General features: G+C 68.3%; 113 protein-coding genes, 3 tRNA genes and 4 pseudogenes (1 of these 120 only partly in view). 38 read left to right on the top strand and 82 right to left on the bottom strand.

The features are described 5' to 3' along the window. Positions 1–683: the 5' portion of a preprotein translocase subunit SecY gene (secY, locus tag A5624_RS19265; protein ID WP_066869463.1), read on the bottom strand. It extends 643 nt beyond the left edge of the window; 683 of the gene's 1,326 nt are visible here — the first part of the coding sequence; it begins with the start codon at positions 681–683; its stop codon lies off the left edge, out of view. A gap of 290 nt (positions 684–973) precedes the next feature. On the opposite strand from secY, the gene A5624_RS19260 reads away from it, so the two are divergent. The 3 genes from A5624_RS19260 to A5624_RS19250 are packed head-to-tail and all read left to right on the top strand — an operon-like array spanning position 974 to position 3,752. Further along, a complete protein-coding gene (locus tag A5624_RS19260; protein WP_066869460.1) occupies positions 974–1,888 on the top strand; it encodes a class I SAM-dependent methyltransferase in 915 nt (304 codons plus the stop codon). Between the two features lie 2 nt (positions 1,889–1,890). After that, the gene (locus A5624_RS19255; RefSeq protein WP_066869457.1) at positions 1,891–2,823 is read left to right on the top strand and encodes a class I SAM-dependent methyltransferase; all 933 of its coding nucleotides are present in this window, start codon (positions 1,891–1,893) and stop codon (positions 2,821–2,823) included. Continuing rightward, complete coding sequence (locus A5624_RS19250) at positions 2,820–3,752, top strand: class I SAM-dependent methyltransferase (protein WP_066869454.1); 933 nt, start codon at positions 2,820–2,822, stop codon at positions 3,750–3,752. Before A5624_RS19255 ends, A5624_RS19250 begins: the two co-directional genes overlap by 4 nt. Before the next feature lie 3 nt (positions 3,753–3,755). Here A5624_RS19250 and A5624_RS19245 read toward each other — a convergent pair whose 3' ends face one another. Together A5624_RS19245 and A5624_RS19240 are read right to left on the bottom strand one after the other, a co-directional pair. Continuing rightward, positions 3,756–4,424 carry a GNAT family N-acetyltransferase gene (locus A5624_RS19245; RefSeq protein WP_066869451.1) on the bottom strand — a complete coding sequence of 223 codons (669 nt, stop codon included), beginning with the start codon at positions 4,422–4,424 and terminating at the stop codon, positions 3,756–3,758. Positions 4,425–4,433: 9 nt separating this feature from the next. Then, positions 4,434–5,804 (bottom strand): FGGY-family carbohydrate kinase, encoded by a 1,371-nt coding sequence (locus tag A5624_RS19240; protein WP_066869447.1) that lies wholly within the window; start codon positions 5,802–5,804, stop codon positions 4,434–4,436. A gap of 30 nt (positions 5,805–5,834) precedes the next feature. Between A5624_RS19240 and A5624_RS19235 the strand changes: the two genes are divergently transcribed. Both A5624_RS19235 and A5624_RS19230 read left to right on the top strand, forming a co-directional pair. Continuing rightward, positions 5,835–6,815, top strand: a complete 981-nt coding sequence (locus tag A5624_RS19235) for an NAD(P)-dependent oxidoreductase (protein ID WP_066869444.1) — start codon at positions 5,835–5,837, stop codon at positions 6,813–6,815. Then, the gene (locus A5624_RS19230; protein ID WP_066869441.1) at positions 6,812–7,465 is read left to right on the top strand and encodes an L-fuculose-phosphate aldolase; all 654 of its coding nucleotides are present in this window, start codon (positions 6,812–6,814) and stop codon (positions 7,463–7,465) included. Before A5624_RS19235 ends, A5624_RS19230 begins: the two co-directional genes overlap by 4 nt. A 19-nt stretch (positions 7,466–7,484) precedes the next feature. Here the strand turns inward: A5624_RS19230 and A5624_RS19225 are convergent, their stop codons facing one another. Further along, the gene (locus A5624_RS19225) at positions 7,485–8,711 is read right to left on the bottom strand and encodes a cytochrome P450 (protein ID WP_066869438.1); all 1,227 of its coding nucleotides are present in this window, start codon (positions 8,709–8,711) and stop codon (positions 7,485–7,487) included. Next, the gene (locus tag A5624_RS19220) at positions 8,708–9,292 is read right to left on the bottom strand and encodes a TetR/AcrR family transcriptional regulator (RefSeq protein ID WP_231998466.1); all 585 of its coding nucleotides are present in this window, start codon (positions 9,290–9,292) and stop codon (positions 8,708–8,710) included. The genes A5624_RS19225 and A5624_RS19220 overlap by 4 nt, the downstream gene beginning before the upstream one ends. A 76-nt stretch (positions 9,293–9,368) precedes the next feature. Between A5624_RS19220 and A5624_RS19215 the strand changes: the two genes are divergently transcribed. The 4 genes from A5624_RS19215 to A5624_RS19200 all read left to right on the top strand — a co-directional run bounded on the left by A5624_RS19215 (position 9,369) and on the right by A5624_RS19200 (position 13,363). Then, positions 9,369–10,403, top strand: a complete 1,035-nt coding sequence (locus tag A5624_RS19215) for a dihydrodipicolinate reductase (protein ID WP_066869435.1) — start codon at positions 9,369–9,371, stop codon at positions 10,401–10,403. A 162-nt stretch (positions 10,404–10,565) separates the two neighbouring features. Beyond that, on the top strand, positions 10,566–11,531 hold the full coding sequence (locus tag A5624_RS19210) for a class I SAM-dependent methyltransferase (protein ID WP_066869432.1): 966 nt from the start codon (positions 10,566–10,568) through the stop codon (positions 11,529–11,531). Beyond that, on the top strand, positions 11,528–12,439 hold the full coding sequence (locus tag A5624_RS19205; RefSeq protein WP_066869429.1) for a class I SAM-dependent methyltransferase: 912 nt from the start codon (positions 11,528–11,530) through the stop codon (positions 12,437–12,439). The genes A5624_RS19210 and A5624_RS19205 overlap by 4 nt, the downstream gene beginning before the upstream one ends. Positions 12,440–12,448: 9 nt before the next feature. Then, complete coding sequence (locus A5624_RS19200) at positions 12,449–13,363, top strand: class I SAM-dependent methyltransferase (protein ID WP_066869426.1); 915 nt, start codon at positions 12,449–12,451, stop codon at positions 13,361–13,363. Between the two features lie 13 nt (positions 13,364–13,376). On the opposite strand, the gene sppA is transcribed toward A5624_RS19200, so the two are convergent. Then, on the bottom strand, positions 13,377–15,152 hold the full coding sequence (gene sppA, locus A5624_RS19195) for a signal peptide peptidase SppA (protein ID WP_066869422.1): 1,776 nt from the start codon (positions 15,150–15,152) through the stop codon (positions 13,377–13,379). Positions 15,153–15,190: 38 nt separating this feature from the next. Here sppA and A5624_RS19190 point away from each other — a divergent pair, with 38 nt between their 5' ends. Further along, the gene (locus A5624_RS19190) at positions 15,191–16,117 is read left to right on the top strand and encodes an LLM class flavin-dependent oxidoreductase (protein ID WP_066869419.1); all 927 of its coding nucleotides are present in this window, start codon (positions 15,191–15,193) and stop codon (positions 16,115–16,117) included. Here the strand turns inward: A5624_RS19190 and rplO are convergent, their stop codons facing one another. The 14 genes from rplO to A5624_RS19120 all read right to left on the bottom strand — a co-directional run bounded on the left by rplO (position 16,118) and on the right by A5624_RS19120 (position 25,186). Continuing rightward, on the bottom strand, positions 16,118–16,561 hold the full coding sequence (gene rplO, locus A5624_RS19185) for a 50S ribosomal protein L15 (protein WP_066869416.1): 444 nt from the start codon (positions 16,559–16,561) through the stop codon (positions 16,118–16,120). Further along, a complete protein-coding gene (rpmD, locus tag A5624_RS19180) occupies positions 16,558–16,776 on the bottom strand; it encodes a 50S ribosomal protein L30 (RefSeq protein ID WP_066869413.1) in 219 nt (72 codons plus the stop codon). Before rpmD ends, rplO begins: the two co-directional genes overlap by 4 nt. Beyond that, a complete protein-coding gene (rpsE, locus tag A5624_RS19175) occupies positions 16,773–17,456 on the bottom strand; it encodes a 30S ribosomal protein S5 (protein ID WP_066869410.1) in 684 nt (227 codons plus the stop codon). The genes rpmD and rpsE overlap by 4 nt, the downstream gene beginning before the upstream one ends. Before the next feature lie 37 nt (positions 17,457–17,493). Next, positions 17,494–17,862, bottom strand: coding sequence for a 50S ribosomal protein L18 (gene rplR, locus A5624_RS19170; RefSeq protein WP_082972484.1), 369 nt, complete (start codon positions 17,860–17,862; stop codon positions 17,494–17,496). A gap of 41 nt (positions 17,863–17,903) precedes the next feature. Then, positions 17,904–18,443 (bottom strand): 50S ribosomal protein L6, encoded by a 540-nt coding sequence (gene rplF, locus A5624_RS19165; protein WP_066869404.1) that lies wholly within the window; start codon positions 18,441–18,443, stop codon positions 17,904–17,906. 23 nt (positions 18,444–18,466) lie between these two features. After that, entirely contained in the window at positions 18,467–18,865 is a 399-nt protein-coding gene (gene rpsH, locus A5624_RS19160; RefSeq protein WP_066869401.1) for a 30S ribosomal protein S8, read from the bottom strand. Positions 18,866–19,003: 138 nt separating this feature from the next. Beyond that, positions 19,004–19,189, bottom strand: coding sequence for a type Z 30S ribosomal protein S14 (locus A5624_RS19155; protein WP_003873499.1), 186 nt, complete (start codon positions 19,187–19,189; stop codon positions 19,004–19,006). Positions 19,190–19,193: 4 nt separating this feature from the next. Next, entirely contained in the window at positions 19,194–19,757 is a 564-nt protein-coding gene (gene rplE / locus A5624_RS19150) for a 50S ribosomal protein L5 (RefSeq protein ID WP_066869394.1), read from the bottom strand. Between the two features lies 1 nt (position 19,758). After that, positions 19,759–20,076: a 50S ribosomal protein L24 gene (gene rplX / locus A5624_RS19145; RefSeq protein ID WP_066869391.1), complete on the bottom strand. Its 318-nt coding sequence runs from the start codon at positions 20,074–20,076 to the stop codon at positions 19,759–19,761. Then, positions 20,077–20,445 (bottom strand): 50S ribosomal protein L14, encoded by a 369-nt coding sequence (gene rplN, locus A5624_RS19140; protein ID WP_003403649.1) that lies wholly within the window; start codon positions 20,443–20,445, stop codon positions 20,077–20,079. It abuts the gene before it with no gap. A gap of 230 nt (positions 20,446–20,675) precedes the next feature. Next, positions 20,676–22,151 carry an HNH endonuclease signature motif containing protein gene (locus A5624_RS19135; RefSeq protein ID WP_156749092.1) on the bottom strand — a complete coding sequence of 492 codons (1,476 nt, stop codon included), beginning with the start codon at positions 22,149–22,151 and terminating at the stop codon, positions 20,676–20,678. Positions 22,152–22,175: 24 nt separating this feature from the next. Continuing rightward, on the bottom strand, positions 22,176–23,078 hold the full coding sequence (locus A5624_RS19130) for a DUF4436 domain-containing protein (protein WP_066869388.1): 903 nt from the start codon (positions 23,076–23,078) through the stop codon (positions 22,176–22,178). A 245-nt stretch (positions 23,079–23,323) separates the two neighbouring features. Then, on the bottom strand, positions 23,324–24,214 hold the full coding sequence (locus A5624_RS19125; protein ID WP_066869385.1) for a formylglycine-generating enzyme family protein: 891 nt from the start codon (positions 24,212–24,214) through the stop codon (positions 23,324–23,326). 27 nt (positions 24,215–24,241) lie between these two features. Continuing rightward, the gene (locus A5624_RS19120) at positions 24,242–25,186 is read right to left on the bottom strand and encodes a DUF4436 domain-containing protein (protein WP_066869382.1); all 945 of its coding nucleotides are present in this window, start codon (positions 25,184–25,186) and stop codon (positions 24,242–24,244) included. A gap of 253 nt (positions 25,187–25,439) precedes the next feature. Here A5624_RS19120 and pstS point away from each other — a divergent pair, with 253 nt between their 5' ends. Continuing rightward, entirely contained in the window at positions 25,440–26,573 is a 1,134-nt protein-coding gene (gene pstS / locus A5624_RS19115; protein ID WP_369827496.1) for a phosphate ABC transporter substrate-binding protein PstS, read from the top strand. Between the two features lie 6 nt (positions 26,574–26,579). Here the strand turns inward: pstS and A5624_RS19110 are convergent, their stop codons facing one another. The 14 genes from A5624_RS19110 to A5624_RS19045 all read right to left on the bottom strand — a co-directional run bounded on the left by A5624_RS19110 (position 26,580) and on the right by A5624_RS19045 (position 36,491). Beyond that, entirely contained in the window at positions 26,580–27,506 is a 927-nt protein-coding gene (locus A5624_RS19110; RefSeq protein WP_066869376.1) for a DUF4436 domain-containing protein, read from the bottom strand. Between the two features lie 11 nt (positions 27,507–27,517). Further along, positions 27,518–29,878, bottom strand: coding sequence for an arylsulfatase (locus A5624_RS19105; protein ID WP_066869373.1), 2,361 nt, complete (start codon positions 29,876–29,878; stop codon positions 27,518–27,520). 52 nt (positions 29,879–29,930) lie between these two features. After that, positions 29,931–30,287: a 30S ribosomal protein S17 gene (gene rpsQ, locus A5624_RS19100; protein WP_066869370.1), complete on the bottom strand. Its 357-nt coding sequence runs from the start codon at positions 30,285–30,287 to the stop codon at positions 29,931–29,933. Beyond that, complete coding sequence (rpmC, locus tag A5624_RS19095; RefSeq protein WP_055401869.1) at positions 30,287–30,520, bottom strand: 50S ribosomal protein L29; 234 nt, start codon at positions 30,518–30,520, stop codon at positions 30,287–30,289. Before rpmC ends, rpsQ begins: the two co-directional genes overlap by 1 nt. After that, a complete protein-coding gene (rplP, locus tag A5624_RS19090; protein ID WP_007773582.1) occupies positions 30,520–30,936 on the bottom strand; it encodes a 50S ribosomal protein L16 in 417 nt (138 codons plus the stop codon). Before rplP ends, rpmC begins: the two co-directional genes overlap by 1 nt. Positions 30,937–30,939: 3 nt before the next feature. Next, positions 30,940–31,779, bottom strand: coding sequence for a 30S ribosomal protein S3 (gene rpsC, locus A5624_RS19085; RefSeq protein ID WP_066869367.1), 840 nt, complete (start codon positions 31,777–31,779; stop codon positions 30,940–30,942). Then, on the bottom strand, positions 31,779–32,330 hold the full coding sequence (rplV, locus tag A5624_RS19080; protein ID WP_066869364.1) for a 50S ribosomal protein L22: 552 nt from the start codon (positions 32,328–32,330) through the stop codon (positions 31,779–31,781). Before rplV ends, rpsC begins: the two co-directional genes overlap by 1 nt. Then, the gene (rpsS, locus tag A5624_RS19075; RefSeq protein WP_007773585.1) at positions 32,327–32,608 is read right to left on the bottom strand and encodes a 30S ribosomal protein S19; all 282 of its coding nucleotides are present in this window, start codon (positions 32,606–32,608) and stop codon (positions 32,327–32,329) included. Before rpsS ends, rplV begins: the two co-directional genes overlap by 4 nt. 29 nt (positions 32,609–32,637) lie before the next feature. Beyond that, positions 32,638–33,480 (bottom strand): 50S ribosomal protein L2, encoded by an 843-nt coding sequence (gene rplB, locus A5624_RS19070; RefSeq protein ID WP_007773586.1) that lies wholly within the window; start codon positions 33,478–33,480, stop codon positions 32,638–32,640. A gap of 28 nt (positions 33,481–33,508) precedes the next feature. Then, positions 33,509–33,811, bottom strand: a complete 303-nt coding sequence (rplW, locus tag A5624_RS19065; protein ID WP_007773589.1) for a 50S ribosomal protein L23 — start codon at positions 33,809–33,811, stop codon at positions 33,509–33,511. Then, the gene (rplD, locus tag A5624_RS19060; protein ID WP_066869360.1) at positions 33,812–34,480 is read right to left on the bottom strand and encodes a 50S ribosomal protein L4; all 669 of its coding nucleotides are present in this window, start codon (positions 34,478–34,480) and stop codon (positions 33,812–33,814) included. Next, positions 34,480–35,133: a 50S ribosomal protein L3 gene (gene rplC, locus A5624_RS19055; protein ID WP_066869357.1), complete on the bottom strand. Its 654-nt coding sequence runs from the start codon at positions 35,131–35,133 to the stop codon at positions 34,480–34,482. The genes rplD and rplC overlap by 1 nt, the downstream gene beginning before the upstream one ends. Positions 35,134–35,147: 14 nt before the next feature. After that, positions 35,148–35,453 carry a 30S ribosomal protein S10 gene (gene rpsJ, locus A5624_RS19050; RefSeq protein ID WP_003873519.1) on the bottom strand — a complete coding sequence of 102 codons (306 nt, stop codon included), beginning with the start codon at positions 35,451–35,453 and terminating at the stop codon, positions 35,148–35,150. 438 nt (positions 35,454–35,891) lie between these two features. Beyond that, positions 35,892–36,491, bottom strand: coding sequence for a TetR/AcrR family transcriptional regulator (locus tag A5624_RS19045; RefSeq protein ID WP_197497926.1), 600 nt, complete (start codon positions 36,489–36,491; stop codon positions 35,892–35,894). Positions 36,492–36,634: 143 nt separating this feature from the next. On the opposite strand from A5624_RS19045, the gene A5624_RS19040 reads away from it, so the two are divergent. Then, entirely contained in the window at positions 36,635–38,224 is a 1,590-nt protein-coding gene (locus A5624_RS19040; protein WP_066869352.1) for an MFS transporter, read from the top strand. A gap of 158 nt (positions 38,225–38,382) precedes the next feature. Further along, complete coding sequence (locus A5624_RS19035) at positions 38,383–38,652, top strand: hypothetical protein (protein ID WP_156749091.1); 270 nt, start codon at positions 38,383–38,385, stop codon at positions 38,650–38,652. Between the two features lie 257 nt (positions 38,653–38,909). Here A5624_RS19035 and mftG read toward each other — a convergent pair whose 3' ends face one another. From mftG to mftA, 7 genes are all read right to left on the bottom strand, one after another. Beyond that, positions 38,910–40,349, bottom strand: a complete 1,440-nt coding sequence (gene mftG, locus A5624_RS19030) for a mycofactocin system GMC family oxidoreductase MftG (protein ID WP_066869346.1) — start codon at positions 40,347–40,349, stop codon at positions 38,910–38,912. A gap of 18 nt (positions 40,350–40,367) precedes the next feature. Beyond that, complete coding sequence (gene mftF / locus A5624_RS19025) at positions 40,368–41,780, bottom strand: mycofactocin biosynthesis glycosyltransferase MftF (RefSeq protein ID WP_156749090.1); 1,413 nt, start codon at positions 41,778–41,780, stop codon at positions 40,368–40,370. Continuing rightward, the gene (gene mftE, locus A5624_RS19020) at positions 41,777–42,508 is read right to left on the bottom strand and encodes a mycofactocin biosynthesis peptidyl-dipeptidase MftE (protein ID WP_066869340.1); all 732 of its coding nucleotides are present in this window, start codon (positions 42,506–42,508) and stop codon (positions 41,777–41,779) included. The genes mftF and mftE overlap by 4 nt, the downstream gene beginning before the upstream one ends. A gap of 164 nt (positions 42,509–42,672) precedes the next feature. Further along, complete coding sequence (gene mftD, locus A5624_RS19015; RefSeq protein ID WP_066869337.1) at positions 42,673–43,863, bottom strand: pre-mycofactocin synthase MftD; 1,191 nt, start codon at positions 43,861–43,863, stop codon at positions 42,673–42,675. A gap of 2 nt (positions 43,864–43,865) precedes the next feature. Beyond that, positions 43,866–45,071 carry a mycofactocin radical SAM maturase gene (mftC, locus tag A5624_RS19010; protein WP_066869334.1) on the bottom strand — a complete coding sequence of 402 codons (1,206 nt, stop codon included), beginning with the start codon at positions 45,069–45,071 and terminating at the stop codon, positions 43,866–43,868. Beyond that, a complete protein-coding gene (gene mftB, locus A5624_RS19005; RefSeq protein WP_197497976.1) occupies positions 45,068–45,394 on the bottom strand; it encodes a mycofactocin biosynthesis chaperone MftB in 327 nt (108 codons plus the stop codon). Before mftB ends, mftC begins: the two co-directional genes overlap by 4 nt. Further along, positions 45,379–45,468: a mycofactocin precursor MftA gene (gene mftA, locus A5624_RS19000; RefSeq protein ID WP_007773607.1), complete on the bottom strand. Its 90-nt coding sequence runs from the start codon at positions 45,466–45,468 to the stop codon at positions 45,379–45,381. Before mftA ends, mftB begins: the two co-directional genes overlap by 16 nt. A 99-nt stretch (positions 45,469–45,567) precedes the next feature. Between mftA and mftR the strand changes: the two genes are divergently transcribed. Then, positions 45,568–46,164: a mycofactocin system transcriptional regulator gene (gene mftR, locus A5624_RS18995; protein WP_197497977.1), complete on the top strand. Its 597-nt coding sequence runs from the start codon at positions 45,568–45,570 to the stop codon at positions 46,162–46,164. Continuing rightward, entirely contained in the window at positions 46,161–47,213 is a 1,053-nt protein-coding gene (locus A5624_RS18990; RefSeq protein ID WP_066869328.1) for a DUF2332 domain-containing protein, read from the top strand. The genes mftR and A5624_RS18990 overlap by 4 nt, the downstream gene beginning before the upstream one ends. A gap of 48 nt (positions 47,214–47,261) precedes the next feature. On the opposite strand, the gene A5624_RS18985 is transcribed toward A5624_RS18990, so the two are convergent. From A5624_RS18985 to A5624_RS18945, 9 genes are all read right to left on the bottom strand, one after another. Continuing rightward, complete coding sequence (locus A5624_RS18985) at positions 47,262–48,449, bottom strand: NAD(P)/FAD-dependent oxidoreductase (protein WP_066869325.1); 1,188 nt, start codon at positions 48,447–48,449, stop codon at positions 47,262–47,264. Between the two features lie 25 nt (positions 48,450–48,474). Continuing rightward, positions 48,475–49,302 carry a mycofactocin-coupled SDR family oxidoreductase gene (locus A5624_RS18980; protein ID WP_066869322.1) on the bottom strand — a complete coding sequence of 276 codons (828 nt, stop codon included), beginning with the start codon at positions 49,300–49,302 and terminating at the stop codon, positions 48,475–48,477. A gap of 91 nt (positions 49,303–49,393) precedes the next feature. Continuing rightward, positions 49,394–50,233, bottom strand: coding sequence for an SHOCT domain-containing protein (locus A5624_RS18975; RefSeq protein WP_066869319.1), 840 nt, complete (start codon positions 50,231–50,233; stop codon positions 49,394–49,396). A gap of 91 nt (positions 50,234–50,324) precedes the next feature. After that, on the bottom strand, positions 50,325–51,095 hold the full coding sequence (locus A5624_RS18970) for a PE family protein (protein ID WP_197518996.1): 771 nt from the start codon (positions 51,093–51,095) through the stop codon (positions 50,325–50,327). Between the two features lie 163 nt (positions 51,096–51,258). Then, positions 51,259–52,449 carry an elongation factor Tu gene (gene tuf / locus A5624_RS18965; protein ID WP_044483827.1) on the bottom strand — a complete coding sequence of 397 codons (1,191 nt, stop codon included), beginning with the start codon at positions 52,447–52,449 and terminating at the stop codon, positions 51,259–51,261. 108 nt (positions 52,450–52,557) lie between these two features. Further along, complete coding sequence (gene fusA, locus A5624_RS18960) at positions 52,558–54,663, bottom strand: elongation factor G (RefSeq protein ID WP_066869313.1); 2,106 nt, start codon at positions 54,661–54,663, stop codon at positions 52,558–52,560. 81 nt (positions 54,664–54,744) lie between these two features. After that, positions 54,745–55,215 (bottom strand): 30S ribosomal protein S7, encoded by a 471-nt coding sequence (rpsG, locus tag A5624_RS18955; protein ID WP_066869309.1) that lies wholly within the window; start codon positions 55,213–55,215, stop codon positions 54,745–54,747. Continuing rightward, complete coding sequence (rpsL, locus tag A5624_RS18950; RefSeq protein ID WP_007767794.1) at positions 55,215–55,589, bottom strand: 30S ribosomal protein S12; 375 nt, start codon at positions 55,587–55,589, stop codon at positions 55,215–55,217. The genes rpsG and rpsL overlap by 1 nt, the downstream gene beginning before the upstream one ends. A 257-nt stretch (positions 55,590–55,846) precedes the next feature. Then, a complete protein-coding gene (locus tag A5624_RS18945; RefSeq protein ID WP_066869297.1) occupies positions 55,847–56,491 on the bottom strand; it encodes a TetR/AcrR family transcriptional regulator in 645 nt (214 codons plus the stop codon). A 194-nt stretch (positions 56,492–56,685) separates the two neighbouring features. Here A5624_RS18945 and A5624_RS18940 point away from each other — a divergent pair, with 194 nt between their 5' ends. Beyond that, a complete protein-coding gene (locus A5624_RS18940; protein WP_066869294.1) occupies positions 56,686–57,063 on the top strand; it encodes a DUF3060 domain-containing protein in 378 nt (125 codons plus the stop codon). Between the two features lie 48 nt (positions 57,064–57,111). Further along, positions 57,112–57,597 carry a DUF3060 domain-containing protein gene (locus tag A5624_RS18935; protein WP_066869291.1) on the top strand — a complete coding sequence of 162 codons (486 nt, stop codon included), beginning with the start codon at positions 57,112–57,114 and terminating at the stop codon, positions 57,595–57,597. Positions 57,598–57,601: 4 nt separating this feature from the next. On the opposite strand, the gene A5624_RS18930 is transcribed toward A5624_RS18935, so the two are convergent. The 5 genes from A5624_RS18930 to A5624_RS18910 form a co-directional block, all read right to left on the bottom strand. After that, positions 57,602–58,369, bottom strand: a complete 768-nt coding sequence (locus tag A5624_RS18930; RefSeq protein WP_066869288.1) for a crotonase/enoyl-CoA hydratase family protein — start codon at positions 58,367–58,369, stop codon at positions 57,602–57,604. Continuing rightward, the gene (locus tag A5624_RS18925; protein WP_066869285.1) at positions 58,366–59,085 is read right to left on the bottom strand and encodes a PaaX family transcriptional regulator C-terminal domain-containing protein; all 720 of its coding nucleotides are present in this window, start codon (positions 59,083–59,085) and stop codon (positions 58,366–58,368) included. The genes A5624_RS18930 and A5624_RS18925 overlap by 4 nt, the downstream gene beginning before the upstream one ends. Positions 59,086–59,087: 2 nt before the next feature. Beyond that, positions 59,088–60,026 (bottom strand): crotonase/enoyl-CoA hydratase family protein, encoded by a 939-nt coding sequence (locus A5624_RS18920; protein WP_066869491.1) that lies wholly within the window; start codon positions 60,024–60,026, stop codon positions 59,088–59,090. 73 nt (positions 60,027–60,099) lie between these two features. Beyond that, positions 60,100–61,728, bottom strand: a complete 1,629-nt coding sequence (locus A5624_RS18915; protein WP_066869282.1) for an acyl-CoA dehydrogenase family protein — start codon at positions 61,726–61,728, stop codon at positions 60,100–60,102. A 51-nt stretch (positions 61,729–61,779) separates the two neighbouring features. Further along, positions 61,780–62,535, bottom strand: a complete 756-nt coding sequence (locus A5624_RS18910; protein WP_066869279.1) for a deoxyribonuclease IV — start codon at positions 62,533–62,535, stop codon at positions 61,780–61,782. A 135-nt stretch (positions 62,536–62,670) separates the two neighbouring features. Between A5624_RS18910 and A5624_RS18905 the strand changes: the two genes are divergently transcribed. The 3 genes from A5624_RS18905 to A5624_RS18895 are packed head-to-tail and all read left to right on the top strand — an operon-like array spanning position 62,671 to position 64,915. After that, positions 62,671–62,970: a hypothetical protein gene (locus A5624_RS18905; RefSeq protein ID WP_066869276.1), complete on the top strand. Its 300-nt coding sequence runs from the start codon at positions 62,671–62,673 to the stop codon at positions 62,968–62,970. Between the two features lie 2 nt (positions 62,971–62,972). Beyond that, the gene (locus tag A5624_RS18900; RefSeq protein WP_156749089.1) at positions 62,973–64,307 is read left to right on the top strand and encodes a hypothetical protein; all 1,335 of its coding nucleotides are present in this window, start codon (positions 62,973–62,975) and stop codon (positions 64,305–64,307) included. Then, positions 64,304–64,915: a hypothetical protein gene (locus tag A5624_RS18895; RefSeq protein WP_156749088.1), complete on the top strand. Its 612-nt coding sequence runs from the start codon at positions 64,304–64,306 to the stop codon at positions 64,913–64,915. The genes A5624_RS18900 and A5624_RS18895 overlap by 4 nt, the downstream gene beginning before the upstream one ends. On the opposite strand, the gene A5624_RS18890 is transcribed toward A5624_RS18895, so the two are convergent. The 5 genes from A5624_RS18890 to A5624_RS18870 all read right to left on the bottom strand — a co-directional run bounded on the left by A5624_RS18890 (position 64,912) and on the right by A5624_RS18870 (position 76,267). Next, positions 64,912–65,451, bottom strand: coding sequence for a hypothetical protein (locus A5624_RS18890; protein ID WP_156749087.1), 540 nt, complete (start codon positions 65,449–65,451; stop codon positions 64,912–64,914). The genes A5624_RS18895 and A5624_RS18890 overlap by 4 nt on opposite strands. 173 nt (positions 65,452–65,624) lie before the next feature. Continuing rightward, a complete protein-coding gene (locus A5624_RS18885; protein WP_066869269.1) occupies positions 65,625–69,575 on the bottom strand; it encodes a DNA-directed RNA polymerase subunit beta' in 3,951 nt (1,316 codons plus the stop codon). A gap of 59 nt (positions 69,576–69,634) precedes the next feature. Beyond that, positions 69,635–73,156, bottom strand: coding sequence for a DNA-directed RNA polymerase subunit beta (locus A5624_RS18880; RefSeq protein ID WP_156749086.1), 3,522 nt, complete (start codon positions 73,154–73,156; stop codon positions 69,635–69,637). Between the two features lie 400 nt (positions 73,157–73,556). Continuing rightward, complete coding sequence (locus A5624_RS18875; RefSeq protein ID WP_066869263.1) at positions 73,557–74,567, bottom strand: ABC transporter ATP-binding protein; 1,011 nt, start codon at positions 74,565–74,567, stop codon at positions 73,557–73,559. A 182-nt stretch (positions 74,568–74,749) separates the two neighbouring features. Further along, positions 74,750–76,267 carry a carotenoid oxygenase family protein gene (locus tag A5624_RS18870; protein ID WP_066869260.1) on the bottom strand — a complete coding sequence of 506 codons (1,518 nt, stop codon included), beginning with the start codon at positions 76,265–76,267 and terminating at the stop codon, positions 74,750–74,752. Positions 76,268–76,338: 71 nt separating this feature from the next. Between A5624_RS18870 and A5624_RS18865 the strand changes: the two genes are divergently transcribed. Next, on the top strand, positions 76,339–77,016 hold the full coding sequence (locus A5624_RS18865; protein ID WP_066869257.1) for a TetR/AcrR family transcriptional regulator: 678 nt from the start codon (positions 76,339–76,341) through the stop codon (positions 77,014–77,016). Between the two features lie 50 nt (positions 77,017–77,066). Here the strand turns inward: A5624_RS18865 and rplL are convergent, their stop codons facing one another. The 6 genes and pseudogenes from rplL to A5624_RS18835 all read right to left on the bottom strand — a co-directional run bounded on the left by rplL (position 77,067) and on the right by A5624_RS18835 (position 84,613). Beyond that, positions 77,067–77,462, bottom strand: coding sequence for a 50S ribosomal protein L7/L12 (rplL, locus tag A5624_RS18860; protein ID WP_066869254.1), 396 nt, complete (start codon positions 77,460–77,462; stop codon positions 77,067–77,069). A 44-nt stretch (positions 77,463–77,506) separates the two neighbouring features. After that, positions 77,507–78,127 carry a 50S ribosomal protein L10 gene (gene rplJ, locus A5624_RS18855; RefSeq protein ID WP_066869251.1) on the bottom strand — a complete coding sequence of 207 codons (621 nt, stop codon included), beginning with the start codon at positions 78,125–78,127 and terminating at the stop codon, positions 77,507–77,509. 249 nt (positions 78,128–78,376) lie between these two features. Then, entirely contained in the window at positions 78,377–78,817 is a 441-nt protein-coding gene (locus A5624_RS18850; RefSeq protein ID WP_066869246.1) for a DUF1772 domain-containing protein, read from the bottom strand. A 32-nt stretch (positions 78,818–78,849) separates the two neighbouring features. Continuing rightward, positions 78,850–79,767 carry an ROK family protein gene (locus tag A5624_RS18845; protein ID WP_066869243.1) on the bottom strand — a complete coding sequence of 306 codons (918 nt, stop codon included), beginning with the start codon at positions 79,765–79,767 and terminating at the stop codon, positions 78,850–78,852. Between the two features lie 5 nt (positions 79,768–79,772). After that, a pseudogene (locus tag A5624_RS18840) lies at positions 79,773–80,433 on the bottom strand (malonyl CoA-ACP transacylase). A gap of 10 nt (positions 80,434–80,443) precedes the next feature. Further along, positions 80,444–84,613, bottom strand: a complete 4,170-nt coding sequence (locus tag A5624_RS18835) for an NEW3 domain-containing protein (RefSeq protein WP_066869236.1) — start codon at positions 84,611–84,613, stop codon at positions 80,444–80,446. A gap of 45 nt (positions 84,614–84,658) precedes the next feature. Between A5624_RS18835 and A5624_RS18830 the strand changes: the two genes are divergently transcribed. The 8 genes from A5624_RS18830 to A5624_RS18795 all read left to right on the top strand — a co-directional run bounded on the left by A5624_RS18830 (position 84,659) and on the right by A5624_RS18795 (position 92,204). Next, positions 84,659–85,180 carry a DinB family protein gene (locus tag A5624_RS18830; protein ID WP_066869233.1) on the top strand — a complete coding sequence of 174 codons (522 nt, stop codon included), beginning with the start codon at positions 84,659–84,661 and terminating at the stop codon, positions 85,178–85,180. 22 nt (positions 85,181–85,202) lie between these two features. Next, positions 85,203–85,796 carry a DinB family protein gene (locus tag A5624_RS18825; RefSeq protein WP_066869485.1) on the top strand — a complete coding sequence of 198 codons (594 nt, stop codon included), beginning with the start codon at positions 85,203–85,205 and terminating at the stop codon, positions 85,794–85,796. 41 nt (positions 85,797–85,837) lie between these two features. Beyond that, positions 85,838–87,184, top strand: coding sequence for an AarF/ABC1/UbiB kinase family protein (locus tag A5624_RS18820; protein WP_066869230.1), 1,347 nt, complete (start codon positions 85,838–85,840; stop codon positions 87,182–87,184). A gap of 67 nt (positions 87,185–87,251) precedes the next feature. After that, positions 87,252–88,100, top strand: coding sequence for an alpha/beta fold hydrolase (locus tag A5624_RS18815; protein WP_369827497.1), 849 nt, complete (start codon positions 87,252–87,254; stop codon positions 88,098–88,100). A gap of 88 nt (positions 88,101–88,188) precedes the next feature. After that, entirely contained in the window at positions 88,189–89,049 is an 861-nt protein-coding gene (locus A5624_RS18810) for a cyclopropane mycolic acid synthase family methyltransferase (RefSeq protein WP_066869225.1), read from the top strand. Between the two features lie 236 nt (positions 89,050–89,285). Next, positions 89,286–90,182, top strand: a complete 897-nt coding sequence (mmaA4, locus tag A5624_RS18805; protein ID WP_066869222.1) for a hydroxymycolate synthase MmaA4 — start codon at positions 89,286–89,288, stop codon at positions 90,180–90,182. 102 nt (positions 90,183–90,284) lie between these two features. Continuing rightward, entirely contained in the window at positions 90,285–90,983 is a 699-nt protein-coding gene (locus tag A5624_RS18800; protein WP_066869219.1) for a YciI family protein, read from the top strand. A gap of 3 nt (positions 90,984–90,986) precedes the next feature. Continuing rightward, complete coding sequence (locus A5624_RS18795; protein WP_066869216.1) at positions 90,987–92,204, top strand: RNA polymerase sigma factor; 1,218 nt, start codon at positions 90,987–90,989, stop codon at positions 92,202–92,204. 11 nt (positions 92,205–92,215) lie between these two features. Here the strand turns inward: A5624_RS18795 and rplA are convergent, their stop codons facing one another. The 12 genes from rplA to A5624_RS18735 all read right to left on the bottom strand — a co-directional run bounded on the left by rplA (position 92,216) and on the right by A5624_RS18735 (position 97,373). Beyond that, on the bottom strand, positions 92,216–92,923 hold the full coding sequence (gene rplA, locus A5624_RS18790) for a 50S ribosomal protein L1 (RefSeq protein WP_066869213.1): 708 nt from the start codon (positions 92,921–92,923) through the stop codon (positions 92,216–92,218). Positions 92,924–93,049: 126 nt separating this feature from the next. After that, positions 93,050–93,478 (bottom strand): 50S ribosomal protein L11, encoded by a 429-nt coding sequence (gene rplK / locus A5624_RS18785; protein WP_003873569.1) that lies wholly within the window; start codon positions 93,476–93,478, stop codon positions 93,050–93,052. A 47-nt stretch (positions 93,479–93,525) separates the two neighbouring features. Then, entirely contained in the window at positions 93,526–94,338 is an 813-nt protein-coding gene (gene nusG, locus A5624_RS18780) for a transcription termination/antitermination protein NusG (protein ID WP_066869211.1), read from the bottom strand. Between the two features lie 61 nt (positions 94,339–94,399). Then, positions 94,400–94,849 carry a preprotein translocase subunit SecE gene (gene secE, locus A5624_RS18775; protein WP_066869208.1) on the bottom strand — a complete coding sequence of 150 codons (450 nt, stop codon included), beginning with the start codon at positions 94,847–94,849 and terminating at the stop codon, positions 94,400–94,402. 95 nt (positions 94,850–94,944) lie between these two features. After that, positions 94,945–95,017, bottom strand: a tRNA-Trp gene (locus A5624_RS18770). Between the two features lie 144 nt (positions 95,018–95,161). Then, a complete protein-coding gene (hadC, locus tag A5624_RS18765) occupies positions 95,162–95,662 on the bottom strand; it encodes a (3R)-hydroxyacyl-ACP dehydratase subunit HadC (RefSeq protein ID WP_066869205.1) in 501 nt (166 codons plus the stop codon). A gap of 3 nt (positions 95,663–95,665) precedes the next feature. Then, positions 95,666–96,094 carry a (3R)-hydroxyacyl-ACP dehydratase subunit HadB gene (gene hadB, locus A5624_RS18760; protein ID WP_065156429.1) on the bottom strand — a complete coding sequence of 143 codons (429 nt, stop codon included), beginning with the start codon at positions 96,092–96,094 and terminating at the stop codon, positions 95,666–95,668. Continuing rightward, positions 96,081–96,533, bottom strand: coding sequence for a (3R)-hydroxyacyl-ACP dehydratase subunit HadA (gene hadA, locus A5624_RS18755; RefSeq protein ID WP_369806957.1), 453 nt, complete (start codon positions 96,531–96,533; stop codon positions 96,081–96,083). The genes hadB and hadA overlap by 14 nt, the downstream gene beginning before the upstream one ends. A 75-nt stretch (positions 96,534–96,608) precedes the next feature. Continuing rightward, complete coding sequence (gene rpmG, locus A5624_RS18750; protein ID WP_003898538.1) at positions 96,609–96,776, bottom strand: 50S ribosomal protein L33; 168 nt, start codon at positions 96,774–96,776, stop codon at positions 96,609–96,611. Positions 96,777–96,821: 45 nt separating this feature from the next. Further along, positions 96,822–96,895, bottom strand: a tRNA-Met gene (locus A5624_RS18745). A 52-nt stretch (positions 96,896–96,947) separates the two neighbouring features. After that, a tRNA-Thr gene (locus tag A5624_RS18740) sits at positions 96,948–97,020 on the bottom strand. Between the two features lie 146 nt (positions 97,021–97,166). Further along, entirely contained in the window at positions 97,167–97,373 is a 207-nt protein-coding gene (locus A5624_RS18735; protein ID WP_066869202.1) for a type II toxin-antitoxin system VapB family antitoxin, read from the bottom strand. Between the two features lie 76 nt (positions 97,374–97,449). On the opposite strand from A5624_RS18735, the gene A5624_RS18730 reads away from it, so the two are divergent. The 3 genes and pseudogenes from A5624_RS18730 to A5624_RS18720 all read left to right on the top strand — a co-directional run bounded on the left by A5624_RS18730 (position 97,450) and on the right by A5624_RS18720 (position 99,780). Beyond that, on the top strand, positions 97,450–98,163 hold the full coding sequence (locus A5624_RS18730) for an MBL fold metallo-hydrolase (protein ID WP_066869198.1): 714 nt from the start codon (positions 97,450–97,452) through the stop codon (positions 98,161–98,163). 71 nt (positions 98,164–98,234) lie between these two features. Further along, positions 98,235–99,088, top strand: a pseudogene (locus A5624_RS18725) (hypothetical protein). After that, positions 99,085–99,780 carry a crotonase/enoyl-CoA hydratase family protein gene (locus A5624_RS18720; protein WP_066869193.1) on the top strand — a complete coding sequence of 232 codons (696 nt, stop codon included), beginning with the start codon at positions 99,085–99,087 and terminating at the stop codon, positions 99,778–99,780. The pseudogene A5624_RS18725 and the gene A5624_RS18720 overlap by 4 nt, the downstream one beginning before the upstream one ends. A gap of 229 nt (positions 99,781–100,009) precedes the next feature. Here the strand turns inward: A5624_RS18720 and cynS are convergent, their stop codons facing one another. The 3 genes from cynS to A5624_RS18705 all read right to left on the bottom strand — a co-directional run bounded on the left by cynS (position 100,010) and on the right by A5624_RS18705 (position 102,022). Continuing rightward, positions 100,010–100,465: a cyanase gene (gene cynS, locus A5624_RS18715; protein WP_066869190.1), complete on the bottom strand. Its 456-nt coding sequence runs from the start codon at positions 100,463–100,465 to the stop codon at positions 100,010–100,012. A 244-nt stretch (positions 100,466–100,709) separates the two neighbouring features. Continuing rightward, entirely contained in the window at positions 100,710–101,459 is a 750-nt protein-coding gene (locus tag A5624_RS18710; RefSeq protein ID WP_066869482.1) for a class I SAM-dependent methyltransferase, read from the bottom strand. 47 nt (positions 101,460–101,506) lie between these two features. Next, positions 101,507–102,022 carry a nitroreductase family protein gene (locus A5624_RS18705; RefSeq protein ID WP_066869187.1) on the bottom strand — a complete coding sequence of 172 codons (516 nt, stop codon included), beginning with the start codon at positions 102,020–102,022 and terminating at the stop codon, positions 101,507–101,509. A gap of 289 nt (positions 102,023–102,311) precedes the next feature. Between A5624_RS18705 and A5624_RS18700 the strand changes: the two genes are divergently transcribed. The 4 genes from A5624_RS18700 to recD are packed head-to-tail and all read left to right on the top strand — an operon-like array spanning position 102,312 to position 111,525. Next, entirely contained in the window at positions 102,312–103,178 is an 867-nt protein-coding gene (locus A5624_RS18700) for a cyclopropane mycolic acid synthase family methyltransferase (RefSeq protein ID WP_066869184.1), read from the top strand. A gap of 38 nt (positions 103,179–103,216) precedes the next feature. Further along, positions 103,217–106,513 (top strand): exodeoxyribonuclease V subunit gamma, encoded by a 3,297-nt coding sequence (gene recC, locus A5624_RS18695; RefSeq protein WP_066869181.1) that lies wholly within the window; start codon positions 103,217–103,219, stop codon positions 106,511–106,513. After that, complete coding sequence (gene recB, locus A5624_RS18690; RefSeq protein WP_066869178.1) at positions 106,514–109,816, top strand: exodeoxyribonuclease V subunit beta; 3,303 nt, start codon at positions 106,514–106,516, stop codon at positions 109,814–109,816. Between the two features lie 11 nt (positions 109,817–109,827). After that, positions 109,828–111,525: an exodeoxyribonuclease V subunit alpha gene (recD, locus tag A5624_RS18685; protein WP_066869479.1), complete on the top strand. Its 1,698-nt coding sequence runs from the start codon at positions 109,828–109,830 to the stop codon at positions 111,523–111,525. A gap of 41 nt (positions 111,526–111,566) precedes the next feature. Here recD and A5624_RS29555 read toward each other — a convergent pair. Then, positions 111,567–111,857: pseudogene (locus A5624_RS29555) on the bottom strand (phospholipase effector Tle1 domain-containing protein); the annotation flags it as partial. Here A5624_RS29555 and A5624_RS18680 point away from each other — a divergent pair. Then, complete coding sequence (locus A5624_RS18680; RefSeq protein WP_066869175.1) at positions 111,801–112,532, top strand: TVP38/TMEM64 family protein; 732 nt, start codon at positions 111,801–111,803, stop codon at positions 112,530–112,532. The pseudogene A5624_RS29555 and the gene A5624_RS18680 overlap by 57 nt on opposite strands. Positions 112,533–112,597: 65 nt before the next feature. Continuing rightward, positions 112,598–112,761 (top strand): annotated as a pseudogene (locus A5624_RS28680) (hypothetical protein); the annotation flags it as partial.

Below are 112,761 nucleotides of genomic sequence, written 5' to 3'. Positions count from 1 at the left end.
ATGACCAGCGCGGCGACCAGGACGGCGGCGAAGATCATCCCGCCGCGGCTGTCCAGGATCGTCTTGCCCTCGGCGGGGATGCGGGCCGCGATCCCGACGAAGATCAGCAGCGACATGCCGTTGCCGATGCCGCGCTCGGTGATCAGCTCACCCATCCACATCACCAGCGCCGCGCCGGACGTCATCACCAGCACGATGACCACCAGCGTGAAGATGCTCTGGTCGGCGATGATGTCCAGCGAGCAGCCCTGCAGCAGCCCACCGTTGGCGGCCAGGGCCACGATGCTGGTGGCCTGCAGGATGGCCAGCGCGATGGCCAGGTAGCGGGTGTACTGCGTCATCTTGGCCTGGCCCGATTGGCCTTCCTTGCGCAGTTCCTCGAACCGCGGGATGACGACCGTGAGCAGCTGCACGATGATGCTGGCCGTGATGTAGGGCATCACCCCCACCGCGAACACGGTGAGTTTGAGCAGGGCACCACCGGAGAACAGGTTGATCAGCGAGTAGATCTGTCCGGCCGCGCCACCGCTGGCCTCTTTGATGCACTGCTGGACGTTCGGGTAGTTGACGCCAGGGGACGGTAACGCGGCGCCGACCCGATACAAGACGACGATGCCAAGCGTGAAGAGGATCTTCCGTCTCAGGTCGACTGTCCGCAGCGATGAGATGAAAGCGGAAAGCAACTCTTCCTCCTGCGCAGCCGGGGGTTTCCTGCATCACGCGCCCAACACCCGCAGGCCAGGACGTACGGCCGACTAATCTACAGCGCGTCAAACCGTGTACGAGACTAACAGCTGGTACGGGCAGCTCTGGTCAGGGCCTTTACTGCGCCCCTCTGGGAGACCGCCCGCGGCGCGGTTAACCGGGCGTTTGCGTCGCCGCCGCCCCACGGGAGAAAAACACAGCAAGCCGTAAGCCGCGAGGCGTAGAGTTTCCCTGACTCGTTGCATTTGCTAAATAACTTGGGAGCAGCATGACACGCACTGACCAAGACAGCTGGGACTTGGCCTCGAGCGTCGGCGCCACGGCCACCATGGTCGCCGCGGCCCGCGCGCTGGCCAGCGAGGGTTCCAATCCGATCATCAACGACCCCTTCGCCGCGCCCCTGGTGCGCGCGGTCGGCCTCGATTTCTTCCGGCGCCTGGTCGACGGTGAGGTCACCGAATCCGAGGGCTACCAGGGCAGCGGCAAGGACCTGGGGCTGGAGACCGACTCGATCGCCGTGCGCACCCGCTTCTTCGACGACTTCTTCCTGGACGCCGCCCGCGACGGGGTCCGCCAGGCGGTGATCCTGGCCGCCGGCCTCGACTCCCGCGCCTACCGGTTGAGCTGGCCGGCCGGCAGCGTGGTCTACGAGGTCGATCAGCCCGCCGTCGTCGAGTTCAAGAGCACGACGATGTCGCACCTGGGTGCCGCCCCGGCCGCGGAGCGGCGCACGGTCAGCATCGATCTGCGCGAGGACTGGCCGGCCGCGTTGCGCGACAGCGGCTTTGACGTGACCCAGCCGACGTCGTGGAGCGCCGAGGGACTGCTGATGTACCTGCCGCCGGACGCCCAGGACCGGCTCTTCGACAACATCACCGAGCTCAGCGCCCCCGGCAGCAGGCTGGCCACCGAGTATCACCCCGACACCGCCGGCACGACGATGTCGCAACGCGCCCAGGAGTTCAACGACAGGTGGGCCAAAGTCGGCTGCGACATCGACCTGTCGGGGCTGTTCTTCGACGGCGAGCGCAGCAACGTCGTCGACTACCTCACCGGTAAGGGCTGGGAGGTGGCCGCCCGGCCGCGCCGCGAGCTGTTCGGCGAATACGGCCTGAAATTCCGCGACGACGAGGCGATGGCGCAGTTCCGCAACATCGTCGCGGTGACCGCCACCCTGCGTTAGCCATGCCGGAGACCGACAACAAGCGATCGGACGGCGACAGCTGGGATCTGGCGTCCAGCGTGGGAGCCACCGCCACCGCGGTGGCCGCCCGGCGGGCGCTGGCGTCCAAGGGTCCCAACCCGCTGATCGACGATCCCTTCGCCGAGCCGTTGGTGCGCGCCGTCGGCGTCGAGGCCTTCATCCGGATGATGGACGGAGACATCGAGACGCCCGAGGATGATCCGGCGTTCACCGCGCGGCGGCTCGGTGAGGGCATGGCGGTCCGCACCCGGTTCTTCGACTCGTTCTTTCTGGGGGCCGCCGACTCCGGTATCCGCCAGGCCGTCATCCTGGCCTCGGGACTGGACACCCGGGCCTACCGGCTGGCCTGGCCGCCCGGCACCGTGGTCTACGAGATCGACCAGCCGCGGGTGATCGAGTTCAAGACCCGCACGCTGGCGGACCTGGGTGCAACCCCGAGCGCCGAGCGGCGGGCGGTGGGCGTGGACCTGCGCGACGATTGGCCGGCCGCGCTGCGCGACGGCGGATTTGATGCGGCCGCGCCCACGGCGTGGAGCGCCGAAGGCCTGCTGGGTTATCTGCCGCCGGAGGCACAGGACCGCCTGTTCGACAGCATCACCGCGCTGTCCGCCGTCGGCAGCCGGATCGGCACCGGCTACGTGCCCGACATGCGCGGGCGCATCGAAAAGCGGGGCCGCGAGATCAGCGAGCGCTGGCGCCGGATGGGACTAGACCTCAACTGGGCGGATCTGGTATACCCCGGCGAACGCAACGACGTGGTGACCTACCTGTCCGAGCGGGGCTGGCGCTCGTCGGTGCACAGCACCCCGGAACTGTATGCCGCCAACGGTTTCGAATTCCCCGAGCAACCGTCGATGGCGGCCTTCGCCGACATCCGATACGTCACCGCGACCCTGTCCGAGGAGGCGTCGTGACCCGCACCGATCGAGACACCTGGGACCTGGCCTCGAGCGTGGGCGCCACGGCGACCTGGGTCGCCGCTTGCCGGGCGCTGGCCGGTAAGCGGGCCGACGCGCTGATCGACGATCCGTTCGCCGACCCGCTGGTCCGCGCGGTGGGCGCCGAGTTCTTCATCCGGGTGCTCGACGGCGAAATCACCGATGAGACCGGCGGTCTCGATGCCGACGCCGACCCGGACGCGGAATTCAACCTGCAGCGGATGACCAACATGATGGCCGTGCGCACCCGCTACTTCGACGACTTCTTCACCGACGCAACCGCTTCCGGCATCCGCCAGGTCGTCATCCTGGCCTCCGGCCTGGACTCACGCCCCTATCGCCTGGCCTGGCCGGCGGGCACCGTGGTGTACGAGGTCGACCAGCCCGCCGTCATCGAGTTCAAGTCCACGACGCTGGGCGCGTTGGGGGCCAAGCCCACCGCGCAGCTGCGCACGGTATCGGTCGACCTGCGCGAGGACTGGCGTGGCGCCCTGCGGGACAAGGGTTTCGACGAGTCGCGGCCCAGCGCCTGGAGCGCCGAGGGCCTGTTGATGTATCTGCCGCCGCAGGCGCAGGACAGCCTGTTCGACGTGATCACCACGCTCAGCGCGCCGGGCAGCCGACTGGCGACCGAGTACCACGACGGCGGCGCCTCGGACCTGCTGGAAAGGCGCGCCAAGGCGATGACCAGGCGGTGGGGGCAATTCGGCTTCGATGTCGACGTGTCGACGCTGGTCTACCGCGGCGCGCGCACGCCTGCAGCGCAGTATCTGAGCGCCCTGGGCTGGCGGGTGTCGACCCGCACCCGCGCCGACATGTTCGCCGAGGCCGGGCTGCCCCTTCCACCGGGCGACAGCCTGGAGTCGCTGCGGCACAGCATCGCGGTCGACGCCGTACTGCCCTGACCGTCAGTGGGGGTTGGCCGCCGGTGCCCGCACGACCATCGGCACGGCCGGGAAACACCAGGCCATCTCCGAGCGCGACTTGCGCAGCGCGGCAGTGCCGTAACCCCGCTTGCGGTGATCGGGGTGGATCCAGATTCGCACGTCGACCTCGCCGCGGACCAGCTCGCCGAACACCATGCCGACCTTTTCGCCGTGGTCGATGGCCACGAACCAGGCGGCCTCCTCGTCGTCGACCCGGCCCAGCGCGGCGCTGATCTCGTCGTCGAGGTTGCCCGCCTGCCCGCCGGATCCGTCGCCCGACACGCCACCCATGTCCTCGGTGCGGACGCCGAAGATGTCGCGGTCCTCGCTCGCGGAGAACGGCCGCAGCTCGAGGGTGTCCCCCGAACTCGCGGGACGCTCGCCCAGGGTGAAGCTCAGCTGCTTGTTCAGGTCCTCGAGTTCGGTCTGGATCGTCTTTCGCGAATCCTTCGTGAGTCGGTCGAAGGACAAGCCGAATACCGCTTCGGCGCCCGTCCGCGAGGTACCGAGCAAACCGGCGATGGCGTCGATCGCCTCCGATTTGTTGCCCGCCTCCACAATCAGGTCGAGTACTTCGTGTCGTCGTTCAAGGGCTTTCAACAGTGCGTCGGCGATTTCGCGGCGGGCGGCTTTGCGGTCCTGGTCGGTCATTGCACCAGCCTAGATCGCCGGTGGCACCACCGCGCTACATCTGCGGTTCCCCAACTCCAGGAAGCGCTGGTAACGATCCCCGACCGCGCTCGCCCAGGCGGGGTCGGGCTCCACGATGCGCTCGGTGCGCACCCACCGGGCGGCATCGGCGATGGTCGTCTCGAGGCCGGCCGCCATGCGCGCCAGGAAGGCCGCTCCCAACGCGGCCCCCTCCGCCACCCCGGACACCTCGACCGGGCGCCCGGTGGCGTCGGCGATGGCTTGCAGCCACGGCCCCACCCGGGTGCCGCCGCCGGTGGCCACGATGCGTGACACCGGCGCCCCGCCGAGTTCGATGAGCTGGCGGACCACGAAGCCGGATGCCTCGTAGGCGGCCCGCCGCAGCGCGGCGGCGTCGTGGGTCAGATCCAGGGCCTCGAGCACGCCCCGGCGGTCCGGGTCGTGGAACGGGGTGCGCTCGCCCCGCAAATAGGGCGACCACACCGGCACCCGCCCGGGCTCCACGGCCGTCGGATCCGCCGGTGCCACAACGCGATCCACCCAGCCCAGGAACAGCCCGCCGGCGTTGCTGGCCCCGCCGATCTGGCTCTTGCCGGGCGTGGTGTGCGGGATGGTCCACAGGCCGGGCATCTGGCGGGCCTCGGCGATCGTCGTCCAGACGATCAGCGTGGTCCCGCACATCACCAGCACGTCGCCGTCGTGGTCGGCACCGGCGACGATCTGTTCGCACAACGCGTCGATGGCGCCGGTGGCCAGCGCGGCCTCGCTGCCGTTGACCTGCCCGACGACGGCCCCCATGCTTTCCACCCGGGGCAGCTGCGAGACCTGCGCGCCCCGGTCGGCGCATGCCTCGGGGTTCCAGCCGGTCCCGTCGAACAAGGGAAACGCCGTGGCGGCGGTGGCGATGTCGATGACCGCCTGGCCCGACAGCGCGTGGTTGGCCACCGCCGGCGCGGGCCAGTAGCCGGCGGCGCCCGGCGCGTGGGCGGCCGTCCAGCGCAAGAACTCGGCGGCCTCGCCCAGTGCGGGCAGCTGCGGCGCTTGTGGGCCCGGGCCGCCGGGCGTGCGGCCCCGCGCGTCGCCGTAGAGCAGTCCCGGCGTGATCGGTGTGCCGGTGTCGTCGACGGCGGTCATCGACGGCACCATCGCCGAGACGGCCACCGCCGCGATTCCGGGTTGCCCGACCAGTTGGTCCAGCGCCGCCGACGGCCCACGCCGCCACGCCGCCACGGCGTCGTGCTCCAGCCGGTCGGGTTCGGGCACCCGCAGCTCGTGCGGGATGCGCACACGCGCCGTCACGTTGCCGTCGGGGTCGGCGGCTATGGCCTTGACCGCGGTGCTGCCGACGTCGATGCCGATTGTGACGTCATTGCGTGACACGGGCGTCACCGTACGCCAGCATTGGCACTCGTGACGTCTAAACCGCGCGCCTTGGTGACCGCCCCGATGCGTGGGCCGGGCTTCGCCACACTGCGGGAGTTGGCCGACGTCGTCTACGACCCCTGGATCGAGCAGACCCCGCTGCGCATCTACAGCGCCGAGCAGCTGGCCGATCGGATCACCGGCGAGGGCGCCGAAATCGTGGTGGTGGAAAGCGATTCGGTGCGGGGCCCGGTGTTCGACGCGGGCGTGCGGGTGATCGCGTCCACCCGTGGCGACCCCAACAACGTCGACGTCGCCGGGGCCACCGCGGCCGGCATCCCGGTGCTGAACACGCCGGCCCGCAACGCCGATGCCGTCGCCGAGATGACGGTGGCCCTGCTGCTTGCCGCCACCCGGCACGTGCTGACCGCGGACGCGGATGTGCGCAGCGGCAACATCTTTCGCGACGGCAGCATCCCGTATCAACGCTTCCGCGCCGCCGAGATCGCCGGGCTCACCGCGGGGCTGGTGGGCCTTGGCGCGGTCGGCCGCGCTACGCGGTGGCGGCTGTCCGGGCTGGGCCTACGCGTCATCGCCCACGACCCCTACAACCCCGACGCCCGGCACAGCCTCGACGAGTTGCTGGCCGAGGCCGACGTGGTCTCGATGCACGCCCCGGTCACCGACGACACGGCCGGCATGATCGGCGCGCGGGAGTTCGCGGCCATGCGCGACGGCGTGGTCTTCCTCAACACCGCCCGGGCCCAGTTGCACGACACCGATGCGCTGGTGGACGCCCTGACCGCGGGCAAGGTGGGCGCCGCGGGGCTCGACCACTTCGCCGGCGAGTGGCTGCCGGCCGATCACCCGCTGGTGGGCATGGGAAACGTGGTGCTGACCCCGCACATCGGGGGCGCCACCTTCGACACCGAGGCGCGGCAGGCGCAGATGGTGGCCGACGACCTGGAAGCGCTGTTGGCCGGCAACGCGCCCGCGCATATCGTCAACCCGGAGGTGTTAGGGCCATGAAGTTCGTGGACAACCCGGAAACCGCGGTGCTGGACGCCGCCAAGGACATGCTGCGCCGCGGTCTGGTCGAGGGGACTGCCGGCAACATCTCCGCGCGCCGCGCCGATGGCCACATCGTCATCACGCCGTCGTCGGTCGACTACCGCGACATGCAGCTCGACGACCTGGTGCTCGTCGACGCCGACGGCTCGGTGTTGCAGGCGGCGCAGGGCCGCACGCCGTCATCGGAGATGCAGCTGCACCTGGCGTGTTATCGGGCGTTCGACGACATCGGCAGCGTCATTCACAGCCATCCGGTGTGGGCCACCATGTTCGCCATCGCCCACGAACCGATCCCGGCCTGCATCGACGAGTTCGCGGTCTATTGCGGCGGCGACGTCCGGTGCACCGACTACGCCGCCTCCGGCACGCCCGACGTCGGCGCCAACGCGGTGAAGGCGCTCGAGGGCCGCGGCGCCGCGCTGATCGCCAACCACGGCCTGGTGGCGGTGGGACCGCGGCCCGACAAGGTGTTGCATATCACCGCGCTGGTCGAGCGGACCGCTCAAATCGTCTGGGGTGCAAGGGCTCTCGGCGGGCCGGTGCCCATCCCCGAGGACGTCAACCGCAACTTCGCGTCCGTGTATAGCTATCTGCGGACGAACGCCTAGCCGGCCGCCGAGCCCGGCGCTAGCTGAAACTGACCGGGAGTGACTCGTACACGGTCATGTTGTTGCACAGGTCGGGCAGCGTCATCCTCGGTCGGCCGACGTCGATGTTGTTGGTATTCAACAGGATTTCATCGAGCGCGGCCCGGACCTCCGCCCGCGCAAGCATCGCACCCAAGCAGTGGTGGGCGCCGCCGCCGCCGAAGGACTGGTGGGGGTTGGGATCACGGCGGATGTCGAACCGGTAGGGGTCCGCGAAGACGTCCTCGTCGCGATTGGCCGAGCGCAGCATCGTCACCACCCGCGCACCCGCGGGGATCACCGCGTCACCGAGCGTCACATCCCTGATCGCCCCGCGCACCCAGAACATGATCGGTGTGGAGTAGCGGATCACCTCCTCGACCGCGGTGCGCCGCGTGTCCGGGTCGGATCGGTAGGCCGCGAGCTGATCCGGATTGCCGGCGAAGGCTCGGATGCCGTCGCACAACGCATTTCGCGTCGTATCGGCGCCGGCCAGGCCGAGCACGAAGAAGAAGATCTCCAGCTCGTTGGATGGCAGCAAAAAGCTTTCGCCCGATTCCGCGGTGATCTCGGTGGTGCACAGCGCGCTCCAGATGTCGTCCACGGGATGCTCCCGCTTGCGGGCGGTCAGCGCGCTCGCGTACTCGAACAGCTCCATGAACGGCAACAGATCATCGCCGCCGGGGACCGACATCTGTGCGCCGGCCGTCTTCAGCACCCGGTCGATCAAGCCGAACACTTGGGGGCGGTCGGCGTCGGGGATCCCGACGATGTCACCGATCACCGATATCGGCAGTCCCGCGGCCAGGTCGACAAACTCACCGCCACCGGATTCGACGAGTGTCGCGGCCATGGCCTTGGCCCGCCGGCGAATCCCCTCTTCCAGTTTGGCCACCGCGCGGGGTGTGAACGCGCGGGAGATGACTTTGCGGCGAATCGTGTGATCCGGCGGGTCCATGCTCACGATCGCCGGATAGGCGTCGAACAACGGTACGTCCTGGATCAGCGGGCCGCGGGTCGCCGTGAATGTTTCGTGATCGCGGTGCACGCGCGCGACGTCCGCGTGCTTGGTGCACACCCAAAACTCGCGTCCCACAGCGGATTGCACGTCGGAAGTCAGCCGCTGGTGAAAGACCGGGGTGTGGGCGCGCAACTCGGCAAACAGATCGTCGGGAAAACGCGACGCCCATAGCGCGGGGGCGGCGAGATCGATGGTCGCGCCGGTCACGATCCGTCTCGATTCCGCTTGAGCTCCTCGCGCAGGCCGGCCAGGATCAGGCGCAGTCCGTAGGCGAACGCCTCGTCACCCGGACCGTGTGCCATTCCCCCGGCGCGCCGGGTGTGTTCAAGCTGAACCGAGCCCAGCAGATGGATGTACAACGCTGCATGCGCGGCATCGAAATGCTTTTCATCCAAGCCACTTTCGCGCAGAATTGCGCGCGCGGCGCGGTTCATCTCGGCGGCCGCGGCGGTGTGCGGATGCTGCTGGAGCAGGGCCGCGATCCCGGGAACGTCGACGAGCACGTGCCAGGCATTCAGGTGCAGCGCAATTAACCGCGCTTCCCAATCGCCCGCCTGCGGCACCTCGATCTGCGTGAGGACCGACTCGATGAGCAGATCGAGCAGTTCGCGCTTGTCGCGGACGTGGTAGTACACCGACGAGGCGGCCGTACCCGCTTCGGCCGCCAGCTCCCGCATCGTCACCCGGCCGACGCCCACGCGCCTAGCCAGTTGCAGGAGGTGCTTGGTCAGGTGCGCCCGGTCCAGGGCCCCGTAGCGCAGCACCGGTACATCGACGTCGGCCTTCACGCGTCCCCCACTTCGAACAGCGTTCTATTTCGAACGGTGTTCAGATTAGAACAGTGTTCGCCTACGCTTGTCAACCATGGGGCGATACCACGTGGTTCAGTGGTCGACCGGCAACATCGGAAGGCGGGCGCTGGGCATCCTGCTGGACCGCGACGACTTCGATCTGCAGGGCGTACATGCGTTGGACGCCGCGAAGGCGGGGCGCGACGCGGGAATCCTCGCGGGCCGGCCCCCGACCGGCGTCATCGCGACGAGCGATGTCGACGCGCTGCTCGACCTGGCACCCGACTGCGTGAGCTACATGCCACGCGTCATCGACTACGCGCTGGTGGAAACGATGTTGCGTCGCGGCATCAACGTGGTCACGACGGGCGACTTCCTGACCGGCACCCACCACCGGGCTGAACTGCCGGCGCTTGAGGAGGCCGCGCGCCGGGGCGGTGCGACCTTTCTGGGAACGGGTTTCGAGCCGGGCTTCATCAACGTCGTCGCCGGCTTCCTCACCGGTGCCTGCCGCAAGGTTCGCAGCGTCAAGCTCGTCGAAACGCTGGACTGCACCACCTATCCCGTGCGGGAGGTGTGGCAGGTGCTCGGATTCGGTAAGCCACCGCGGCAGCCGCTGACGCCGATCGACCCCGCGGCTCAACGCTACGGCCTCGGTTACTTCGAGACCCTGGACATGATCGCCACAATGCTGGGGACCGAACTCGATTCGACAGAGGCGTTCGTCGAGACCGCGGTGCTGACCCGGGATCTGGATCTGGGGTGGGTGAATTACGCCGCCGGCACCGTCGGCGGCCAGCGCCGCACCTATCGGGGCTATCGCCGCGGAAGCCCGCTGGTCGAACTGGCCATCTGCTGGACCATGAGTGACGACGCGCTCGAGCCGAAATGGACCGACCCCGAGGGTTTCCGCGTGGTGATCGACGGCGAACCGCGCGTCGACGCGACGATCAGGTTCGGCGAGCCCGGGCAGGACGTGATGACCGTGCTGATGGACAGCACCGCCGTCGCGGCCGTCAACGCCATCCCGTTCCTGTGCCAGGCGCCACCGGGGGTCATCACGCCAATCGATCTGCCGCTCATCGGTTCCCGCGGCGCGTTGGGCTAACGCTGGTCGAACCCGTGATGAGCACCCGCTTATCCGCCACCGCGGAGGGCGTCGCGTCCGCCATCAGTAAAGGTTGCCGCGAAATCCGGGAAGCGTACAGTGGGAGAAGCTTGTTATATCGGCTAAGTATTAGATTGACTACCTCCGATAGGAGCACACCGTATGACTTCCACCAGGTACGAAGGCGACACCTGGGACCTGGCGTCCAGCGTCGGGGTGACCGCGACCATGGTCGCGGCGGCCCGCGCCATGGCCACCCGGGCCGACAACCCGCTGATCAACGACCCCTTCGCCGAGCCGCTGGTGAAGCTGGTCGGCGTGGACCTGCTGTCCCGGCTGGCCAGCGGCGAGCTGGACCCCGCCGAGCTGAACGACGTGCACGACGGCGCCGCGGGATCCGCCGGCGCGATGTCGCGGATGGCCGACAACATGGCCGTACGCACCAAGTTCTTCGACGAGTTCTTCCTGGATGCGACGAACGCCGGCATCAAGCAGGCGGTGATCCTGGCCTCCGGGCTGGACGCCCGCCCGTACCGGTTGGCGTGGCCGGCCGGGACGGTGGTCTACGAGGTGGACCAGCCGCAGGTGATCGAATTCAAAACCCGCTCGCTGGCCGAGCTGGGCGCCGAGCCGACCGCCGAGCGGCGGGTGGTGGCCGTCGACCTGCGCGACGACTGGCCCACCGCGCTGCGCAACGCCGGATTCGACCCGGCCCAGCCGACCGCGTGGAGCGCCGAGGGCCTGCTCGGTTACCTGCCGCCCGAGGCGCAGGACCGCCTGCTGGACACCATCACCGAGCTCAGCGCGCCGGGTAGCCGGTTGGCCACCGAGAGCGCGCCCAACCCCGAGCCCGGCCACGAGGAGAAGATGAAGGAGCGCATGCAGACGATCTCCGAGCGCTGGCGTGCGCACGGTTTCGAGCTGGACATGGCGGGACTGGTCTACTTCGGCGACCGCAACGAGGCGGCCGCATACCTGGCCGACCGCGGCTGGCGGCTGAACAGCGCCAGCATCACGGAACTGTTCGCCGCCAACGGACTTGACCCGCTCACCGACGATGACACGCGGATGGGCGAGATGCTGTACACCAGCGGCACGCTCGGCGAGAAGGAGGAGGCAGCCCGATGACCACCGACGCGGCAAGAACCGACGGCGACAGCTGGGACCTGGCGTCCAGCGTGGGAGCGACGGCAACGATGGTCGCCGCATCCCGCGCCGTCGCTTCGCAGGGGCCCAACCCACTGCTCGACGATAAATTCGCCGATCCGCTGGTCCGCGCCGTCGGATTGGACCCCTTCATCCGCATCATCGATGGTGACGTTGACTTCGCCGACGATCCGCTGATGAACCGCAAAGCCAGGGCCGAGCAGATGACCGTCCGGACACGGTTTTTCGACGATTTCTTCATCAATGCCACCGAAGACGGTGTGCGCCAAGCGGTGATTCTGGCTTCCGGCCTGGACACCAGGGCCTACCGCTTGCCGTGGCCCGCGGGCACGGTGGTCTACGAGATCGACCAGCCACAGGTCATCGCGTTCAAGACCAACACGCTGGCAGGCCTCGGCGCGGCCCCCACCGCCGAGCGGCGGACAGTGGCTATCGACCTGCGCGAGGACTGGGCTGCGGCCTTGCGCGAGAACGGGTTTGACGTCTCGCAGCCGACCGCGTGGAGCGCCGAAGGGCTGCTGCCCTACCTGCCACCCGAGGCGCAGGACCAGCTGTTCGACAACATCACCTCGCTCAGCGCGCCGGGCAGCCGGCTGGCCACCGAACACGTGCCGGACCCCAACGCCTTCACCGACGAACGCCTGCAGCGCATCACCGAGCGGTGGCGCAGTGCCGGGTTCGACCTTGACGCAGGTGAGCTGTTCTACCGGGGTGAACGCAGCGTCGTCGTCGACTACCTGAGCGAGCACGGCTGGGATGTGACCGCCCACGCAGTAAGGGAACTGTACGCGCACAACGGCTTCGAATTTCCCGAAGAAGTGGTGGTGGCCTTCGGTGACCTGAGCTACGTCGCCGCCACCCTCAAGTAGGCTGCTTCCATGTCACGCAGTCACGACGATGAGTGGGATCTTGCCTCCAGCGTCGGCGCGACCGCGACCATGGTCGCGGCCGGGCGCGCCATGGCGTCCAAGGATCCCCGCGGTCTGATCAACGATCCGTTCGCCGAGCCGCTGGTGCGCGCGGTCGGGGTGGATTTCTTCACCAAGATGATGGACGGCGACCTCGAGCTGGATGCGATCGAGAACGCCACGCCGGTGCGCATCCAGTCGATGGTCGACGGAATGGCGGTGCGTACCAAGTACTTTGACGACTGCTTCGTCGACGCCACCGGCGGCGGGGTGCGGCAGGTGGTGATCCTGGCCTCGGGGCTGGACTCGCGCGCCTACCGGTTGCCCTGGCCGGCGGGCACGGTGGTCTACGAGATCGACCAGCCGCGGGTGATCGAATTCAAGAGCCGCACCCTGGCCGACGTCGGCGCGGAGCCGACCGCGCCGCGGCGCACCGTTCCCATCGATCTGCGCGCGGACTGGCCCGCCGCCCTCAAGGCGGCGGGATTCGACACCACGGTGCCGACGGCCTGGCTGGCCGAGGGCCTGCTGATCTATCTGCCGCCCGACGCCCAGGACCGGCTGTTCGACAACATCACCGCGCTCAGCGCACGGGGAAGCACCATTGCCACCGAATTCGTGCCCGGCATAGTGGATTTCGATGCCGAACGGGTTCGGGAGATGTCCGGTTCGTTCCGGGAGCACGGCGTCGACATCGACATGGCGTCGCTGGTGTACGCCGGTGAACGCAACCATGTCATCGACTATCTGTCCAGCATCGGCTGGAAGGCCGAGGGCGTCACCCGCACGGAACTCTTCGCGCGCAACGGCATCGAGGCGCCCGCGCCGGAGAACGACGACCCGCTCGGCGAGATCATCTTCATCAGCGCCGAGCTGGCCGGCTAGACCGGCTGGGTCCCTAGAGCCGCCAGGGCCCCAGCCACAGCGCGCTGGCGCCGTTGTAGGACCGTTCGACGTTGTCCAGGACGGCGCCGATGGTGCGGCCCAACAGCGCGGCCAGCGCGTCAGGCAGCGACGCGGCCGCCGGCTGCGAGGAGGCCCGCGGCCGCAGCATGTCCAGCAGCGAGCCGCCCGGGAGGGTGACCAGGCGCACGTCGGCGTCTTCGTCCAGTCCGGCAAGGATTTTCGCCCGGCGCAGCGCGGTACGGAAGCCACCCAGTTCGTCGACCAGCCCCCGCTCGCGGGCGTCGGCACCGGTCCACACCCGGCCCCGGGCCACGCGATCGACGGCCTCGGTGGTCAGATTGCGGCCGTCGGCGACCCGCTCCAGGAAGTCGGCGTACACCAGGTCGGCCTCGGCCTCCCGGTGGGCGCGCTGCTCGGGGGTGAACGGCGTCTCGATCGACCAGGCATCGGCATTGGCGTTGGTACGCACGGTATCCAGCCCGACGCCGAGGCGCTGCAGCAGATCGCGAATCACCAGCTTGCCGGTGATCACGCCGATGGAACCGGTGACGGTCGCGGGGCTCGCGACGATTGCGTCGGCGGCCGCGGCGATGTAATAGCCGCCGGACGCGGCGACCGCACCCATCGACGCCACCACCGGCTTGCCGCGCTTGCGCGCCCTTTTCACTTCTCGCCACAGCGTTTCCGATGCGGTGACCGAGCCGCCGGGGCTGTTGACCCGCAGCACGATCGCGGCCACCGAATCGTCGGCGGCGGCTTGCCGCAGTGCCGGGGCGATGGTGTCGCTGCCCACGGTGGACGCGCCGAACGGCAGGAACTGCGGTCCCCCACGTCCGTCGACGATCGTGCCGTCGACGTTGATCACGGCCACCGCCGGTTTGGCGCGCCGTCCGGGAACCGGGGGCACCGGCGGGGCCAGCCGCGACCGGGCCGCGCCGGCATAGCGCGACACATACAGCCGCGGTGGCGTGTTCTCCTCCGAAACATCTTTTACGCCAACCAGTTCCGCGATGCGGTCATAGGCTTCGTCCCGGAATCCGATCCGGTCGACCAGGCCAGAGGACACGGCCTCGTCGCGCAACAGCGGGGCGCGGTCGGCCAGCGCGTCCAGGGCGCCGGCATCCAGCTTGCGTGATTTCCCGACCGCCTCCCACACCTGCTCCTGCAGGCTTTCCAGCATCCGGGTGACGGCCTCGCGGTGGGCCTCGGTGAAGCCGTGCTCGGTGAAACGGTTTGCCGCCGACTTGTATTCGCCGCGGGCGACGAATTGGGCCTCGATGCCGGCCTTGTCCAACGCGTCGCGCAGGAAGGTGGCATTGCTGGCGAAACCGATCAGCCCGACGCTGCCGGCGGGCTGCATCCAGACCTCACCGAACGCCGAAGCCAGGTAGTACGACAGCGTGCCCGGGTAGGTCTCGGCCCAGGCCAGCGACGGCTTGGCGGCGGTGAAAGCGACGATGGCCTCGCGCAGTTCCTGCACCGCCGCCGCCGGCGACGCCGTCAGTTGCACACGGGCGATCAGCCCGGCGACCCGCGGATCCTCGGCCGCCCGGTAGATGGCGGCCACCACGTCGCGCAGCGCGAGCTGCCGGCTGCCCCCGCTGACGAGGGCCAGGGGGTCGAAGCCCGAGGTCTCCGGCGGAATCGTGCGCAGGTCCAACTCGAGCACACAGCCGTTGGGCACGCCGTGATGACGGGCGGTATCGACCCGGCCGGCCAGCGCCCGAACGTCGTCGGCTCCGGGGATCGAAGGCAGGAAAGCGAACATGTCTGCAGACTACCGATGCACGGCCGTACGGTGGTCGGGTGAGGTTTTCCATCGCGATCCCGCAATTCGACTACGACGGCTTCGACGCAACGGGGCTGCGCGCTTTCCTCGCGCGCGCCGAGGAGCTCGAGTTCGAGGGCGGCTGGCTGCTCGAACAGATCATCGGCCCCGCACCGCTGCTGGCTCCGCTGGAGCTGCTGGCGTATTGCGCGGCCTGCACCGAGCGCCTGCGCCTGGGCGTCGCCGTCCTGGTGACGTCGCTGCACGATCCGCTGCAGTTGGCCTCGGCCGCCACCGCGGTCGACCGACTCAGCCACGGCCGCTTGGACATTGGTGTCGCGCCCGGGGGTGGTCGGCGGCAATTCGCCGCCTTCGGCGTGGACAAGGACACGTTCATCTCGTATTTCACCGAGGGCCTGGAACTGATGAAGGCGGCCTGGTCCGACGAGCCAAGGGTGACGTTTCACGGCCGGTTCCGCGACGTCGACGACCTGCCGATATCGCCCAAGCCGGTGCAGCGCCCGCACCCGCCGATCTGGTTCGGGGGCCTGGCGCCCAAGGCCCTGGCCCGGGCGGTGCGACACGGCGACTCATTTTTGGGCGCCGGTTCGTCGACCACCGAAGCGTTCGCCGGCGCCGTAACCGTGGTGCGCCGCGAACTCGAGGAGCAGAACAAGGATCCCGCGACCTTCACCATCGGCAAGCGGGTCTATTTGATGGTCGACGACGACGCCGCCAAAGCCCGCGAACGCGTGCTGGACGGCCTGGACCGCATCTATGGCCGGATGCCCGGCGTGCAGGACGTGCCGGTCTCCGGCACACCCGACGACGTGGTGCGCGGGCTGCGCGAGGTCATCGACGCCGGGGCCCAGATGGTGCTGTTGAATCCCGTCGGCATCGACGCCGCGCAGAGCCACGAACAGATGGAACGCCTTGCCGCAGAAGTGATTCCGCAGCTGAGCTAGCTAGGACAGCTCGGTGGCCGAACCGCCCGCGGCGGTGATCTTCTCGCGTGCGCTGCCGCTGAACTTGTGTGCCGACACCTCGACCTTGACCGTCAGCTTGCCGTCGCCGAGGACCTTGACCAGCGAGTTGCGGCGAACCGCGCCCTTGGCCACCAGCTCGTCCACGCCGATCGAACCACCCTGCGGGAAAAGCCGATTGAGGTCGCCGACGTTGACGATCTCGTACTCGGTGCGGAACCGGTTGCGGAACCCCTTGAGCTTGGGCAGCCGCATGTGGATCGGCATCTGGCCACCCTCGAAGGTGGCCGGCACGTTCTTGCGTGCCTTGGTGCCCTTGGTACCGCGACCGGCGGTCTTGCCCTTGGAGCCCTCACCGCGACCGACCCGGGTGCGCGCGGTCTTCGACCCCCGCGCCGGCTTGAGATCGTGCAGCTTGATCGTCATTTCTTGCTACCTCCGGTACCCGCGGTCGACGCCTCGGCCGGCTCCACCTCGACGAGGTGGCTGACCACCGCGATCAACCCGCGGGTCTGTGGGTTGTCCTCGCGAATTACCGACTGGCGAATCTTGCGCAGGCCCAGGGTGCGCAGGGACTCACGCTGCTTCCAGCGGGCCCCGATGGTGCTGTGCACCTGGGTGATCTTCAGTTGACTGCTCATGGTTGTGCCCCCGACGTCTGCGCCTCGCGTGCCGCCGCGCTGGCGATCGCGTCACCTTCCCGGCGAGCCTTGAGCATTCCGGCCGGCGCAACGTCCTCGATGGGCAGGCCGCGGCGAGCAGCCACCTCCTCGGGGCGCTGCAGCAGCTTGAGCGCGGTGACCGTCGCGTGGACCACGTTGATCGCGTTGTCGCTGCCCAGTGACTTGGCCAAGATGTCGTGCACGCCGGCGCATTCCAGCACCGCACGGGCGGCGCCACCGGCGATCACGCCGGTTCCGGGGCTGGCCGGGCGCAGCAGCACCACGCCGGCGGCCGCCTCACCCTGAACCGGGTGGGTGATGGTCCCGCGGATCAGCGGCACCCGGAAGAAGCCCTTGCGGGCCTCCTCGACGCCCTTGGCGATGGCCGCGGGAACTTCCTTGGCCTTGCCGTAGCCGACACCGACCATGCCGTTGCCGTCGCCGACGATCACCAGCGCGGTGAAGCTGAATCGCCGTCCACCCTTGACCACCTTGGAAACGCGGTTGATCGCGACAACCCGCTCCAGGTAGTTGCTCTTGTCGCCGTCGCGGTCGCGGCCACCACGACCGCCGTCGCCGCGGCGGCCGCGGCTGTCGCGGTCCCCGCGCGAGTCACGGCTGTCGCCGGCGCCTTGTCCGCCGGCCGGCTGCTCCGCCATTATGCGGTCCTTCCAGTCGTGTTCAAGCTCTTCGTCATCAGAATTGCAATCCGTTCTCGCGTGCGGCATCGGCCAGCGCCGCGATCCGTCCGCCGTAGGTGTATCCGCCTCGGTCGAAGACCACGCTGTCGATGCCGGCGGCCTTGGCGCGCTCGGCGATCAGCTGGCCCACCCGCACGCTGCGGGCTTTCTTGTCCCCCTGCAGGCTGCGCACGTCGTCCTCGATGGACGACGCGGCGGCCACCGTGGTCCCGTTCTCGTCGTTGACCAGTTGCACGTGGATGTGCCGCGCGGACCGGTTGATCACCAGCCGCGGACGCTGGCCGGTGCCGGCGATCTTCTTGCGCAGGCGTGCGTGCCTGCGCAGCCGGGAAACCCGCCGAGTCGCGGATACGCTCTGCCCCACCGGCTTTCGCGCGGCGGTGCCAGCTTGTGTTTGCGCCATGATTACTTACCTGTCTTTCCGACCTTGCGGCGGATCTGCTCACCCTCGTAGCGCACACCCTTGCCCTTGTACGGGTCGGGGCGGCGCAGACGGCGGATGTTCGCCGAGATCTGGCCGACCTTCTGCTTGTCGATCCCGGTGATGGTGAATTTCGTCGGCGACTGGACGGCGAACGTGATGCCGTCCGGAGCCTCGATCACCACGGGGTGGCTGTAACCCAGCGCGAACTCGAGGTTGGAACCCTTGAGCTGCACCCGGTAACCGACGCCGAAGATCTCCATCTTGGTGGTGTATCCCTGCGTGACGCCGGTGACCAGGTTGGACACCAGGGTCCGCGACAGCCCGTGCAGCGAGCGGTTGCGCCGCTCGTCGTTGGGGCGGGTGACCACGATCGCGCCGTCGTCGTTGCGCGACACGGTGATCGGCTCGGCCACCGTCAGGTCCAGGGCGCCCTTGGGTCCCTTCACCGACACCTTCTGGCCATCGATCGTCACGTCGACTCCGGACGGGACCGGAACCGGCTGCTTACCAATGCGAGACATAGTCTTTCGTTACCTCCCCGCCCTTACCAGACGTACGCGAGGACTTCGCCGCCCACGCCCTGTCGGGCTGCCTGGCGGTCGGTCAGCAGGCCCGAGGAGGTGGAGATGATCGCCACCCCCAGGCCACCGAGCACGCGCGGCAGATTGGTGGATTTCGCATACACCCGCAAACCGGGCTTGGACACGCGGCGCAGGCCGGCGATGCTTCGCTCCCGGCTCGGCCCGTACTTGAGCTGGACGATCAGCGACTTGCCGACCCGGGCATCCTCGGTCCGGAAATCGCTGATGTAACCCTCGCTCTTGAGGATCTGGGCGATGTTTGCCTTCAGCTTCGAGTGCGGCAACGTCACCTCGTCGTGATACGCCGAATTGGCGTTGCGCAGACGTGTCAAGAAGTCTGCGATCGGGTCCGTCATAGTCATCGAGCGCTGCTCCTCTTCATCGCTACGCTCTGCATCGTCGACATCGCGGTCATGACAGCGTTGGTACCTTCCTCGCGGTGGTTCCCGGTTTGGGCCTGTCGCGCACCTGTTCTGGGTTGGTCTTAGGGGTTGGGGCTGTTACCAGCTGCTCTTCTGCACGCCGGGCAGTTCGCCCGCGTGCGCCATCTCGCGCAGGCAGATCCGGCACAGTCCGAATTTGCGGAAGACCGCGCGCGGGCGGCCGCACTTGTTGCAACGGGTGTAGCCGCGCACCGCGAACTTCGGCTTGCGTGCGGCCTTGTTGACCAGTGCCTTCTTTGCCATCTACTCAGTTCTCCTTGAACGGAAAGCCGAGGGCCCGCAACAGCGCTCGTCCTTCGTCGTCGGTCGTCGCCGAGGTGACGACGTTGATGTCCATGCCGCGGACCCGGTCGATCTTGTCCACGTCGATCTCGTGGAACACCGACTGCTCGGCGAGCCCGAAGGTGTAGTTGCCGACACCGTCGAACTGCTTGGGCGACAGGCCGCGGAAGTCGCGGATACGGGGCAACGCGATCGAGGTGAGGCGGTCCAGGAACTCCCACATCCGGTCCCCGCGCAGGGTGACCCGCGCGCCGATCGGCATGCCCTCACGCAGCTTGAACTGCGCGATGGACTTGCGCGCGCGACGAATCTCGGGGCGCTGCCCGGTGATCAGCGCCAGGTCGCTGACGGCGCCGTTGATCAGCTTCGCGTCCCGTGCCGCATCGCCGACACCCATGTTGACGACGACCTTGGTCACCGTCGGGATCTGCATGACGTTGCCGTAGCCGAACTGCTGCTGCAGCGAATCGCGAATCTCGCTGCGGTACCGCTCTTTCAGGCGCGGCTGAACCTTTTCTGCTGTGGTCATCCTAGATGTCCTTGCCGTTGCGCTTGGAGATACGAACGCGCTTGCCGGTCTCCTCGTCGACGCGGTAGCCGACGCGGGTGGGCTTACCGTCCGAGTCGACCACCATCACGTTGGAGATGTGGATCGGCGCTTCCTGGGTGACGATCCCGCCCGACTGCGCGCCGCGCTGGTTGGTCGAAACCGCGGTGTGCTTCTTGATCGCGTTGACGCCCTCGACCAGCACTCGGTCGCGGTCCGGGTAGACCTTGAGCACCTTGCCTTTGGCGCCCTTGTCCTTACCGGCGATCACCAGGACGGTGTCGTCCTTCTTGATCTTCATTTACAAAACCTCCGGGGCCAGCGAGATGATCTTCATGAACCGCTTCTCGCGCAGTTCGCGGCCCACCGGCCCGAAGATGCGCGTCCCGCGCGGGTCGTTGTCGGGCTTGATGATCACCGCGGCGTTCTCGTCGAACTTGATGTAGCTGCCGTCGGGGCGGCGGCGCTCCTTGACCGTGCGCACCACGACGGCCTTGACGACATCCCCACGCTTGACGTTGCCGCCCGGGATGGCGTCCTTGACGGTGGCGACGATGACATCACCGATGCCGGCGTAGCGTCGCGACGAGCCGCCGAGCACACGGATGCACAAGATCTCCTTGGCGCCGGTGTTGTCGGCGACCTTCAGTCGCGATTCCTGCTGAATCACTCGATCTCCTGACCTGGGTTGCGTGTGCACGGCAGGAGAACCCACCTGGGTGAGCATTCGGCGGGCATGACCCACCAAAAACCTGACGTGCGCGGTCTTTGTCACCGAAGGGCACGCGGGGCCGATTCACACCGGCCGAGGTCTGCCCAAGGCAACCCCTAGAGTCTAGGGGACGACCAGCTCAGAGCCAAATTCTGCGCGAAGGCGATCGAGATGGGTCGATTCTGCACCTAAAAGGGCGGCGGGTCCTCGTCGAACCCGTGGGTGGTGGGCCAGGGGTGGTTCGCCGGTGGGGCCGCTCGGGCCAGGCGTGCGTCGCGGTTGTGGCGGCGTTCGGTGGCCATGCGCGCGGCGCGGTCCTGGGCGCGGGTGCGGCGGCGTTTGGGCATCATCGCGGTGCGCTCGGCGCAGTAGTCGCGGGGCGGGTCGGCTTCGGTGGCCGGTATCGCGCCGGTGGGCGCGCACAGGCTGGGGAATAAGAGTGCGCTGCCCGGGGTGGTGACGTAGGTGTGTCCGTCGGGCAGCGTCCAGATGACGGTGCCGTCGGGCAGCTGGCGGTCGCGCCAGCCCCAAAACGTCTTCATCAGATGGTGCCCACGGCATAGCGCCTTGAGGTTCGAGGCGTGCGTGGGGCCGCCGTCGGCGTACGGGATCGTATGGTCGAGGTCGCAGTCGGTGGCCGGGCGGTCACAACCCGGGGCCCGGCACGTCAGGTCGCGGCAGCGCACGAAGTCGGCCAGTGCGGCCGAGGGGGTGTAGCGGGTTTCGGCACCCGTGGGTGGGATCAGCGGCACCAGCCGCGCCGAGGCGGCCAGCTCGGCGAGCACCTCGGCCGGGATGAGACCTTCCACCCCGGGCGAGACCGCCGGGGTCGAGGCGGTGCCCTGCAGGCTGGCCTGCTCGGCGATCACGTGGATCACCACGTTGCTCTTGACCGCCCTCGGCGCGACCGCCGGGCAGTCGGAACCCCCGCAGCCACACACCAAACGCGCGCCGCCGGCGGCCAACACCCCCAACGCATCCGCACGCCGCTGCGCGGCGGTGCGCGGATCGGCCGCACACACCGTGGCGGCCAGCTCATCGAGGCGCCGATCCAACGCCTGGCCGTCGGTGGCCACCACACTGCCGCTCACATACGCCATCCCCGACTCGTGGTCGAGCACATCGACATAGCGATCCCGCAGCGCGTCCTTGGCCCGGCGCACCGCGTCGGCATCCGCGAGTGCGACCACCCGGTCCACCGCAGCACCCAGCCCACCGCGGGTCAGCGAGGGGCGCCGCGACAGCACCACCGCCAACTGCTCATCCACGCGGGCCAACACCTCGGCATCGGTGATCAAGTCAGTGCGAAACACCACCGTCTGAAACGCCCGGTAATCGATCAAACCGGCCCGAAAGACCTCACCGACCCGCGGCAACCGATCGCGCAAAGCCATCGCATACCGCAAGTAGCTATGTCCCATCGCCACACTGCACCCCAACGCCGCACCCAACTGCGCGGCCACCGCCTCCCACGCATCCGCCGACCAGTCCGCCCGCTCCCCCGACTCCCGACACCGCAACACCAACAACTCACCGGCCGCCACCAACCGCTCGGCGGCCGCCCGCGCCTCCGCACGCCCCGCCTCACGCGCCCGATCCAGCAGCGCCCCCGACTCGGGCGTCTCCCGCGACGCATACCACCACTCGAACATAAGTTCGATCATGCCACCGGCCACCGACAAGTGCGGTCAGTCGCCCTGCCGGATCCAGGCGACGATGTACAGGGTCATCGCCGTGACCAGCGCGATGAGGACCCACTGCACGATCGCCTGGTCGATCCACGACCCGGGCGGCGGGGCCCCGGGCAGGATGTTGCGCAGCGGGACGATCGCGAACAGGTTCGCGGCGTACCAGGTGGCGAACGGCGGCAGGAACTTCCTTCGGCCCAGCGCCATCGGAATGGCGACCAGCAGGGCCAGGGTGGGCAGGCTGACCAACACCAGGCAGATGCCCAGGTCGAAGATCAGGGGACCCTTGGCCCGCTTCAGGGTGATCACCACATTGCCGTTGTCGGTGGCGCGGGAGGTGGGCAGCGCGCTCGGGTCGTGCATCCGGTTGACGCTGACCTGCCACCCGTCCAGCGCCCCGGTCACCTCGACGCGGGCGGGCACCTTCCTGCGGTTCTCACCGGTGCCCACGAACGCGTCGGCCGCGATCGGCTCCGTCTGATAGGAGTCGAACGGCCAGTTACCCGGATCGCCGTGCGCCTCGATGGTGGTGCTGAGCTGGGCCGGCGCCTTGCCCTTCGGGTATTGCAGATCTCCCAGATCGCTTGTGGGATAAAGCCGGACCGCGACGTCGTTGGCCAGCACGTCAAACCTGTTGTCGTACTGGGCAACTCCTGGATACGCCAACACCTCGACGGACAGCCGGTTGGCCACCGGCTTCAACTCTTCGAGGCGCAGCTGCACGATCGTGGCGTCGCCGCCGCCCTGGCTCAGGTCCAGTGGCGGCAGCGGCCCCTCTGACCGCTGTAGAAAGTGCACGCCGAACAGCGACAGGACGTAGACGATGATGACGCCCGCGAGAATGCCGACGCCAATCGCGATCCGCGGCGCCTCCCGCTTCTGCTTCGGGGCCTCGGTGGTCATCGCCGGCCGCCGCGAGCAACACCCCGCCGGGAATACCGAAGTGCTTTCTGACGCCGGGCCGGTGCCGTCGGCGAGAACCGGTCGGAAGAGGGCGACACGCCGTCAGATGTTAGCGGACCGACGCGGCCGCCCGCGCGACGAAAACTCCTGTCCAGTAACGCATCAGGCCCGCGTCACCCATCGGCCATGCGCCGTTTACATCGCCGGCTGAAAAAGCGGCCCTCCGGCCTGGCGACACCCATTTGCTAACCCGATGACGAGTCGGCCACGCAGCGAAACCCGATGTGGGTCGTCGCCGAGTCCTGCGATTGTGGTGACCGGGCCGCCGGACGGTAACGGTGGCAGTACTCCGGCGCGCACAGGTGGCTGCCGCCCTTCAACGCTTGGTTGACGGACGGATCGGCCGAGCCCGACGGGGCGCAGCAGGACTTGGGCGGCGGGTCGAGCCGGTGACGCGCCGAGTATTCGGTGGCCGTCCACTCCCACACGTTGCCGATCATGTCGACGAGCCCAAAAGCGTTGGGGGGGAAGGTACCTACCGGCGAGGTCTCCACCCAGCCGAGCGCCCCGTCGTTGCGGTACGGGAAGCTGCCCTGCCACGTGTTGGCCATCAGCCGGCCCTCGCTGGTGGCCTCGTCACCCCAGGAGTACGTGGTCGTCGAACCGGCCCGCGCCGCGTACTCCCACTCGGCCTCGGTCGGCAGGCGCCGGCCGGCCCAGCGCGCGTAGGCGGTCGCATCCGGATACGCCACCTGCACCACCGGATGATCGCCGCGGTCGCGGACATCGCTGTCGGGCCCGAACGGGTGGCGCCAGCTCGCGCCGGGCACCCACTGCCACCACTGTCGCCAGTCGCGCAGGTCGACCGGCCCAGCGGTCGGACGGAAAACCATTGCGCCCGGGCACAAGTCGCCGGGGTCCGCGCCCGGATACAGCGTCGGGTCGATCGGCTGCTCGGCCACCGTCACATATCCGGTGGCGGCGACGAATTCGGCGAACTGCGCGTTGGTGACCGGGTGCCGTTCCACCGCGATCGGACCCACCGTCACGGTGTGGATCGGCGCCTCTTCGGGGTAGAAGCTGGTCGATCCCATGCGGAATGATCCGCCGGGGAGGTCGACCAGCTCGGTTAGCACCCCGTCAGGCTACGCCCGCCGGGCGCCTCAGTCGGATTGCCGATACCAGGTGAGCATGTACAGCGCCATCGCCGCGACCAGTGCGATCAACACCCAGATCACCAGGGCTTGGTCGATCCACGCGCCCGGCGGGGGCGCCCCCGGTAAAAAGTTGCGGATGGGGATGACGGCGAACAACATGGCGGCGAACCACGTGACGAACGGCGGCACGAATTTCCTTCTGCCCAAGGCGATTTGGATGACCACGGCGAAGGCCAACGCGGGCAGCGCGAAGAGAACCAGGCAGATCCCGAGGTCGAAGATCAGCGGGCCCTTGGCCCGGTGCAGGGTGATGACGACGTTGTCGGCGCGATCCGAGTCCTGGCTGGCCTCGCCGACGCGCTGAACGCTGACGTCCCAGCCGTCCAGGCCTCCGGTGACCTCCACCCGCGCGGGAATGTAGCGGCGCGCATCACCCTGGCCGACAAGCACATCGGCGGATAGGGCGTCGGTGCGGTAGGAATCGAACGGCCAATTGTTCGGGTCGCCGTGTGCCTCGATGGTGGTCGCGACCTGCGCCGGCGACTTGCCGGCCGGGTACTGCAGATCGCCGAGGTCGTTCGGGGGATCCATGCGCACCGCGGTGTCCGTCTTGAGCACCTCCAGGCGTTTGTCGAACATCGACTCCTCGGGGATCACCAGCACCTTCACTGTCAACCGGTTCGCGGCGGTGTCCAGCTTCTCCAGGCGCACCAGCACGACGGTGTCATTGGTGGCGTTGAGGTCCGGCGGCTTGAGCGGGCCACCCGATTTCGCGAGCAGGTGCACCCCGAACAGCGACAGGACATACACGGCGAGGAAGCCCGCGACGGCGGCCACGGCGATGACCCTGCGCCGCTTGCGCCGGTCGGGCTCGGCCGGTGACGCGGGTGCCGCGGGTGGTTGCTCCGCTGGCGCCGGAGGCGGCGGCGAGGGTGGCGCTTGATGGGACATCGGTCACACCTCCGTGGGAACTCGAACACTCGTGGACGGATGCTAGCGAACTCGCCACCGGCGCGGGCGAAGTTTAAAAATTCGTCATGTTTAGGCAATTTTCGCCGGGTCCGCTGCACCGCGCGCCGGTCCAGCGAAACGAACTTGTGGGCTCGGCGGCCACCGCGCCCCGCGCCGCGCAAACCTTCGATCGCAGCCGGTGCGCGCACCAGTTCATCCGGAGTTTGTTTGCCTGTTCAACCGGTGGCGGTAGATGTCGACTGTGCAGCGCAAGCGTTGGGCACCGGTGACCGGCGTTCTGGTGGCCGCCCTGGTGGTCTCGGCATGCAGCAACTCCCCCGCGAGCCTGCCGTATACCGCCGGCGCCAAGGTGGACTGCGGCGGCAAGCAGACCCTGGCGGCCAGCGGCTCGACCGCGCAGGCCAACGCGATGACCCGGTTCGTCGACGCCTATCGCCAGGCCTGCTCCGGGCAGACCCTGAACTACACCGCCAACGGGTCGGGCAACGGGATCGCCGACTTCCTTTCCGGCAGAACGGATTTCGCCGGATCGGACACACCGCTGTCGGGTGAGCAGTACGCCACCGCCAGACAGCGGTGCGGCGGCGCCGACGCCTGGAACCTGCCGGTGGTGTTCGGCCCGCTGGCCATCACCTACAACCTCGCCGCCGTCGACTCGCTGGTGCTCGACGCGCCCACGCTGGCCAAGATCTTCAACGGCACGATCACCCGCTGGGACGACCCGGCCCTGACGTTGCTCAACGCCTCCATGCCGGCCGAGGACATTCACGTCATCTACCGCAGCGACGGTTCGGGCACCACCGACAACTTTCAGGCCTACCTGCAGTCCGCGTCCGGCGGGGCGTGGAACAAGGGCGCGGGCAAGGCCTTCAATGGCGGCGTCGGCACGGGCGCCGTCGGCAACACCGGCATCGCGGCCGCCGTGAAGAACACCGAGGGTGCGATCGGCTACACCGAACTGTCGTATGCGCTCCAGCAGGGACTGTTCGCGGCCGAGATCAAGACGCCGGCCAGCCGCAGATCGTTGCGTCCCGTCCGGATCGGCACCGACACCGTCGGCAAAACCATCAGGGGCGCCAGGATCACCGGCGCCGGCAACGATCTGGTGCTCGACCTGTCGTCGTTCTACAACCCCGCCCAGCCGGACGTCTACCCGATCGTGCTGGCGACCTACGAGATCGTCTGCTCCAAGTACCCCACCTTCGATGTGGCCAAGGCGGTCAAGGCTTTTCTACAGGCGGCCATCGGCCCCGGCCAGATCGAACTGGCCAAAAGCGGCTACATCCCGTTGTCGCCCGAGTTCCAGGCGCGGGTGTCGGCCGCGGTCGACGCGATCAGTTCGGTGGACGCACCAAAATCCGAATGAGCAAAACTAGGTCCGGGTAGGCGCTTTTCGATCGCGTTGTCGCCACCAGCCGATCAGGAACAGCGTCAGCGCGGTGACGAGCCCGATCAACACCCACAGCACGATGGCCTGATCCACCCACGAACCGTACGGCGGGCTGCCCGGCAGGATGTTGCGCAGCGGGACGATCGCGAAAAGCATTGCGCCGTACCACGTGGTGAGCGGCGGCAGGAACGACGTGCGGCCCAGCGCCACGGGAATGGCGACCCATAGCGCCAGCACGGGCAGCGAGATCAGGACCAGGCAGATGCCGACATCGAAGATCAGCTGCCCCTTGGCCCGGTGCAGCGTGATCACCACGTCGTCCTTAAGGTCCGGGTTGTTGTCTTCGGCGTCGTGGACGCGGGTGACGGTGGCATCCCAGCCGTCCAGCCCCCCGGTCGCCTCGACGCGCGCGGCCGTCTTCTCCTTGCCGGCGCCGGACCCGGTGAACACGTCGGCCGAGATGACGCCGGTCCGGTACGAGTCGAACGGCCAGTTCGCCGGATCGCCGTGCGCCTCGATGGTGGTTGTCACCTGTGCGGGTGCCTTGCCGACCGGGTACTGCAGATCACCCAGGTCGTTGTCGGGATACAGCCGGACCGCCGCATCGGTCGTGAGCACCCCGAAGTTCTTGTCGTACAACGTGTCTTTGGGGTAGACGAGCACATTGACCGTCAGCCGGTTCGCGACGGTATCCAGCTTCTCCAGCCGCACCTGCACGACGCTGTCCTCGGCCTCGACCTTGCTCAGGTCTACCGCGGGTAGCGGGGGCGCCGATTTGGCCAGCAGGTGCACGGCGATCAGCGACAGCACGTAGATGACGACGAGGGAGGCGACGATCCCGAACGCGATGGCGATCTGCCGCCCTCGCGCGCCGGCCGGTGCCGGCGGCGCGGGTGGTCCGGCGGGCATAGGGGTACTCATCAGTCCTTCGAAAAGGCAAGCGCGATCTCGGTTTCCACGTCCACATAGGGTCGGCCGGACAGGTCGACGGTCACCTGGGTGATGGTGCCTCCGGTGAAGGTGAACGGCGCCTTATAGCGACTGGAGACGCCCGACCCGCCGTTGCGCCCGACCGTGATGCCCGCGCCCGCCAGCCCGAAGGTGCCGGGGTGGGTGCTCACCCCGGTCAGCATGCCGACGACCTTGTCGTCGATGAACAAGCTGACGTCACCGAGCGGCGTGTGACTGTTCTCGACCGTCCCGGTGCGTGAATAGCTGGCGCCGAACAGATGTCGGCCCAGCGGCACGGCGTCGGACGACGACACCTCCTGCTGGCGCTCGCCGAGGAAGTTGTACACGTAGTGCAACCGGCCGTCCTGGATGAACAGCACATGCCCGCCGTGCGCGCCGCCCTGCTTGAACAGCACACCCTCGGCGCCAGTGGTGTCGACGGTCACCTCGGCGAGCACCGAGAAGGACCGGCCGCGGATTTCGGCGGCGGCACCGATGCTGACGTCGGCGCAGTCCGGATAGTAGATGTAGGTGTTCCGGTCGCTGACCAGATACGGCCGCGACCGGCCCAGCGTCTCGAGGATGTTCAGGTCCGACAGCGGCAGTCCGTTGTATTTGGCCGCCTCCGAGAACCACAGCGCCTTGAGTTCTTCGAGTTTGTCCGGGTTTTCGGCGGCCAGGTCGTGGCACTGGCTGCGGTCGGCCTCGATGTGGAACAGTTCCCAGCGGTCGGCGTCGAAATGCGACCAGCCGGCCGGTGTCGCCGCATGGACGGTGTTGGCGAACCAGCCCTGGTGCCAGATCCCGCGGGTGCCCAGCATGGTGTAGAACTGGGTGCTCTTGCCGGTGTCGGCGCCCGGATCGGCAAGGGCCGCCTTGAAACTCACGCCGTCCAGGGGCTTCTGGGGGATGCCCTTGAGGGTCTGCGGTGGCGCCATGCCCAGCAGGTCGTAGACGGTCGGGGTGATGTCGCAGACGTTGACGTAGGTGTCGCGAACCTGCCCGTGTGCGGCAATTCCGTTGGGCCACGAGATGATTGCCGTATCCGCGATGCCACCCTCATGGGAGGCGTACCGCTTGTAGAGCTTGTAGGGCGTGTTGAAGGCCATCGCCCAGCCGATCGGGTAATGGTTGTAGGTTTCGGGGCCGCCGAGGTGGTCGAATAACTTCATGCTCTCTTCGACGGTGTCGATGTAGCCGTTGAAGAACTTGCCCTCGTTGACCGAGCCGTTCGGGCCACCCTCGCCGCTGGCGCCGTTGTCGGAGATGACCACGATGATGGTGTTGTCCAGCTGGCCCGATTCCTCGAGATAGTCCAGGATGCGGCCGATCTGGGCGTCGGTGTAGCTCAAGAACCCGGCGAACACCTCGGCCATCCGCGCGAACAGCCTTTTCTCTTCGTCGTTGAGTGAATCCCAGGGTCGCACGGTGTCCTGCAGCGGCCACGGCTCACCGCTCGGTCCCTTCACGTCCAGGTACGGGTTGACCGGTGACAGCTCGGTGTCGGGCGGCACGATTCCGAGCGCCTTCTGCCGCTCCAGCACGAACTCGCGGTAGCGCTCGTAGCCCATGTCGAAGCGACCGGCGTAGCGGTCGGCCCATTCTTTGAATACGTGATGCGGCGCGTGCCCGGCGCCGGGGCACACGTAGGAGAACCAAGGCTTCTCGGGCGCAATAACTTTGGCGTCGCGGATGAACTCGATGGTCTTGTCGGCCAGGTCCTTGGAGAGGTGGTAGCCGTCCTCCGGGGTGCCCGGCGGGCTCACCGGGTGGTTGTCGTACACCAGGTCGGGATACCACTGGTCGGTTTCACCGCCCAGGAATCCGTAGAACCGTTCGAAGCCACGCGAGGTCGGCCAGTGCCGCTTGGTCGACGCGAGATTCGATTCCTCGAGCGGGGTCAGGTGCCACTTGCCCACGGCGTAGGTGTTGTAGCCGTGCTCGGCGAGCGCCTCGGAGAGCAGGCCGGTGTCAAACGGTATGCGGCCGTTGGCATTGGGGAAGCCCTCGGTGAACTCCTCGATGGTGGCCATGCCGACCGTCGTGGCGTTGCGTCCGGTGAGCAGCGACGCCCGGGTCGGCGAGCACAGCGCGGTGGTATGGAATTGCGAGAGCCGGACGCCACGTTCGGCGATGCGCGACATGGCCGGCATCTCCACCAGACCGCCGAAGCAGTCCCAGGTGGCGATGCCCGTGTCGTCCCACACCAGGTACAGGACGTTGGGTGCGTCGGGGGGCGCGGTCGGCGCGGCGTAGGGTCCCCAGTCCGGTTCGGAGTCCCGGATGTCGAGCTCGATCTTCCCGTTGAACTGCCCCGACCCAGTCGCCATCGCCGCAGACTACACCCGCGACGGGGCGTTCGCTGCCGCTAGCTAAAAGGGCTTACTTAGCCTTTTCCAGAATTTCGACGAGGCGCCAGCGCTTGGTCGCCGAGGTCGGGCGGGTCTCCATCAGCGATACGCGGTCGCCGATTCCGGCCGTGCTGTTCTCGTCGTGCGCCTTGACCTTCGTGGTGGTCCGGATGATCTTGCCGTACAGCGGGTGACGCACGCGGTCCTCGAGCTCGACCACGATGGTCTTCTGCATCTTGTCACTCACCACGTAGCCGATGCGCACCTTGCGCCGTCCCCGCACCTTCGGGTTGGCCGGAGTGTGCTTGGGGCCTTTGGGATTACCGTCCTTCGACGCGGCCTCGGTTGCGGCGGCCTTCTTGGGCGCGGCCTTCTTGGCTTCTGCCATCACGATTCCTTACCATCCGGCCCGGAAGCCAGGCCCAGTTCTCGTTCGCGCAGCACCGTGTAGACGCGCGCGATCTCCTGACGCACCGTGCGGAGCCGGCGGTTGTTGGTGAGCTGTCCGGTCGCCATCTGGAAACGCAGATTGAACAGCTCTTCCTTGGATTCGCGCAACCGCTCGGTGAGCTCCTCTTCGGTGAGCTCACGCAGTTCGCCAGGCGAAATTCCCACTGCCATCAGAACTGATCCTCTCGAGTCACGATGCGGGCCTTGATCGGCAACTTGTGGATCGCGCGGGTCAGCGCCGCCCGGGCGGTCTGCTCGTTGGGGTAGCTGAGTTCGAACAGCACCCGGCCCGGCTTGACGTTGACGACCCACCACTCCGGCGAACCCTTACCCGAACCCATGCGGGTCTCGGCGGGCTTCTTGGTCAGCGGCCGGTCGGGGAACACGTTGATCCACACCTTGCCGCCACGCTTGATGTGCCGGTTGATGGCGATACGAGCGGACTCGATCTGGCGGTTGGTGACGTAGGCGTGCTCCAAGGCCTGGATGCCGTAGTCACCGAAGTTCACCGCCGTACCGCCACTGGCGATGCCGCGCTGGCGGGGGTGGTGCTGCTTGCGGTGTTTAACCCTGCGGGGAATCAACATGATTCAGCTCTCCGTGCTCTGTGGTTCTGCAGCGGGTGCGGACTGGGCCGGCGCGGCGCCAGCGCCCTCTTCGGCGCTTGCGGCCGCGCGGCCGGCCTCGGTGCTGGTGGCCGTGGTGCCCGACGCGCCACTGCGACGCGGACGGGTGCCCGACGGACGCTCACGGCGCGAACGCTCGGCACCGGCCGGAGCGGCGGCGGCCAATTCGCGCTTCCCGCCGACGATGTCGCCCTTGTAGATCCACACCTTCACGCCGATCCGGCCGAAGGTGGTCTTGGCTTCGTACAGGCCGTAGTCGATGTCGGCGCGCAGCGTGTGCAGCGGCACCCGGCCCTCGCGGTAGAACTCCGAGCGGCTCATCTCGGCGCCGCCGAGGCGGCCGGAGCACTGCACCCGAATGCCCTTGACGTTGGGCTGACGCATCGCCGACTGGATGGCCTTACGCATCGCCCGGCGGAACGCCACGCGGTTGCTCAGCTGCTCGGCGACGCCCTGGGCCACCAGTTGCGCCTGCGACTCCGGGTTGCGGACCTCGAGGATGTTGAGCTGAACCTGCTTGCCGGTCAGCTTCTCCAGGTCGGCACGGATCCGGTCGGCCTCGGTGCCGCGGCGGCCGATCACGATGCCGGGACGTGCGGTGTGGATGTCCACCCGGACTCGGTCACGGGTGCGCTCGATCTCCACGTCGGCGATCCCGGCCCGCTCCAGGCCGGTCGAGAGCAGCCGCCGGATGGCGACGTCTTCCTTGACGTAGTCCGCGTACTGCTTGTCGGCGTACCAGCGTGACTTCCAGTCGGTGGTGATGCCCAGCCGGAAACCGTGCGGATTGATCTTCTGGCCCACTAGTCTGAGCCTCCCTTCGCGTCAGAGGTCTCAGACGTCTTGGCTTCGGCCTTCGCCGCCTTCTTCGCGGGCGCTTTGGTGGCGGCCTTCTTGGCGGGCGCCTTGTTGGCCGGCGCTTTCTTGGCGGGGGCCTTCGCGGCGGCCTTGCTGGCCTCGGCGCGACGGGCCCGGGACGACTTCGCCGATCCCTGGTCCTTGCCCGGCCGGCTTTCCACCACGACGGTGATGTGGCTGGTGCGCTTGCGGATCCGGAACGCGCGGCCCTGGGCGCGCGGACGGATGCGCTTGGCGGTGGGGCCCTCGTCGGCGTAGACGGTGGCGACCACCAGGGTCGCCGGGTCCAGCCCGTTGTTGTTCTGCGCGTTGGCCGCGGCACTGGCGATCACCTTGGCCACCGGCTCGCTGGCGGCCTGCGGCGCCCAGCGCAGGATGTCCAGCGCGTCGGCCACCGAGCGGCCGCGCACCAGGTCGATCACCCGGCGCGCCTTTCTCGGCGACACCCGCACGAACCGTGCTTTGGCCACCGCCGATGGGAATTCCGTTGTGGTCATCGCCGTTTGGCCTTCCGGTCGTCCTTGATGTGTCCCTTGAAGGTGCGGGTGGGCGCGAATTCACCGAGCTTGTGGCCGACCATCGCCTCGGTGACGAACACCGGGACGTGCTTGCGTCCGTCGTGGACGGCGAAGGTGTGGCCGATGAAGTCAGGAATGATCGTCGAACGTCGCGACCATGTCTTGATCACCTGTTTGGTGTTCTTCTCGTTCTGCGTGTCCACCTTCTTGAGCAGGTGGCCGTCGACGAACGGGCCCTTCTTCAGGCTGCGTGGCATGTGCTGATACTCCTAGTCCTGGGACTTCCTCAGCGCCCGTGCTTCTTGCCGGTGCGCCGGCGTCGGACAATGAGCTTGTTGCTGGCCTTGTTCGGGTGGCGGGTGCGGCCCTCGGGCTTGCCCCAGGGGCTCACCGGGTGACGACCACCGGAGGTCTTGCCCTCACCACCACCGTGCGGGTGGTCCACCGGGTTCATCACCACACCACGGACGGAGGGGCGCTTGCCCTTCCACCGCATCCGGCCGGCCTTGCCCCAGTTGATGTTCGCCTGTTCGGCGTTGCCGACCTCGCCGACGGTGGCGCGGCAGCGCACGTCGACGCGGCGGATCTCACCGCTGGGCATCCGCAGCGACGCGTAGGTGCCCTCTTTACCGAGCAACTGGATGCTCGACCCGGCCGAGCGCGCCAGCTTGGCGCCGCCGCCCGGCCGCAGCTCCACGGCGTGGATGACGGTACCGGCCGGGATGTTGCGCAGCGGCAGGTTGTTGCCTGGCTTGATGTCGGCGTTCGGGCCGCACTCCACCACATCGCCCTGCGAAAGTCCCTGCGGCGCAATGATGTAGCGCTTCTCGCCGTCCAGGAAGTGCAGCAGCGCGATGTTGGCCGTGCGGTTGGGGTCGTATTCGATGTGCGCGACCTTGGCGTTCACGCCGTCCTTGTCGTTGCGGCGGAAGTCGATCACCCGGTAGGCGCGCTTGTGGCCGCCACCCTTGTGGCGGGTGGTGATGCGGCCGTGCGCGTTCCGGCCACCGTGGCCGTGCAGCGGGCGCACCAGCGACTTCTCCGGGGTGGAACGGGTGACTTCGGAGAAATCGGACACGCTCGAGCCGCGGCGGCCCGGGCTCGTCGGCTTGTACTTACGAATTGCCATGTCTAATCAGGTCTTCCTCTCGCGGCGGCTACGCCGGTGCCCCGAACAGATCGATCGGCTTGCTACCCGGCGCCAGCGTGACGATGGCCCGCTTGGTGCTCTTGCGCTTGCCGAATCCGGTCCTGGTGCGCTTGCGCTTACCTTGCCGGTTCGCGGTGTTCACCGATGCGACCTTGACGGAGAAGATCTTCTCGATAGCGATCTTGATCTGCGTCTTGTTCGAATCGGGGTGCACCACAAACGTGTACACGTTGTCGTCGAGCAACGAGTAGGACTTCTCCGAGATGACGGGGCCCAGAATGATGTCGCGGGGGTCAGTGATGGTCGCCATCTACGCCGTTACCTCCACATCTTTATCGGCGGCGCCGCCGGTGGCCCCAGCGATGTAGGCGCCCAGCGCCTCAACGCTGAACACCACGTCGTCGGAGCGCAGCACGTCGTAGGTGTTGAGCTGGTCGGGAGTCAGCAGGTGCACACCGGGCAGGTTGCGCACGCTCTTGGCGCCGGTCTCGTCGCTGCGCCCGATCACGACCAGCACCTGCTTGCGGTCGGTCAGCGTGCCCAGGAACGCCCGGGCGTTCTTGGTCGACGGCGTCTGCCCCGACACCAGCTCGGTGATCGCGTGGATGCGGCCGTTGCGAGCCCGGTCGGACAGGGCACCGCGCAACGCCGCGGCGATCATCTTCTTGGGCGTGCGCTGGCTGTAGTCGCGGGGCTTGGGCCCGTGCACGACGCCACCACCGGTGAACTGCGGGGCGCGGGTCGAACCCTGACGGGCCCGGCCGGTTCCCTTCTGCCGGTACGGCTTACGGCCACCGCCGCTGACATCGCCGCGCGTCTTGGTCGAGTGCGTGCCCTGACGCGCCGCCGCCCGCTGCGCGGTGACGACCTGGTGCATCAGCGCGATATTGGCCGGCGCATCGAACAACTCGGCCGGCAACTCGATCGAGCCCTCGACCTTGCCGCCCGGCGTCTTGACGTCAATCTTCACCGCTGCCATTACTTCTCACCTCGCTTGACCGCGCTGCGGACCACGACGAGTCCACCGGTGCGGCCGGGGACCGCGCCCTTGATCAGCAGCACGCCGTTCTCGGTATCGACCTTGTGCACCAACAGGTTCTGGACGGTCACCCGGTCGCTACCCATCCGGCCCGCCATCCGGGTGCCCTTGAAGACCCGGGCGGGGGTGGCGCAGCCGCCGATGGAACCGGGCCGCCGGTGCACCGCCTGGGCACCGTGGCTGGCGCCCTGGCCACGGAAGCCGTGGCGCTTCATGGTGCCGGCGAAGCCCTTGCCCTTGGAGGTGCCCGTGACATCGACGTAGGCGCCGTCGGCGAAGATCTCCGCCGTCAGCTCCTGGCCGACCTCGTATTCGGCGGCCGCCTCGGGGTTCTCCAGCCGCAACTCGGCCAGAAACCGGCGCGGGTTGACGCCCGCGGCGGCGTACTGACCGGTCACCGGCTTGTTGACCTTGCGAGGACTGATCTCGCCGTAGGCCAGCTGCACGGCGCTGTAGCCGTCGCGCTCGGGGGTACGGATCCGGGTCACCACGTTCGGGCCGGCCTTGACGACCGTCACCGGCACGACCCGATTGTTCTCGTCGAACACCTGCGTCATGCCCAGCTTGGTACCCAGGATGCCTTTTCTTGCCATGAGTCGCCGATCTCCTACTGGATGTTGACGTCGACACTGGCCGGAAGGTCGATGCGCATCAGCGCGTCGACGGTCTTCGGCGTCGGGTCGAGGATGTCGATGAGCCGCTTGTGCGTGCGCATCTCGAAGTGCTCCCGCGAGTCCTTGTACTTGTGCGGTGAGCGGATGACGCAATACACGTTCTTCTCAGTCGGCAGCGGCACCGGACCTACAACGCTGGCACCCGTGCGGACGACGGTCTCGACGATCTTGCGCGCCGACGCGTCAATAGCCTCATGGTCGTAGGCCTTAAGCCTGATGCGGATCTTCTGTCCCGCCACGCTTCTCCTACCCTCACTCCTGTTGGGGCCCGCTATCCGGGCTCACATAGTCCTCAGTGCCTCCCAGCGCGCCAGTCGGCGGCCCAATCTTGGGCCGATCGAGCGTTGCGCCGGATATTGCGCCGCTGTTTACCTGTCGTGGTCCACCGGCCCCCGCGGTCGGGCGTGTCACCCTCACGCAGCCTCAGCACGACAATTTCAGGATCGAAATTCGTCGCTCTCAAAGGATGGGACCGGACGCGCCCGTTTGGACGCTGGTCGTATGCCCGACCAGGCGCAAACCCGGCTCAAGGCAACCTGAACAGTATGCCTGAAGATCGTGGCCGATCAAAATTCGGCCCGGATCTGCGTCCGAATCCGCCGCACCCGCCTCGCGGACGGTAGCACCGGAGGATAACCGCGCTGGTCAGAAGCGCCTAGCTGGCGGGGCGCCGGCCCTCAGGCACCCGCCGATTCGACAGTCGCCGCGCCGGACCTGGCGCACTGGACGTGCAGGAAGCCGTCGACGGCCTCCAGCGCGCATTGCCGGTAGTCGAAATCGGGCAGGGTGGACAGCCTGCCCAGCACAAGGGGCCCGATGAGCAGGGCGATCGCCCGCGACCGGTCCACCTCCCCCAGCTCGGCGGCCTCCGGGCTGTCGAAGATGGCGTCGAAGGGCTCCGCGTACTGCTGGGCGATGCGCTCGCGCAGGGTGGTGATGGCCGCGCTGTCGGCGTTGTGGCTGCGCCGCGGCTCGGGCATGCCTTCCAGGTCGCGGCCCAGCGCCAGCCAGGACATGGCGGTCATCACGGTCGGGGCCAGGGCCACGGCCTCGGCCTGGGCCAGCACCACCGCGACCAGCCGGTCGCGCAGCGAGCCCTCGGCCGGCGGGGTGGGCGACGCCGGTATCAGGCTGTTGAAAGCCGCTGCCAGTAAGTCGTTTCCGCTCGGGAAGTGGCGATACAGGGTTGCCCGGGCGACGTTGGCGGTGCGGGTGACCGCGTCGACCGTCACCGCACTGGGACCCCCCGCGCGCAGCAGCGTGACGGCGGCTTCCAGCAGCCTGGCCCGCGACCGTGCCGGGCGCGGGTCGGACGTCTCGGTGGTAATTGCGCCCACCTCCCGTTTGAAAACAAGACTATCGGTCTACCTACAAGACTATTGGTCTCGAAACGTCACACGGTCCCAAGGAGGCGCACCGCATGGTCGAAACCCTCGTCCGGAATGACCAGCGTACTGACGGGATCGGCATCGGCGATAGCTTCCGGGCCCGAAACTGGACGCTGGCCGTCGCCTGCATGGGGGTGGCCCTGGTGGTGGCGTCGATGACGGCCCTGAACACCGCGCTCGGCGACCTGGCGGTCGCCACGTCGGCCACCGCCTCACAGTTGAACTGGGTCGTCGACGGCTACACCGTGGCGTTGGCCTGCCTGCTGCTGCCGGCCGGCGCGATCGGTGACCGCTACGGACGGCGCGGCGCGCTGCTGACCGGACTGCTGGTGTTCTCGATCGGCTCGGTGGCGCCGGCGCTGCTGCACAACCCGTCCCAGATCATCGCGGGGCGGGCGGTGGCCGGGATCGGTGCCGCGTTCGTCATGCCCGCGACGCTGTCGCTGCTGACGGTGGCCTATCCAAAAGACGAGCGCACCAAGGCCGTTGGGATCTGGGCGGGGACGGCCGGTTCCGGCGGCGTGTTGGGCATGCTCGGTTCCGGCCTGCTGCTTCGGTTTTGGGACTGGCACGCCATCTTCTGGTCGCTGGGCATCGCCGGCCTGCTGATTTTCGCGCTGGCCTGCACCGTGGCGTCGTCACGCGACGCGGGCGCTCCTCGGGTCGATGCGCCGGGCGCGGTCCTGATCGGCGCGGCGGTCGCCGTCGCCGTGGCCGCCATCCTGGAAGCGCCGGGGCGCGGGTGGAGCGACCCACTGGTGTGGGGCGGGCTGGCGGTCGGCGCGGTCATGGCCGCGGCGTTCGGCGCGCTCGAGTTGCGCCTGGCGGCGCGGGGCCGGCAACCGCTGCTGGATGTCCGGTTGTTCGCCGACCCGAATTTCGCCACCGGGGTGACCGCGATCGTCATCCTGTTCGGCGCCACCTTCGGGTTCTTCTATATCGGCATGCAATACGTGCAGCAGATCATGGGCTACTCCGCGTTGGCGACCGCGGCGGCCTTCGGGCCGTTCATGGTGCCGCTGGGCATCTTCTCGGCCCTGTCGTTCTGGTATGTGCCCAAGCTGGGCCTGCGGCTGGTGTTGTTCGCCGGCACCCTGCTGATGGCGGTGGGGTTCGGGTGCATGTACTGGCTGGACCTGCACTCCACCTACCTCGAGTTCGCCTGGCCCACACTCATTCTCGCCACCGGCATCGGAATCTGCACGGCGCCGACGACGTCGGCGATCATGGGTGCGGTTCCCGACGAGAAGCAGGGCGTCGCCTCCGCGGTGAACGACACCTCACGCGAGATGGGCGGCGCGCTGGGCATCGCGGTAGCCGGTTCCATCCTGGCCGGTCGCTACTCGCACGAGCTCGCGCCCAGGCTGTCGGACTTTCCCGCACCGGTGCGGGGTCAGGCCACCGACTCGCTGGCCAAGGCGGTCGAGATCGCCGCCCGGCTCGGACCGCAGGGACGCCAGCTGGCCGATATCAGCAAGTCCGCGTTCCTCGCGGCCCTGCACGCCTCCACCATCGCGATGGCCGCGATCGTCGCCCTCGCCGCCGTGGCGATCGGGGTGTGGGCTCCCGGCCGCCACGGCCGCCAGCTGCGACCGGTGCGGCGGCTGCTGTCGCGTCACTGAGCGCGCCGGCGGCCACCGTCAATGCCGTTGTCCGACAGCCGATTCAATGCACAAAGACGCCGTGGCGAAAGCTTGCAAGCGCCCGCCGTTTCTGGTATCAGAGATGTATATCGACAGTTACAAGTCATCTCTGTATTCCCGAGGTGGATGTGGTGTTGATGGGCGTTACGAGCGTGGTCGAGCCGGCATGCGCGGCGATCCGTGAGGCGGCGGCGATCGTGGAGGCCGAGTGGATGCGCCTGCGGCGACCGAGCGTGCCGGTTCGATACCCCAACTGCGAGTTGCCCGCGGCGCGGCGTGGCCGGCGCGGCGCGACCACCCTGGTCTCCCTCGCGCCGACGCGGGTCATCCGCTCGACGCGCCCGCGTGCCACCGACGGCCGATGGCCCGTCTCCCTGGTGTGGGCGCGGCAGCGTTCTCCTCCGTAGTGCCAACGTCTTTCGCAGTCGAGGCGAGAGGAGGTGACTGACAACAGATCAAGCACGGGCTATCGAAGCATGAGATGGCGGTCGTGCCGTCCACGAATATTGCGACGCATTGTTCGCGCGACGCACACCTGCGCGCGCACAGCCACTTGTCGTGGCCATCTACGTGGACCGCATGATGTTCGCCGCCTCGTCGGGCGGGCCGCCGCGGCGGCCGAGTATCTCGGCTACCGCGTCGCGGCCCGCCCATTTGTCCGCGTTCACCGTACGAACTGCGCGGCCCGGTGCCCGATCATCACGATCGTGGCGTGCGGCCCGCGGCTGGTGATCGCCGGCAGGACCGAGCCGTCGATCACCCACAGGTTGTCGATGCCGAGGACCCGGCACCGCGGGTCTACGACCGCGCGCGGGTCGCCGTCGGCACCCATCGGCGCGGTCCCGCAGAGATGTTGCGAGGTCGACCAGACGGCCGCCGCCGCGTCGACCGTGCCACCGGCCAATTCGCGGGCCAGTTCGCTGCCCCGGCGCAGCGCCGCGACGTCGTCGGGCTCACTGTCGTAGCGGTGTTCGATTCGCGGCGACACATCCGGATCGGCCGAGACCAGCGTCATGCGCCCACGCGCGCGTGGTTGCATCAGCGCCACCCCGATGTGTGGCCAGTCGGCGTGCCCGGCGGTGCCGTCACCGGTCATCGCCACGAATCCACCCGTGTACGGCCGGATCTCGAGATCGTCGGCGGTGCACAGCACCACCTCGAGCACCGGCCGTCCGGGCGCCACCGTCCAATCCGTGGGCAGCACCCATTCGGCGTGATCGCTGAACGACGTCCCCACCGGCAGCGGCGCCAGCACCGGCACCCCGGCGGCGGTCAGCATGGCCTCGTCGCCGATGCCCGAGAGCATCAGCAGGTGGGCCGTTTCGATCGCGCCGGCGCACAACACCACCCGGTCGGCGGTATAGGTCACCCGTCCCTGCGGGCCGATCGCATCCACGCCCACCGCGGCGGTGCCGGCAAAACGCAGGCGGGCCGCCCGGGTCTGCGCTTGCACGGTCAGGTTCGGCCGGCGCAACGCCGGGATCAGATATCCCGCGCCGGACCCCCGCCGCACGCCGTCAACGATGTTGAGCGGCACGGCGCCGATCCCCGAGACCGGTTCTGCTGCAGCGTCATTGAGATCGTCGACCCAGCCGAACCCGGCGCGCTGGGCGGCACCGATGAAACGCTCGGTGGTCCCGGTCATGTCGTGGGTGCGGCGCACCCGGATCGGGCCGCTGCGCCCGTGGGCGGGTCCGTCGAAGTCCAGGTCGGTCTCGATGGCGCGGAAACTGTCCAGCACGTCGGGCCATCCCCAGCCCGGGATGGCCATGCGATCGAAGTCGCGCGGTAGCCCCCGGCAGAAGTAGCCGCCGTTGATCGCGCCCGATCCGCCCACGGTCGCACCGCGCACGATGGGATGCTGGCGGGCGGGTTCGTCGGTGAGCCGGGTCTGGTAGCGCCGGACCAGCGGGCTGCCGACACCTATCGGCAACTGCAACCCGTTCGCGGTCTGGGCGAGAAGTCCCGGATCGTCGAGCGCGGGGCCCGCCTCGAGGACATGCACCGAACATTGCGGATCGGCGGAAAGGCGTTCCGCAACAACCGATCCTGCGCTCCCGGCGCCGACGATCAGCACATCGCTGTGCGAGGCAGCCTTACTCAAGGGCGGGTCAAGGTGTGATTAATTTCGGATCTGAGGCTTCAGGGCGCGCACGTTGCGTTCCCGCAGCACGCCCCACCACAACCCGAGCCCGTATGCCAGGTCGTCGACGCGCTTGAGCAACAGGTAGGTGGGCAGCCCGATCGGTTCGACCTCGTCACCGATGGCGTCGCGGCGGCGAAGCCAGTCGACCACCCCGTCCATGACCGCCGCGACCAGCACCACCCGCCTGAAGTGACGCGACATGGTGGCGGCCACCAACGCCAGCGGCCAGTAGTGCCGGCACAGCGCCGACGCCAGCTGCAGCGCCGCCGACCACAGCCCGCGGCCCGCGATCATCGCGACGTCGGTCATCGACGTCTCGGCGGTGCGCATCGCGCGCGCGATCCGGCGACCGGTCAGGACGGCGAGCAGGAGGGACGCCAGCCGCGACAGGGTGGACCCGAATGCCATCAGGATCCACGTCATCAGCGCCCACCCGGAAATCACCACCGGCGCCGTCTTGTCCGGGTGGCGGACCGACAACGGGGCCGCCGAGCCGCCGTAAAAGGCCTTGCGCGCCAGCCAATCCCGCAATTCGGTGCGGTGGTCGTGGGCGACCAGGGCGATCGGTTCGTAGCGCAGCCGGGCGCCCGCCTCGATGAGCCGCCAGCACAGATCGACGTCCTCACCGGACTGCAGGGTCTCGTCGAACCCGCCGACCTCCCGGATCGCCGAGCACCGGCAGATGATCGCCGCGCTGGGCACGTAGGACACCGTGCTGTGCGGCAGCACCGGCGCCTCGCGCTCACCGAGGTCGAGCGACGAGTGCACCGCCTCGTAGCGCGCCACCACGTTCTCGCTGTGCGAGAGGCCGACGATGCGGGGCGCGACCAGGCCGACCGTGGGATCGCAGAAGTGACCGAGCAGGGCCTCCAGCCAGCCCCGGCGGGGGGCGACGTCGGAGTCCAAGAAGGCGACGAAGTCCGTCCGGCACGCCCGCAGGCCGGTGTTGCGGGCCGCCGCCGGACCCTTGCTGCGGTCGTGTCGCAACACCTCGATGTCGCAGTGCGCGCCGACGAAGTCGTCCGGGACGATCGGGGGAAACGAGCCGTCGTCCACCACGACGACGCGCAGGCCGCGCAGTGAACTGACCAGGCGCCGCACCCCAGATAGGTTGTCGCGCACCGGAATTACCACCGTGACGTCATGGTGCGACGGGCCGCCCGCGGGGCGGGGATGCGCCACCGTCGCGTCCAGCAGGGTGCGGGCCAGCTGGGCGGACAGCTCGTCGCGCACCTTCAGCCGGCCATCGGAGAGCATGTCCTGGGCGGCGGGCGCGAGCTTGAGCAGGCGGGTGGGCGACCCGCCGAGCAGCGCCGAGCCGTCGCCGAGCACCCGCACCCGGCGATCGACCTGGACGGCGAACCCGTTGGGCAGTCGGGGGGCGGTCACCCGAGCATCCCGTCGGGCCCCGGCCGCCATCGGGCGACTCGGCGGACACAGCCGTCGACCATCTCGGCGAGGATCCGCTCACCCTCGGCGGCGGTGGCGGTGGTCGGGTCGCCCAGCACGCCGACCGGGCTGACCGCCGCCACTCCCCCGCGGCGCATCGACCCGAGCAACTCGGGCAGGGGCGCGGTGTTGCCGGCCACCCGCCGATCGGCCCGGACATCGGCCGGCGAGATGTGCAGCAGCACCGATGTTTCGGTATGGCCGGCGTGGGCGTCGCCGCCGATGGTCAGGCAGGGGCACCAGCCGGCGTCGCGGCCCTCGGTGCGCAACAGGGCCACCGCGCTGCGCAGCGCGGTGACATTGCCGCCGTGGCCGTTGACGAACACGATCCGCCGGGCCCATCCGGCCGCTGACCTGCCGTACTCGACCAGCAGGGTGGTCAAGGCCTCGGTGCCCAGCGAGATCGTTCCGGCGAAGCTCTGGTGCTCGCCGCTGGCTCCGTAGGCCAGGGCCGGCGCCACCAGCCACTCGTGGCCGAGACGGCCTCGAGTGCCGCGGGCGACCGCCGTTGCGATCCGGGTGTCGGTGTCCAGCGGCAGGTGGGGACCGTGTTGTTCGGTCGACCCCAGCGGAACCAGTACCGAGGCCGCCTTGTCTGATAGCTGGCTCGACGTCGCGGTTCCCAAGTCGCCGAGTACGGGCACTCGGTGATGGTAGGACGAATTCACCTGGCGTGCACCGATTGTTGAAGCCTCAAAATGACTTTTTTTCTTCGGTCGTTCATCGGGCGTTCGAATCGTGGGCTCGTCCGTCACGGTTACCCCGCCCGTATCACGATTTGCGCAAGCGTCACTTAATCCGGGTATGTCCGACTTGGATAACCGGGCTTCCGCTAAGCCCCGCCGCCCGAGGGCACGCCCAGCGCCCGGGTGAACCCGGGTGGGACCAGGATGTGGTCCGGCCCGAGGTCGTGCACCGAGGACAGGCCCAGACCCATCAGCGCCGAGTCGATGCCACCGCGCAGGATGTCGAGCACGTTCTCCACCCCCGGTTGCCCGGCCGCGGCCAGCCCCCACAGGTAGGCCCGGCCGATCATCACCGCGCGCGCCCCCAGCGCCACCGCCTTGACGACGTCGCTGCCGCGCCGGATGCCGCCGTCGAGAACCACCTCGATCTGGTCGCCGACAGCCGCGGCCACCGCGGGCAGGGCGCGAATCGAGGCCGGGGTGCCGTCCAGATTGTTGCCGCCGTGGTTCGACACCGAAATGGCCGAAACCCCCGCGTCCACGGCCCTTTTGGCGTCGTCGACGCGCATCACGCCCTTGAGCATGAAGGGCCCGCCCCACAGCTCGCGGAGCCAGGCGATGTCCTCCCAGGTCGGCGGCGGCGTACCCATCCATTCCCCGTAGGCCTGGAAGAACGGGGGGCCGGGCTCGCCGCGGCGGCCCTGGTTGGGCACCCGCAGCTCCGGGGGCCGCATGGTCTTCGCCCACTGCAGCAACCACCGCGGCTTGGTGACGACCTCCGGGCTCATCTTGACGATGGTCTTGAAGTCCATCTTCTCCGGGATGGACGGGCTGCCCCAGTCCCGGCCGTGCGAGAAGCTCCAGTCGGTCGTGACGATCAGGCCGACGGCGCCGGCCGCCCGGGCGCGCTCAACCCGAGCGGCGATCGCGTCGCGATCACCCAGCCAGTACACCTGGAAGAACACCTTCGGGTTCGCCGCGATGACCTCTTCGATCGGCTTGCTGGCGAACGAGGACAGCCCCATGGCGGTGCCGCGGGCGGCGGCGGCCCGCGCCACGGCGACCTCGCCGTCGGGGTGGACCGCCTGCACGCCGGTCGGCGAGATCAGCACCGGCAGCGAAATGTCTTGCCCCATAACGCTGGTCGACAGGTCGCGCTTCTCCTGCGCGCCGATGACGTGCGGCGCGAATCCGAGTTCGCTGAAGGCTGCCACGTTGTCGGAGACCGTGACTCCCTTTTCGCTGGCCGAAATCAGCGACGAGTACGCCGATTTCGGCAACCGGCGCTTGGCGCGCTGCTGCGCGATGGCGACGGTTTCGAACCATGCGTCGGGCATCGTTACACCGGACTTTCGTTACACATGCGGGCGGGCGGCGCCACCGGCGTGATGGCCGGCGGCCGCAGCGACAGGGTCAGCGGCACCGGTTGGCGGATGCGCTTCCCGCGGGAGTGATCGGCCCGGGGGCGCGGCGTCTCACGCTCGTGCGCCAACGCCGACGCGCTGTGCCCCTGGACGCATTCGGGGTCCGGGCCGTCCAGCGGCAGCCCGGTGAAGAACTTGGCGGCCATGCATCCGCCCCGGCAGCTGTCGTAGTGGCCGCAGCTGCCGCAGGCGCCGGCCGACTGGGGCTCGCGCAGCTCGCGGAACAGCGGGGCGCTCTTCCAGACGTTGTCAAAACCCCCATCGGACAACACGTTTCCGGCCAGGAAGCGGTCGTGGATGGCGAACGGGCAGGCATACACATCGCCGACCGGGTCGATCAGGCACACGACGCGGCCGGCCCCGCACATGTTCAGCCCGGCCAGGGCGCCGGATTGGCCGAGTGGGGCCAGGTGGAAGAAGGAGTCGCCGGTGAGCACCCGCTCACCCTTGGCGACCAGCCAGTCATACAGCTGGACCTGCTGGTCGGCGGTGGGGTGCAGCTCTTCCCAGACGTCGGCGCCGCGTCCGGACGGGCGCAGCCGGGTGATCCGCAGTGTGGCACCGTAACGGCTTGCCAGCGCGGCGAATTCGTCGAGCTGGTCGACGTTGTGCCGGGTGACGACCACGGAGATCTTGGCGTCGGAGAAGCCGGCGTCGGCAAGGTTCTGCAGCGCCCGCACCGCCATGTCGAACGACCCGGCTCCCCGCACGGCGTCGTTGACCTCGGCGGTGGCGCCGTCCAGCGAGATCTGGACGTCGACGTAGTCGCTGGCCGCCAGCCGCGCGGCGACCTCGGGGGTGATCCGCACGCCGTTGGTGGAGAACTTGACCCCGACGTGGTGCTCGGTCGCATAGTCGACCAGCTCCCAAAAGTCCGGGCGCACAGTCGGTTCCCCGCCGCCGATGTTGACGTAGAACACCTGCATGCGTTCCAGCTCATCGATGATGTCCATGCACTGACGGGTGGACAGCTCCCGCGGGTCCCGCTTGCCCGACGAGGACAGGCAGTGCACGCAGGCCAGGTTGCAGGCGTACGTCAGCTCCCAGGTGAGGCAGATGGGTGCGTCGAGCCCGTGCTCGAACTGCTCGATGAGGCGGGGCACAGGGGCCGCTGTTGTCATTGGTTGTCCTCCAGGGGCACCAGCATGTTGGAATCGACGAGCACACCGAGCGCATGCAGGTAGGGCGCCTGCGCGGCGTCCTGGACGCCCGCCGCGCGGCAGGCGGACCGGATGTCGGGATGGTCGGCCAGCGACTGCACCACCGTGAGGATGGTGCGGTTCTTCAGAAACGACAGCTTGCGGGTACCGAAGTGGTAGAGCAGCGCGCCGAACGGTTCCGGTCGAACCGCCACCTGCGGGTGCAGTCGCCAGCCGCGATCAGGATCGAACGAGGTCGCCGTCCGGGCCTGCGCGGGCAGGGGCACGGTCAGTAGACCCCGCACATGCCGTCGATCGATACCTCTTCGACCAGGGTCTCGGTGACGAGCTGGGTGTCAGTTTCGGTCTCGTGGTCCACGGGGCCTTGCCTTTCGTGCGGTCTTGACAACGATGGGATCTGAGTCACACTCGCCGTCAGAATATGGCATCGAGTGCCGAAATGGAAGGGCGGGGTCCGATGATGCCGCAGCAGCGGGTGGGCAGGCGCCGCTCGACCACCCCGCACCACATCACCGACGTCGCCATCGACATGTTCAGCGCGCGCGGCTTCGCCGACGTGAGCGTCGACGACGTGGCCCAGGCCGCCGGCATCTCGCGCCGGACGCTGTTTCGCTACTACGCGTCCAAGAACGCCATCCCCTGGGGAGACTTCGACAATCACCTTGCCCACCTGCGTGATCTGCTCGACAACGTCGATTCCGGCGTGCGCCTGGGCGATGCGCTGCGCGCTGCCCTGTTGGCATTCAACACCTTTGACGAATCCGAGACCGCCCGGCATCGCCAGCGCATGCGGGTGATCCTGCAAACCGCTGAGCTGCAAGCGTATTCGATGACGATGTACGCGGGCTGGCGCGAGGTGATCGCGGGGTTCGTGGCCCGCCGCCTGGACTGCAAGACCACCGACCTGCTGCCCCAGACCGTCGCCTGGACCATGCTCGGCGTCGCACTGTCGGCCTACGAACACTGGCTGAGCGATGAGTCCGTCCCGCTGCCGGTTGCCCTCGGCAACGCCTTCGACGCCGTCGGCACCGGGCTGGACGGGCTGGACAGGTGACGGCCGAGCACCTGATCCACACCTTGCGGGCACAGGGCAAATTCTGCGCGTCGTCGGGCTCGAAGATGTATGGCGATCTGTTCGAACTCGTGGCCGGCGACGTGGAAGCCGGCGGCGTGTTCGCGACCGTCCTGTCCGGGCGCGAGGATGCCCCGTCGCGCGACGCGGTGCCGCTGCGGTTGCTCGGCGGGTTACACCGGCTGGTGCTCGACGGCCGGGCGGCGCGGTTGCGCCGCTTCTACCCCAGCACCGGCGGCGGGTGGGATGCCGGCCGCGCGTGGCCGGAAATCCTGGATACCGCGGCCGGCCACGTCGAGGTGCTGCGCGCGTCGCTGGGCCAGCCGCCGCAAACCAACGAGGTGGGCAGATCCGCGGCACTGATCGGCGGACTGCTGTGCATCAATGAATTCGGCTTACCGATAAGGCTTTTCGAGATCGGGTCGAGCGCGGGGCTGAACCTGCGTGCCGATCACTACCGCTACCGCTTCGCCGGTGGCCAGTGGGGACCGGCCGGCTCACCGGTGACGATCGACGATGCGTGGCGCGGCGCGCTGCCGCCCCCCCGCGACCTCTCGATCGTGGCGCGCCACGGGTATGACATCGCGCCCATCGACGTCGGGACCACCGACGGGGAGATGACGGTGCTGAGCTACGTGTGGCCCGACCAGGACGCCCGGCTGGCCCGGCTGCGCGGCGCCATCGAGGTGGCCCGCCGGGTCCCGGCGGCGCTCGAGCGAAGAACGGCCGCCGACGCCGTCGCCGGCCTGACGCCGGCCGACGGCGCGCTGACCGTCTTGTGGCATTCCATCACCTGGCAATACCTGTCCGCCGAGGAACGCACAGCGGTGCGCGCCCACGTCGACGCGCTGGCCGCGCAGGCCGACGCGCGCGCACCGTTCGCCCACCTCACGATGGAGCCCACCCGCGCCGGCCCGGGCGCACCGATCCAATTCGTGGTGCGCGCCCGCGTCTGGCCCGGCGGCGATCCGCGGCTGCTGGGCGAATGCCATCCGCACGGACCGCCGGTGGACTGGCTCAGGTCCCCATGAACGTCATCGGGTCGTGCAGCGCGCGGCCGCGGTCGTGCTAGCGGCGGCTCAGCCTAGTATTTCGGCGATCGGCACGGCCGCCGCGATCTTGGCGCGGACCTTCATGACCTTGCCGGGCATCCCGCCGCCGACCACCCCGACCAGGGCCCCGTCGCGTTCGTAGTAGGCGAGGAACTTGCGGCCGTCGTCCTCGACGATGTGGACGATGTCACCGGCCTCCGGCTCGCCCAGGCACTGGATCTTGACGTCGTACTGGTCGCTCCAGAAGTAGGGGACGACCACCACCGGCGGCACATCCTGGCCCAGCATCGCGGGCACGACGGCCCGGGCCTGATCGGCGACGTTGCTCCAATGCTCAACGCGCCCTTGGTGTCCCGTCGCGTCGCGCCACGATGCAACGTCACCGAGCGCCCACACATTCGGTGCGCTGGTGCGTCCGGCCTCGTCGCAGACGACGCCGTTGTCGACTTCGACTCCGCTGCCCTCGAGCCAATCGGTCGCCGGGCGTGACCCGATGCCGACCACCACGATGTCGGCCGGCAACTCGGTGCCGTCGCTGAGCACCACCGACTCGACGCGGGAGTCACCACGCACCTCGGCGACCCCGACGCCGAGGCGAACGTCGACACCTTCGGCGCGGTGCAGCCGGGCCACCAACTCGCCGATCTGCTCGCCGAGGACCGCGGCCAGCGGGGTCGGCTGCGGTTCCACCAGCACCACGTCCACGCCCAGGCTGCGCAGGCTGGCCGCCACCTCGCAGCCGATGAAGCCGGCGCCGATGACGACGGCGCGCTGCGCGGCCGACGCGTGCTCGCGCAGCGCCAGGCTTTCGTCGAAGGACCGCAGCACGCGGATGCCCTCGAGATCCGGGATCGCCGGAATGCGCCGGGGCACCAGGCCCGTCGCGATGACGAGTTCGTCGTAGCGAAGCGACGTTCCGTCGGCGAGAGTCACCGTCTGCGCCGCGGTGTCCAGACCCGTCGCGGCCGAGCCCAGTCGCAGGGTGATGTCGTTCTCGTCGTACCACTCACGTGGCTTGAGCTCGGTGGCGTCGACCTCTTTACGCAGCACCTCTTTGGACAACGGCGGGCGGTCGTAGGGCAGGTGCACCTCGTCGCTGACGATCGTGATGGGTCCGGAATACTCCGAGCGCCGCAGCTGCTCGGCGGTGCGGGCGGCGGCCAATCCACCGCCGACGATCACGATTCCGTTGGTGGCGCTGTCGTCACTACTCACGTGGAGTTCTTAGCACGCTGGCCGCTCAGTACTTTAGGGCACCCTTATCCACCGGGATCTGGGTGCCGGTGAGGGTGCCCGAGCCGTCGCCGGCAAGCCAGGCCACCACGTCGGCCACTTCGTCGGCCGTCATGAAGCCGTTGGGCTGCACCGGCATTGGCGGGAAGCTGTGCACGAAGCTGGGATGCCTGGCGAAAATCTCCATCATCGCTTCGGGTTCGATCATCGGGGTGTCCACGGAGTACGGGTGGATGGAGTTGACCCGGATGCCGAATTCACCGAGCTCGATGGCCAGGGTGTTGGTCAGCGCGGTGAGCCCGTGTTTGCTGGCCGAATAGTGGCCGTTGCCCGGGGTGGCCTTGATTCCCGCCGACGAGCTGACCACCACGATGGAGCCGCCGTTGCCCGCCTCGATCATGGCGGGAACGGTGGCGCGCAGCGTGCGCCAGGTGCCGGTCAGGTTGACGCCGATGACCGTGTCCCACTGCTCGTCGGTGAGCTCCCACACGCGGCCCCAGCTCAGCACCCCGGCGTTGGCCACCACGATGTCGAGCCGGCCGAACTGCTCGATGCCGTCGGCCACCAGGTCCCGCAGCGCGGCGTCGTCGCGGACGTCGACCTCGCGGGTGAGGATCTTGCGTCCCTCGTTCTCCACCAGGCGGGCCGTCTCGTCGAGGTCCTCGCGGGTGGCCGGGGTGTACGTCACGCTGGCCGACGCCGGAGCGCAGATGTCCAGCGCGATGATGTCGGCGCCCTCGCGGGCCAGCCGCACCGCGTGCGAGCGCCCCTGCCCGCGGGCGGCCCCGGTGATGAATGCGACCCGCCCCTGCAGTGATCCGCCCTGTCCAGCCACGCGTAATCCCTTCGACCGCCGATAGACCAAGCCAGGCTAGCAGCGCAACTGAAACGTGTTCTAATTCACCCGGCCGAGCCGGGCGGGGCTCCTAGATTTCGGAGATGATCGCGGCGCGCCGGCTGGTGTATTCGGCGTCGGTCAACGCCCCACTGGCGTGCAGCTCCTTGAGCTCTTGTAGCCGCGCGGCGATCGTCGGCTCGGGAGGGGTGACGACGGCTGCCGCCGCGGGCGCCGCCGCAGCCGGCGCCGGTTGGGCGGCCGGCGCCTGTTGGTGCACCGCGCGGCGCACCACCGCCTGGATCTGGGCGCGCAATGCCGGGTTAGACCGGATGTCGACCGTCTGGTTCAGTGCGACGTTGTTGGCCTTGAGGATCTGCAGGATCTCCATCAGCGGACCGGCCTGCCCGCTGAGGTCGTAGGTCGTGTTGTCTTCGGCGACCGTGAACTGCGCGGGCACCAACCCGTTGACCAAAGCGCTTCGCTCCCAGTCGATCCGGTATTCGCTGGTGGTGGGGTTCACCAGGACCACCACCTTGCGGGCGTTGAGGTTGCCGAGCCGGGTCACGCTGGCGATCACCCGGTCCTCGCTGTCGAACGGCACCAGCCCGGGTCCGGCGATGTGCAGGTGCACCTTGACGACCTGCTGGTTGTTGACCCACGTGCCCGTCTCGGTGATCCCGGTGATCTGGGCGAGCGCCAGCACCCCGTTCTGCTCGAGCGCGGCCACCTTGGCCGACGACTTGGCCCCGTAATTCGCCAACGCGAGTGCGACCAACACGTCGGCCACGGTGATGAGCAGGCCGACGTAGAACATCCACTGCAGCAGGTTGTCGAGCCCGAGGGTGAAGTACACGACCAAGAAGATCGGCCCGACCAGTCCACCGCACAGCAAAACTATCAACTGTGCCTTCAGGTAGCGCGCTAACACAGGCCCCTCCTCGGCTTACTGGGGAATCCGTGTCAGATTAGCGCTGCCGGTGCCACGGTGACGGCGATACGCGCAAACCGCTTCCGGCCGCCTACACCGGTTCGGGCGGCACGATCGGCACCCGCCGCACCGGCGGCGTCGCCTGCTGCGCGGGGTGCGCCGGCTGCGCGGGCGCCGGGGCGTGCGGCGCGGTCCGCGCCGAGACCGGCATGGTGGAGGCCGGAGTGGCCTGCGGCGGCGCCGCGGTCTGCATGGACGCGGCGGGGTTGGCGACCGGGGTGGCCGCCGATGCCGCCGGCTGGACGGTGGCCGGCGACGTCGCCGGAGCGTAGGCCGGGGTCGCCACCCGCGCCGCGCCGGCGGGCGTGGTGGCCGAGGCCAGCGTGGCCGATCCCGCCGGGGCCGCCGCGACCGGCGTGCCGGCCGGTGCCGGGGTGGCCGCCGCCGCGGCCGGCGCCACCGCCGCCGCCAGGGGTCCCGCGGGCGCGGTCGGCGCGGAGGTGCCCACGGCGCCGGCGCTCACCGCGGGGACCTGCGCGGCCATCGACGCCGGGCCCGCCGCAGTCTGCAGGGGCGTCGTGTTGGCGGCCTCGGCGAAGGCGTACTGCGCCGCACCGCCGTTCATCAGCTGCACGAACTGGCTGTGGAACGCGGCGGCCTGGGCGCTCAGCGCCTGATAGACCTGGGAGTGCGCATCGAACAGTGCGGCGATGCTGGCCGACACCTCGTCGGCGCCGGGGGCCAGCACGCTCGAGGTGGGCCCCAGCGCGGCGGTGTTGGCGGAGGTGATCGTCGACCCGATCCGGGCCAGATCCCCCGCGGCCGCCGCCACGAATTCGGGAGTCGCTTGAACGTATGACATCGGCACCTCACCCGCCCGACAGTCAGGAGAATTATGAGCAAATGCTAAACCAGCCGGCCGCCTCGCCGCATGATTTCTCCCGCGCTGGCCGGGCCCGACATCGCCGGAGATGCACAAAGCCCGGATCGCCGAGTCGGCGATCCGGGCTTTGCGGTGGTTCGAACTACTTGATGATCTTGACGACCCGGCCGGCGCCGACGGTGCGGCCACCCTCACGGATCGCGAACCGCAGACCGTCGTCCATGGCGACGGGCTGGATCAGCTTCACCGAGATGTTGGTGTTGTCACCGGGCATCACCATTTCGGTGCCCTCCGGCAGCGTCACCACACCGGTCACGTCGGTGGTGCGGAAGTAGAACTGCGGACGGTAGTTGTTGAAGAACGGCGTGTGCCGGCCGCCCTCGTCCTTGGACAGGATGTAGACCTGACCCTCGAACTCGGTGTGCGGGGTGGTGGTGCCGGGCTTGGTCACGACCTGACCGCGCTCGACGTCCTCACGCTTGATACCACGCAGCAACAGCCCGACGTTGTCGCCGGCCTGCCCCTGGTCGAGCAGCTTGCGGAACATCTCCACGCCGGTGACGGTGGTCTTGGTGCTGGTCGGCTTGATGCCGACGATCTCGACCTCTTCGTTGACGTTGATGATGCCGCGCTCGACACGACCGGTGACCACGGTGCCACGACCGGTGATGGTGAAGACGTCCTCGACGGGCATCAGGAACGGCTTCTCCGTCTCGCGGACCGGGTCCGGGATGGACTCGTCGACGGCCTCCATCAGCTGCTCGACCGACTCGACCCACTTGGCGTCGCCCTCGAGCGCCTTGAGCGCCGAGACCCGCACGACCGGGGCGTCCTCGTCGAACTCCTGGGCGGCCAGCAGTTCGCGGACCTCCATCTCGACGAGCTCGAGCAGCTCCTCGTCGTCGACCATGTCGGCCTTGTTCAGCGCGACCAGGATGTAGGGCACGCCGACCTGACGCGCGAGCAGCACGTGCTCACGGGTCTGCGGCATCGGGCCGTCGGTGGCGGCGACCACCAGGATCGCGCCGTCCATCTGGGCCGCACCGGTGATCATGTTCTTGATGTAGTCGGCGTGACCCGGGGCGTCGACGTGGGCGTAGTGACGCTTCTCGGTCTGGTACTCCACGTGGGAGATGTTGATCGTGATACCGCGCTGACGCTCTTCGGGCGCGTTGTCGATCTGGTCGAATGCGCGCGACTCGTTCAGGTTGGGGTACTTGTCATGCAGAACCTTGGTGATAGCCGCGGTCAGCGTGGTCTTGCCGTGGTCAACGTGACCAATGGTCCCGATGTTGACGTGCGGCTTCGTCCGCTCGAACTTCGCCTTCGCCACTTCTGTGTCCTCCTGGACTAGTTGGTGCTTGTTAAAGCAGTGTTGGTGTTTTCAGTTGTGCCGCGCCCAAGGCATTCATGACCCGGCAAGATTACTCCGAGCGAAGGTTTACTGGCCGGTCGCCTTCGCGATGATCTCCTTCGACACGTTCGCCGGCACTTCGGCGTAGGAGTCGAAGACCATGGAGTAGTTCGCCCGGCCTTGGGTCTTGGACCGCAGGTCGCCGACGTAGCCGAACATCTCCGACAGCGGCACATGCGCCTTGACCACGCGCGCACCGCTCCGCTCCTCCATGGCCTGGATCTGGCCACGGCGGGAGTTCAAGTCGCCGATCACGTCGCCCATGTAGTCCTCGGGCGTGGTGACCTCGACGGCCATGATCGGTTCCAGGATGACCGGCTGCGCTTGCGCCGCAGCCTTTTTCAGCACCTGGGAACCGGCGATCTTGAAGGCCATCTCCGAGGAGTCGACCTCGTGGAACGCCCCGTCGAGCAGGGTGACCTTGAGGTTCACCAGCGGGTAGCCGGCCAGCACGCCGTACTGCATGGCGTCCTGCGCACCGGCGTCCACCGACGGGATGTACTCCCTGGGGATGCGCCCACCGGTGACCTTGTTCTCGAACTCGTAGGTCGCACCGTCCTCGCCGGTGAACGGCTCGAGGTTGATGATCACCTTCGCGAACTGACCCGAGCCACCCGTCTGCTTCTTGTGGGTGAACTCGACGTTCTGCGCGGCCCGCTTGATGGTCTCCTTGTAGGCCACCTGCGGCTTGCCGACGTTGGCCTCGACCTTGAACTCGCGCCGCATCCGGTCCACCAGGATGTCCAGGTGCAGCTCGCCCATGCCGCCGATGACGGTCTGGCCGGTCTCCTGGTCCAGGTGCACCTTGAAGGTCGGGTCTTCCTCGGCGAGCTTCTGGATCGACAGCGACAGCTTCTCCTGGTCGCTCTTCGTCTTGGGCTCGATGGCCACCTCGATGACCGGGTCGGGGAAGGTCATCGACTCCAGCACGATCTGCTGGTTCGGGTCGCTCAGCGTGTCACCGGTCGTGGTGTCCTTGAGCCCGATCACCGCGTAGATGTGACCGGCCGAGGCGGTCTCCACCGGGTTCTCCTTGTTGGAGTGCATCTGGAACAGCTTGCCCAGCCGCTCCTTCTTGCCCTTGGTGGAGTTGATGACCTGGCTGCCCGAGTCGACCTTGCCCGAGTACACCCGGACGTAGGTCAGCTTGCCGAAGAACGGGTGCGTGGCCACCTTGAACGCGAGCGCCGAGAACGGCTCGTCCGTCGACGGCTTGCGGGTGATCAGCTCCTCTTCCTTGCCGGGGACGTGGCCCTCGGCGGGCGGCACGTCCAGCGGCGACGGCAGGTAGTCGATGACGGCGTCCAGCATGGGCTGAACGCCCTTGTTCTTGAACGCGCTGCCGCACAGCACCGGATAGGCCTCCGAGCTGATCGTCAGCTTGCGGATCGCGCCCTTGATCTCCTCGATCGTGAGCTCTTCACCGCCGAGGTACTTGTCCAGCAGCGCCTCGTCCGTCTCGGCGACGGCCTCGAGCAGCTTGGTGCGGTACTCCTCGGCCTTCTCGGCCAGGTCGGCGGGGATGTCGACGACGTCGTACTTCTCACCGAGCTTGGCCTCGGCGCTCCACACCTTGGCCTTCATCTCGACCAGGTCGACGACGCCCTCGAAGTCGCCCTCGGAACCGACGGGGATCTGGATCGGGATGACGTTGGCGCCCAGCCGCTCCTCCATGGTGCGCACGGAGAAGTAGAAGTCTGCCCCGATCTTGTCCATCTTGTTGACGAAGCAGATGCGCGGGACGTCGTACTTGTCGGCCTGCCGCCACACCTGCTCGGACTGCGGCTCGACGCCCTCCTTGCCGTCGAAGACGGCCACGGCACCGTCGAGCACGCGCAGGCTGCGCTCCACCTCGACGGTGAAGTCGACGTGCCCGGGGGTGTCGATGATGTTGATCTGGTTGTCGTTCCAGAAGCAGGTGGTGGCCGCGGAGGTGATGGTGATGCCCCGCTCCTGCTCCTGCTCCATCCAGTCCATGGTGGCGGCGCCGTCGTGCACCTCACCGATCTTGTAGCTGATACCGGTGTAGTAGAGGATGCGCTCGGTCGTCGTCGTCTTGCCGGCGTCGATGTGCGCCATGATGCCGATGTTGCGGACCTTCGTGAGGTCGGTCAGCACGTCCTTCTGTGCCACAGAAGTCTTCCCACTCTTTCGATTGCTTGGTTAGTTCGCTGTCGGTTTGCGCCCGGCCGCTCTGCCGTTGGACGCCGCCGCCTACCAGCGATAGTGCGCGAAGGCGCGGTTGGCCTCGGCCATCTTGTGGGTGTCCTCGCGCCGCTTGACGGCGGCGCCCAGGCCGTTGCTGGCATCCAGGATCTCGTTGGCCAGCCGCTCGACCATGGTCTTCTCGCGGCGTTGCTTGGAGAAGCTCACCAGCCAGCGCAGTGCCAGCGTCACCGAGCGGTCCGGACGCACCTCGACCGGGACCTGGTAGGTAGCGCCACCGACGCGTCGGCTGCGCACCTCGAGGGAGGGCTTGACGTTGTCCATCGCCCGCTTGAGCGTGATCACCGGGTCGGTGCCAGTCTTGTCGCGGGCCTGTTCGAGCGCACCATAAACAATGCGCTCGGCCAGCGATTTCTTCCCGTCCAGCAGAACTTTGTTCACCAGCTGCGTCACCAGCTGCGACCCGTACACCGGGTCATTGACCAACGGACGCTTCGGCGCGGGCCCCTTGCGCGGCATCAGCTCTTCTCCTTCTTGGCGCCGTAACGGCTACGAGCCTGCTTGCGGTTCTTGACACCCTGGGTGTCCAGCGAGCCGCGGATGATCTTGTACCGGACACCGGGCAGGTCCTTCACACGACCACCACGCACCAGCACCATCGAGTGCTCCTGCAGGTTGTGGCCTTCGCCGGGGATGTAGGCGGTGACCTCAACCTGGCTCGTCAGCTTCACGCGGGCGACCTTCCGAAGCGCCGAGTTCGGCTTCTTCGGGGTGGTGGTGTACACGCGGGTGCATACGCCACGGCGCTGCGGGCTGCCCTTCAGGGCCGCGGTCTTGACCTTGGCGACCTTGTCGCGGCGACCCTTGCGGACCAGCTGCTGAATGGTTGGCATCTACCGGCTTTCTGTGTTCGTGTTCGGCATACTTCTAGCGTTTTCAAGTCTGTGTACTGCAGTTATGGCCGTCCGCGTCACCCCGCGTCCGGGTGTGTCGCATGCGCTGCGCACCGGAGGAGGTCCGATGCTTCGTGGACAGGCGAATTCGCCCGGCATCCACTTCCTTACGGTTAGGCGCCGTAAGCCGCCAGGCACGAGGGACCACAATACCCGCCGCCGGTCTCGCAGGTCAAAGCGACGGCGGGCGCATCCGGCTAGTAGCGGGCGCCATCGGCGGCGGTGCGCCGTTCCAGACCGGCCGCCAGCCGCAGCACCATGTCGGAGAACAACGCGTCGGTGTCGATGTCGTCCATCACACCGGTCATCTCCAGCAGAACGAACCCGTGCAGGGCGGACCAGAACTCCAGCGCCGCATGGAAGGCCGCCTCGCCGTCCAGACCATAGGACGAGAGCACGGCGATCACCGGGGCGGCGGCCCCGCGGGTCGCGGCGGTGTACTCGGGATCGTCCCCGCCCAGCGGCATCCGGGTGAAGGCCGAGTAGCGGCCCGGATGGTGGTGGGCGTAGCTGCGGTAGGCGCCCGCCATCACCAACACCGCGTCGTCGCGGGCGCGGCCCTCGCCGACGCGGTTGAGCATCGTGATGATGTCGTCGATCACGCGGATCCGCACCGCGCGGCGCAGGTCCTCCAGGCTGTCGACGTGGTTGTACAGCGACGGCCCCTTGGTGCCGAGCTGCATCGCCAGCGCATTGATGGTCAGGGCGTCCCAGCCCTCGCGGTCCAGGAACGTCAGGGCGCCGTCGATGATCCCGTCGCGGCTGAGCTTGGCCGGACGGGAGGCGGGCCGGCCCGCGCGTTGGGCGCCGGCCGCCGGGGGCGGATCCGGTGGAGCTGCCATGGCGGTCGCCCTTCGCTTGCATGTTCGGGATGCGGTTAACTAATGACTCTAGTTGACGCCCGTTCGGACATTCATCTCCCCGGAGGCGATGCGGGGGCCCGGCGAGGGAAAAATAATTTCTGCCACCGGGCAGGCAAATGCACGTAATGTCATGCTTGCCCGTTTCGAGCAGCGTCGGAAAAAGGGGACCCGCAGTGAAGTGGACGACTGTCGCCGGGTCACTGGCCGCCTGTGTCATCGCCGTCGTCGCCGGCGCCGCCGCCCCGCCGGGCGTCGCGCAGGCCAAGAACGGCGACACCCACGTGATCGGGCAAGACATCGAGCAGACGGTCGACTGCAACGACGCCACGCTGATGGTCAACGGCACCGGCATCACGGTCACCGCGCTGGGCAACTGCTACGCCGTGACGGTGATGGGTTCGTCGAACACCGTCATCGCCGACTCGGTTTCGCATGACATCACCGTGTACGGCTACAACCAGACGGTGTTCTATAAGAACGGTCAGCCCGCCCTGTGGGACCGCGGCCGCGAACTGGGCATGACCAACCGGCTGCAGCAGGTGCCGGGCTGAGCGGCGCCCACCACATCATCATCGCCAATCGAGGGGAATCGAGGACACATGCCCGCCTACATGCGTGACCGTTCGCAGCGCTTGGCCGTGCTCGCCGTGACGCCGGCCGCCGCGGCCATGGTGCTGTCCGGCTGCAGTTCGACGGCCAACCCGCCGGCGGGCCCGTCGACGACCACCACGAAGAGCAGCGCGACGACGAGTGCCAGCGCCGCGCCGACGACGGGAACCAGCGGGGCCAGCACCACCGCGTCCATCGAGATCGGCAACACCATCAACTACGGATCGATGGGCACCACCACCACGCTGGACTGCGCCAGCGGCAAGTCGCTCAACGTCGGCGGCTCGGACAACACCCTGACCGTCACGGGCACCTGCGAGACGGCCACCGTCACCGGCACCAACAACAAGATCACGTTCGACAAGGTCAACACCCGCATCACCGTGCTGGGCATGAACAACACCATCACCTACAAAGACGGTGACCCCAAGGTCGACAAGATCGGCCAGAGCAACACGATCAACAAGGGCAGCTGAGGCGTCAGCCGGCCGGCGCCCCGTGCCGGCCGGCGCCCGCCGCGAAGCGCCCGGCCCCTTCGTTCGCCTCCGCGGCCACCCGGGAGATGCTGGCGAATTCGAAGTCGAGCGCATCGGATTCCGTTGTCCCCCACTGATGTAGCGCCGAGAGCCGGTCGGAGCGCAGGCACTGCTGCGGCAGCGCCGCCAGTTGAGCCGCCAATTCCTCGGCCGCCTGGCGCGATTGACCTTTGGGGACAACGCGATTCGCCAACCCGATGGCCTGGGCTTCGGCGGCGGCCACCGCGCGGCCGGTGAGGATCATGTCCATCGCCCGGCTGTGGCCGATCAGGCGCGGCAGCCGCACGGTGCCGCCGTCGATCAGCGGCACCCCCCAGCGCCGGCAGAACACGCCGAACACGGCGTCCTCCTCGACCACCCGCAGGTCACACCAGATGGCCAGTTCCAGACCCCCGGCGACGGCGTAGCCACTCACCGCGGCGATGACGGGTTTGGACAGCACCATCCGCGTCGGGCCCATGGGGCCGGGGCCGGTGCGGTGCACGGCGTTGGCATCGGGCGTGCCGAAGGCCTTCAAATCGGCCCCCGCACAGAAGGTTCCACCCTCGCCCCACAGCACGGCCACCGATGCGGTGTCGTCGCGGTCGAACTCCTCGAAGGCCGCATACAGCGCGGCGGCCGTCGGGCCGTTGACCGCGTTGCGCGCGCCCGGGCGGTTGATGATCACCGTGGTCACCGGGCCGTTGCGCTCGACCCGCACCGGATCTGTCATGTCGCCTCCGCAAATAGTGGTTCGCGCCGCTCGAGCAGCTCCGCGGCGAAGTCGTGGTAGGCCGCCCGCAGCCGGGCGCCCGGCCAGTCGGCCGGCAGTAGCTCGTCGGGCAGCACCGGATCGGTGAGCAGGTGGCGCACCGTCGCGGCGGCGACCACAAAGCGGCCGGGAATGTCTGGCGCCGCGGCCATTTCGTCGAGCAACCGGTGCCCGGTCTGCGCCCAGGCGGGCAGGTCCCACAGCTGCCCGGCCAGCTCGGCGGGGTCGTCGTCGCGCGCCCGCAGCACCCGCGTCTGGGCCGCGACCTCAGGGCCGAGCCCCGCGTCGATGTTGTCGGGGCGCATCCACACCCCCTCGCGAAGCTCTCCGAAACGCTTGTCGTGCAAGGTGGTTCGCAGAGCCGCGCGGGTCCGGGCGTCCTTGCCCACGCTGGTGACGATGAGTGTGATCCACTCCCCGGTCCAGGGTTGCACCCGCGGGTCGATGGCATCGTCCTGGCGCCGCTGGCGGGCCAACAATCGATCCGAGAGCCGATAGCCGTCGGCGGAGCGGATCAGGTCGCCTGCGCCGACCATCCGGGTCAGCGCCACCCGCAGCGTCGACTCCTTGATGCCGAAATCGGAAGTGAGCCTGACCAATTCGTTCGCCCGAGCGTGGGCGGGGTGCGCGCCGAGTAGCACGCTGAGCACCACCGACCGCGCTGTCATGTCCGGCATGGTTACACTCCGGACGCGCGTCGGCCGTGGTCACCGAAGGGTTCGTCGCGGTGCCGCACCGCCTCGCGGAACCCGTGCTCGACCGCATCGGCGACGAAGGCGTGGCCCTCGGGCGTGTGCCTGGCGACGCCGTCGAACACCGTGCTGACCATCCTGCTGGTCGCCACGCCCTGTTGCAGCAGCGCGGAATTCAGCGCGAGCTTGACCATGATCAGCTGGTTGACCGGCACCGCGGCAATCCGCTCGACCAGCCGTTCGGTGCGCTCGTCGAGGTCGGCCGGATCCGGCGCCTCGACCGCCCAGCCCCACTCGGCGGCCTGCGCGCCGGTGATGCAATCACCGGTGAACAACAGCCTTTTCGCGCGGGCGTCGCCGAGCCGGTGTGCCCACAGGCCGGCCGCCGGAACGCCCCACACCCGGGTCGGCGGGTAGCCGATCTTGGCGTCGGCGGCGGCGATCACCTGATCGGCGTGCAGTGCGATATCGGTGCCGCCGGCCACGCAGTAGCCGTGGATCTTGACCACCGTCGGCTTGTCGGCGTGCATCAGGCTGGAGAAGCCCCGCACGAAGCGGCTCATCATCTGGTAGTCGATCATCGGGTCCCACGGCTGATCCGCTAAATGGTTGACCGCCTGGGTCTTTCCGTCCAGCACGGTGCCCTGGTACGCGCCGGTGCCGCCGGCCGAGCCGGTGCGATCGGCATAGGCGCTCAGGTCGAAGCCCGCGCAGAAGCCCTCACCGCGGCCGGACACCAGGATGACGTGGACGTCAGGGTCGAGATCGGCACGCTCCACCAAAGCCGAGAGCTCCAGCGGGGTGTCGGCGACGATCGCGTTGCCCTTGTCCGGCCGGTTGAACGTGATGCGGGCAACCCGGTCGGTGACCTCGTAGGTCATCGTTTTGAGGTTGTCGAAGTCGACCGGTCTGATCGCGTGGGTCAATGGCGCCACTCCTCCTCGTTGGCGCCGCTCATGCGGCGCGTGGTCGGGCCGCCGGCGCAGGTCATATTGTGGCTCAGCCCTTGACCAGCGCCCGCTCCAGGATCGGTGCGAGGTCGAGCCCGTCGGGCATGGTGCCGAACGCGCCACCCCACTGTCGGTCGAGCCGGGTCGTCAGGAAGGCCTCGGCGACGGCGGGGTGGCCGTGGCGCACCAGCAGCGAGCCCTGCAGCGCCAGGCAGATGTCTTCGGCGACCTTGCGGCCGCGGTAGGCGATGGTCTCCAGGTCGGCCAGCTGATCGCGCAGCCGCGCGACGTGGGCGGCCAGGCGCGGGTCCTGGCCCGCGCCGTCGGCGAGCTCGTCGAAGAGCACCTCGACGCATTCGGGACGAGTGGCCATGGCCCGCAACGTGTCCAGCGCGCTGACGTTGCCCGAACCCTCCCAGATGCCCATCAGCGGGGCCTCCCGGTACAGCCGCGGCATGCCGGAGTCCTCGACATAGCCGTTGCCGCCCAGGCATTCCAGCGCCTCGGCGGCGTGCGGGGTGGAGCGCTTGCACACCCAGTACTTGCTGGCCGCCAGGCCGATCCGGCGCAGCAGCGCCTCGCGCTGGTCGCCACGCACGGCCCTGTCGGTCGCCCCGGCCATCCGCATCGCGACCATGGTCGCCGCCTCCGCCTCCACGGCCAGGTCAGCCAACACGTTACGCATCAGCGGCTGGTCAATCAGATAGGCGCCGAACGCCTTTCGGTGCTGAGCGTGGTAGATCGCGCGGGTCAGACCGGTGCGCATGCTGGTCGCGCTGCCCAGCGTGCAGTCCAGCCGGGTCAGGTTGACCATCTCGATGATGGTGGGCACCCCGCGCCCTTCCTCCCCCACCAGCCACGCGATCGCGCCGTCGTATTCGACCTCGCTGGACGCGTTGGCGTGGTTGCCGAGCTTGTCCTTGAGCCGCTGCAAAAACATCCGGTTGCGGGTGCCGTCGGGCAACACCCGCGGCACCAGAAAGCACGACAGACCACCCGGTGCCTGCGCGAGCACCAAAAAGATGTCGCACATCGGCGCCGAGGTGAACCACTTGTGACCGGTCAGGCGGTAGGAGCCGTCAGCGTTGGGGATCGCCTGGGTGGTGCCGGCGCGCACATCGGAGCCACCCTGTTTCTCCGTCATCGACATACCCGCGGTGATACCCGGCTTGGTGCTGGGCAGCCGGAGCTCGGGGTCGTATTCGCGGCTGGTCAGCAACGGCTCGTACACCCTGGCCTGCTCGGGGTTGAAGCGCAGCGCGGGAACGACGGCGTACGTCATCGAGATCGGGCAGACGTGGCCCGGCTCGACCGTCCACACCGACGTCTTGGCGGCGCGGACCACGTGCGCGCCCGGCCGCTCGTCGGCCCAGGGCGCGGCGTGCATGCCGTGGGCGATCGCCGCGCGCATCAGTTCGTGGTAGGCGGGGTCGTATTCGACCTCGTCGATGCGGTGGCCGTTGCGGTCGTGGGTGTGCAGGACGGGCCGATTGCGGTCGGCGAGCTCGCCCCACCGCTGCGCCTGGTGGGTGGCCGACAGCGCCCCGACCTCGTTCACCTCCTCCAAGCCCCACTGGCCGCCCTCGCGGATCAGGGCCTCGATGAGCACCGCGGAACTGGCGGGATTGTGGTTCTCCAGGGGCGGGACCTGGTTGGTGACGACATGCGTATCCGACATGCCACCAATGTTACATTTTCCCGACAGCTGCACAAGAGGTGTAACAGCGGGTTAGTCCTTGACGTTCTCCCGCAGGAAGGCGATGTCGTCCTTGCGGCCCTCGTCCGCGGTTTCGCAGATCACCGGTGCGCCGGCGGCCTCGACCACCGCGACGAGCAGCTGCGGGTCGATCTGGCCGGTGCCGAAGTTGGCGTGCCGGTCGGCACCCGACCCGGCCGCGTCCCTCGAGTCGTTGCAGTGCACCAGGTCGATGCGTCCGGTCAGCGACTTGATCCGGTCGACCGCGTCGATCAGGGCCTCCCCGGCGGCCCAGGCGTGGCAGGTGTCCAGGCAGAAGCCAATTCCCTTGTCGCCGATGTGATCCCACAGCCGGCCGATGGTGTCGAAATAGCGGGCCATCGCGTGGTCGCCGCCGGCGGTGTTCTCCAGGTACACCTGCACGTCCGATTCCAGGTAGTCCAGCGCTTTGACCCACCGCTGGAAGCCGGCTTCCATGTCGTCGTCGTCGGCGTGGCCGCCATGCACGATGACCGCCGTCGCGTCGATCTGCGCGGCCGCGTCGCAGGTGTCCTGCAGGATCTTGCGCGACGGGATCCGGATGCGGTTGTTCGCCGACGCGACGTTGATGAGGTACGGCGCATGGACGTACAGCGGGACGGTCGACGCTTTGAGCGCCTCGGCGTCCTCGCGGGGCTTGGGTTTTTTCCAGCTCTGCGGGTTGCCGAGGAAGAACTGCACGACGTCGGCTCCGTCGGCCTGCGCGGCGGCCAGCGGGTCGTCGTTGCGGACGTGTGAACCGATGAGCACGGGGACAGTCTAGTGAGGGGTAGTGACGCGAGCGATCCACCAGCACATGCACTAGCGCGCTGTGCCGATGAGCTCGATGGGACACCGATCGCCTGGGTGACTTTCGCCTCGCGCACACGCGAATAGAATTTTTCCATGCAGCTGCTGCGTGTCGATACCGCTGGCGTCCAGGCGATGGCCGCCCGATGGGCGGCGTCGGTCGGCGAGCTGGCTGGGACGGAGGTCCCCCCGGCATGGATCGGCTTCTCGTGTCAGGCCAGCGCCGCGGCAGTTAACGCCGCGCATATTGAGGTCACGGAGTTCACCGCGGCACTGGCCGCCCGGGTCGGCGCCCATGCAGCCCACATCGGCGAGGCCGACGCGGGCTACGTGGCCAATGAAGCCGATGCGGCGAACGCGTTAGCCTCGGTGGCTCCTCGGGTGACCGGCGTGTAGCGATGTCGGCGGGTGCTGGGATCCCGAGCCTCTCTCAGCTGGTGGCGTGGCCCAACGGGTATCTCACGGAGGCGGCCGACCACTGGGAATCGGTGGGCGCGCGCAGCTATGGAGTGGCTAACCGAGCGTGGCGCGACGCGTTGGCGGCGGATTGGCACGGAAATGGCGCCGAGGCGCTGCGCACGGCCGCCCATGCCGACATGCTGGCTACCAGCGGGGTGGCCGACCAACTGCAGGCGGCGGCCAAGATGGCTCGCAGCGGCGCTTCAGACCTTCAAGCGGCACGGTCGCGGGTGCGCTACGCGGTGCTGGACGCCAACGCGGCAGGGTTCGACGTCGATGACGACATGGCGGTCATCGACCGCTCCACTGGGGGATCGGCGGCCGAACGCGCCGCACGACAAGCCCAAGCGCAGGCACTAGCCGCCGACATTCGCCGACGAGCCGCACAACTGGTCGCCCTCGATCAACAAGTCGCCGGCAAGATCACCGCGGCCGTGGCGGGCATCCGTGACATCTTTCCGCAAGGTTCCGCGCCGCAGACGGCACCGCGAAAGCCCGAGATCCACGGCGTCGACAACCACACCTTCAAGCAGGACCCGGCGCCGCCCGCAGATCCTGGGGCGGATCCGCCATGGAAAGACCTGCCACCACCACAGAATTGGGATGACGTCCGAAAGATTTTGCAACAACTTCCACCGGGCAAGAACGACCCACATCGAGAGTTGGACACACCGGAAGAGATTCGGAAATTCTTCGAGTGGTTGAGTAAAGGCGCCGTCGGCGACTTACCCAATTCGGGTGGGTTCCCGCGTATGAAACTTCCGGATGGCACGGAGGTCAAGCTGCGTCCGGACAGCACCTCCGGGGGGCCGACTATCGAAGCAGTCCCTCCGGGCAAAACCAAGGGACCCAAAGTTCACTTGCCGTTGGCGCCAGTTGTAGACGATCCGCCGGTCCTTCCAGACATTGATCAACATCCAATTCCGGAGCCGCAGCCGCCGCTCTCGGGGCATCCGCCACCGCCGACGCTGCCACCGACGCAGGTCCCCCATCCGGCCGACCTCCCGCCGTGGTTGCAGGACCCGTCCCCGCCGGGATTCACCGTTAGCCCGGTGCAACAACCGCCCGCGTTCGGCTGGGACCAGCCGGATGCGCCGGGGTCACCGGCGCCCCATCCGGCGCCGCCGCCCGGCGGGCCGTCGTGGTTACCACAGGTCGGCCACGATCTCAGTGAGGGAGGCAAAGCAGTGTTCGGCTGGGTAATGGTTGGCGGGGTTCTTGTATGGACGATTCTTTCCGGCGGTGGGCAGACCGGTGAGGCGGCTGTGCCGTGAGCGTCTCATCCACCGGGCCGATGCGAGATCCTCTTCCGCCGTCGCTCGTCGATACGCTGATTGAGGACGAGTATGTCGACGACGTGGTCGGTCTGCCCGGGGTTCAGGTACCTGAGTGGCTGAAACTATTAGGCATACCCCCTGGTTGGGAACTGCGTCCACTGCCCGACGATGCAAATCTGCCGTGGGCGCGCATCGCCGTGACCGGACCCCGTGGCGGCGGCGAGTGGGACGCTGCCGACACCATAAGCGTCTTCGGCTATACCGGCCGACCCTTCTTCTCGGACGTATTCCACAACGCGGACCGGATGCTGCGCGGTATGAATGCCACCGATATCGCCGTCAAGGCACTGCCCGTCCCGCCGATCCAGTGGACGGCCGCGGTGCGCAGCAGCGGCATCGCCCACCTCGGCGACCACAGCGTGTGGATCCAGCAAAGCAACTATGTCGCGGGTTCTGAACAATTGCGCGCGGGCCGACTATTCGTGCACTCCCTGTACGTCGATACCGCATGTCGCGACCGGCTATCTGGCGACATCAGCGTGCTCAGCGACGGCGTGTACCAAGGATTCCTTGCCGGACTCGCCGCCGGGCAGCCCACCAGCTAGTCATCGCTGGCGACAACCAATGCGACACTGCCGGCGCGGCGATCGATCAACACAAACTCGTGAAAACCGCTGTCGGAGCCCACGGATGAGCCCCAATCATGTTCAGCGGTGTCCCGCAGATCGGCGAGCTGGTAGCGGGCGGTCGCGCCACGAATGCGCGGGTAAAGCTCGCTTTCCATTTCGTCGCGACGGGCCGTGGGTAAGGGCGCTTGGTATTCGGCCCACGTGCGCAGCAACGCTTCGGCATCCTCCGCAGAGACCGCGGAAAAGGCCTCGGGAGTGATGGCGTTCAACCAGTAAGGCCCGTGAATCGTTTTGGCGTCCTGGAAATTTCGCGTCGCATAGCTGTCGCGATAACGCAAATGTTGGATCAACAACGCGAGGATGTCGCGGTCGTTCGCATCGGCGGGAAATGTGAACAGTTTGATGACCACCCATTGCCGACTCGTCCGGAAGTTGATGAACACCTCACCCTGATACGCCAACACCTCCTCCGCCGGTGCAGCACCCGTCGCCACGCCAGCTGGCTCGTCCATCGCTTCTCACCTCCGTCGCCTAGAAGCACACGCGAAATGTCGCCGGGAAGCAAGCCACCCGCCGGTGTGCGCTGGCCGCGCGCTGGACGTCGAACGTGCGGCACGGCCACGTTCGGCAATGCGACGCAACGAAAAAGCCCCGGGGCGAACCCCGGGGCTTTTTTCGTTGTCGACTAGCGGTAGTCGCTGTAGCCGTAGTCGTCCAGCGGCACCGCGGCACCGGTGGCCTGGCCGAAGTCCGGGCTGTAGTACTGATCCTCGTAGGACGGGATCGTGTACGCGGCGGCCCGAGCCTCCTCGGTCGGCTGCACCTGGATGTTGCGGTACCGGTTGATACCGGTACCGGCCGGGATCAGCTTTCCGATGATCACGTTCTCCTTCAGACCGTTGAGCTTGTCGCTGCGGCAGTTGATCGCCGCATCGGTCAGCACTCGCGTGGTCTCCTGGAACGACGCCGCGGACAGCCACGAGTCGGTGGCCAGCGACGCCTTCGTGATACCCATCAGCACCGGACGCCCGGCCGCGGGCTCGCCGCCCTCGGCCACCACGCGGCGGTTCTCCGCCTCGAACTCCGCACGGTCGATCAGCGAGCCGGGCAGGAACTCCGTCGAGCCCGAGTCGATGATGGTGACGCGGCGCAGCATCTGGCGAACGATCACCTCGATGTGCTTGTCGTGGATCGACACACCCTGAGCGCGGTAGACCTCCTGGACCTCACGGACCAGGTGGATCTGCACCTCGCGGGGGCCCTGCACGCGCAGCACCTCGTGCGGGTCGGCCGAGCCTTCCATCAGCTGCTGGCCCACCTCGACGTGGTCGCCGTCGGAGAGCACCCGCTCGGAACCGTCCTCGTGCTTGAACACCCGCAGCCGCTGCCGCTTGGACAGCTTGTCGTACACGACCTCTTCGCTGCCGTCGTCGGGAACGATAGTGATCTTGTAGAAGCGCTCACCGTCCTCGAGACGGACCCGCCCGGTGACGTCGGCGATCGGCGCCTTGCCGCGCGGGATGCGCGCCTCGAACAGCTCCTGCACCCGGGGCAGACCGCCGGTGATGTCCTCACCGACACCACCCTGGTGGAAGGTACGCATGGTCAGCTGGGTACCGGGCTCACCGATGGATTGCGCCGCGACGATACCGACGGCCTCGCCGATGTCGACCAGCTTGCCGGTCGCCATGGACCGCCCGTAGCAGGTGGCACACACGCCGGTTCCGGTGGTACACGTCAGCACCGAGCGCACCTTGACCGACGTGATGCCCGCGGCCAGCAGGGCGTCGATCTCCGGGTCACCCAGGTCCTCGCCACGCGGAACGACGACGTTGCCGGCCTCGTCGACCGCGTCGGCGCCCAAAGTCCGTGCGTACGCCGAGGTTTCGATGTACGGGTCACGGATCACGGTGCCGTCGGGCTGGCGCTCGGCCAGCTCGACGAGGATGCCCCGCTCGGTCTCGCAGTCGTGCTCGCGGACGATGACGTCCTGGCTCACGTCCACCAGACGACGGGTCAGGTACCCGGAGTCGGCGGTACGCAACGCGGTGTCCGCCAAGCCCTTTCGAGCACCGTGGGTGTTGATGAAGTACTCCAGCACGGTCAGGCCCTCACGGAACGAGGACTTGACCGGACGCGGGATGAACTCACCCTTCGGGTTGGTCACCAGACCCTTCATGCCGGCCAGCGTTCGCGTCTGGGTGAAGTTACCCGTGGCGCCCGAGTCGACGATCGTGATGATCGGGTTGTCGGCCGGGTAGTGCTCACGCAGCGCCTGACCGACCTCGTCGGTGGCTTCCTTCCAGATCTCCACCAGCGCCTCGTTGCGCTCGTCGTGGTTCAAAGCACCACGCTGGAACTGCTTTTCGACCTTCTCGGCGCGCTCCTCGTACTGGTCGAGGATTTCCTTCTTGCGCGGCGGGACGAGCACGTCGGCCATCGAGACCGTGACACCGCTGCGGGTCGCCCAGTAGAAACCGGCGTCCTTGAGCTTGTCCACGGTCTGCGCGACCACGATCATCGGGTAGCGCTCGGCCAGATCGTTGATGATCGACGCCTGCACCTTCTTGTGCATCTGCTTGTTCACGAACGGATAGCCCACCGGCAGCAGCTCGTTGAACAGCACCCGGCCCAGGGTGGTCTCGGCCAACCAGGCATCGCCGGGCTGCCAGCCGTTGGCGCCGAACAGCTCGGCCTCGATCTCGGCCGGCGGACGCAACTGGGTCAGCCGCACCTTGATCTTGGCCCGCACCGACAGCACGCCACGGTCCGACGCCATGATCGCCTCGGCCGGCGAGGCGTACACCCCGACCTCGGGCTCATCCTTGGCGGCCGCCTTATATTCGCCCTTGTCCCCGTCGACTTCGGTGGTCAGGTAGTACAGACCGGTCACCATGTCCAGACGCGGCATGGCCAGCGGTCGGCCCGACGCGGGCGACAGGATGTTGTTACTCGACAGCATCAAGATGCGTGCCTCGGCCTGCGCCTCGGCGGACAGCGGCAGGTGCACCGCCATCTGGTCACCGTCGAAGTCGGCGTTGAACGCCTCACACACCAGCGGGTGCAGCTGAATTGCCTTGCCTTCCACCAGCATCGGCTCGAAGGCCTGGATACCCAGCCGGTGCAGGGTGGGCGCGCGGTTCAGCAGCACCGGGTGCTCGGCGATGACCTCTTCGAGGACATCCCACACCTGGGGACGCTGGCGCTCCACCATGCGCTTGGCGCTCTTTATGTTCTGCGCGTGGTTCAGGTCGACCAGTCGCTTCATCACGAACGGCTTGAACAGCTCCAGCGCCATCAGCTTGGGCAGACCGCACTGGTGCAGCTTGAGCTGCGGGCCGACCACGATGACCGAACGGCCCGAGTAGTCGACGCGCTTACCGAGCAGGTTCTGGCGGAACCGGCCCTGCTTACCCTTGAGCAGATCCGACAGCGACTTCAGCGGGCGGTTACCCGGCCCGGTGACCGGGCGGCCGCGGCGGCCGTTGTCGAACAGCGCGTCCACGGACTCCTGCAACATCCGCTTCTCGTTGTTGACGATGATCTCGGGGGCACCGAGGTCGATCAGCCTCTTGAGCCGGTTGTTCCGGTTGATCACCCGGCGGTACAGGTCGTTGAGGTCCGACGTGGCGAACCGGCCACCGTCGAGCTGCACCATCGGGCGCAGCTCCGGCGGGATCACCGGGACGGCGTCGAGCACCATGCCCATCGGGGAGTTGCCCGACTGCTGGAACGCGGCGACCACCTTGAGCCGCTTGAGGGCGCGAAGCTTCTTCTGCCCCTTGCCGTTCCGGATGACGTCACGCAGGATCTCGGCCTCGGCGTCGATGTCGAAGTTCTCGATCAGCTTCTGGATCGACTCCGCGCCCATGGCGCCGGTGAAGTACTCACCGAAGCGGTCGATCAGCTCGCGGTAGAGGTTCTCGTCGACGATCAGCTGCTTGGGGGCCAGCTTGGTGAAGGTCGTCCAGATCTCCTCGAGCCGGTCCAGCTCGCGCTGGGCACGGTCGCGCAGCTGACGCATCTCGCGCTCGCCGCCGTCGCGAACCTTGCGGCGTGCGTCGGCTTTCGCGCCCTCGGCCTCCAGCTCGGCCAGGTCGGCCTCGAGCTTCTGGGCGCGGGCCTCCAGGTCGGCGTCGCGCTGGTCCTCAATGGCCTTGCGCTCCACCAGCATTTCGGCCTCGAGGGTCGAGAGCTCGTTGTGGCGCATCTCCTCATCGACCGAGGTGATGACGTAGGCGGCGAAGTAGATGATCTTCTCGAGATCCTTGGGCGCCAGGTCGAGCAGGTACCCCAGCCGCGACGGCACGCCCTTGAAGTACCAGATGTGCGTGACGGGAGCGGCCAGCTCGATGTGACCCATCCGCTCGCGACGCACCTTGGCGCGGGTCACCTCGACGCCGCAGCGCTCACAGATGATGCCCTTGAACCGGACCCGCTTGTACTTGCCGCAGTAGCACTCCCAGTCGCGAGTCGGTCCGAAGATCTTCTCGCAGAACAGGCCGTCCTTCTCCGGCTTCAGCGTGCGGTAGTTGATCGTCTCCGGCTTCTTGACCTCGCCGTAAGACCATTGCCTGATGTCCTCCGCGGTGGCCAGGCCGATACGGAGTTCATCGAAGAAGTTGACGTCGAGCACGTAACTCCCTTTCCCCTTGCGGGTTTAGTAACTGAAAAAACGCTTTGCGTGGGGTCAAGCTAGGCGAGATCCTCGACGGACGCGGATTCGTTGCGGGACAGGTTGATTCCCAGGTTCGCCGCTGCCCGCTCGAGGTCTTCGTCCTCGCCTTCGCGCAACTCGATCGCCGCACCGTCGGAGGAGAGCACCTCGACGTTGAGGCAGAGCGACTGCAGCTCCTTGAGCAACACCTTGAAGGACTCGGGGATACCCGGCTCCGGGATGTTCTCGCCCTTGACGATCGCCTCGTACACCTTGACCCGGCCGACGGTGTCGTCGGACTTGATGGTCAACAGCTCCTGCAGCGTGTACGCCGCGCCGTAGGCCTGCATGGCCCAGCACTCCATCTCACCGAAGCGCTGACCACCGAACTGCGCCTTACCACCCAGCGGCTGCTGCGTGATCATCGAGTACGGACCGGTGGAGCGGGCGTGGATCTTGTCGTCCACCAGGTGGTGCAGCTTCATGATGTACATGTAGCCAACGGTCACCGGGTACGGGAACGGCTCGCCGCTGCGGCCGTCGAACAGCACCGCCTTGCCGTCGCCGTCGACCATGACCTCGCCGTCGCGGTTGGGCAGCGTGCAGGACAGCATGCCCTGCAGCTCCTCCTCCTTGGCGCCGTCGAACACCGGCGTCGACACGATCTGGTCCGGCTGCGCGTGCCGCAGGTCCTCCGGCAGGTTCGCCGCCCAGTCGGGCGTGCCCTCGATGTTCCAGCCGGACTTGGCCACCCACCCGAGGTGGGTCTCCAAGATCTGGCCGATGTTCATCCGTCGCGGCACACCGTGGGTGTTCAGGATGATGTCGACCGGCGTGCCGTCCGGCAGGAACGGCATGTCCTCCTGCGGCAGGATCTTGCCGATGACGCCCTTGTTGCCGTGGCGTCCGGCGAGCTTGTCGCCGTCGGAGATCTTGCGCTTCTGGGCCACGTAGACGCGCACCAGCTCGTTGACACCGGCCGGCAGCTCGTCGTCGTCCTCGCGGGAGAACACCCGGATGCCGATGACCTTGCCGGACTCGCCGTGCGGCACCTTCAGTGAGGTGTCGCGGACCTCGCGGGCCTTCTCGCCGAAGATCGCGCGCAGCAGCCGCTCCTCCGGGGTCAGCTCGGTCTCACCCTTCGGGGTGACCTTGCCGACCAGGATGTCGCCGTCGCGGACCTCGGCACCGATGCGCACGATGCCGCGCTCGTCCAGGTCGGCCAGCACCTCGTCGGAGACGTTCGGGATGTCCCGGGTGATCTCCTCGGCGCCCAGCTTGGTGTCGCGGGCGTCGATCTCGTGCTCCTCGATGTGGATCGAGGTGAGCACGTCCTCCTCAACCAGGCGGTTGGACAGGATGATCGCGTCCTCGTAGTTGTGGCCTTCCCACGGCATGATCGCCACGAGCAGGTTCTTGCCGAGCGCCATCTCGCCGTTCTCGGTGCACGGACCGTCGGCGATGACCTGACCGGCCTCCACCCGCTCACCGGCGTCGACGATCGGCGACTGGTTGGCGCAGGTGCCGTGGTTGGATCGCTCGAACTTGCGCATCCGGTAGGTGTGCCGGGTGCCGTCGTCGGCCATCACGGTGATGTAGTCGGCGGAGACCTCCTCGATCACGCCGGCCTTGTCGGCCACCACCACGTCGCCGGCGTCGATCGCCGCGCGCAACTCCATGCCGGTGCCCACCAGCGGCGCCTCGCTGCGCACCAGCGGAACCGCCTGGCGCTGCATGTTGGCACCCATCAGGGCGCGGTTGGCGTCGTCGTGCTCGAGGAACGGGATCATGGCCGTGGCCACCGACACCATCTGGCGCGGCGACACGTCCATGTAGTCCACCTCGGAGGACGGGACGTATTCGACCTCGCCCGCCTTGCGGCGGACCAGGACGCGCGACTCCTCGAACCGGCCCTTGTCGTCGATCGGCGAGTTGGCCTGCGCCACGACGTGGCGGTCCTCCTCGTCGGCGGTCAGGTAGTGGATCTCGTCGGAGACCACACCGTCGACCACCTTGCGGTACGGCGTCTCGATGAAGCCGAACGGGTTGACCCGGGCGTACACCGACAGCGAGCCGATCAGACCGATGTTCGGACCCTCCGGGGTCTCGATCGGGCACATGCGGCCGTAGTGCGACGGGTGGACGTCACGGACCTCCAGGCCGGCGCGCTCACGGGACAGACCGCCGGGGCCCAGCGCCGAGAGACGACGCTTGTGGGTCAGCCCGGACAGCGGGTTGTTCTGGTCCATGAACTGCGACAGCTGGCTGGTGCCGAAGAACTCCTTGATCGCGGCGACGACCGGCCGGATGTTGATCAGGGTCTGCGGCGTGATGGCCTCGACGTCCTGGGTGGTCATCCGCTCGCGCACGACGCGCTCCATCCGGGACATGCCGACCCGGATCTGGTTCTGGATCAGCTCGCCGACCGTGCGCAACCGCCGGTTGCCGAAGTGGTCGATGTCGTCGGTCTCCACCGGCACCTCGGTGCCGCCGGGGACAGTCATGACCGCGGGCTGGCCATCCGTACGGGCGTGGTGCAGGCGCACCAGGTACTCGATGGTGGCGACGACGTCTTCCTCGGTCAGCGTCGAGCTCGTGATCGGCTCGCCCACGTTCAGGCCGAGCTTCTTGTTGACCTTGTAACGGCCGACGCGGGCCAGGTCGTAGCGCTTCTCCTTGAAGAACAGGTTCTCCAGCAGGGTCTGCGCGGACTCCTTGGTCGGCGGCTCGCCCGGACGCAGCTTGCGGTAGATGTCCAGCAGCGCCTCGTCGGTGCCGGCGGTGTTGTCCTTCTCCAGCGTCGACATCATGATCTCGGAGAAGCCGAACCGCTCGGTGATCTGCTCGTTGGTCCAGCCCAGCGCCTTGAGCAGCACGGTGACGGGCTGGCGGCGCTTGCGGTCGATGCGCACGCCGACGGTGTCGCGCTTGTCGACGTCGAACTCCAGCCAGGCGCCCCGGCTGGGGATCACCTTGACGCTGTGCAGCAGCTTCTCGGTGGACTTGTCGATGGTCTCGTCGAAGTACACACCGGGCGAGCGGACCAGCTGGCTGACCACGACACGCTCGGTGCCGTTGATGATGAAGGTGCCCTTCTCGGTCATCATCGGGAAGTCACCCATGAACACCGTCTGGCTCTTGATCTCGCCGGTGTTGTTGTTGATGAACTCGGCCGTGACGAACAGCGGGGCCGCGTACGTCATGTCCTTGTCTTTGCACTCGTCGACCGGCGCCTTGACCTCGTCGAAACGCGGGTCGGAGAACGACAGCGACATCGAGCCGGAAAAGTCCTCGATCGGCGAGAGCTCGTAGAGCACCTCTTCCAGGCCGCCCACCGGAGTGACGTCGCCGCGGGCGGCGGCGGCCTCGCGCCACCGCGGCGCGCCGATCAACCACTCGAAGGAGTCGATCTGCACGTCAAGCAGGCCGGGAACCTCGAGCGGTTCGCGGAGCTTGGCGAAGGAAACTCGGTTGGGCGCTCCGGGCACGGAGCCGTTTGAGGAACTTCCGTTAGAGGAACTTTGTGGGCGATCCGTCTTGCTCTGGCGGAAATCTGCCAAGATGCATCCTTCCAGCACCTCGTGCGACTCACGAAGGCCGGGACCACCGGCCAGCTCGCCGCGAATTGTGTCGGTTCGGCCGGCGAACGAACTGTCCGGATCTCACGCGCAACTAGAACTAAGCCACGTAAGGGGGCTCAGGCTTAGACCACGGTGTCAGGTGGCGGGTGAGGTGGGCAGGAGGTAGCCAGCGCAACGTCCAACAATAGCGCAGGACCGCGCATTCCTCAACTTCCCAGCGTTAGCAGTCCAGGGACATCGGCGCTGGCTGGCGATCTCGACTTCCCTTGAGCCATTCCGGTACATGCTGCCCAACAGACTGGCCCGTTTACGGCCCGTCGTCAAGAGGGCGGGCCGGGAGTGTTACGCGGAGTTATCGCGAACCGCCGGACGCCGCTGCCTACTCGCCGACCTCGTGTGCCCGGTACTTGTGGGTGCCTTCCATGTCGTCGATGATCGCGGCTTGGGCCTTCTGCGGCAGGGTGTGCAGGATCTCACGCACCCGCGCCTGGCGGCGGGCGACGGCCTTGCGCTCCGGCATGCCCGGCGAGGCGACGATCTGCGGGGGCACGCCCTCGATCTCCTCGACACCGCCGGCATGCTGGCCGGCGTCCAGGGCGGCCTGCTCTTCGGCCATGGTCGCCTCGTCCTTCTCCTCGGACATGCCGATCGGTCCGATCCGGCGACCGTTGAGGAACTGCCGCACGACGGGCTCGTCGCTGGTCAGCAGCACCTCGCGCGGGCCGAACATGACCAGCTTTCGGCGGAACAGCATGCCCATGTTGTCCGGCACCGTGCGGGCGATGTTGATGTTGTGGGTAACGATCAGCACCGTGGCGTCGATCTGGGCGTTGATGTCGAGGATCAACTGGCTCAGGTAGGCGGTACGGACCGGGTCCAGACCGGAGTCGGGCTCGTCGCAGAGGATGATCTGCGGGTCCATCACCAGGGCGCGGGCCAGGCTGGCGCGCTTGCGCATACCACCGGAGATCTCTCCGGGGAACTTCTTCTCGTCGCCGCCGAGACCGACCAGGGTCAGCTTCTCCATGACGATGTCACGGATCTCGCCTTCCTTCTTCTTGGTGTGCTCGCGCAGCGGGAAAGCCGCGTTGTCGAACAGGTTCATCGATCCGAACAGGGCGCCGTCCTGGAACATCACACCGAACAGCGTGCGGATCTCGTAGAGCTCCTTGGCCGTACATTGCAGGATGTCCGTGCCGTCGATGACGACCGAGCCGCGCTCGGGCCGCAACAAACCGATCAAGGACTTCAGGAACACGGATTTGCCGGTACCCGACGGCCCCAGCAGGACGCTGACCTCCCCGGCGGGGATTTCCAACGTCACGTCTTCCCAAATCCTCGAGGAGCCGAAGGACTTCGTCAGTCCATTCACCTCGATAGCGACGCCCATGGGGAATCCTTCCGTCGACACTCGTGCCCGCCACCTGCCCTTTTGTGTGGCATGAGTCACTGTAGCGCACGGCTGCCACACGGCATCAGGGATGCGGAGCACTGCCGGGAAAAATTGGCCGTCCTGAGATCAGCCGGAAGCCCCGATGGCACAACTTATTTGACGCACGTGTTAGCCAAACGTTAGCCAGTGGGCGCCCAGTTGCCGTGGAAGCCCATCGGCACCCGCTGCGGCAGGTGCACGGTGGCGACCTGCTCGAGCGTCTGCGCGTCCAGCAAGAGCAGTTGGCCCTCGTCGTGCTCGCGGTGATAGCCGAAGCCGATCAGGATGCCGTCATCCTCGGCGCGGGGTGTGGGATTGGGCACAAAGGACATCTCGCCGAGCAAAAGACCGGCATCCAGGCCGGCGGCCGCGCAAGAACCCGTGGCGTAGTCGTGTTTGTACAGTGCGGTGGTCATCTCGGCCGCCCCGCCGGACAGGTAACCGCCCTCGGTGCCGATGGTGTAGCCGTACCGGTGCCGCCCACCCAACAGCGACTCGTTGATCCGTGGGAATTCCTGTGGACGATCGTCGCGGCGCTCGCTGGTGACCGCCCCGGTGGCCAGGTTGACGGTCCAGCGGTCCAGCGTCGGCAGGCTGTCGCCGGGACCGCGCAGGTCGCGGTCGAACATCCGCGAGTAGCGCACCACGTCGAGCACCAGAACCTCTGCGCCAGCACGCATCTCGGAGTAGGCGTTGAGCGGGTGGTAGACGTAGCAGGGTTCGATTTCGAACCAGCGGATGCCATCCTTGCCCGCATTGCTCCCGTGGCCCTCGCGCGGCATGACGCCGATGCGCGCTTGGTAGTCGGGGTTCCAGCGGTAGGGCATCCGGTTGATCGGCTCGCGATTGCGGTTGATCACGGTCGTCATCGGGTTGGGCACCCGCACGCGTCCGATGAGCGACTGCAGCACCAGCCGGGCCGGCAGACTCAGCCAGCGCGGCACGTTGGTCGGCATCACCTGCACGGGGTCGAAGGTCACCGGCAGGTCGTAGATCACCACGTATTTGTCGGTCAGCGAGAAGTCGTGCATCATCGGCGACCCGCCGACCTCGATGTCCACCGTGCGCCGGGCCCGGCCGGCGGTGTCGATGACCGAGTACTGCACGGTGCGCCCGCGGGTGAACGAGTAGGAGACGGCGTGCAATTCGCCGGTCCGCGGATCGGCGTGCGGATGTGCGGTGTAGCCCCCGAACAACGTCCCGTCGAAATCGCAAGGCCCCTCGGTGTCCAACTCGTCGGTCAGGCGGTAGTTCGCCCCGCCCCCCTCGACGAGCGCGAGGGTTTGTCCGGCATGGCTCAGCACGTTGGTGTTGGGCCCGACGGAGAGCATGCCCGCCCGCGGGTCCAATCCGCTGGGCGCCGGCTCGCCGAGTTCGGCGCAGACGTGGGCGGTGCGCACCCACCGGTTGCGATACCAGCGCGCCTCGCCGCCGCGCAGCGCCACCCCGTGCACCATGCCGTCGCCGCTGAACCAGTGGTAGACGGCCGGGTTCACCTCGGCGACCGGGTTGGGCCCGTTGCGCAGGTAGCGCCCGTCGAGGTGGTCGGGGATGTGCCCGGTGACGCGCAGGTCGTGCGCGGTGACCTCGGTGCGCACCGGCGCGAGAAAGTCCTCGAGGTAGGGATTGCCGGGCTTGACGGGTGTCGCAGTCGCCATGGCTGAGCTCCTATAACATTGTTATTTCAGCGTTATTGGCACGGTACGCCGCCGATGAGAAGATGGCAACGATGACTTCAGACGTTCAGCGCACCGTCCGCGAGGGGATGCTGCACGCGGCGGTCGCCCTGCTCGACGAGGACGGACCCGACGCCCTGCAGACCCGCAAGGTGGCCGGCGCCGCGGGGACCTCCACGATGGCGGTCTACACCCATTTCGGCGGGATGCGCGGGCTCATCGCCGAGGTGGCCGAGGAGGGCCTGCGCCAGTTCGACGCCGCGCTGACGGTGCCGCGCACCGACGACCCGGTCGCGGACCTGTTCGTGATCGGGGCGGCCTACCGCCGCTACGCCATCGAGCGCCCGCACATGTACCGGCTGATGTTCGGCAGCACCAGCGCGCACGGCATCAACGCACCCGCCCACAACGTCCTGACGCTGACCGTCGCCGAGATCGAGCGGGACTACCCGAGCTTCGCGCACGTGGTGCGCGGAGTGCACCGCTGCATGGTGGCCGGCCGGATCGCCGCCGGCGCCGCGACCGACGACGCGTCCGTGGTGGCCACCGCGGCCCAGTTCTGGGCGTTGATCCACGGGTTCGTCATGCTGGAGCTGGCCGGCTATTACGGCGCTGACAGCTCGGCCGTCGTGCCGGTGCTCGGCTCGATGACGTCGAACCTGCTTGTCGCCCTTGGTGATTCACCGGAGCGGGTTACCCGCTCGCTGCACACGGCGATGCAGGGGCGCTGAGCGCACGAAACCCCCGGGATCGCCATCCCGGGGGTTTGGTGCGCAGTGACTTACTTGACGGTGACGGTGGCGCCGGCGGCCTCGAGCTTGGTCTTGGCCTCGTCGGCGGCCTCCTTGGCCACCTTCTCCAGCAGCGGCTTGGGGGCGCCGTCGACCAGGTCCTTGGCCTCCTTGAGGCCCAGGCCGGAGACGATCTCGCGGACCACCTTGATGACGCCGATCTTCTTGTCGCCGGCGGCCTCGAGGATGACGTCGAACTCCGACTGCTCCTCGGCGGCCTCGGCGGGCGCGCCACCGGCGGCGCCACCGCCGGCGGCGGCAACGGCGACGGGGGCGGCCGCGGTGACCTCGAAGGTCTCCTCGAACTTCTTCACGAAGTCGGAGAGCTCGAGCAGGGTCATTTCCTTGAACGCGTCGAGCAGGTCGTCAGTGGACAGCTTTGCCATGGGTGTGGGTCCTTCCTTGTTTTTCCCAGGTTCCGGGGTGGTTGTTATTCGGCTTCGGCCGGGGTTTCCGGCGCCTCAGCGGGTGCTTCCGAAGCGGGTTCCGGGGTGGATTCCGCGGCGGGCGCGGGCTCTGCCGGAGCTGCTGGCCCCTCTGCGGCCTTCTTCTCCTGCAGAGCGGCCGCCAGGCGGGCGACCTGCGACGCCGGAGCGTTGAACAGCCCGGCCGCCTTGGCCAGGTTGCCCTTCATCGCGCCGGCCAGCTTGGCCAGCAGCACCTCGCGCGACTCGAGGTCGGCGATGCGCTCGACTTCGGCGACCGTCAGCGCACGGCCGTCCATGTAGCCGCCCTTGATGACCAGCGCCTTGTGTTCCTTGGCGAAGGTCTTGATCGCCTTGGCGGCGTCGACCGGTTCCCCGGTGACGAAGGCGATGGCCGTCGGGCCGGCGAAAAGCTCGTCGAGCCCCTCGACCCCGGCCTCCGAGGCCGCCCGCTTGACCAGCGTGTTCTTGGCCACCGAGTAGGTGGCCGCGCCGCCCAGCGAGCGCCGCAGTTCGGCCAGGTTGGCGACGGTCAGACCGCGGTATTCCGTGATCAGGGTCGCGGTCGATTCCTTGAACTGCTCGGCGATGTCTGCAACGGCGGTGGCCTTGTCAGCCCTGGCCATGCCTACCTCCTGAAGTGAAAGTCAATGCGACGTGTCGTCTCGATCCCCCGCAAGAACGACGAACGCCCCGGCGCAGAAGCGGCCGGGGCGTGAAAATGCGCCGGCGCGAGCCGGCGCTGATGCCTCGTCCTCCTGCGTGGGCCGCCGGGATGCTCCCGGACCTTCAACCGATTGCTCGGTGACCGACGGTCTTCGGTGGATCGGCCAACAGAATAGCGCGACCTGGCGCGGTCAGCCAAAACGGCGGACTCAGGTGACGGCGAGGGCCAGCAGCACGAACACCGCCAGCAGCAGGATCACCCGCACGCGGTGCCGGCGATCCCAGCGGGCGGCGAGCTCACGCGAGAGCTCACCGGTGCTGGGCCACTTCGCGATGCGGTTGTTGATCGGCACCAGCAGGGCGACCGTCGACAACACCACCACGGCCATCAGGCCCGCGGCGACGCCGCAGAGCCAATCGCGTGGGGCGCCGCGCTCCTGGACCGCGAGCGACACCAACAGCAGCAGGACGATGGCGTACCAGAAGGGCATCGTCGTGCCCAGCGCCCGGCCGGCGCCGCCGCGCGCCGCCCGGAAGGCGTCGTCGGGCAGCCGGGCGATCAGCGGGTGGAAGAACACCGCGACCGCCAGCTCCACACCGACCAGCAGCCCGGTGACCACGACCGCGAGGGCGTCGATGCTGTGGTTCATGACAATGACCTTGGCATGAAACCCGCGTGGGGTCAGCCGAGGCCCGCGAGCCGGGCGGCGCCGATCAGACCGGCCGCACCGCCGAGTTCCCCCGGCACCACCCGCAGCCCGGACAAGAAGTCCAGGCCGGCGTATTCGGCGAGCTTCGCGCGCAGCGGGTCGAAGAGCAGCGGCCCGGATCTGGCGACGCCTCCCCCGATCACCACCAGGTCCAGATCGCACACCGCACCGACGGAGGCGATCATCGCGGCAAGCGCGTTGGCTCCGCGCTGAAACGCCCGCTGCGCCAACGGGTCTGATGCCGCGGCGGCGGCCAGGTCGCTCGCGCCGGCGCCGGCCGGCGCGGACCATCCGTTTTCCCGCGCCCAGCGCACCATCCACGGCCCGGACGCGACGGTTTCGACGCAGCCGTGCCCGCCGCAGGTGCAGGGCCGGCCATCCAGCTCGACCACTACGTGCCCGACGTGACCGGCGTTGCCGGTGCGCCCCGAGTAGGGGACGCCGTCGAACACCAGGCCGCCGCCCACCCCGGTGGAGACCACCATGCCGAGCAGGAATCGGGCGTCGGGCCCCGCCGTTTTGCCCGCTCCAATCCAGTGCTCCCCCAACGCCATACAGACGCCGTCGCCGGCCAGAACCACCGGCAGTCCGGGCACCGCCGCGGCGACCCTGTCGCGCAACGGGAACCGGTCCCAGCTGCCGATGTTGATGGGGCTGACGGATCCGCTGCGCAGATCGATGGGCCCGGCCGACGCGATCCCCACCGCGGTGACGGCGGCGTCCGCCGTCCCCAGGGCGTCGGCGATAGTCGCTTCGACGGCGGCCCAGACGTCGTCGGGGGCGGTCGTGACCGGAGTTGGGCGGATGGCGGTGTACACCAGCTTTCCCCCCGAATCCACCAGTCCCGCAGCGATTTTCGTGCCGCCGATATCCAGCGCGAGGGTGAGCATGGCGCTCAGTGCCGGTGGGTGTTGTCGGGTTGCCGGGGGTCACCGGGATGCTCGTAGCCGGGCGTCAGCTCCACCAGCGCGGCGCGCCGCTCGTCCAGCCACAGCCGGAATGCGCGGCGCCGCGCGGCGCCGCGCAGATGCCCTTCGATCGCCGGGCGCACCTCGTCCAGCGGCGGCGCGGCCAGCGCCGGTGTGCGCCAACCGTGTTCGCCCGATAACGGCGCGGCGAACCGCAGCGGGTTGCGGGCGTGGTAGGCGGCCACCTCGGCGTCGCCCACTTGCACCGCCGCGGTGACATCGGCGAACAGCGCCCGGGCACGCGGGTCGGCCAGCACGGCCGCGGCGACGCTGCCGATCTCCAGCCGGGCGGTCACGTCGGGCAGCAGCTCGGCCTCGGATGGGGCGCCGCTCGCGGTCAGGCCGCGCGCGGCCGCCTCCACGGCGACCACCCGCTCGGTGACGATCAGCTGGGTCAGCCACCGCCGCAGTTGGCGGCCCTCGCTGGTGCCGGTGACCGGCAGGGCGGCCGCATCGCGCCCGGCGCGCAGCCGCGCCTCGGCGGCGTCGAGCACGCCCGACGGTACGGGCAGGCCGGCCACGGTCGCGATCGGATGCTCGCCCGACGACGATGCACGCCGCAAGTCGGCGTGCGGAGGAGTCGGGCAGTTCAGCTCTGTCATGTCACCGTCACCGTCACCTTCACCGCCGGCGAGTAGACCAGCCGGCCGGCGCAACCGACCCGCACCAGCGCCCACCACTGGCCGGGGGCCAGCCAGGCCGGCGGGGTCAGCTGGAAGATTAAGTCGACGGCGCCGCGGGCGGGCAGCACCGCGCCGAGCGCGGCGGGACCCATCCACTCCCAGGTGCCCCACGGGCTGATCAGATGGGCCTCCAGCGCCAGGTCGGCCCCGGCGTGGCTGCCGACCGTGACCGTCAGGTCGCCCGCGTCGCCGGGTGCGAGCGTGACCTCGGCGGGGCCGCCGCCCAGGAAGATCAGGTCGCCGGGCTCGCCCACCGTCACCACGCACACGTCCTCGACGGGCTGTCGCCAGGAGGCCGGGACGCCTTCGCCGGCGACGCGCAGTTCGGCGCGCACCGGGTAGCGCCCGGGTGGGGTGCCAGCCGGGACCCTCAGCGCCACGTCGGTGTGCAGGTGATCGCCGGCGCCCAGGGTGAAGGGCAGGTGGGCGGGCGTGGCCGTCCACCCGTCCGGACACCTGAGGGTGACGGCGCCGGGAAGGGTGGCGTCGGTGCTGTCGCTGGCCGCGGTGAGCCGCAGCGTCACCTCGTCGCCGGGTTGGGCGGTCAGCTGCACCGGGTGCAAATGGGCGACCGCCGGCAGCCCGCCGAGGGGCGCGGGGCCGCGATTGTGCAGCCAATACCGCGCGTACAGCGGCTGCGCGGCCTCGGCGTGCGGGGCCGGCGCGGCGGCGCCGGTCGCCGCCCGGGACGCGTCGAACCGGGCCAGCACGGTCGCCACCTCATAGCCGTGCAGCTCGACCGACGATACGGGTTCGGCGCGCGATTCCAGCAGGTCGGCGCGGTGCAGGCCGGTCAGCGTCGCGACGGCGGACTCGAGAACGACGGGCGTGCCCGCGCCGGTGGTCTCCACCAGGCGCAGGGCGACCGCGTTCGGGTCCAGCGGCGCCGCGCTGCCCGCGGTCAGCGGATTGCCGGCCACCTTGAGGGCGGCCAGCTGTACCGATTCGGCGGGCTCGACCCGCAGCAGCGACCCGGCCGGCGGGAGCGCGCCCCCGCGGCGGTCCGGCGTGACGGCGAGCAGCGGCTGGGAGAACTGCGCACTGTGGGTGGCGATCCGGGCGCGCCGCCAGTCACCCGCCGCGCTGACCAACGCGTAGTCGAAGTGGTGCGTCCAGTGCTGCAGTTGGAAGTTGGAGCCGTCCGGCGCGGTGCGGCGCGGGTCGTCGATCCAGATGCCCGACGGCCAGCCGGTGCAGGACCGCATCAGCGCGGTGTGCAGGGTGCCCTCGGTGTCGACGGCGAAGCTGGGCACCCCGCGGTTGAGCAGGGCGACGGTGCGGTCCTCGAAAGCGCCCGTTTCTGCCGGCGCCTGCTGAGCGACGGCGATCTCGGCGTCGCCGAGGTCGTCGACCACCGCGGCGATCGCGGCCCGTAGCTGGTCGTCGTCGCGGCCGTCGATGATCAGCACCGGCAACGCCCGCGGCGGACGCAGGTCGGCGTCGGGCACCCACACCGCGTCCAGCGGCGTCTCGGCGGGCACCCACACGAGGGCCCGGCCGGTCGTCGCCAACTGGCGGTCCAGCTCCTCGGCGTGCGCCGGGGCCTCGGCCAACACGGCCGCGGCGAAGGCGTTGCGGCCGGGCCCGCCCAGGGCGATGCGCGCGTCGGGCAGGTTGGAATCGACTGCGAGGTTGCCGTAGCGCGGCTTGTCGGCGCCGCCGCAGGTGGCCGTGACGCCGGCGCGGACCAGCGCGACCATCAACTCCCGGGCCAGCGGCCCCGACACCGTCTCCGTCGGCGACACCACCTCGGCGACCGCTATCGCCCGCACATCGGCGCCCGAGATTCGGACCCGGGCCGCCGAGGACAGGCCGAACCAGCCGTACGCCGGGTTGTCCAGGGTCCACAGGTGCTGGGCGGTGTCCATGGCGCGCGATCCGTCGTGCAGCAGGGCGAAACCGCGGCCGATGACGGCGTCGCCCACCTCGCTGATCGGCATGGCGCCCGGCACCGGGCACGGCCAGCGCAGCCGCACCAACTGGTCGGCGCCGGTGAACTCGTCGATCGTGGTGCGGCAGTCCACCCGCGCGACCCCGCGCCACAACGTCAGGGTTTGGGTGTAGCGCAGCAGCGACCCGATCCGGCCCCGCACCACCAGCCGCTGACCCAGCGGCCCGTGCCAGGCCCGCACGTCTGCGGGGCCTTCCGACGAGCACACCATCGGCCCCTTGGGCAGCAGATGCCACGGGCCCTCGCCCTGGCTCGGGTGCGCCGGGTATTCCTCGTAGACGGCGAGCTCGTTGCCCACCCGCCCGGCTGCCATCAGCTCGCGCCCGTCCTGGATCAGCGAGGCGACGCCCCCGCCCCGCACCGGGTCGACCTCGATCCGGTAGTGCTCGTTGCGGATCGCCGTTCCCGGCACCGGTTCCCAGCCGGCCGGTTCGCCGCCTTCGCCGGGGACCAGCCGGTAGGCCCGCCAACCCAGCGACGGCACCTCGCCGGCCAACCAGCTGACCGACCGTCCGCCGTGCTCGACGTGCGCCGCCAGCTCGGCACCGTCGGCGTCGAGCACCCGGACCCCGGCGCCGACCGGCCGGTCGAGGTGGGCGGTGACGACGTCGGTGCGCGGACAGCTCAGCGGATTCCACACGATCACGTCGCCCCCGCCCACGGCGCCGGACAGCAGGGCCAGCGAGCTGTCGCGGGCCGCGCGGCCCAGCTCCCAGGCGTCGCGCCACCCGGTCAGCAGGTCCAGGTACACCTGGTCGGATTCCGACCCGGTGATGGCGTCGTGGTGCGCGCCGTAGGCCAGCTGCACCCACGCCTTGGCCAGCGCGGCCTGCGGGTAAGGGGCGCCGGTCAGCAGCCCGGCGAAGACCGCGAAACGCTCGGCCGCCAAGACGGCGTTCTCGGCGGCCCGGTTGGCCTGCTTGGTGTCGATGTAGGACACGTCCTTGCCGGTGTAGATCGGGTTCATGTCCCGGGTTTGCGGCGACGGCACGCAGTCGCGCCGCGCCAGCTCGGCGCGCACCGCCGCAAAGAACTCGCTGGGCAGCGCGCACACGAACCGCGGCCACGTGTAGCGGGCGGCCCAGTCGCGGTGGATCTCGGTGACCCACTTGTTGGGCGGGGTGTAGTCGGTGCCGACCGGCAGCAACACGTTGCGGGTCAACGCGACCTTCTTGAGCTGGTCGAAGAGCTCGCACGTGGCCTCCTCGGCCTCGCCCAGCGACGCCGCGGAGTCCATCCACCACCCCGCCGAATAGTGCGCCGGCATGTAGTGGGTGAGCAGCCCGCGGCCCGACGGCGAGATCCATTCGAACTCGCTGGCGAACTGCATGCGCTCCACGTCGCCGTCGCCCAGCGCGGGACCCCACTGGTGGTGCGGTCCCCTGGCCCACGAACTCGACGTCAGCCCGGCATCGGCGGCCATGCCCGGGAACTGCGGGTCGTGGCCGAACACGTCCAGCTGCCAGGCGGTCGCCGGGTCAGCCCCGACGACGTGGCGCTGAAAACCCATGCCGTGCACCAGGTTGCGAATCGTCGTTTCCGGGCTGGTGAGGTTGGTATTGGGTTCGTTGTAGGTGCCGCCCATCACCTCGACGCGGCCCTGGTCGATGAACCGGCGCAGGTCGGCCCGGTCTTCGGGGCGGGTGTCCCAGTACGGCTTGAGGTAGTCGACCTCGGCCAGCACGAACTTGTAGTCGGGGTCGCGGCGGGCCATCTCCAGATGCGCGTGCACCAGGTCGAACCCGTTGCGCTGGCGGGCCCGCCCCGGCGGGTCCTCGGTCCACTCGCTGGTGTAGGCGCCCTGGGTGTTCCACCACACCGGGTCGTAGTGGAAGTGGCTGACCATGAACATCGTCCAGCCGGGCTCGGCCACGGTGAACTCGAACGGCAGCCGCTGGCCGCCGACGTGCGCCCGCGCCGGCCGGCGTTGCCCGACGACGGGACGGTGAACGGTGACGGGGACCTCGACGACCTTGTCGCTGAGATCGGCGACCGCTTCGCCCGTCAGCCCGTCCCCGTCGATGCGGACCGACGTCGGCCCGCTCACCCCCGCGAGGGTGACCCGCACCAGCTGCAGCGGGGTGTCCGGCGGTCCGACGAACAGTTCGGTCGAGGCCACCGAAGTCACCTGCATGCCCGCACCTTACGGCGACGCGGGGTTGCTGGAAAGCTGACCGTCATGGCGGATTTGACCACCCAACTGGCCGATCAACTCGACTGGCACTGGCACAACCAATTGCGCCCGCGCCTGGACGGTCTGACCGACGACGAGTACTTCTGGCAGCCCGTGCCCGACTGCTGGACCGTGCATCCGGACGGGTCGATCGATTTCGCGTTCCCGGCGCCCAGCCCGGCACCGTTCACCACGATCGCGTGGCGCATGGCGCACGTCATCGTCGGCGTATTCGCGATGCGTGCCCATCACCATTTCGGCGGACCGCCGGCCGACTACCAGAGTTGGGACTATGCGACCGAGGCCGCCACCGCGCTGCGGCAGCTCGACGAGACGTACGCGAGGTGGATCACCGGCGTGCGCTCGCTGTCCGCCGCCGACCTGACCCGCCGCTGCGGCGCGGCCGAAGGGCCATACGCCGACTACCCGCTGACCGAGCTGGTTTTGCACATCAATCGAGAAGCGATCCATCACGGCGCCGAAATTGCTTGCCTGCGCGACCTTTACGTCCACAACAGGAAGGATTGACATGCCCGCCCTCGCCCCGCCGGTGGCCGACGAACGCAGCGCCCTGCGCGAATTCCTCGCCTATCACCAGAGCGCGTATTTCGCCGTCAGCCACGGCCTCACCGACGATCAGGCCCGCTCTACACCCTCGGTCAGCGCGCTGTCGATCGGCGGGCTGGTCAAGCACGCCACCGGCATGCAGCGCACCTGGATGGCGCGGGTGGCCGCCGCGCCCGGCGCGCCGCCGAAAGACCCCCGTCCGTTCGAGCAGATCAGCAGGGAGTTCGCCGATCAGCACGTGATGCGGCCCGACGAGACGCTGGCCGGGCTGCTGGACGCGTTCAGGGCCCAGAACGCGACGACGCTGCGGCTGGTGGAGTCCGCGGACCTGGACGCCGCGGTGCCCGTCCCGCGGGACATCCCGTGGTTTCCCAAGGACCAGCGGGCCTGGTCGGTGCGCTGGGTGATCCTGCACGTGATCAACGAGCTGGCCCGGCATGCCGGGCACGCCGACATCATCCGGGAGACGATCGACGGCGCCACCATGTACGAGCTGATCGCCGCGCGGGAGGGCTGGGCGATCGAGGGCTGGGTGCAGCCCTGGAAACCCGGCGATAGCGGTGAGCGCCCGGGTTAGAGGATTGGGACTCATCCGCGCCCATTTGGCACACTGCACTGATGAGCTCTACCAAACACCGAGAGGGGGCCAAGCTCGACCGGGTGCCGTTGCCGGTCGAAGCGGCCCGGGTCGCCGTGACAGGTTGGCAGGTCACCCGCACCGCCGCTCGCATCATCACCAAGCTGCCGGGTCGCGGCCCGTGGCAGCAGAAGGTGATCAAGCAGCTCCCGCAGACCTTCGCCGACCTGGGGCCGACGTACGTCAAATTCGGACAGATCATCGCGTCCAGTCCCGGGGCGTTCGGCGAATCGCTGTCCCGCGAGTTCCGCAGTCTGCTCGACCGGGTACCGCCCGCCGACTCCGAGGAAGTGCACAAGCTTTTCGTCGAGGATCTCGGCGGCGACCCGTCCGAGTTGTTCGCCAAATGGGACGAGACGCCGTTCGCGTCGGCGTCGATCGCGCAGGTGCACTACGCCACCCTGCACACCGGCGAGGAGGTCGTCGTCAAGATCCAGCGCCCGGGCATCCGGCGCCGGGTCGCGGCCGACCTGCAGATCCTCAAGCGTTTTGCCCAGGCCGTCGAACTGGCCAAGCTGGGCCGCCGGCTCTCGGCGCAAGACGTGGTCGCCGACTTCTCCGACAACCTGGCCGAGGAGCTGAACTTCCGGCTGGAGGCGCAGTCGATGGAGGCGTGGGTGGCGCACCTGCACGCCTCCCCGCTCGGCAAGAACATCCGGGTGCCGCAGGTGTTCTGGGACTTCACCAGCGACCGGGTGCTGACGATGGAGCGGGTGCACGGGATCCGCATCGACGACGTCGCCGCCATCCGCAAGGCCGGGTTCGACGGCACCGAGCTGGTGAAGGCGCTGCTGTTCTCACTGTTCGAGGGCGGGCTGCGGCACGGGTTGTTCCACGGCGACCTGCACGCGGGGAACCTCTACGTCGACGACCAGGGTCGCATCGTCTTCTTCGACTTCGGGATCATGGGCCGCATCGATCCCCGCACCCGCTGGTTGCTGCGCGAGCTGGTTTACGCGCTGCTGGTCAAGAAGGACCACGCAGCGGCGGGCAAGATCGTGGTGCTGATGGGCGCCGTCGGCACCATGAAGCCGGAGGCCGAGGCCGCCAAGGATTTGGAGAAGTTCGCCACCCCGCTGACCATGCAGACCCTGGGCGACATGTCCTACGCGGACATCGGCCGGCAGCTGTCGGCGCTGGCCGACGCCTACGACGTCAAGCTCCCCCGCGAGCTGGTGCTGATCGGCAAGCAATTCCTCTACGTCGAGCGGTACATGAAGCTGCTGGCGCCCAAGTGGCAGATGATGTCGGATCCGCAACTGACCGGCTATTTCGCGAACTTCATGGTCGAAGTCAGCCGCGAGCACTCCTCCGACATCGAGGTATAGGAGCTTTCTGGTGCAGGTCCGCACGGGGCATGCCATTTCCGGCGATCTGAAGCTGTATTACGAGGACATGGGCGACATCGACGACCCGCCCGTCCTGCTCATCATGGGCCTGGGCGCCCAGCTGCTGCTGTGGCGGATCGCGTTCTGCGAGAAGCTGGTCGGCCACGGCCTGCGGGTCATCCGGTACGACAACCGCGACGTCGGCCTGTCCAGCAAGACCCAACACCGCAGCTCGGGTCAGCCGCTGGTGATCAAGTTGGTGCGGTCCTGGCTGGGTCTGCCCAGCCGGTCGGCCTACCGGCTCGAGGACATGGCCGACGACGCCGCCGCCGTGCTGGACCAGCTGGGGATCGACCGCGCCCACATCGTCGGGGCGTCGATGGGCGGCATGATCGCGCAGATCTTCGCCGCGCGATTCCGGGAGCGGACCAAGTCCCTCGCGATCATCTTTTCCAGCAACAACTCGGCGCTGCTGCCGCCGCCGGCCCCGCGTGCGTTGCTGGCGCTGCTCAAGGGCCCGCCGCCCGACTCGCCGCGCGAGGTGATCATCGACAACGCGGTGCGCGTCGGCAACATCATCGGCAGCCCGCGCTACCGCGTGCCCGAAGAGCAGGCCCGCGCCGAGGCCGCCGAGGGCTACGACCGCAACTACTACCCGCAGGGCGTCGCGAGGCATTTCGGGGCGGTGCTGGGCAGCGGCAGCCTGCGTCGCTACAACCGGCAGACCACCGCCCCCACGGTGGTGATCCACGGCCGGGCGGACAAGCTGATGCGGCCGTTCGGTGGCCGCGCCGTGGCGCGAGCGATCGATGGCGCCCGATTGGTGACATTCGACGGCATGGGCCATGATCTTCCACAGCAGTTGTGGGATCAGGTGATCGACGTGTTGACGAAAAACTTCGACAGGGCCGGTTAGCCAAAATCATTCGGTAGAAACGCATCCCCGCGATTTTCAGTCCATGTCGCAGGGCTGTACGGTTGGCACAGAAGGGTGGGTGTCTCAATTGGCCAAGCTGAAGCCGTATTACGAAGAGTCGCAGGCAACCTACGACATTTCAGACGACTTTTTCGCGCTGTTCCTGGACCCGAACATGGTGTACACCTGCGCCTACTTCAAGAACGACGACATGACGCTGGAAGAGGCGCAGCTCGCGAAGATCGATCTGGCCCTGGACAAGATGAATCTCGAGCCGGGAATGACGGTGCTCGACGTCGGGTGCGGCTGGGGCGGTGCCGTGGTCCGTGCGCTGGAGAAATACGACGTCAATGTCATTGGCATCACGCTGAGCCGGAATCACTACGCGCGCACCAAGGCGCGGCTGGCGGCGATCCCGACAACCCGGCGGGCCGAGGCCCGGCTGCAGGGGTGGGAAGAGTTCGACGAGCAGGTCGACCGGATCGTCAGCTTCGAGGCCTTCGACGCGTTCAAAAAGGAACGTTGGCCCGCGTTCTGGGATTGGGCATATAAGACCCTTCCGGAGGGCAGCCGGATGCTGATGCACAGCATTTTCACGCATCCGCAGTCGCACTGGAAGGAGGTCGGCATCAAAATCACGATGTCCGACCTGCGTTTTCTGCATTTTCTCGGCAAGGAGATTTTCCCGGGCGGGCAGATGTGCGGCGAACCCGATATCGTCGACCTTTCCCAGCAGGCAGGTTTCTCGCTCGAACACACCCAATACCTGCGGCCGCATTACGCGCGCACCCTGGACATGTGGGCGGCCAATCTCGAGGCGAATCGCGACCGCGCCATCGCCACCCAGTCCGAAGAGGTCTACGACCGCTTCATGCGCTATCTGACCGGCTGCGCGGAGCTTTTCCGCAAGGGCATCTCCAACGTCGCCCAGTACACCCTCACCAAGTAGCGGCCGGCCCCGGCCAGCACGACCGGCCGGGCCAACGTCTTAGGTTCGGCTGGGTGGACGTCAACCAGTTCACCCTGGAAAAGTAGACTTCGTAACCGCGGTCGGCTCCGCGACGCGCACTTGCACCCTTGCCGAAGCACGCCACGACGTTGGGTATCGTTGCTGGTCAAACTTGACCCCTCGGATGGGTGCGCGGGTCATAGGAAGTGGATCTCATCCAGGAGAACAGGACGAAAATGGCTGAGCAACCGACTAGCCCGACGAAGACGCGCACGCGTTCGGAGGACATCCAGGCGCATTACGACGTCTCCGACGACTTCTTCGGCCTGTTCCAGGATCCGTCCCGGATCTACAGCTGCGCGTACTTCGAGCGCGACGACATGAGCCTGGAAGAGGCCCAGTACGCCAAGATCGACCTGAACCTGGACAAGCTGGACCTCAAGCCGGGCATGACCCTGCTGGACATCGGCTGCGGGTGGGGCACCACCATGAAGCGCGCCGTCGAGCGGTTCGACGTCAACGTCATCGGCCTGACGCTGTCGAAGAACCAGCACGCCCGCGCCGAGGCGCTGCTCGGTTCAGTCGACAGCGACCGCTCGCGGGAGGTTCGCCTGCAGAACTGGGAGGACTTCAACGAGCCCGTCGACCGCATCGTGTCGATCGAGGCCTTCGAGCACTTCGGCCACGAGAACTACGACGACTTCTTCAAGCGGACGTTCGACATCATGCCCGACGACGGCCGGATGACCGTCCAGAGCAGCGTCAGTTACCACCCCAGCGACCTGCACGCCCGTGGCAAGAAGCTGACGTTCGAGACGGCGCGGTTCATCAAGTTCATCGTCACCGAGATCTTCCCGGGCGGCCGGCTGCCGTCCACCCAGATGATGGTCGATCATGGCGAGAAGGCCGGATTTGTTGTGCCCGAACCGCTTTCGCTGCGGCCGCACTACATCAAGACGCTGCACATCTGGGGCGACACACTGGAGTCGAACCGGGACAAGGCCATCGAGGTCACCTCCGAAGAGGTGTACAACCGCTACATCAAGTACCTGCGCGGCTGCGAGCACTACTTCGCCGACGAGATGCTCGACGTCAGCCTGGTCACCTACCTCAAGCCGGGTGCCTCCAACTAGTCCGGCCTGACATCTGCGCGCCTGTCGGATTGGCACTGCGCGGTTCGTCGAGTAGGTAGAGAGTGGAGCACAGGGCTTCGCTCACTACCGGAGGTGACGACCATGCAGTACTTCGCCTTGTTGATCAGCAAGGAGCAGGACCGTGCGCCCGACGATGCCGCCACCGCGATGGCGGCCTTCGAGAGCTTTCACGAAAAAGCCGGCTCGGCCATCAAAGCCGGTGACGCGCTGGCCCCGGCCGCGGCCGCGGTGGTGGTCACCGGCGGTCCGGACGCGCCGGTGGTCACCGACGGCCCCTTCGCGGAGACCGCCGAGGTGGCCTGCGGCTACTACGTCTTCGAAGCGGAAAATTTGGACGAGGCGCTCGCGCTGGCCCGCGACGTCCCGGTGGCCGCATTCGGGGCGGTCGAGCTGTGGCCGGTGGTCCACTCGATCGAGCCGTCGCGCAAGCTGACCGGCAACGACTGGCTCGCGCTGTTGTTGGAGCCGGCCGAATCGGCACACACCCCGGGCACGCCGGAGTGGGAGGCGACGGCCGCCAAGCACGCGGACCTGCACGCCGCCGCCGGCGATCACGTGATCGGCGGTGCGGCCCTGCACGACCGGTCCACGGCGACGACGGTTCGGGTGCGCGACGGCGAGGTCCTCATCACCGACGGGCCCTACGTCGAGGGCGCCGAGATCGCCACCGGCATCTATCTGCTCAGCGCCACCGATCGCGACGAGGCCGTCAAGATCGCCTCGATGATTCCCGCCTCGACCGTGCAACTGCGCCAGCTGGCGGGCGTCTCCGGCCTGTAGCCGATGGCCGACCTGGACGGCGTCTTCCGCCGGGAATGGGGACCGGCCGTGGCCGCGCTCGCGCGGTGGTCGGGTGACCTCACCGTCGCCGAGGACGCCGTCCAGGAGGCCTGCGCCGAAGCGTTGCGCACCTGGCCGCGCGACGGGGTGCCCGCCAACCCCGGTGGATGGCTGGTGACCGTCGGCCGTAACCGCGCCCGGGACCGGCTGCGCCGCGAATCCGCGCGTCCCGGAAAGGAATTGGCGGCGGTGGTCGACGATATTCGGACCCGCACCGATCACACCGAACCGCATCCGGTTCGCGACGACGAGCTGCGGATGATGTTCACCTGCGCTCACCCGGCGCTGGACCGACAGTCGCAATTGGCGCTGACGCTGCGGCTGGTGTCGGGTTTGACCGTCGGCGAGATCGCCCGCGCGCTGCTGCAGACCGAGACGGCGATCGGGCAGCGGATCACGCGCGCCAAGAACAAGATTCGGCACGCCAACATCCCGCTGCGGGTGCCGCCCCCCGAGTTGCTGCCCGAGCGCACACCGCACGTGTTCGGTTGCGTCTATTCGGTTTTCACCGAGGGCTATTGGTCGACCGCGGGCCCCTCGGCCGTCCGCGACGACCTGTGCGACGAAGGGATCCGGCTGGGCGGGGAGTTGTGCGTGCTGCTGCCCGACGAGCCGGAGGCGCACGCCTTGTCCGCGCTGATGCTGCTGCACGATTCGCGGCGCGCCACCCGGGTGGACGAGGCCGGCATGCTGGTGCCGCTCGAGGACCAGGACCGGCGCCGGTGGGACCGGGGCCGCATCGCGCGCGGTCTCGAGCGGTTGCGTCACGCCGAGGGCTCGACGGGCCCCTATCTGCCCCAGGCGGTGATCGCGGCGCTGCACGCCACGGCGCCGTCCTGGGAGCAGACCGACTGGGTCACCATCTGCGCCGCCTACGACCGGCTGCTCGCGCTGACCAACTCGCCGGTGGTGGCCGCCAACCGGGCGCTGGCCCTGGGATTCCGCGACGGCCCCGACGCCGGCCTGGCCGCCCTGGACGAGGTAGCACACGACCCGCGGCTAACCCGCACCAATCTGAGCGCGACCGTGCGCGCCGACCTGCTGCGGCGCGCCGGCAGGCCCGCCGACGCGCTGCCCTGGTATCGAGCCGCGTTGGAGTCCAACGGATCCGACCCGGGCCGCGAGTTTCTGCGGCGGCGCATCGTCGAGTGCGGCGGATAGCCCGCCCGGGCTCAGGACTCCGCGAAGTTGCGGGTGACGGCGGGGTCCACCGGGATACCCGGGCCGGTCGTCGTCGAGACCACGATCTTCTTCAGGTAGCGGCCCTTGGACGCGGACGGCTTGAGCCGCAGCACCTCGTCCAGCGCGGCGCCGTAGTTCTCGGCCAGCGCCTTCTCGTCGAACGAGGCCTTGCCGATGACGAAGTGCAGGTTGGCCTGCTTGTCCACCCGGAAGTTGATCTTTCCGCCCTTGATGTCGGCCACGGCCTTGGCGACATCGGGGGTCACGGTGCCGGTCTTGGGGTTCGGCATCAGGCCGCGGGGGCCGAGCACCCGGGCGATGCGACCCACCTTGGCCATCTGGTCCGGGGTCGCGATCGCGGCGTCGAATTCCAGCCAGCCGCCCTGGATCTTCTCGATCAGGTCGTCGCTGCCGACGATGTCGGCGCCGGCGGCCTGCGCCTGCTCGGCCTTGTCGCCGACCGCGAACACCGCGACGCGGGCGGTCTTACCGGTGCCGTGCGGCAGGTTGACCGTGCCGCGGACCATCTGGTCGGCCTTGCGGGGGTCGACGCCCAGCCGGATCGCCACCTCGACGGTCGAGTCCTGCTTGCTCGACGACGTCTCCTTGGCGAGCTTGGCCGCCTCCAGCGGGGTGTAGAGGTTGTCGCGGTCCACCTTCTCGGCGGCGGCGCGATATGCCTTGCTGTTCTTGCTCATTGATTCATCCAATCCGATGTTGGGTCGTGGTTGTCTGGTGTCGGACTCCTCCTCAGGCCGTTGCCGGCCTGCATCGTCGTCCGACGGCGGGCCGAAGCTGGCCCTCCCACGGTGGTGGTGCGGGTGTTACTCGACGGTGATACCCATCGACCGGGCGGTGCCGGCGATGATCTTGGCGGCCGCGTCGATGTCGTTGGCGTTCAGGTCGGCCTTCTTGGTCTCGGCGATCTCCTTGACCTGATCCCAGCTGACCTTGGCGACCTTGTTCTTGTGCGGCTCGGCCGATCCCTTGCCCACGCCGGCGGCCTTGAGCAACAGCTTGGCGGCGGGCGGCGTCTTGAGCGCGAAGGTGAAGCTGCGGTCCTCGTAGACCGTGATTTCCACCGGGATGACCTGGCCGCGCTGGTTCTCCGTGGCGGCGTTGTACGCCTTGCAGAACTCCATGATGTTGACGCCGTGCTGACCGAGCGCGGGCCCGACCGGCGGCGCCGGGTTGGCCTGCCCCGCCTGGATCTGAAGCTTGATCAGCCCGACGACTTTCTTCTTCGGGGCCATGAGATTGTGCTGTTCCTTCCTGGTTTTACGCCCGGCGTATGCGCCGGTTAGAGCTTGGAGACTTGGCTGAAGGTCAATTCGACCGGGGTTTCGCGGCCGAAGATGGACACCAGCACCTTGAGCTTCTGCTGTTCGCCGTTGACCTCGCTGATCGTGGCGGGCAGCGTCGCGAACGGGCCGTCCATGACCGTCACCGATTCGCCGACCTCGTAGTCGACCTCGATGGCCGGACGTTCCAGCCCGCCGACCTCGGCGGCGGCCGCCGTGGTGGCCGCACCCTTGGCGGCCTTCTTCGTCGCGCCGCGCGGCAGCAGGAACTTGACCACGTCGTCGAGGGTCAGCGCCGACGGACGCGAGGTGGCCCCGACGAACCCGGTGACGCCGGGGGTGTTGCGCACCGCGGCCCACGAGTCGTCGGTCAGGTCCATGCGCACCAGGATGTAGCCGGGCAGCACCTTGCGGTTGACCTGCTTGCGCTGGCCGTTCTTGATCTCGGTGACCTCTTCGGTGGGCACCTCCACCTGGAAGATGTAGTCGCCGACGTCGAGGTTCTGCACACGGGTTTCGAGGTTGGCTTTGACCTTGTTCTCGTAGCCCGCATAGGAGTGGATGACATACCAGTCGCCGGGCTTGGAGCGCAGTTCGGCCTTGAGCGCGACGGCGGGGTCGACGTCCTCGTCCTCGGCCGGCTCCTCGGGCGCCTCGGCGGCCTCGGCCGTCTCGTCGACAGCCTGGTCCGCGGTCGCCTCGGTGACCTCGGCGGCCGCAGAGGTGTCCGTGGCCTGCGCCTCGGCGGCCTCGTCGGTCCCTTTCAGGTCGACCGCTTCACCCGCGGACGGGTCACCGTCGAAGGTAGTCACGGTTTGAGTCCTCTCTGTCACATTCAAAAGCGGCGTCACATTCAAAAGCGGCGTCACTCGCTCAGCCGAACACCAACAGCACCAGCTTGGTCAGGCCGAAATCCGCCAGGCCGACCAGCGCCACCATGAAGGCCAGGAAAGCCAGCACAACGGAGGTGTAAGTGAGCATCTGCTTGCGGTTGGGCCAGATGACCTTCCGCATCTCTGCAACGACCTGCTTGAGGTAGTTGTAGACGAACACGAAGGGATTGACCCGGTGGTCGCCGGCCTTCTTGGGCTCGGCGGCCTTCTTGGCTTTGGCGCCCTTTTTGGTCTTCTCCGGCGTCGCCGCTTCGACGTCGTCCGGCGATACGGCGTCCTCGCCGGCCTCGGCCGCCCGCTGCCGGGACCGCTTGCCCGTCGGGCGCTGTGGCCGCGTCACCACCGCCGTCCGACCGCCGCTCGCGCGGCCGTCCTCTTTGTCAGTGCCGTCGCTTGCGGCGTCGTTGGCAACATCGCCTTCGTCGCTCACCGCATGCTCCTTTGTCTGCTAGTCACTCGCGAACCATCCCGCCGAAGGTGGGAACTTTCTTCCAGTGTCCACCATGCCAGGACGTTCGCCATTAGCAGGGGCGACAGGACTTGAACCTGCAACCTGCGGTTTTGGAGACCGCTGCTCTGCCAGTTGAGCTACGCCCCTTCGCGGTTGGCAGGCCAACCTGCGCTTACCTACCGGGGCTTACATGACACGCGCGCCTTCCGATTGCTCGACTCACGGAAAGCGCGCTAATGCTGGGAAAACCCCGAGGACCGAGTGTACATCGACGCGAGAGTCAGATACTAATTACGCCGTTCTGACGACCTGACCGGAGTCCGGGTCCCAGCGCAGGTTCGCGGAGTTGTCGGCGTACTGGCCCATCAGCGTGGTGTAGGCCTCCAGGACCACTTCACCCTTGTCGTCGGTGCAGATGTTCTTGGTGACGACGATGTCGGCGCCGAAACGCTCGTCCACCGACAGGATGTCCATGCGGGCCCACAGCTTGTCGCCGGCCTTGATCGGCTTGGAGAATACGAACCGCTGGTCGACCTGGACGATCACCAGCGTCTCCATGCCGATGTCGACGTGCCGAAAGAAATCCAGCTGGACCAGCTTGGCGAAGATGGTCCCGAAGGTCAGCGGCGCGATAATCGCGTCGTGGCCGAGTTCGGCGGCGGCGTCTTCCTCGTAGTGGGCCGGGTGGCGGTTCTTGATAGCAAGCGCGAACTGGCGCAGTTGTTCCCGCCCCACAACGAAGTAGTCCGGGTAGCGCCAGATCATCCCCCGGATGTCTGTTTTGAGCGCCATAGCCTACGCGAGTGTCGCGGACGCGATGGCCCTGCCGAAGATCTTCTTGCCGCCGGTGGTGGCGGTGAGCGCGATGGTCACGGACTTGGTCTCGGGGTCGGCGGACTTGACCCGGCCATTGAAAACCAGCTCGGCGCCCTTACCGTCGTTGGGCACCGGCACCACGGCGGTGAACCGCACGTTGTATTCGGTCACGGCGCCGGGGTCGCCGATCCACGCGGTCACGTAGCCGCCGCCGATGCCCATGGTCAACATGCCGTGCGCGATCGCGGTGTCCAGGCCGACGACCTTGGCCATCTCGTCGTCCCAGTGGATCGGGTTCAGGTCACCAGAGACGCCCGCGTAATTCACCAGGTCCTGTCGGGTCAGCGGGTAGGTCTTCTCCGGCAATAGGTCACCCACCTTCACCGAGCTGAACTCACGCAGTGGCATCAGAAAATCCCTCTTCTCCATCCTCGCCGGCACGGCCCGCGAGGGTTGTGTAGGTCTCTTGCACGACGTCACCGGCTTCATTGGTGATGACATTCTTGGTGACGATGATCTGGGTGCCGTGCGACACACGCATCGAGTCCACGTAGACGTCGCAGTACAGCTTGTCCCCGGCCACCAGCGGAGCGAAGTACTTCAGCACCTGGTCGACCTGCACGATTTGGGCGTCCTGGACGGCGACGTTGGCGTGCTTGAAGAAGGCTGTCTGCGCCTGATAGCCGAAGACGGAGACGAACGTCAACGGCGCGATCAGACCCCTGTAGCCGAGTTCGGCGGCCGCCTTTTCCTCGAAGTACCAGGCGTCGTCGTTTTTCACGGCCGTCGCGTGTTCGCGGATCTTCTCCCGCTCCACCTCGTAATGATCGGGGTAGCGATAGTGCATCCCCACCAGGCTTGAGCTTAACGGCACGATTCTTAAACTACCTAGTCAATCGGAGTAAACGCCCGCGGGTGGCCGCTAGCGTGTCTCCCGATGCGCCTGGTGCTTACCGCAGTTGGGGCAGAACTTCTTCAGCTCCAGTCGGTCCGGGTCGTTCCGGCGGTTTTTCTTGGTGATGTAGTTGCGGTGCTTGCACACCTCACATGCCAAGGTGATCTTCGGCCGTACATCGGTACTGGAAGCCATGACGGTTCTCTCTCAATTCCTGAATAAAGCTTTGCTGTTGTGTTGTAGCGATGGCCGGACTCGAACCGGCGACCTAACGATTATGAGTCGTTCGCTCTAACCGACTGAGCTACATCGCCTCTGGCCACCCCTTGTGGGGTCGGGGCCGCCACGCCTGCTCGGCGTCCGCCGAGCCCCCTAACGGAATCGAACCGTTGACCTTTTCCTTACCATGGAAACGCTCTACCGACTGAGCTAAGGGGGCCGTGCACCCGAAGCGATCTCCTCCGCGCGGGCCTAAAAGAGGGTACAGCCTGGCTTGCAGCGGAACCAAACCACGCGAAGCCCCGTCGGGGGCGGGTCGTGGGCAACCGCGGCTCACCCGGCGATCCGGCGAAGCCGCGGCAAACGTCAGCTGCCGCCGGACCGGTGCCCGGGCCGCCAGGCGCCCAGGTCGCTGAACTCGTCGTACTCGTCGTCCTGTTCGACGGAATCGCTTTCGTTGAGCAGGGTCCGCAACGCGAGATTGACGGCCTCGCGCGCGTCGAGGAGATGAAACCGGCGGATCGCCTCATCGACCAGATCGACGTCCAGCTCGATTTCAACCTTCTTCTTCATGCGCCAACAATACCCAGCGGACACCGGCCCAACGGGCCCCAACCGGCCGTGTAAGCCGAGGCCCTAGTCTGGTCACGTGCCAGAGGACCGGCTGTACTTTCGTCAACTGCTCTCCGGTCGCGACTTCGCCGCCGGCGACATGATGGCGACGCAGATGCGCAACTTCGCCTACCTGATCGGCGACCGGCAAACCGGCGACTGCGTCGTCGTCGACCCGGCGTACGCCGCAGGCGACCTGCTCGACGCGCTCGAGGCCGACGGCATGCACCTGTCGGGGGTGCTGGTGACCCATCACCACCCCGACCACGTGGGCGGGTCCATGATGGGCTTCGCGCTGGCGGGCCTGGCCGAACTGCTGGAGCGGGCACCGGTGCCGGTGCACGTCAATACCCATGAGGCACTGTGGGTTTCGCGTGTCACCGGGATAAGCCGCAGCGACCTGACCTCGCACGAGAACCATGACAAGGTCAGCATCGGCGACATCGAGATCGAGTTGCTGCACACCCCCGGCCACACGCCGGGCAGCCAGTGCTTCCTGCTCGACGGCCGCCTGGTCGCCGGTGACACGTTGTTCTTGGAGGGCTGCGGGCGCACCGACTTCCCCGGCGGTGACTCCGATGAGATGTACCGCAGCCTGCAGCGGCTCGCGACCCTGCCCGGTGACCCGACCGTGTTTCCCGGCCATTGGTATTCGGCGGAGCCCAGCGCCTCGCTCTCGGAGGTCAAGCGTTCCAACTACGTGTATCGGGCCGCGGACCTCGACCAATGGCGAATGCTGATGGGCGGCTGAGCGGCCCGGGGATCGCTCGGTGATGGCCATCCGGCGGCCGCCTTCTGTGATATAAGCGGAGGGTGGATTCCATGGGTTGGATCCAGGACAGCTGGCATGAAGTCACGCACGTCGGGTCCGGCACCTGGATTGCGTGGGCAGCGTGGGCGGCGATCGTCCTGGCAGTGGTCACGCTGGTCTTCACCAACAGCCAGATCAACCGCAATCGCCGCGCGGGGGCCGAGCAGACCCGCCCGCACGTCGCGATGTTCATGGAGCCGCATTCGGCCGACTGGCACGTGATCGAGCTGGTGGTCCGCAATTTCGGCCGGGCCGCGGCCTACGACATCAGCTTTTCCTTCGACAATCCCCCCACGGTGGCCGAGTACGAAAACGCCACCGACGGCTACGCCGACGTCGTCGAATTGCGGCTTCCCAGCGAGCTGCCGATGCTGGCCCCGGGCCAGGAATGGCGCATGGTGTGGGATTCCGCGCTCGACCGCGCCGAGATCGGCAGCGGCATCGAATCCCGCTTCACCGGCACCGTGACCTATTACGACCGGCCGGATCGGCCGCACGCCCGGCGGTTCTGGCGGCGCGAGCGTTCGCCGCTGCAGACCGACGTGGTGCTGGATTGGGACGCTCTGCCGCCCGTGCAGCGCATCGAGTTGATGACCACCCATGACCTGGCGAAGCGGGAGAAGGAGAAGCTGGAGCTGCTGCGCGGCCTGCTGACCTACTTCCACTACGCCAGCAAGGAAACCCGTCCCGAGGTGTTCCGCAGCGAGATCGAGCGGATCAACGCCGCGGTCCGGGAAACCCAGGACCGATGGCGCACCCGCCAACTCGACGAACCCACCGATGTCAGCCTGCGCTGGAGTAACGCCGAAGACGACCTGGGCAAACACCACAGCCAGCCCGCCTGACGGCAAGGAGCAACCGATGACCGCCCCGGTCCACTACAGCACCAAAGACTCCATCGCCGTCATCAAGATGGACGACGGCAAGGTCAACGCGCTGGGCCCGACCATGCAGCAGGCGCTCAACGACGCGATCGACCGGGCCGAGGCGGACAACGCCGGGGCGCTGGTGATCACCGGGAACGAGCGGGTGTTCAGCGGGGGCTTCGACCTGAAGATCCTCACCTCCGGCGAGGTGCAGCCCGCGATCGACATGCTGCGCGGCGGATTCGAGCTGGCGCATCGCCTGCTGTCCCATCCGAAGCCGGTGGTGATGGCCTGCACCGGCCACGCCATCGCGATGGGGGCGTTTTTGCTGTCGGCGGGTGATCACCGAATTGCCGCGCACGCGTACAACATCCAGGCCAACGAGGTCGCGATCGGCATGGTCATCCCCTATGCCGCCCTGGAAATCATGAAGCTGCGGTTGACGCCGTCGGCCTACCAGCAAGCCAGCGGGCTGGCCAAGACCTTCTTCGGTGAAACCGCCCTCGCCGCAGGCTTTATCGACGAGATCGTGTTGCCCGAGGTGGTGGTCGACCGCGCCGAGGAGGCCGCGCGGGAGTTCGCCGGGCTGCATCAGCGCGCGCACGCCGCCACCAAGCTACGCGCCCGCGCCGACGCCCTGGCGGCCATCCGCGCCGGCATCGACGGGATCGAAGCCGAATTCGGCGTGTGATCTGCTAAGGGCGTCCGCCCGCCTCGGTTCGCGTGCCGCTGCCGGGGAAGTCACCGGAATGACCATAGATCGCATCGCGGACCCGTGGGGAACGCGGACCCCGCAGGTCTTGATGAGCTGAAACGGCGAACGCGGTGGCCGCCAATGGCCGCCACCGCGTTCAGCTCGCCTCCTCGACGCCAGTCTGGCACGTGCGCGGCATGCCGTCACTTCACTCGGCAACCCCGTGTCAGTCGTCGGCCGCAACCCATTGATAGGGAAGGAATTTCCCGTCGAACGTCACCACGACACGGTCGCCGGACGGGTGCGGCTTCTTCTGCACGTCGAGGCTGAAGTTGATCGCGCTCATGATGCCGTCGCCGAACTGCTCGGCGATCACCTCCTTGAGGGCGCCGCCATAAACCTGCAGGGCCTCGTAGAAGCGGTAGATGGTGGGGTCGGTGGGGACCGCGGTGGGCAGTCCGCCGCGCATGGGCGGCGCCGCCAGCACCGCTACCGCGGACTCGTCGAGCTTGAGCTTCTCGGCCAGAACCTTGGCCTGCTCCACCGGAATCGGATGCTGGCCGAGCAGCGCGGCGGTGGTCCACAGCAGCGGCCGGTCGATCGCGTCGGCCAGCTCCTGCCACGTCAGCCCCTGACGGAGCCGGGCTAAAACGACCTGTTCGGTGATTTCGGTTCTGTTCATAGCGCTCAAGCATGCCCTGCGGTCCGGCCCGGCGCAGTCGCGCGCTTCGGCATACTCAAACGTTATGGCTGAAGTGGTCGATCCCCTGCTGCTGGGCCAGCGCGTGGTGGCAAGGGAAGGGTAGTTGCGCCGAGCCGTGTCCGGACCACTGATGCTTCGCCGTTTCAGCTAGCGCACGCGCTATCAGATATGGCGGCGATATCTACCCACCCCCTGCCGGATACAGCTCCCTACCCGCCCGGGCTCATTCCGGCTTGGTGGCGGTGACCAAGCGGGTGGAGAACCAGGGGCCGCCGTACCACATGCGCCAGCCGAGATTGCGCCGCCGCACGTTGCGCCAGCCGAGTTCGCGCAGCCGGGCGGCGTGTTGGCGCGTCTCCCACAGGTCGGCGATGGCGAGCCGCCCGCCCGGCCGCAGCACGCGCGCGGCTTCCTCGAGCGCCCGGCGCCGGCCGGCGTGGCCGGGGATGTTGTGGATGGCCAGGTTGCTGACGATCACGTCGACGCTTGCGTCGGCGAAGGGCAGCGCGGTCATGTCCGCGGTGTGCAATTCGATCCGATCGGCGACGCCTTCGGCCACCGCGTTGGCCAGCGTGGCCCGCTCGGAGTTGTCGGTCTGGTCGGCCTGCCACAGGTCGACGCCGATCGCGCGGCCCCGGGGCAACCGCTTGGCCGTCGCCAGCAACACCGCGCCCCGGCCGCAGCCGAGGTCGAGCACGGTTTCGTCGCCCGCCAGGCGCAGGTCGCTGAGAACCCGGTCCCAGACCACGAATTTTCCGGCCCGGGTGGCGTACATGTACAGGGCGACGGCGCCCGCGACGCCGGCGGACGACACCGCGGCCAAGGCCGCCCGCAGCCGCTTGCCGCGCGCCCAGCTGATTCCGGCGAACGCGGCCAGGCCGGCAGCCTGAGCGGCGATGCCTACTGCCTGCGCGCGCGGCGACACGGTGTGAAAGGAACCGTCTATTCCGTAATCGCCGCGATGGTCGTGCACGCCGATCATCTTACGACCAAGGCGCCGAAGGTTTTTCACCGTGCGCGCTACCAACGGCCGTGGTGTACCACCTCGGCGAACGGCCGCCGGTTCGGCTTGCGGATCGGCGCGAGCGGGCGATCGGCGGGGTAGCCCAGCCCGAGCAGGAAAGCCACCAGGTACTCGTCGGGCACGCCCAAAATGGCGCGCGCCTTGTCCTGCTCGCCCACCGACGAATGACCGGTCCCGATCCCCAGGTCGGTGGCGGCGATCATCATCGCCATGGTGGCCTGGCCGACGTCGTAGTTGTCGGTCACCACTCGGCGCTCGTCGGGCGGCACCGGGACCACGATGGCGATCGCGGCCGCCGCCCCGGCGATGTGGCCGGCGCCCCGCCAGACCGTGGACAGCTCGGCCAGCTGGTCGCCGTCGGTGACGATGACGAAGTCCCACGGCTGGCGGTTCTTCGCCGAGGGCGCGCGCCAGCCCGCTTCGGCGATGCGGTCCAGGTCCTCGGCCGGTATCGGCTTGCGCTGGTACTCCCGGACATTGCGACGTGCACGGATCGCGTCCCAAGCTTCCATCTGGTTGCCTCCAGTAACTGTTTTCCCGCGTCAACCGGCGTAGGATCTGGTGAATTCCCAGGTGGCGATTGCGCGTTCGCCCGCAGTCTAGCCGCGACACATGTGAGTGCACGGGCGCCAACGCAGCCAAACACCTTGGGCCACAGCTCAACACGTTCTGCGCGAGACGGCCGCGGTTGCCGGCCGGTTGGGTTTGACTATCGCGTTTCCGGGAAGCCGGGGTGAACCAAATGAGCGGCCCGCTCGTCAACAACCGAATGGCCCCAAGTCAGAAAGGCGGGTACCCGCCGTGGCAGAGCACCTGACGCCGCACTTCGAAGAGGTCCAGGCCCATTACGACCTGTCCGACGACTTCTTCCGGTTGTTCCTCGACCCCACCATGACGTATAGCTGCGCGTACTGGGATCGCAACCGGGACATATCGCTGGAAGAGGCGCAACTGCGCAAGATGGACCTCTCGCTGGGCAAGCTGGGCCTGCGACCGGGCATGACGTTGCTGGACATCGGGTGCGGCTGGGGCGGCACGATGCGCCGCGCGCTGGAGAACTACGACGTCAACGTCATCGGTCTGACGCTGTCCGAGCACCAGGCCGCGCACGTGCAGAAGCTCTTCGACTCGTTGGACACCGAACGCAGCAAGCAGGTGCTGCTGCACGGCTGGGAAGAGTTCGACGGGTACGCGGACCGGATCGTCTCCATCGGCGCGTTCGAGCACTTCGGCTACGACCGCTACGACGACTTCTTCGCGATGGCCCACCGCACCCTGCCCGAGGACGGGGTGATGCTGTTGCACACCATCACCATGCTGACCCCGCAGCAGATCGTCGAGCGTGAGCTGCCGATGACCGAGGAGCAGACGAGCTTCAACGAGTTCATCGCCACCGAGATCTTCCCGGGCGGCCAGCTGCCGGCGATCGAGATCGTGGAGTTCCACGCCTCGAAGATGGGCTTCAACCTGAAACGCAGGCAGTCGCTGCGGTTGCACTACGCCCGGACCCTCGACCACTGGGCCGAGGCCTTGCAGGCGCACCACCGCGAGGCCGTCGAGATCCAGTCCGAAGAGGTCTACCAGCGCTACATGCGGTACCTGACGGGCTGCGCCGACGCATTCCGGGCCGGATACATCGACGTCAACCAGTTCACGCTGGCGAAGTAGGCCACCGCGTCGGTGTCGGGGTTTATCGTGACACCGCAATGCCGCTTCATCTGCACCGTGCCGAGCGCACCGATCTCCTGGCCGACGGCCTCGGCGCCCTGCTGGCCAACCCGTTGCCCGACCCGTTCGCCACCGAACTAGTCGTGGTGCCCGCGCGCGGCGTGGAGCGTTGGCTCAGCCAGCGGCTGTCCCATGTGCTGGGAGCGCGCGGCGGCGACGGGGTGTGCGCCGGGGTGGCGTTTCGCAGCCCGGGCTCGTTGATCGCGGAGATCACCGGCACCGCCGACGACGATCCGTGGTCGCCGGACGCCATGGTGTGGCCCCTGCTGGAGGCCATCGACTGCTCGCTGGACGAACCGTGGTGCCGCACGCTGGCATCGCATGTCGGTCATTTCCACACCGGCGCGGAGGCCGAGCTGCGCCAAGGCAGGCGATACGAGGTCGCGCGCCGGCTGGCCGGGCTGTTCGACTCCTACGCCCGGCAGCGCCCGCAGCTGCTCGTCGACTGGGGCAACGGGGACATCGGCGATCTCGACGAGGACCTGCGCTGGCAGCCGCAGCTGTGGCGGGCGCTGGTCGCGCGGGTCGCCGCCGACCCGCCGCACGTCCGTCATGGGAAGACCATCGCGCGGCTGAAGGCGGCGCCCAGCGCGCTGCCGCCGCGGCTGTCGCTGTTCGGGCATACCCGATTGACCCGCACCGACGTCGAGCTGTTGGAGGCGGTGGCCGCCCACCACGAGCTGCATCTGTGGCTACCGCACCCCAGCGACGAGCTGTGGCGCGCGCTGGCCGGCGCGCACGGCGCGATTCCCCGGCGCGACGACGTCAGCCATCGCGCGGTGTCCCATCCGCTGCTCGCGACGCTGGGACGAGACCTGCGTGAACTGCAACGCAGCCTGCCGGCGGACGCGCGGACGGACGACTACCTACCCGGCGACGTCCGCCCGGACACGCTGCTCGGCTGGCTGCAGTCCGACATCGCCGCCAATGCCGTTCGCCCACTTGGGCGCACGCTGGCCGCCGACGACCGATCGGTGCAGATCCACAACTGCCACGGTCCGGCCCGCCAGGTCGACGTGCTGCGCGAGGTGCTGCTCGGCCTGTTGCAGGACGACCCGACGCTCGAGCCGCGCGACATCCTGGTGATGTGCCCGGACATCGAGACCTACGCGCCGCTGATCGTGGCCGACTTCGGCCTGGGCGACGTGGTGCACGGCGCGCATCCGGCCCACCAGCTGCGCGTGCGGCTGGCGGACCGCTCGCCGATCCAGACCAATCCGCTGCTGGGGGTGGCCGCGCAGCTGCTGGCGCTGGCGGCCGGCCGGGTGACGGCCAGCGAGGTGCTCAACCTGGCGCAGGCCCCGCCCGTGCGTGCGCAATTCGGGTTCACCGACGACGATCTGGAGGCCATCACCCGCTGGGTCCGGCAGGCCAACATCCGGTGGGGATTGGATCAGCAGCATCGCCGGCCCTATCACGTCGACTTCGTACACAACACATGGCGTTTCGGCATCGACCGGATCCTGGCCGGCGTCGCGATGTCGGACGATTCGAACGCGTGGATCGACGCGACGCTGCCACTCGACGACGTCAGCAGCAATCGCGTCCAATTGGCCGGCCAGTTCGCCGAATTCGTCGCGCGGCTCCAGCATGTCCTGGACTCGCTCACCGGCGCCCGGCCGCTGACCGAATGGCTGGCCACCCTGACCGACGGCGTCACCATGCTGACCCGGGTCAGCGATGCGGACGCCTGGCAGACCGGTCAGATGCAACGCGAGTTCGCCCAGACCGCCGCGCACGCCGGATCCCGCTGCGACACCCCCCTGCGGCTGGCCGACGTTCGCGCGCTGCTGACCCGGCGCCTCTCCGGTCGGCCGACCCGGGCCAACTTCCGCACCGGCACCCTCACGGTGTGCACCATGGTGCCGATGCGCTCGGTGCCACACCGGGTGGTGTGCCTGGTGGGCCTCGACGACGGGCTGTTCCCACGGCTCGGCATCGTTGACGGTGACGACGCGCTGGCCCGCTGCCCGATGACCGGCGAACGCGACATCCGTTCCGAGGACCGGCAATTGCTGCTCGACGCGATCGGCGCGGCCACCGAGAAATTGGTCATCACCTACACCGGCGCCAACGAGTACTCGGGGCAGCCGCGCCCCCCGGCGGTGCCGCTGGCCGAACTGCTCGACACCCTCGACGTGACCACGCCGGTCAAGGTGCGCGACCGCATCGTCGTCGAACATCCGTTGCAGCCCTTCGACATTCGCAATGTGATCCCTGGCCGGCTGGTGCCGGACGTGCCGTTCAGTTTCGACCCCACGGTGTTGCGCGCGGCACGCGCCACCGCCGGCGACCACAGCGCACGACCGAGATTCGTATCGGCGCCGCTGCCCCCACCGCCGGCGGACGACGTCATCCTCGCCGACCTCATCGGCTTCTTCAAGGATCCGGTCAAGGGCTTCTTCCGCGCGCTGGAATTCACGCTGCCCTACGACGTCGACGGCGTGCAGGACGCGATACCGGTCGACATCGACGGCCTCGAGGAGTGGACGGTCGGCGACCGGATGCTGGGCGACATCCTGCGCGGCATGACACCCGACGATGCGCGGCAAGCCGAGTGGCGCCGCGGCACGCTGCCCCCGGGCCAGCTGGGCTGGCGCAAGGTCACCGAGATCCGGGACCAGGCGGCACTGTTGGCGCGCGAGGCGATGCGTCGCATGGAGAGTCAGCGCCCGGCGGCCGCCTACGACGTCGACGTCGACCTCGGCGTCGGGCGACGCCTCACCGGCACGGTGTCACCGGTGTACGGCGACCGGTTGGTGTCGGTGACGTATTCCCGGCTGGACGGCAAGCATCTGCTCGAATCGTGGATCCCATTGCTGGCGTTGGTCGCTCATGACCCCGGCCGGGATTGGTCGGCGGTGTGCATCGGCCGCATGCGCCGGGGGACCACCACCCGGGTGGAGGGCCTGGGGCGGCCGCGCGAGGGTGAGGACGCCACCGAGATACTGCGCGAGCTGGTGGCGGTCTACGACGCCGGGCGGCGTGAACCGATTCCCTTGCCCATCAAGACGTCCTACGCCTGGGCGGCCGCCCGGCACGGCGGCGAGGACCCGGTGACCGAGGCCCGTTACCGGTGGAGATCCAGTGACCGCTTCCCGGGCGAGGACCAGGCCCCGGCGCACGTGCGGGCGTGGGGAAAGGGAGCCCCGCTCGACGAGCTGATGCAACCCGTGCGGCCGGGCGAGGAGTGCGACGGCGAAGACAACCGGCTCGGCGCCTACGCCGCCCGGGTCTGGCTGCCGATGCTGCGCGCCGAGCGGGGGCCGGTATAGATGGAACGCTTCGACCTGTTGGGTCCGCTGCCGGCCGAGCGGTCCACCACGGTGCTGGAGGCCAGCGCGGGAACCGGCAAGACTTTCGCGCTGGCTTCGCTGGTTACCCGATATGTCGCCGAGGGCGTGGCGGCGCTGGACCGGATGCTGCTCATCACCTTCGGCCGGGCCGCCAGCCAGGAGCTGCGCGAACGCGTCCGCTGTCAAATGGTGGACGCGGTACGCGCTTTCGCCGATCCGTCGACCGTCGGCGACAACCAGGTGGTGGCGCACCTGCTCGAGGGCACCGACGAGCAGCGTGCGGCGCGCCGGCAGCGTCTCCGTGACGCGCTGGCCGGTTTCGACGCGGCGACGATCGCCACTACCCACCAGTTCTGCCAGCTGGTGTTGCGCTCGCTCGGCGTGGCCGGCGACACCGCCGCGAGCGTGACGTTGCTCGACAGCCTCGATGACCTGGTGACCGAGATCGTCGACGATCTGTACCTGGCCCACTTCGGCCAGGAACGCGACGATCCGGTGCTGCACTACCGCGAGGCGCTGCGGCTGGCCCGCGAGGTGGTGAAGAACCCGTCGACCCAGCTGCGGCCGCGCGACCCGGATCCGGACTCGCGGGCCGCCGTCAGCCTCAGGTTCGCCAATGATGTTCTGGCCGAACTGGATACGCGTAAGCGGCGGCTGGGCGTGCTCGGCTATGACGACCTGCTGATCCGGCTGGCCGAGGCACTGGCCACCGAGGGCTCTCCCGCCCGGCTGCGCATGCATCAACGCTGGCCGATCGTCATGGTCGACGAGTTCCAGGACACCGACCCGGTGCAGTGGCAGGTGATCGACCGGGCGTTCAGCGGGCGCTCCACCGTGATTCTCATCGGCGACCCGAAGCAGGCGATCTATGCGTTTCGCGGCGGTGACATCGTCACGTATCTGCGGGCGGCCGAGACGGCGGGCCAGCGCAAGACGCTGGACACCAACTGGCGCAGCGACTCCGCGCTGCTGCAACGGTTGCAGGTGGTGCTGCGCGGCGCGCAGCTCGGTGACCCCGCGATCGTCGTGAACGACGTCGACGCGCATCACCGCGGCCACCGGCTCGCCGGTGCGCCGCACAACGAGCCGTTCCGGCTGCGCGTGGTGGCGCGGAAGACGTTGGGCCGCCGCGGTATTGCGAACCTTCCGATCGACCAGGTGCGCAAGCACATCGGGGCGGACCTCGCGTCCGACATCCGCGCGCTGCTGGCCAGCGGTGCCACCTTCGGCGGCAGACCGCTGCAGGCCCGCGACATCGCGGTGATCGTGGAGAAGCACCGAGACGCGCACGCCTGCTTCACCGCGCTCTGCGATGCGGGCGTTCCCGCGGTCTACACCGGCAACTCCGACGTGTTCACCTCCGAGGCGGCCGAGGACTGGCTGTGCCTGCTGGAAGCCTTCGACCAACCGCACCGGCCCGGCATGGTGCGCGCGGCCGCGGCGACGATGTTCTTCGGCGAGACGGCCGAGTCGCTGGTGGCCGGCGGCGACGCGCTCACGGATCGGATCGCGAAAACCTTGCGGGAGTGGGCCGGTCACGCCCGCGAACGCGGCGTCGCGGCCATCTTCGAGGCCGCTCAATTGCTGGGCATGGGCAACCGCGTGCTCGCCTGGCAGGGCGGCGAGCGGCACATGACCGACCTGGCCCATGTCACCCAGCTGCTGCAGGATGTCGCGCACCGCGAGCACTACAGCCTGCCCGCGCTGCGCGATTGGCTGCGCCGGCAGCGTGACGAGCGCAGCGGCGCACCGGAACGCAATCGCCGGCTCGACAGCGACGCCGCCGCCGTCCAGATCATGACCGTCTTCGTCAGCAAGGGCCTGCAGTACCCGATCGTGTACCTGCCGTTCGCGTTCAATCGCAACACCCAGGACAGCGACGTGGTGCTGTTCCACGATGAGGACGGCACGCGTTGCCTGCACGTCGGGGGCAAGGACAGCCCCGACTTCAAAACCGTTGAGCGACTGGGCCGCAAAGAGGACGCCAGCGACGACAGCCGCCTGACCTACGTCGCGCTCACCAGGGCGCAGTCCCAGGTGGTGGCGTGGTGGTCGCCGGCGTACTACGAGCCCAACGGCGGCCTGTCGCGGCTGCTGCGCGGCCGCCGGCCCGGCGAGCCGGTGGTGCCGGACCGGTGCGAACCCGCGAAGGTCTCCGACGACGACGCCCTGGCCCGGCTGCGCGAGTGGGAGGCGGCCGGCGGCCCGGTCATCGAGGAGTCGCTGGTGGCGGCGGCCCCGACGCTGCCCGCCGGGCCGGTGCCCGCGCGCCTGGAGAATCGCCACTTCCACCGCGGCATCGACACCGGCTGGCGGCGCACCTCGTATTCCGGTCTGATCCGGGCGGCGCAAACCAGCGGGGTGAGCAGCGAACCCGAAATCGGCGAGCTTGACGACGAAGCCGGCGACATCCCGTTGGTGTCCGCGGTGTCCGGGCCGGACGTGCCCTCGCCGATGGCCGACCTTCCCGCGGGCGCCACGTTCGGCACGCTGGTGCACGCCGTGCTGGAGACGGCCGACCCCTTCGCCGCGGACCTGGCCGCCGAGCTGGAGGTGCAGATCCGGACGCACTCAACGTGGTGGCCGGTTGCCGTTGCCCCCGAGGAGCTGGCCGCGGCGATGGTGCCGATGCACGACACGCCGCTGGGTGCGTTGACGGGTGGGATCACGCTGCGCCAGATCGGATTGTCAGACCGCCTGCGCGAGCTGGACTTTGAGCTGCCGCTGGCCGGCGGCGACCGTCGGTCGACGGCTACCCCGGTCCGGCTGGCGGATCTGGCGGCGCTGTTGCGCGAGCACCTGCCGCACGACGACGTGCTGGCATCGTATGCCGACCGGCTGGCCGAACCGGGCCTGGGCGATCAGTCGCTGCGCGGATACCTCACCGGTTCCGTCGACGCCGTGCTCCGCGTTCCGGACGGCACCGGGCACCGGTTCGTGGTGGTGGATTACAAGACGAACCGGCTCGGGGAACCGGAGCGACCGCTGACCGCCGCCGACTACGACCGGCCACGGATGGCCGAGGCGATGTTGCATTCGGACTATCCGCTGCAGGCGCTACTGTATTGCGCTGTGCTGCACCGGTTTTTGCGGTGGCGGTTGGCGGATTACGACCCGAGCCGGCATCTCGGCGGCGTCCTGTATCTGTTCCTGCGGGGCATGTGTGGTGCCGACACGCCGGTGCTCGACGGCCACCCGGCGGGGGTCTTCGATTGGCGGCCGCCCTGGCCGTTGGTTGCGGCGCTGTCGGACCTGCTCGACGCGCGGGGGGTGGCCGCGTGACGGTCGAAGCCATGTTCGCGACCGGGCTGCTGCGCACGTTCGCCGATGCCGGCGTTTTCGAGCCCGCCGATATCCATGTTGCGCAACGGCTTACGGCACTCACCGACGAGCCCGACGAGCGGGTGGCGCTCGCGGTCGCCCTGGTGGTGCGCGCGCTGCGGGGCGGGTCGGTGTGCGTCGATCTGCGCGCGGTGCCCGCGCAGGTGAGTGCGCCCGACCTGCCCTGGCCGGAGGCCGACGACTGGATGGCGGCGGTGCGGGCCAGCGCAATGCTGCAGACGCCGCCAGTGCTAAGGCTGCTCGGGGATCTGCTGTACTTCGACAGGTTCTGGCTCGAGGAAGAGCAAGTGTGCACCGACCTGCTGGCGCTTTCGGTGACGCCCGCCAGCGTCGAATCAGCCACCTACGACCGGCTTTTCCCGTCCGGGTACAACGAGCAGCGGGCCGCCGCCGAGATCGCGGTGTCGCAGGCGCTGACCGTGTTGACCGGCGGGCCCGGGACCGGCAAGACCACCACGATCGCCCGCCTGCTCGCCCTGCTGGTCGAACAGGCCGAGCGTGCCGGCCGGCCCCGCCCCCGGATCGCGCTGGCCGCACCGACCGGCAAGGCGGCGGCCCGGCTGGCCGAAGCGGTGGCCGCGGGAATCGAGGAGCTGCCCGCGGCGGACAGGGCGCGGCTGACGGGTCTTCCGGGAACCACGCTGCATCGGCTGCTGGGGCCCCGGCCGGATACGTCGGTGCGGTTCAAGCACAATCGCGGCAATCGGCTGCCACACGACGTTATCGTGGTGGACGAAACGTCGATGGTGTCGTTGACCATGATGGCCCGGCTGGTCGAAGCCGTCCGGCCGGACACCCGGCTGATCCTGGTCGGCGACCCCGACCAGTTGGCCTCGGTGGAAGCGGGCGCGGTGCTGGCCGACCTGGTGGACGGGTTGGCCGGTCGCGACGATGTCCGGGTGGCCGCCCTGCGCACCCCGCACCGATACGGCACGTCGATCGGCGCCCTGGCCGAGGCGATCCGGGTCGGTGACGCGGACCGTGTCCTGGAGTTGTTGACGGCAGGCGGTGAACACGTCGAGTGGGTGGACTCCGAGCGCCCGGCCGACCGGTTGCGTGAGGTGCTGGTTGCGCACGCGTTGCGGCTGCGCTCGGCCGCGCTGCTGGGCGCGGTGCCACAGGCATTGGCCACCTTGGACGAACATCGCTTGCTGTGTGCGCACCGCGAGGGGCCCTACGGCGCGACGCACTGGAATAGCCAGGTGCAGAAATGGATTGGCGAGGCGACTGGACAGCCGGCCTGGTCCCAGTGGTATGCCGGGCGTCCCCTGCTGGTGACGGCGAACGACTACGGGCTGCGCCTCTACAACGGCGACACGGGCGTGACGGTGGCCGGCGCGGACGGGCTGCGGGCCGTCATCGCCGGCGCAACCGGCCCGCTGGAATTCGCGACCAGCCGCCTTGGCGAGGTGGAGACCATGCACGCCATGACCATCCACAAGAGCCAGGGCAGCCAGGCCGACGAGGTGACGGTGCTGATACCGCCGGAGGATTCGCGACTGCTGACGCGTGAACTGTTCTACACCGCGGTGACACGCGCGAAGACCAAGGTGCGGGTGGTGGGCCCCGAGGCGTCGGTCCGCGCGGCGATCGAACGCCGGGCGCTGCGGGCCACCGGGTTGCGGCAGCGGCTGCGGTCGGTCAGGTAAGTGCGGGGCCGGCCTGGCCAGCGCTTTGGGAGCGTGCCCGCCAGCGCGCCCGCCGTGTGTGCGCCGCAGCTGAAACCGAATATGTACACCGCGTCGCCGGGCGGCCAGTGCTCCATTACGTACCAGTATGCTTGTGCCACATTGTCTTTCAGGCCCGACCCGAACGCCTTCTCGGTCAGCAGTGCGAACCAGCGGCGTTCCCGGGGGCCCCGCGCCGTGTTGGAAATGGCCGGATGGGGTGGGGCGGGCAGCGATGCGGAAGAATCGCGGTCGACATGGACGACGACGACGCTCCCGCACCGGCACCGCGGCCCGGCTCGCGGCGTGCCCACATCGCGCGGCTCGCCGTGTTCGCCGCGTTTCTGGCCGTGGTCTTCTATCTGGTGGCCGTGGCGCGGGTGATCAACATCGACGAGATCCGGGGCGTGGTGTCGGCCACCGGGCCGGCGGCGCCGCTGGCCTACGTGGCGGTCTCGGCGGTGGTCGGCGCGTTGTTCGTTCCCGGCTCGATACTGGCCGCGGGCAGTGGGTTGCTGTTCGGTCCGCTGCTGGGTGTCTTCGTGACGCTGGGCGCGACGGTGGGCACCGCGATCGTCGCCAGTTTCGTCGGTCGTCGCGCCGGCCGCGACAGCGCGCGCGCACTGCTGGGCAGCGCCCGGGCCGATCGCATGGACGCCCTGATCGGGCGCGGCGGGTTGTGGGCGGTCGTCGGCCAGCGCTTCGTCCCCGGCATCTCCGATGCGCTGGCCTCCTATGCGTTCGGGGCTTTCGGAGTTCCGGTGTGGCAGATGGGTGTTGGGGCCTTCATCGGTTCGGCGCCACGGGCATTCGCCTACACCGCGCTGGGCGCGTCGATCGGGAATCGGTCGTCGCCGCTGGCCTACGCAGCGATTGCGGTGTGGTGCGTGAGCGCGATCGTCGGCGCGTTCGCCGCGCATCGCGGCTACCGCAAATGGCGTGGGCACGCGGGCGACGACGGAGAGCGAAACCCGGCGTCCGAATCCTAGGGCCGCTGGCGAACGTCGGTCGCGGGCGGCCCGTTTTTGTCGGTGGTGGCTGTGATGATGGCGTCATGTCTCCGACCGCGACTGCAGCCAGCGTCGAAGCGTCCCCGAAGGAACGTCTCGGGGAGCTCTTCGACGAACTGGCGGAGTTGACCGGTCAGCGCAATGCGATTGATGGGCGCGTCGTGGAGATCGTGGCCGAGATCGATCGCGACGAGTTGTGCGGGATGAC

The sequence above is a fragment of the Mycobacterium sp. 1482292.6 genome, assembly GCF_001672995.1.
Lineage (GTDB): Bacteria > Actinomycetota > Actinomycetes > Mycobacteriales > Mycobacteriaceae > Mycobacterium > Mycobacterium europaeum_A.
The sequence above is the reverse complement of the archived record's forward strand: the minus strand, read 5'-3'. Positions and strand labels throughout refer to the sequence as shown.

Bases quoted from the DNA above. Each gene is read 5' to 3' on its own strand.
- A5624_RS19260 (WP_066869460.1), top strand. From the start codon at position 974: ATGACACGCACTGACCAAGACAGCTGGGACTTGGCCTCGAGCGTCGGC.
- A5624_RS19255 (WP_066869457.1), top strand. From the start codon at position 1,891: ATGCCGGAGACCGACAACAAGCGATCGGACGGCGACAGCTGGGATCTG.
- A5624_RS19245 (WP_066869451.1), bottom strand. From the start codon at position 4,424: ATGACCGACCAGGACCGCAAAGCCGCCCGCCGCGAAATCGCCGACGCA.
- A5624_RS19230 (WP_066869441.1), top strand. From the start codon at position 6,812: ATGAAGTTCGTGGACAACCCGGAAACCGCGGTGCTGGACGCCGCCAAG.
- A5624_RS19215 (WP_066869435.1), top strand. From the start codon at position 9,369: ATGGGGCGATACCACGTGGTTCAGTGGTCGACCGGCAACATCGGAAGG.
- A5624_RS19210 (WP_066869432.1), top strand. From the start codon at position 10,566: ATGACTTCCACCAGGTACGAAGGCGACACCTGGGACCTGGCGTCCAGC.
- A5624_RS19205 (WP_066869429.1), top strand. From the start codon at position 11,528: ATGACCACCGACGCGGCAAGAACCGACGGCGACAGCTGGGACCTGGCG.
- A5624_RS19200 (WP_066869426.1), top strand. From the start codon at position 12,449: ATGTCACGCAGTCACGACGATGAGTGGGATCTTGCCTCCAGCGTCGGC.
- sppA (WP_066869422.1), bottom strand. From the start codon at position 15,152: ATGTTCGCTTTCCTGCCTTCGATCCCCGGAGCCGACGACGTTCGGGCG.
- rplO (WP_066869416.1), bottom strand. From the start codon at position 16,561: ATGACGATCAAGCTGCACGATCTCAAGCCGGCGCGGGGGTCGAAGACC.
- rpmD (WP_066869413.1), bottom strand. From the start codon at position 16,776: ATGAGCAGTCAACTGAAGATCACCCAGGTGCACAGCACCATCGGGGCC.
- rpsE (WP_066869410.1), bottom strand. From the start codon at position 17,456: ATGGCGGAGCAGCCGGCCGGCGGACAAGGCGCCGGCGACAGCCGTGAC.
- rplF (WP_066869404.1), bottom strand. From the start codon at position 18,443: ATGTCTCGCATTGGTAAGCAGCCGGTTCCGGTCCCGTCCGGAGTCGAC.
- rpsH (WP_066869401.1), bottom strand. From the start codon at position 18,865: ATGACTATGACGGACCCGATCGCAGACTTCTTGACACGTCTGCGCAAC.
- A5624_RS19155 (WP_003873499.1), bottom strand. From the start codon at position 19,189: ATGGCAAAGAAGGCACTGGTCAACAAGGCCGCACGCAAGCCGAAGTTC.
- rplE (WP_066869394.1), bottom strand. From the start codon at position 19,757: ATGACCACAGCAGAAAAGGTTCAGCCGCGCCTGAAAGAGCGGTACCGC.
- rplX (WP_066869391.1), bottom strand. From the start codon at position 20,076: ATGAAGATCAAGAAGGACGACACCGTCCTGGTGATCGCCGGTAAGGAC.
- A5624_RS19135 (WP_156749092.1), bottom strand. From the start codon at position 22,151: ATGATCGAACTTATGTTCGAGTGGTGGTATGCGTCGCGGGAGACGCCC.
- A5624_RS19130 (WP_066869388.1), bottom strand. From the start codon at position 23,078: ATGACCACCGAGGCCCCGAAGCAGAAGCGGGAGGCGCCGCGGATCGCG.
- A5624_RS19120 (WP_066869382.1), bottom strand. From the start codon at position 25,186: ATGTCCCATCAAGCGCCACCCTCGCCGCCGCCTCCGGCGCCAGCGGAG.
- pstS (WP_369827496.1), top strand. From the start codon at position 25,440: ATGTCGACTGTGCAGCGCAAGCGTTGGGCACCGGTGACCGGCGTTCTG.
- A5624_RS19110 (WP_066869376.1), bottom strand. From the start codon at position 27,506: ATGCCCGCCGGACCACCCGCGCCGCCGGCACCGGCCGGCGCGCGAGGG.
- A5624_RS19105 (WP_066869373.1), bottom strand. From the start codon at position 29,878: ATGGCGACTGGGTCGGGGCAGTTCAACGGGAAGATCGAGCTCGACATC.
- rpsQ (WP_066869370.1), bottom strand. From the start codon at position 30,287: ATGGCAGAAGCCAAGAAGGCCGCGCCCAAGAAGGCCGCCGCAACCGAG.
- rpmC (WP_055401869.1), bottom strand. From the start codon at position 30,520: ATGGCAGTGGGAATTTCGCCTGGCGAACTGCGTGAGCTCACCGAAGAG.
- rplP (WP_007773582.1), bottom strand. From the start codon at position 30,936: ATGTTGATTCCCCGCAGGGTTAAACACCGCAAGCAGCACCACCCCCGC.
- rplV (WP_066869364.1), bottom strand. From the start codon at position 32,330: ATGACCACAACGGAATTCCCATCGGCGGTGGCCAAAGCACGGTTCGTG.
- rpsS (WP_007773585.1), bottom strand. From the start codon at position 32,608: ATGCCACGCAGCCTGAAGAAGGGCCCGTTCGTCGACGGCCACCTGCTC.
- rplB (WP_007773586.1), bottom strand. From the start codon at position 33,480: ATGGCAATTCGTAAGTACAAGCCGACGAGCCCGGGCCGCCGCGGCTCG.
- rplW (WP_007773589.1), bottom strand. From the start codon at position 33,811: ATGGCGACCATCACTGACCCCCGCGACATCATTCTGGGCCCCGTCATC.
- rplD (WP_066869360.1), bottom strand. From the start codon at position 34,480: ATGGCAGCGGTGAAGATTGACGTCAAGACGCCGGGCGGCAAGGTCGAG.
- rplC (WP_066869357.1), bottom strand. From the start codon at position 35,133: ATGGCAAGAAAAGGCATCCTGGGTACCAAGCTGGGCATGACGCAGGTG.
- A5624_RS19040 (WP_066869352.1), top strand. From the start codon at position 36,635: ATGGTCGAAACCCTCGTCCGGAATGACCAGCGTACTGACGGGATCGGC.
- A5624_RS19035 (WP_156749091.1), top strand. From the start codon at position 38,383: ATGGGCGTTACGAGCGTGGTCGAGCCGGCATGCGCGGCGATCCGTGAG.
- mftD (WP_066869337.1), bottom strand. From the start codon at position 43,863: ATGCCCGACGCATGGTTCGAAACCGTCGCCATCGCGCAGCAGCGCGCC.
- mftC (WP_066869334.1), bottom strand. From the start codon at position 45,071: ATGACAACAGCGGCCCCTGTGCCCCGCCTCATCGAGCAGTTCGAGCAC.
- mftR (WP_197497977.1), top strand. From the start codon at position 45,568: ATGATGCCGCAGCAGCGGGTGGGCAGGCGCCGCTCGACCACCCCGCAC.
- A5624_RS18970 (WP_197518996.1), bottom strand. From the start codon at position 51,095: ATGTCATACGTTCAAGCGACTCCCGAATTCGTGGCGGCGGCCGCGGGG.
- rpsG (WP_066869309.1), bottom strand. From the start codon at position 55,215: ATGCCGCGCAAGGGGCCCGCGCCGAAGCGTCCGTTGGTCAATGACCCG.
- rpsL (WP_007767794.1), bottom strand. From the start codon at position 55,589: ATGCCAACCATTCAGCAGCTGGTCCGCAAGGGTCGCCGCGACAAGGTC.
- A5624_RS18945 (WP_066869297.1), bottom strand. From the start codon at position 56,491: ATGGCAGCTCCACCGGATCCGCCCCCGGCGGCCGGCGCCCAACGCGCG.
- A5624_RS18935 (WP_066869291.1), top strand. From the start codon at position 57,112: ATGCCCGCCTACATGCGTGACCGTTCGCAGCGCTTGGCCGTGCTCGCC.
- A5624_RS18930 (WP_066869288.1), bottom strand. From the start codon at position 58,369: ATGACAGATCCGGTGCGGGTCGAGCGCAACGGCCCGGTGACCACGGTG.
- A5624_RS18925 (WP_066869285.1), bottom strand. From the start codon at position 59,085: ATGCCGGACATGACAGCGCGGTCGGTGGTGCTCAGCGTGCTACTCGGC.
- A5624_RS18915 (WP_066869282.1), bottom strand. From the start codon at position 61,728: ATGTCGGATACGCATGTCGTCACCAACCAGGTCCCGCCCCTGGAGAAC.
- A5624_RS18905 (WP_066869276.1), top strand. From the start codon at position 62,671: ATGCAGCTGCTGCGTGTCGATACCGCTGGCGTCCAGGCGATGGCCGCC.
- A5624_RS18900 (WP_156749089.1), top strand. From the start codon at position 62,973: ATGTCGGCGGGTGCTGGGATCCCGAGCCTCTCTCAGCTGGTGGCGTGG.
- A5624_RS18890 (WP_156749087.1), bottom strand. From the start codon at position 65,451: ATGGACGAGCCAGCTGGCGTGGCGACGGGTGCTGCACCGGCGGAGGAG.
- A5624_RS18875 (WP_066869263.1), bottom strand. From the start codon at position 74,567: ATGGGCGTCGCTATCGAGGTGAATGGACTGACGAAGTCCTTCGGCTCC.
- A5624_RS18870 (WP_066869260.1), bottom strand. From the start codon at position 76,267: ATGGCGACTGCGACACCCGTCAAGCCCGGCAATCCCTACCTCGAGGAC.
- A5624_RS18865 (WP_066869257.1), top strand. From the start codon at position 76,339: ATGACTTCAGACGTTCAGCGCACCGTCCGCGAGGGGATGCTGCACGCG.
- rplL (WP_066869254.1), bottom strand. From the start codon at position 77,462: ATGGCAAAGCTGTCCACTGACGACCTGCTCGACGCGTTCAAGGAAATG.
- rplJ (WP_066869251.1), bottom strand. From the start codon at position 78,127: ATGGCCAGGGCTGACAAGGCCACCGCCGTTGCAGACATCGCCGAGCAG.
- A5624_RS18850 (WP_066869246.1), bottom strand. From the start codon at position 78,817: ATGAACCACAGCATCGACGCCCTCGCGGTCGTGGTCACCGGGCTGCTG.
- A5624_RS18845 (WP_066869243.1), bottom strand. From the start codon at position 79,767: ATGCTCACCCTCGCGCTGGATATCGGCGGCACGAAAATCGCTGCGGGA.
- A5624_RS18835 (WP_066869236.1), bottom strand. From the start codon at position 84,613: ATGCAGGTGACTTCGGTGGCCTCGACCGAACTGTTCGTCGGACCGCCG.
- A5624_RS18830 (WP_066869233.1), top strand. From the start codon at position 84,659: ATGGCGGATTTGACCACCCAACTGGCCGATCAACTCGACTGGCACTGG.
- A5624_RS18820 (WP_066869230.1), top strand. From the start codon at position 85,838: ATGAGCTCTACCAAACACCGAGAGGGGGCCAAGCTCGACCGGGTGCCG.
- A5624_RS18815 (WP_369827497.1), top strand. From the start codon at position 87,252: ATGGGCGACATCGACGACCCGCCCGTCCTGCTCATCATGGGCCTGGGC.
- mmaA4 (WP_066869222.1), top strand. From the start codon at position 89,286: ATGGCTGAGCAACCGACTAGCCCGACGAAGACGCGCACGCGTTCGGAG.
- A5624_RS18800 (WP_066869219.1), top strand. From the start codon at position 90,285: ATGCAGTACTTCGCCTTGTTGATCAGCAAGGAGCAGGACCGTGCGCCC.
- A5624_RS18795 (WP_066869216.1), top strand. From the start codon at position 90,987: ATGGCCGACCTGGACGGCGTCTTCCGCCGGGAATGGGGACCGGCCGTG.
- rplA (WP_066869213.1), bottom strand. From the start codon at position 92,923: ATGAGCAAGAACAGCAAGGCATATCGCGCCGCCGCCGAGAAGGTGGAC.
- rplK (WP_003873569.1), bottom strand. From the start codon at position 93,478: ATGGCCCCGAAGAAGAAAGTCGTCGGGCTGATCAAGCTTCAGATCCAG.
- hadC (WP_066869205.1), bottom strand. From the start codon at position 95,662: ATGGCGCTCAAAACAGACATCCGGGGGATGATCTGGCGCTACCCGGAC.
- hadB (WP_065156429.1), bottom strand. From the start codon at position 96,094: ATGCCACTGCGTGAGTTCAGCTCGGTGAAGGTGGGTGACCTATTGCCG.
- hadA (WP_369806957.1), bottom strand. From the start codon at position 96,533: ATGCACTATCGCTACCCCGATCATTACGAGGTGGAGCGGGAGAAGATC.
- rpmG (WP_003898538.1), bottom strand. From the start codon at position 96,776: ATGGCTTCCAGTACCGATGTACGGCCGAAGATCACCTTGGCATGTGAG.
- A5624_RS18735 (WP_066869202.1), bottom strand. From the start codon at position 97,373: ATGAAGAAGAAGGTTGAAATCGAGCTGGACGTCGATCTGGTCGATGAG.
- A5624_RS18720 (WP_066869193.1), top strand. From the start codon at position 99,085: ATGACCGCCCCGGTCCACTACAGCACCAAAGACTCCATCGCCGTCATC.
- cynS (WP_066869190.1), bottom strand. From the start codon at position 100,465: ATGAACAGAACCGAAATCACCGAACAGGTCGTTTTAGCCCGGCTCCGT.
- A5624_RS18705 (WP_066869187.1), bottom strand. From the start codon at position 102,022: ATGGAAGCTTGGGACGCGATCCGTGCACGTCGCAATGTCCGGGAGTAC.
- recC (WP_066869181.1), top strand. From the start codon at position 103,217: ATGCCGCTTCATCTGCACCGTGCCGAGCGCACCGATCTCCTGGCCGAC.
- recB (WP_066869178.1), top strand. From the start codon at position 106,514: ATGGAACGCTTCGACCTGTTGGGTCCGCTGCCGGCCGAGCGGTCCACC.
- recD (WP_066869479.1), top strand. From the start codon at position 109,828: ATGTTCGCGACCGGGCTGCTGCGCACGTTCGCCGATGCCGGCGTTTTC.
- A5624_RS18680 (WP_066869175.1), top strand. From the start codon at position 111,801: ATGGACGACGACGACGCTCCCGCACCGGCACCGCGGCCCGGCTCGCGG.